Below are 114,573 nucleotides of genomic sequence, written 5' to 3' on the forward strand. Positions count from 1 at the left end.
ACCAGCAGCGCGGCCACCACCGCGGTGCCGATACCACCGGCCCACAGCTTGCCGATATTGACCTTCGGTTGGGGCGGCAGTTCCTGCTGCTGGGAATACTGCGGGTTTGCCTGTCCGTAGTTGTACCGGGGATCGGTCATAGCCCGACGGTACTAGCGCCCGCCCCTGATCTGCGCGGAAACGGTCGTGGTGTCGAGTTCTGAGTGTCGTTTCGCCCGGTTTGCCGGGAATTGTCAGGCCCGCGGCCAGGTTACGGCCACGTTCGCCGAGACGCGTCGCCGGCCGACTTCAACTCGGGGCGGCCGATTAGCGTGGGACGCATGACGGTGACCAGTACTCCCGCCCCGACCGCCCTGATCACCGGCGCGAGCCGTGGCCTCGGCGCGGCGATCGCTCGTGAACTCGCCCCGACCCACGACCTGCTGCTCGGCGCCCGCTCCGCCGACGCGCTCGCGCCGATCCTCGCCGAACTGCCCGGCGCGACCGGTTGGCCCGTCGCCCTCACCGACTATCCGGCGGTGGCCGCCGCGGCGAGTGAGATCGAGCGGCTCGACGTGCTCGTCCACAATGCGGGCATCGCCGATCTGGGGACTGTCGCCGAGTCCTCGGTGGAGCAGTGGCGCAGCACGCTCGAGGTCAACCTGATCGCGGTCGCCGAGCTGACCAGGCTGCTGCTGCCCGCGCTGCGCGCCGCGAACGGCCATGTGGTGCTGATCAATTCGGGTGCTGGACTGCGCGCGAACCCGGGCTGGGGTTCGTACGCGGCGAGCAAGTTCGGCCTGCGTGCCTTCGCCGACGCGTTGCGGCTCGAGGAGCCAGCACTGCGGGTGACCTCGCTGTTCCCGGGTCGCATCGACACCGATATGCAGCGGGCGATCGTCGCCGACGAGGGTCGCGAGTACAAGCCGGAGGAGTTCCTCACCCCGGAGACCGTGGCAGGGGCCGTCCGGACCGCCGTCGACACCCCGCGCGACGGGCACCCGACCGAGATCGTGCTTCGCCCGGCGTAATCGTGCGATCGACGCCGAACTACGCAGAAAACTGACTGGAACGGCATCGATTGCGCGATTACGCCAGTCGACGACCCGTCGGCGCTGCGATGTTCGGTATGTTCCGAGTCGAGTGCCCAGTTGTTCAGCGAATCGACGGATTCCGCCGGTACGGTCTCGCTGGATTGGTCCGTGCTCTGCCCGAGCACCCGGTGCGAGTAGGGGTTTCGCAGGTGGAACGACGTCGGATGCTGGCGCTGCTGGCCGCGGGTACCGCTGTGGCGCTGACCGGCTGCGCGACCGCGGAAGGCGAGGCCGTGAGCGCCGGTTCGGGCGGCGATATTCCGGCGCCGCCCGCCGGACCGACCCCGGCCAGGGCGCTGCTGCCGCCCCCGCCGGGCGGCCCGAAGTCGGTCATCGGCCCCGGAACCATCACCGCGCTACCCGGCCAGGGCACCAGCATGGCCCTCACCGTCGACGACGGCGCCAGCCCCGAAGTGGTCGGCGCGTACGTGCGGTGGGCCGAGGACACCGGCGCCCGCTTCACCTTCTTCGTCACCGGCTACTACGAATCCTGGATGATCCACCGCGACGCCCTGCGCCCGCTGGTCGACTCGGGCCAGATCCAGCTCGGCAACCACACCTGGGACCACGCCGCGCTCACCAAGATCGGCGCGAGCGGCGTCGCCGACCAGCTCGGCCGCACAAAAACCTTCCTGCGCAACAACTTCGGCGTCGACGGCACCCCGTTCTACCGCCCGCCCTTCGGCTACCACAACGCCACCGTCGACAAGGTGGCCGCCGACCTCGGCTACACCGTCCCCGCCATGTGGTACGGCTCCCTCTCCGACTCGGGCCGGATCACCGAGCAATACCTGATCGAGTGCGCCCGAAAGTATTTCGCGGCCCAGACCATCATCATCGGCCACGCGAACTTCCCCCCGGTCACCCACTGCTACGGCCAGCTCGTCGACATCATCAAGGAACGCAACCTGTCGCTGGTGACGTTGAACGACGTTCTCCAGGTGCGAGCCTGAGGACAGAAGGCACTTCAGTTTACTTAGCGCGAGTATTCTCGCAGCTGTGCCCCGTACGGGAGCGGCGCGGTCGGTGGATGATCGGCGGTGGCCCGACTTCATCTCGTTCGGCTTGTTGACCAGGGTGTTTCCGCCCGATGTCGTCGACGCGGCGCTGGTCGAGTGCGGTCGGGTCGAACGCCGCGATCGACTGCTGCCCGCGCGATTCGTGGTCTACTACGTGCTCTCGCTGGCGCTGTTCGCTCCCTGCTCGTACGAGGAGGTGATGCGCAAGGTCATGGCGGGGCTCGAGTGGGCATTGGGATGGCCACACCAGCGGGCGGTTCCGACGAAGGCCGCGCTGTTCCAGGCGAGGAAGCGCTTGGGCCCGGAACCGCTGCGCGTGCTGTTCGAAAAGGTGGCGGTGCCACTGGCAGATCCCGGGGTTCCAGGGGATTTCTACCGATCATGGCGGCTGATGAGCGTCGACGGATCGACCTTGGAGCTGCCCGGCAGCGAAACGAATGTCGAGGAGTTCGGTTTTCCGACGGCGAGCAGAGGTCCGGCGTTGCCGCGGATACGGGTCATCGGGTTGATCGAGTGCGGTTCACGCGCTGTCATCGACGTCGCGTTCGGGGCCTGCGGGCAAGACGAGCGGACCCTCACCGAATCCCTCGTGCGATCCCTTCGCCCAGGGATGCTGCTGCTCGCCGATCACGCGCTGCTGTGCCCGCGGCTGTGGGACCTGTGCCGATCTTCCGGTGCGGACCTGCTGTGGCGAACGGGGTCGGATGCCGCGCTTCCGGTCGAAAGGTGGTGTTCGGATGGGTCTTTCGAATCGCGGGTTGGTCCAGGGATCGCGGTGCGGGTCATCGAGTATTCGCGGGCCACGTCCGGAGCCGGCACTGCCAACGGCGGGGAGCGAACCGGCCGACTGCTGACCACCATCACCGATCCCGCGGCCGCACCAGCGGACGAGCTGGTCGGAGTACACGCACGGCAGCGGGACGTCGAGACGCTGTTCGGCGTGCTCGCGACCCATCGGCGGGGCGCTGGCGCGGTGCTGCGGTCGAAGTCGCCGGACGGCGTGATCCAGGAGCTCTACAGCTATCTGTGCGTGCATTACGCGGTCCGCAGCATGATGCGGTGGAGCGGCGTTCCGGTCCTGGTCACCGGCGGCACCGCACGCCGGATTAAGTAAACGAACCCATCGAATTCTCCTGTTGCGCACGTCACATATGACGTGTCACAGTTCCTCCGCTCAATCGTTACCGAAAGGTAACTGTGAATGTTGGAACTGGAGTTTTTGCATGGTCAATGTTGTTCGCACGCAGATCGCTGCGGTTATCACGACGGCTATTACGGCCGGCCTCGCCCTGGTGGCGGCGGCCCCGGTCCAGGCGACACCGGGCCTCAGTCCGTATGTCGCGATGGGCGACAGCTACAGCGCGGGATCTGGCATCATTCCGCTCGACCCCACTGTCACCCCGGTGTGCGCGCGAACCACTCGCAACTACCCGAACCTCGTGGCGAAGTCCCTGGGTCTCGCCTCGTTCACCGACGTCACCTGCGGTGATGCCGACACCTCGCACTTCTACCAGAAGCAATGGCCGAGCCTGACCCCGCAGCTCGACGCCGTCACCGCGGACACCAAGCTCGTCACCCTGACCATCGGGGGTAACAACAACAACACCCTGATCAAGGTGATCTCCGCCTGCATCACCGCCGGATCGGCGACCGCGGGCTTCGGCAACCCCTGCGAGGAGATCTACGGCGGCCAGTTCGTCGACGACATCCTGAACAAGACCTTCCCCGACGTGAAGAAGGCGCTCACCGACATCCGCGCCAAGGCGCCGTCCGCGAAGGTCGCCATCGTGGGATATCCCCAGGTGATGCCGGCTGACAACAGCAACTGTTTCCTGAAGATGCCCATCGCCAAGGGCGATGTCCCGTACATCAACAACATCCAGGGCACGCTCAACAGTGTCGTCAAGCGCGCAGCCGACGAGACGGGCGCGACCTTCGTCGACATGTCGAGTTCTGTCGGCCATGACTCGTGCAAGCCGATCGGCACCCGCTGGGTCGAGCCGGCGGTGTGGGGCCTGAACTTCGTGCCGATTCACCCGAACGCGACCGGTATGCAGAAGATGGCCGACCAGGTGCTGGCGGCGATCCGCTGACACCACGATAGGGGCGGTCCCTGGTGCGCCACGGCGACCAGGGACCGCCTTCATCGTTGCCGAGGGGCAGCTGCCCTCGGCGTGAGCCGGACGTCAGGGGACGATGTTGACCATCTTGCCCGGGACCACGATCACCTTGCGTGGTGCCTGACCCGTGAGCAGCGCGACGACCTTCTCGTCGGCCAGTGCCGCGGCCTCGATCGTGGCCGGATCGGCGTCGGCGGGGACCTGGATGCGGCTGCGCACCTTGCCCTTCACCTGGATCGGGTACTCGACCGAATCCGCGACCAGCAGTGCGGGATCGGCGATCGGGAACGGGCCGTGGGCCAGGGATGTGGTGTGGCCCAGGCGGTCCCACAGTTCCTCGGCGATGTGCGGGGCGAGCGGGGCCAGCATCAGCACCAGGGGTTCCACGGCCGCGCGGGGGGCGCCGCCGGGGTAGTTCTTGGTGAGGTGGTTGGTCAGCTCGATGAGCTTGGCGCCCGCGGTGTTGTCGCGCAGGGCGGCCAGGTCATCGTCGACACCGGCGATGGTGCGGTGCACCAGGCGCAGGGTCTCCTCCGATGGCGCGGCGTCGGTGGCCTTCACCGCGCCGGTCTCCTCGTCGATCGCCAGGCGCCACACGCGCTGCAGGAAGCGGTGCGCGCCGACGACGTCCTTGGTTGCCCACGGGCGCGAGGTGTCCAGCGGACCCATCGACATCTCGTAGAAGCGGAAGGTGTCGGCGCCGTACAGATCGCACATCTCGTCGGGCGAGATGGCGTTCTTCAGCGACTTGCCGATCTTGCCGTACTCCTGCGCGACCTCGATCTCGACGCCGTCGGGGCCGGTCCAGAAGAACTTCGCGTCACGCTCGACGACCTCGGCGGCGGGCACGTAGGCGCCACGGGCGTCGGTGTAGGCGTACCCCTGCACGTAGCCCTGGTTGTAGAGGCGGCGGTAGGGCTCGCTGCCGGACACGTCACCCAGGTCGAACAGCACCTTCTGCCAGAACCGCGCGTACAGCAGGTGCAGCACCGCGTGCTCCACGCCGCCGACGTACAGGTCGACACCGCCCGGATCGTTCGGGCCGTGCTCGGCCGTGCGCGGGCCGAGCCAGTACTTCTCGTTCTCCTCGGCGCAGAACGTCTCGGCATTGGTCGGGTCGGCATAGCGCAGCTGGTACCAGGAGCTGCCAGCCCAGTTGGGCATGACATTGGTGTCGCGGCGGTACTTCTTCGGGCCGTCGCCCAGGTCCAGCTCGACGTGCACCCAGTCGGTGGCCTTGGCCAGCGGCGGTGACGGCTCCGAACTCGCGTCGTCCGGATCGAAGGTGACCGGCGCGAAGTCCTCCATCTCCGGAAGTTCAACGGGCAGCATGGAGTCCGGCAGCGCGTGTGCGACACCGTCGGCGTCGTAGACGATCGGGAACGGCTCGCCCCAGTAGCGCTGACGCGCGAACAGCCAGTCCCGCAGCTTGTACTGGACGGTGCCGGTGCCGTGGCCCTCGGCCTCCAGGTGACCGATCATGGTCGCCTTGGCCTCGTCGACCGAAAGTCCGTTCAGGAAACCGGAATTCACCAGCTCGCCGTCGCCGGCGTGCGCGGAATCGGTGACGTCGCCGCCCGCGATCACCTCGATGATCGGCAGGCCGAGCGTGGTGGCGAATTCGTGGTCGCGATGGTCGTGGCCTGGCACGGCCATGATCGCGCCGGTGCCGTAGCCGCTGAGCACGTAGTCGGCGATGAAGATCGGGACCTGCTTGCCGTCGGCCGGGTTGGTCGCGTAGGAGCCGAGGAAGACGCCGGTCTTCTCCTTGTTCTCCTGGCGCTCCAGATCCGACTTGGCCGCGATCGACTTGCGGTACGCCGCAACGGCTTCCGCCGGGGTGGCCGCGCCGCCGTTGGTCCAGGCAGCCACGGTGCTGTCGGGCCACGCGGCGGTGGTCAGCTTGTCGACCAGTTCGTGCTCGGGGGCGAGCACCAGATAGGTTGCGCCGAACAGGGTGTCGGGGCGGGTGGTGAACACCTCGATGGTCTCGCCGTCGGGCGCGTCGAAACGCACCTGCGCGCCACGCGAGCGGCCGATCCAGTTGCGCTGCATGGACTTCACGTTGTCCGGCCAGTCCAGCTCGTCCAGGTCGTCGACCAGGCGATCGGAGTAGGCGGTGATCCGCATCATCCACTGCCACATGCGCTTACGGAACACCGGGAAGTTGCCGCGCTCGCTGCGGCCGTCGGCGGTGACCTCTTCGTTGGACAGCACCGTGCCGAGGCCGGGGCACCAGTTAACGATCGAATCCGACTGGTACACCAGGCGATACGAGTCGATCAGGGCGCTGCGCTCGGCCGCGCTCATGGTGTTCCAGTCGCCCTCGGGGACCGCGCGCGCGCCGGTGGCGAACTGCTCTTCCAGCTCGGCGATCGGGCGGGCCTTGCCTGCCTCCTGGTCGTACCACGCGTTGTAGATGCGCAGGAAGATCCACTGCGTCCACCGGTAGTACTCGGGGTCGGTGGTGGCGAAGGAACGGCGCGGGTCGTGGCCGAGGCCGAGCCGGTCCAGCTGACGCTGCATCGTGGCGATATTGGCCTCGGTGGTCACCCGCGGGTGCGCGCCGGTCTGCACCGCGTACTGCTCGGCGGGCAGGCCGAAGGCGTCGTAGCCGAGCGCGTGCAGCACGTTGCGGCCGTGCATGCGGTGGTAGCGGCCGAAGACGTCGGTGGCGATATAGCCGAGCGGGTGGCCGACGTGCAGGCCCGCGCCCGAGGGGAACGGGAACATGTCCTGGATGAACAGCTTGTCCGCCGGCGTCTCGCCGGCGAGCGGGCCGACCGGGTTGGGCGCGTGGAAGGTGCCGCGCTCGGTCCAGTTCTGCTGCCAGCGCCGCTCGATCTGTCCCGCCAGCTCGGCGTTGTACCGGTGCTGAGGTACGTCACTCTCGGTTGCACGAGTGTCCTGCACGGTCCTGCCTTCTTGTTCTCGCCGATCCCCGGTAAACATCGTCTAACAGGGTAGAACGTCGGTGCCAGGTGATTTCCCACGGGCACTGCGGTGTGTGGGCGGTCACCTCGGCGGGGAGCGCTCGATCCGGCGTCCGCGCCGGTGCGCTAGCCTGCAGGAATGGTCGTCGTCGCTCCCCTGCTGTTCGCGCTGGCCGCGGTCGCCATCGTGACCGGTGTGCTCGGACTGCTCGGCAAACTGCCCCGCAACCGTTTCCTCGGTGTCACCACCGAGGCCGCCCTGCACAGCGACGACAACTTCCGCATCGCCAACCGCATCGCCGCGCCCACCTCGGTCGGTGCGGGCGCGCTGCTGTTCGCCAGTGGTCTGGTCGCCCTCGTCGAGGGCGGTCTCGTCGGATTCGGCGTCGCCGTCGTGGCCGCTGTGATCGCCATCTTCACCCTGGGCGCGGGCGCCAACGCCGCGGCCCGAACCGTCGAGCCCCTGATGCCGCCCGCTCCGGTCGGTGGCTGCGGTTCCTCCTGCGGTGGCTGCTCGCTGCGCGACACCTGCGCCCCCGCCAACTGAGCCTTCCGCGTTCGGTTCTGGCCGCTCGTCTCCTCCTCCGGTACAACTGGAGGTAGGACTGATCGGGGGGTTCCATGAAGATCTTCGGTTCCGCTGTATTGCTCGCTCTCGCCGGGTTGATCCTGGCCAATTTCTGGCCTGCGGTCGGCATCACTGTTCTCGTCGTCGCGCTGGTCGTGTTCGCCGTCGGGTGCGTGGTCATCGGGCGGACGACGCGTAGCACCAGGCGACGTGGCTGGGGCGCCGGTGCCAGTGGTGCGGGCGGTGCGGGCGGTTTCACCTACTTCGCGTCCGGTGACGGTGGCGGTCACGGCGGCGGTGACGGTGGAGGCTGCGGTGGCGGTGGCGGTGGTGGTGGTGGTTGCGGCGGCGGCAGCTGAGCCGGACGGAGGGCCTGACCCATGGACCGTTCGATGAAGTTGTTCGCCGCGGCGTTCCTCGTCGCGCTCGTCGGCCTGATCGCCACCGACCTCTCGGTGACCGTCGGCGTCGTCCTGCTCGTTCTCGCCGCTGGTCTGCTCGCCGCGGGTGGTCTGCGCTATCGAATCGAGAATCGCCGCGTGCGCACCGTGCGCCAGTTTCGGCGCATCCACGATGGTGGCCGCCCTGGCCGCCGCGGTATCGATGACGCGGATTCGCTCAGCGACTCCGTCGACCAAGGCGGATATTCCGGCGGCGGTTGTGGCGGCGGCGGTGGCGGTGAATGAGGCCCGCAATTCTGCGCTGACCTGACAGTGCAGGCCGGTCGAAAGCCGATTGCAAGGACGCGCGAATACGTTCGGCATCGACAAGGCCGGTACTGCAAGGGAGGGCTCATGGCTGAGGTAATCGCGGTGATCGTCGGTCTCATCGTTTTCGGGATGGGGGTCGTGGCCGTCGTGCTGGTGCCGGTCATGATCGTCATGGCCATCGTCAGGGCGGTGAGCGAGACGCCGGAGCAAAGCCGAGCCAGGCACGCACACCGAGCGGCTCTCGCACAGCAGGCCCAGGCACGTAACCGGGGCAGGCGAGGCGGGTCGAGCGGTTGGAGCTCGACCGACAGCAGCTGGTCCAGCGGTAGCGGCTGGTCCAGCGGCAGCGGCTGGTCCAGCGGCAGCGGCTGGTCGAGCGGAAGTGATTCCGGCTCGAGCAGCTCGAGCAGTTGCAGCAGCGGTAGCTCGAGCGGCTGCGGTGGTGGCAGTTCGAGCAGCTGCGGTGGTGGCGGCAGCTGAGCGGTCAGCGCAGGCCGGGTGGGGTGACCTGGTGGGCGAGGGGGCTGCCCGCCGGGTTGACGTAGAGGACGAGGATGCGGACTTCGGTGGTGCCGCGGTTGCGGGCGACGTGGGCGTTGCCGGGGCCGCTCGGCTCGCGGAAGACGTGGCCGCGGGGGTATTCGGCGGGGCCGCGCTCGAGGTAGGGGTGGTCGAGGGTGCCACGGGTGACCAGCACGAACAGGGTGCCGTCGTGGTAGTGCCATCCGCTGGTGCCGCCGGGTGCGATGCGGGTCCGGCGGACCACGATGTCGTGGCCCGCCAGGCGCAGGCGCAGCAGGGTCCGGCTGGCGGTGCCGATCGCCGGTGCCGGATTGGATAGGAAGGGCGGGGGTCGCCACCAGGTCATTCCGCTATCGAATCACCTGGTCGGTGCCGACGGTGAAGGCACCGCGTGCAGCGGCTCGGCCGTGCCCCTGGTCACCGCAGGTTCACCAGCGCCGCATGCACGGCGCGGCCCGCGGCGGGATCGCCGACCGTGAGGCGCGCGCTGCCGTCCGGATATGACTTGGCTTTGATCCCGGCGCGGCGGAGTGCGGTGGCTACGCCGGGACCAGGGAGATACAGGAAGTTCGCGTGGCTGCGGTGGACATCGATGCCGCAGGCGCGCAGCGACATTCGCAGGGCTTCGCGTTCCATGGTGATCCGGTGGACCCGGTCGCGGAGTTCGTCCTCGGCGGCGTAGGCGGCTCGGACCGCGGCGACGGCGGCAGCGGGGATTCCGTAGGGCAGTTGCTGACGGTGGATGCGTTCGATCAGATTGCCGCGGCCGACGCAGTACCCGATGCGCAGGCCCGCCAACCCGTAGGCCTTCGAAAAGGTGCGCAGGATCAGCAGATTCGGGTGCCGGCGGAGCAGGGCGTGCAGGTCGAGGCGGTCGGCCTGGTCGAGGAATTCGACGTAGGCCTCGTCGAGCAGCACCGGCACCCGGGAGGGCAGCGCGGCGAGGAAGGAACGCACGGCTGCCGCTTCGAGCAGCGTCCCGGTCGGATTGTGCGGCCTGCACAGCACGACCAGCGCGGTACGCCGGGTCACCGCACGACGTAGCGCCTTCGGATCCTGGTCGCCCTTGCCGTCGAGCGGCACCGGAACCAGCGGCATACCGGCCATCTCCGCCATGATCGGATAGCCGTCGAAAGTCGGTGTGCTGGTGATCAGTTCGCCACCGGCCAGCGTTCGCAGGATCTGCATGGCGACACCGGTGGCGCCCGCGCCGACCACCACGTCGTCGGGCTGCACGCCCAGGTGCTCGGCGATGATCCGCGGCAACTGCTCCGGCCGGAACTCCGGATACCGGTTCGCGTTGGCGAGGGTGTCGGTCACCGCGGCGAGGATGGAAGGCAGTGGGGGATAGGGGTTCTCGCTGAGCGACAGGTCGAACCGAGTCGGCGTGGCGGGGGTGCGGAACCGGCGGGAGGGGATCGTCGGTTCCGCCAGGTGGATGGTCATCGCGCCGCGCCCCAGCGCACGGCGGCCGCACCGGCGAAATCGCCCGCGTGCGCGAAAGCCGACATCAGCACCACCGACCCGTTGTGCAGCCTGCCCGCCCGGTTCTCCACATCGAGTGTCACCGGAATGCCTGCGGCGAACAGGTTTCCGCACTCGTCGAAGGTGTCGGGATGGCGTTCGGCGGGCAGCTCCAGCGCGTCGTGCCAGTTGCGCAGGAACAGCCGGTTCGGCTGATTGGTGACGAAGGTGTCGATATCGCGGCCCTTCACCCCGATGTGATCGCACACCGCCAGCGCCACCTCGGGGACAAGCCGGTTGCCGCGCGCGAACACCTTGGTGATCTTCGATTCGGTGAAGGTCACACAGCCCTGGCCCTCACCCGGTTCCCAGTACTTGCGCGGGCCGTTGGTGGAGAAGTCCATGTCGCCGGCGAATTCGGGATAGGTGCGGCATTCGATGTCGAGGATCGGCGCCGAGTCGTCCTTGCGCAGCAGGCCGATGCCGCAGCCGTCGCCGGGGACCGGGGCCTGGGCGAGTTTGCGGATGTCGGGCTGGGTGAACACCGGTCCCGCGCAGTTCTGGGCGGCGACGATCAGCGCCGTGCGTGCCTCGCTGGTGGCCATGATCATGCGCGCCAGCGCCATCATGTGCACGAAGGCCGCGCAGCCGCCGTTGTGCACATCCAGGACGTGCGCCGGTTTCGCGCCGAGCCGCCGGGCCAGCTCGGGGCCGGCGCCCATGACCGGATTGTCGGGCAGCTGGGTGTGGGTGAGGAGGATGTCGATCTCGGACGCGAGGTCGTCGCCGTGCCGTTCCCGCAGCGGGGCGAAGGCCTGTTCGGCCATGTCGACGGCGGTTTCGTCGCGGGCGATGTGATGGCGTCCGGTGGGGGACCGGAACATCACGTTCTTCGCCATCCGCTCGGAGCGGGAGTACTGGGTGAAGTAGTCGGTCGGGACCGGATCGCCGGGCAGATAGCTCGCGACGTCGACCAGACTCACCTGCGGGAAGTTCACTGCATCCACTCCGGCTTGATCGGCAGCCCGTGGGCCGCGCGGTATTCACAGATGGCCTTGAGGTTGTCCAGCTCCAGCTGGTGACCCGCGGAGAACATCTCCCAGAAATCGCCGACCCACACCGGGCGCTTCGGCGGCGCTGTTTCCGGATAGCCGTTCTCGTCGTAGAACGGGTGCTTGCAGTTGACCCACAGCACCACCGAGCCGGGCTTGTTGAACACGACCTGCGCGTCGATCACCCGCATCAGGTAGATCATCCACAGGTGTTCGGACTGGTCCCAGGCACAGTGGTAGTCGACGGTCATCGCCTCGGGATGGGCGACGGTCCTGGTGAAACACTTGGTCGTATCGCCGAGCCGGTCGTAGGACAGCCACAGTCCCGGCTCGTCGGTCTCGTGGAATCCGCGCAGGCTGTAGGTCCACTCCTCGAGTGAGCGGGTGTCGGCGAGATACTCGAAGACCTCGCGCGGTGGCGCCGCGATGTAGGTCTGCACGGGGCAGTAGTCGCCGTAGATCTGGTCGTGCGGGTACACCGACCGCAGCATGTCCATGATGATCGGCGTTGTCGCCTCCCGGTCGGAATTCTCGATGCGCAGTACGCCGGGGATCACCTCCTCGGGGATATCGCTGAGTGCGGGCAGGGCGCTGGTGGTCACGGTGTACTCCTCGCGGCGTCGATGGTCGACAGGAAGGGCAGGAAGGGCGGGATTTCGTCGGGGTCGCACAGGATCTCGAGGAACGAGGGGCCGGTGGCGGCGAAACTGCCGCGCAGGGCTTCGGTGAGGTCATCGGGGTGGTCGACGGTGCGTGCGGGTAGATCGGGGAACATGGCGGCGATGCCTGCTCCCAGTTGTGCGGGGCGGAAACGGTTGAAGCTGTAGCGATCTCGGTAGTAGAGCTGCTCGCGGGTGACGCACATGGCGTGCGCGTTGTTGTTGAACACGACGAAGCTGATCGGCAGATCGTGTTCGATCGCCGTGTGCAGTTCCATGCCATGCATGTAGAACGCGCCGTCGCCGGCGATCACGATCGTGCGATGCGGACCGTCGGCGGCGTCGTGCCGGGCGAACGCGGAGCCGATCCCCGCGCCGAAGGCGTAGCCCATCCCGCCCATCCCGAGGGCGACGACGAAACGTCCACCCTCGGGCACCCTCAGGTAATGCACCACGGACGCGCCGGTGTTACCAGCGTCGGCGAAAATATCGGCGCCGGTGGGCAGTTCGCGCTGAATCGTCTCGACGACGGTGCGGTAGCGCAGGCCAGGGCCCGCGGCGCCGGGCACCGGCATGGGGGTGAGGTCGGTGGTCGGTGCGGGGTCGACGGCCGGGGTGGCGTCGAGACGGGTCAGCAGGTCCCTGATGGTCGCGGCGAGATCGGTCCCGGTGACGTGGAGCGCGGCCGGATAGGGCGGCAACGCGCCGATGCTGAGCAGCGGGAGGTCGGCGATGACCGACTCGAGGCCGGCGCACGCGGTGACCGGCAGCCGGGTGCCGACAAGCAGGCAGGCATTCGCCGCGGTCAGCGCCTCGAGGAGCTCGGCGTGGCCCATGCTGCCCGCGACGCCGCAGTAGCCGGTGCCGGTATTGGCGTAGACATCCTTGGCGTCGGGCGCCAGGCCGATCGAGGCGTCCAGCGCGGTGACGAGTTCACCGAGTTCGGCGCGGGCGTTGTCGCGAGCCACCTGATCACCGGCGATGATCACCACCTTGCCCGTGCGCCGGGCGGTGGTGAGTTCTTCGGCGATCGCGTCGGTCGTGGCGGCGGGCGGTGTCGTTGCCGCGGCTGGGTGCCGGGTGACGTTGCCTCGCGATCCTTCGCGGAAGTGCTTCGGCATCGATTGCTGCTGGACATCTTTCGGCAGCAGCAGCACAGCGGGTCCGCCGTCCTTCACCGCCGCGACGGCTGCCGCGAACTGCCCCGGCAGTTCGGCCGGATCGGTGACCCGCGCGCAGTACCGGCTGACGGTGGCGAACAGTGCTGTCGCGTCGATGGATTCGGCCAGGCCACTCGAATCCTGGAAGGCGCCGTGTCCTTCCAAGCTCGTCGGCGGCTGACCGACAAGAGCCAGCACCGGCACCCGCGAGGTGTAGGACTCGGCCAGCCCGGCAACCAGATTCATCGCCCCGCCACCCGAGGTGGCGGCGACGACGCCGAGGCCGCCGGTGCTGCGCGCATAGCCGTCGGCCATGGTGGCCGCGGAGAACTCGTGCTTGGCGACGATGCCGACCGGGTGCCCGCCCGCATCGAAGATCGCGTCGTAGAGGTCTTCGATATTGGCGCCGTCGACTCCGAAGATATGGGTTACCCCTAGCGCGGACACCGCCTCGGTCAGGTAGTCGACCACTCTGTCCGGCATCTGCCCTCCTCTTCCGCGTCTATCCGTCGGTACCCGATAACCAGCGGGCATCGACGGACGGATCGCCGCGTACACGATGGATACGGGCTGGCTCCGGCGCGGGTTCACCGGGCGCCGAAATCGCCCTCTTGTGTGTACGTATACATCTACGTATAGTGGGTTCATGCCCAACAAGACGATCTACGTAGCCGACGACGATCTGCCCCTGTTCCAGCGGGCGCAGGAGCTCGTCGGCGGCAACATCTCCGGCGCGGTCGTCGCCGCGCTGCGCCGATTCATCGACCTGGAAGAAGGGCGCCAGGCGGGTTTCGACGAGATCGTGCTGCAGGTGGGTCGCGACGGCGTGCGGCAGGTGCGCTTTCAGGGCACCCTGCTCGGCGAATGGCGCGATGTCGGCGACGAGCGGGTGCTGCACCAGCGGGTCTACCGCAGCCGCAAAGGCAAGCTCGTGCTCCACACGCACAAGGCGCTGTGGAAGGACTACCCGACCGGCGACGCCGCCGGTGACCTGAAGGACTGGAAGTACTGGCGCCGGATGTTCGGCATCGGCGACCGGCCGTGGGACTGGGGCGATTACGACTACGAGATCCTCGACGACGTGTCGGCTCTGAAGGGCCGCGTCCCCGACAAGCTGTACCGCAAGGTCGAGGACATCCACTCGCACCCGCAGATCGAGGAACTCGACATCTAGGCCCCGGCCACAACCGCATACCCACACCATCCACCGCAGCCCCTGGGGGCTGTGTCGATGACTCATGCACTTATTCGCAGTAATGAATGAAACTCTGGAAAGGGACGACCATGGTCAACTCGGCCATCACGGCACGAGGCCTGCGCAAGGCCTACGGCGACCACACGGTTCTCGACGGCATCGACCTCACCGTCGCCGAGGGCACGATCTTCTCCCTGCTCGGCCCCAACGGCGCTGGCAAGACCACGACGGTGCAGATCCTCACCACGCTGATCGGCGCCGACGGCGGCGAGATCGCGGTCGGCGGCTACGACGTGGTGCACGACCGGGAGGGCGTGCGTGAGCTGATCGGCGTCACCGGGCAGTTCGCCGCCGTCGACGAACTGCTGACCGGCCGCGAGAACCTGCACATGATGGGCGACCTGAACCACCTGCCCCGCCGCGACACCCGCAGCCTGACCACCGAGCTGCTCGAACGCTTCGACCTGGTCGAGGCGGCCGACAAGCCGGCCGGCACCTACTCCGGCGGCATGACCCGCAGGCTCGATCTGGCCATGACGCTGGTCGGGAACCCGCGGGTGATCTTCCTCGACGAGCCGACCACCGGCCTCGACCCGCGCAGCCGCCGCGCCATCTGGGACATCATCCGCGGCCTGGTCGACGACCTCGGCGTCACCGTCTTCCTCACCACCCAGTACCTCGAGGAGGCCGACCAGCTGGCCGACCGCATCGCGGTGCTCGACCACGGCCGCATCGTCGCCGAAGGCACCGCCGCGGAACTGAAGCGGCTGATTCCCGGCGGGCACATCCGCATCGACTTCGCCGATCAGGCGGCGCTGACCGCCGCGCAATACGCGCTCGGCCCGTCCGCGCGGGTGCTCGACGGCGGCGACGGCCTCACCCTCGCCGTGCCGAGCGACGGCGGCGTGCGCTCACTGCGCGCCGTGCTCGATCTGCTCGATGCCGAAAACATCGAAGCGGGCGGCATTTCCGTGCACACCCCGAATCTCGACGACGTCTTCCTCACCCTCACCGGCCGCGCCACCATCGAGCAGGAGTCCCTGGCATGAGCACTCAGACCGTGGCGAACAAGCACGCCTTCGCCGACACCATGACGATGTTGCGGCGCAACATCATCCACGCCAAGCGCTACCCGAGCATGATCTTCGGCATCCTGATCATGCCGACCGTGCTGCTGCTTGTCTTCAACTACGTCTTCGGTGGAGCGCTGGAGAAGTCCTCCGGCGGCGAGTACATCGACTACCTCGCCCCGGGCATGCTGCTGTTGCTGCCCGCGTACATGACCGTGTCGGTGGCCGTCTCGATCGCCACCGACAAGAGCAAGGGCATCGTGAATCGCTTTCGGGTGATGGCGATCTCGCAGTCGTCGATGCTCACCGGCCACGTGCTCGGCTCGCTCATCCAGGCGCTGGGCGGCATGGCCGTGATGACCGGCGTCGCGCTGCTGATCGGCTTCCGGCCGAACGCGAACCTCGTCGAATGGGTGGCCGCCTTCGGCCTGCTCACCCTGGTGACCTTCGCGTTCACCTGGCTCGCCGTCGCTCTCGGCCTGCTCTCGCCCAACCCCGAAAGCGCGAGCAACGCACCGTTTCCGATCGTGATGATGCCGTTCCTCGGCAGCGGCCTCGTCGCCACCGACACCATGCCGATCGGCCTGCGCCAGTTCGCCGAATACCAGCCCTTCACCCCCATCACCGAAACCCTGCGCGGTCTCCTGATGGGCACCGAGATCGGCGCCAACGGCTGGATCTCGCTGGCCTGGTGCGCGGTCATCGCGGGCGGCGGCTACGTGTGGTCCAAGTCCATCTTCCGCAAGCAAGCGAGTTGAAAGTCTTTGCCCAGCAAACGGTCCGGCCTGCCTAGGCCGGACCGTTCTGCGTTCAGACCTGGGCGACCAGCACGGTGCGGCCGGAGTCGATCGAGGTGATCTCGATGGCGCTGATGGATTCCGGTGGGGCGTCGATGGTGCGGTCCACCGTGAGTTCCGTGCCGGGGCCGGCGGGCCATTGGTCGAGGGGGATGCGTTTGTCGTCCGCTGTCACGACCAGGCCATAGGTCCAGGTGGTGCCGTAGCCATAGTCGACGCCGCCGTAGCTGCAGGTCATCACCAGGCGGGTGCGGTCGCCGTCGCGGACCAGTTTCACCGAGGCGCTGATCGGCGTCTGTTCGACGGCCCGCATCTGCTGCTGGGTGACGACCTGTTCGGTGGAGGTGCCGGAGCCCGCGACGGTGACCGTCACCGGCACCGCGATCGCCACCGCGGCGGCGGCGGTCGCGACAGCACTGCCGAGCCCGAGCCAGCGGCGGCGCCTGCGACGCTTTTCGGCCGCGGCGGCCAGCGAGGGGAGCAGATCGGGGACCGGTGGCGACGCTGGTTCGGGCGATTCGATCATCGACAGCGCGGTGTCACGATCGACAAGGGCGAGCATGCCCGGCATACCGGCCAGCTCGGCGACCGCCGCCCGGCAATGCGGGCAATCGTGCAGGTGCGCTTCGTAATCGCGGCGCTCGGTGGCGCCGAGGGAGCCGAGGACGTAGGCGGCATCCCAGGTGCTGAACTCGTCGGTGAGATCGGTCATCTGTTCGTCACCCCCATCTCCTGTAAAGCCAAGCGCATCGCGCGCATGCCGTAGTGCAGGCGCGACTTCACCGTCCCCGGTGGAATGCCGAGCTCGTCGGCGATCTGTGCCATCCCGAGTCCGCGATAGTAGGCGCGCACGATCACCTCGCGATGATCCGGGCTCAGCTTGCTCAGCGCGTCGGCGACCAGCCAGCCGTCCAGCGCCCGGTCGGACTGGTCGGGGCTGACCTGCTCCGGGGGTGTGTCGGTGCCGAACTCGCGGCGGTGGCGGGCGCTGCGGTGCTCGTCGACGGCGAGGTTACGTGCCACGGTGAACAACCACGCGCGCGGTGAGGTCTCGGTCTGTTCCAGCACCGCGGGCCGCTGCCAGGCCCGCAGCAACGTCTCCTGCACGATGTCCTCGGCCCGGCCGGGATCGCGCACCAGGCCGAGGGTGAAACGCCAGAGTGCGGGAGCGTGCTCGGCGTAGAGCGCGCGCATCAGTTCGTCGCGACCGTCGTCCATCGGCGGTCCGGGTCACTGCTCGTCGAAATTCATGGTGTCACTCCTGCTCTGTCGAAGGAGTAACGGGATCAGTTTCGTTCGAGTTCAATCGGGTGCGTCGCCAGCAGGGCCAGCGGCAGCGGCTGGCGGCGCAGCACGCTCGCCCACAGGTCGTGACGGTCGGTGGCGAGCGGATCCGAGGGCAGCGCCGCGACCACGATCCAGTCGTCGTTGTCGAGTTCGCCGTCGAGCTGGCCCATCGACCAGCCCGCGTAGCCGGCGAAGATCCGGATGCCCTCGACCAGCGGGCCGATCTCGGCGGGATCGGCGTCCAGGTCGACCAGCACCACCCGGCCGTCGACCCGGCGCAGCCCGCGCACATCGGTGATGTCGGCGCCGGTCCGCAGCGTGCCGAGGCACAGTGCCGCGTCCCGTTTGACCGGACCGCCGATGTACAGGTCGGTCGGGGTGGCGGCCAGCTCGGCCCACAGCGGGAGCACATCGCGCACCGGGGTCTCGCTCGGCCGGTTCAGTACCACGCCGAGACTGCCCGCGTCGTTGTGCTCGATGACGTACACCACGGTCCGCCGGAAGGTCGGTTCAACCAGGTCGATCGCCGACACCAGCAGATTGCCGGCGCGAACGCCCACCGCGGGGTGCCCGCGCCGCCGGTCATCGCCGTGCCCGTCGCGAGTCCGGCGCTCGTCCGGGTCGTCTCCGCGTGCCACCGAGCCATCATCGCATTGGTACGGTGTCGCGCGCTCCCCACGGACCGCTCCTGACCGGAAATATTCTGCTCGAACCGGCCGCGGGCGCGCCCGGTAGGGTCGCGGCATGCACTCGCCCGAGGTCCTGCTCGAGAACAGCGACGCCGTGTACGACTACTACCTGCGACACCAGCAGAATCGCTGGAAGGCGCTGGGCGGCTATGCCATCCTGGCCCGTCGGTTCCGGCCGCGGGTGGCCTTCGCCGATGGCGCGAAACAACAGCTCAAGGCGCTGATCCGCAGCGGGCGCCCGGTCGTCTACGCGATCAATCACCTGTCCAACAGTGACCCGTACACCGTCGCGGCGACCGCGTGGTACTCGCCGTTGCGCTGGCGGATCGGCCGGGTGCGGGTGCTGGCCAAGGACGAACTGTTCATCGATCCCGACCAGCGCCGCAAGGTCGACATGATGGGCGGCATCCCCGTCTTCCGCGGCCGGGACCACGGCATCAGGGCCGTCAACGCCGCGGGTCAGCGCATGATGGACATCTGCGCGCAGCGCCTGGCCGCCGGTGATCACCTGGCGGTGTTCCCCGAGGGCACCTGCAACCACGTCGATCCGGCGAAGGTGCAGCCCGTCGGTAGCGGGATCGGTCACATCGCGTTCCGCGCGGCCAAGCTGAACGCGCCGCCCGCGCTGGTCGCCCTCGCGATGAGCTACGGGCCGCGACCCGATCCGGCGGTGGAACCCACCGCCGAGGAGGCCGTCTCGGCGCGGTTCATGTTCCGTGCGCCGGTGCTGGAACTTCCGCAGCGGCCCGCCGACATCGCCAGGCTGGTCAAGGAGGAATTACAGCTGGCCGTCGACGGTGCCGTCGCGAGTTACTGAGGCAGCCCGAACAGCTCCCTCGCCTGATGCGGCACCAGCGAGATGTAGGCGGGATGGGTCTTGACGAAATGCAGGACCACCGGACACAGCGGCAGCACGCCGAATCCTTCGGTGCGGCTGGTGTCGAGCGCGGCCTGGGTGAGCACGTTCGCCATGCCCTTGCCCTCGAACCTGGGATAGATCTCGGTGTGCACGAGGGCGCGCTCGGCCCCGGTGTCCTGGTACTCGATATAGCCGGCGGGAGCCCCGTCGGCGGTGAGTTCGAACCGCTCTAGCGCGGTGTTGTTGCGGACCTCGGTCGCCATGCCGTCGAAACTACTGTAATTTCGGCGGCTGGCGCCGCGTGTTCGCGGCCCCCTTGTGGCCCGCCGGTCAGGTACCGCGGCTTGCTCCTTCGTCGCCTACGCCCCGGCACCTGACCGGCGGGCCGCGAACGGCCCTCCTCGAGCTCGGGCGGCCTCAGTGTATGGCGGGTTTTCGTCCGAGCCGTGACAATGTCGGGATGACGGACCGACCACGCGTGGTGCTCGCCCCCGACAAGTTCAAGGGTTCGCTCACCGCGCCCGAGGTCGCCGCGGCGCTGGCGACCGGGATCCATCGCCGCGCGCCGGGCGCCGACGTGCAGTGCGTGCCGGTAGCCGACGGCGGGGACGGCATGGTCGACGCCTTCGTCGCGGCGGGCTGGGAGCGGGTCGAAGTGGCCGCGCCGGGCCCGACCGGTGCGCCGGAGCGCGCGGTCTACGCCGTGCGCGGTGACACCGCGGTCGTCGAACTGGCGGCCGCGGTCGGGGTGGCCAAGCTGCCCGGCGGCAGGCTCGACCCGATCGGGGCGAACACCTTCGGCCTCGGTGTCGTGGTCGCGCACGCGCTCGACAACGGCGCCCGCGAGGTGGTGCTCGGGCTCGGCGGCAGCGCGTCCACCGACGGCGGCGCCGGCCTGCTGCGCGCGCTCGGACTGCGCCTGCTCGACCGCGACGGACGCGAATTGGGCGGTGCGCCAAGCGATGTGGTCGCGCTGCTCAGCAGCGTGGTCGCGGTCGATCGGTCCGGGCTGCACCCGGCGATCGCGCAGACCAGGTTCACGCTGGCCTGCGATGTGGACAATCCGCTGCTCGGCCCGGCGGGTGCGGTCGCGGTGTACGCGCCACAGAAGGGCGCCGACCAGGCGCAGATGCGGGAACTGGAAGCGGCACTGACCAATTGGGCCGCGGTGCTCGGCACCGGCTATGCCGAGATCGGCGGGTCGGGCGCGGCGGGCGGTACCGGATTCGGTGTGCTCGCCGTCCTCGGCGCGCAGGTGCGCAGCGGTATCGATGTGCTGCTCGACCTGCTGAAATTCCCCGCACTGGTGGACGGCGCGACGCTGGTGGTCACCGGCGAGGGGTCACTGGACCATCAGAGCATGCACGGCAAGGCGCCGGTCGGTGTCGCCGCGGCCGCCAAGGCCGCCGGTGTCCCCGTTGTCGCCGCCGTCGGGCGAACGCTGTTGTCCCCCGGCGAGATTCGTGCCGCGGGATTCGCCGGGTGCTACGCGCTCAGCGATCTCGAACCCAATCCGCGCCTGTCGATCAGGAACGCGGCGGCGCTGCTCGAACGGGTCGGTGAGCGAATTGCCTTGGAGCGCTGGTGACTCCATAGCCGGAGGTGTCCTCGCTCGCGCGCGCCGCATCAGATCGCGACAGTGGCGGTGCGCGCGGGCGCGGCCGGTGCCTGCGTGCGGGTGTTCGCCGCGAGTTCGGTGCGGTGCGCGTCGCCCCACGCCTCGAGCGGGACCAGCGCCAGCCGCAGGGTTTCCCCGAGGTCGGTCAGCGAGTACTCCACCCGCGGCGGGATCTCGGGATAGATCTCCCGGTGCACCACGCCCGTGCTCTCGAGGTGGCGCAGGTTCTCCGCGAGGACCTTCTCGCTGACCCCGTCGAGCATCCGCCTGATCTGCCCGAACCGCTGCGGCCCGTCGCCGAGCACCCACATCAGGTGCAGTCGCCACTTGCCGCCGACGACGTCGATGGCCAGGCTCATGCCACACACATCGTGATCCGCGTCACTGCTCATGTCCGGTGCACCCTTCTGACCGTATTTCGAACCTCTGGGTAAGCAACCGCACGTCGACGTTCGGTCTTCCCTGACGATACCCGCGCGGACACCATGGATCTCGGCGCCGAAACCAGCAAGCATCGAGAACCGAAGGGGCAGTACATGTCCGAGCAGAGCAAGACCCGTTCCGTATCCGTCCTCGGTCTCGGCCCGATGGGCCAGGCCATGGTCAGGGCCTTTCTGGCGGCAGGCGTCGAGGTCACCGTGTGGAACCGCAGCACGGCGAAGGTCGACGCGATGGTGGAGCTCGGCGCGAAACGCGCCGGCTCGGTGGCCGAGGCGCTCGCCGCGAACGAGGTGTCGGTGCTGAGCCTGACCCACTACGCCGCCATGTACGACGTCCTCGGTCAGGCGCCGGAAGCCCTGGCGGGCAAGGTGATCGCCAACCTGTCGTCGGATTCGCCGGAGAAAGCGCGGGCCGGTGCGGCCTGGGTCCGCGAACGCGGCGCGCAGTTCCTCTCCGGTGGGGTGATGTCGGCGGGCGACAATATCGAACATCCCGCGTCCTACATCTTCTACAGCGGCCCGAAGGCGGTGTTCGACGCGCACGCCGAGCTGCTGCGCCCGCTCAGCCCGCAGGAGTACCTCGGCGCCGACGACGGCCTCGCGCAGGTCTTCTACCAGGCACTGCTGATCACCTTCCACCCCTGGCTGCTGTCCTTCGACCAGGCGACCGCGATGATCGCGAAGTCCGGTCACGACATCGCCCAGTTCGTGCCGTTCGCGATCCGCTCCAGCGAGGCGTACCCGTACTTCATGGAGCAGTTCTCGGTCGCCAACCAGAACGGCGGCTGGGCGGATCTGGCGTCGCTGAAGATGATGGTCGCCGGCGCCCAGCACATCATCGACGCCAGCGAGGAAGTCGGCGTCGACGCGGGGTTCTCGCACCTGTCACAGCAGTACTGGCGCAAGGCGGTCGCCGCCAGCGAGGCGGCGGGCAAGGCGGTGTCGACCTACGAGCTGATGCGCGGCGAGAAAGGCTGATTGTCCAGCGGCGCAGCCTGATCCGGAACGCGCGGAACCGTCCGGCGTCTTCGGACGCCGGACGGTTCCGGTGTTCATGCGGTCTCGGCGCCCAACCGGGGGAACGGTTCGGTGGAGAAAACCACCTCCACCGCCACCTCGAAGTGGGCCGCGATCCGCAGGGCGAGATGCAGGCTGGGGCTGTATTCGCCCCGTTCGAGGTAGCCGACGGTCTGGTAGTGCACGCCGAGTGCCTCGGCCAGGTCCCGCCGCGAGATGCCACGCTCGGCGCGCAGCATCGCGATGCGGTTGTAGATGACCTCAGAAGGCACGCTGCATCGCTTTCTCGCGGCGGACCGCCACGCTCGAACCGGACTCCAGTCGGGCCGCTCGCCGCAGCACGATCGGCGCGAGCAGCAACCCGACGATCGACCATACGCCGAGCACCGCGGCCGTCTCGAGGTGCCGCCACGATCCGTCGATCTCGATCGCGACGGCCTCGGCGGGCAGCAGCGCCGAGCGCATGCCGAGCCCGAGCCAGTACATCGGGAACAGCTGGGCGAGGCTCTGCAACCAGCCGGGCAGCGCGGTGATCGGGTACCAGATACCGGAGATCGCGATCATCCCCATCAGCGGCAATGTCAACAGGAAGATGTCCCTGGCACCGACGATCAGGCCGCCAAGGATCGCGCCGATGGGCAGGGTGGCCAGCAACCCGAGAACGACCACCCACGCCAGCGTGACAACGCCGCCGCCGGACACCGAGAAGCCGCCGACGATCACCGCGCCGAGGCTGACTATCACCACCAGCTGCACGAGTACGGCGCCCGCGGTCGTGCCGATCTTGCCGATGAAGTAGCCGATGATGGCGTTCGGGATCGTCTTGGCGCGCAACAAGGTTCCGTCTTCCCGGTCCAGCGCGAGCACCTCGGCGATGCCGTACAGGCCGTTGAAGGCGATGACGGACCCGAGCAGGCCGGGGACCGCGAGCTCGCCGATCGACAGGTCGGTGTCGTGGTAGTTGCGGTCGCGCAGGAAGAAGATCGCGATCAGGAACAGGGCAGGCGTGAGGAACTGGCCGACCAGGCTGGTCCCGTTCGTGTACAGCTGCCGCAGTTCGATCCGCATGGCGGCCAGGCCGCCCTTGACCGCAACAAGATTCGGGTTCATCGCACAACCTCCTGCAACGAGTGGACGGGCTCGGTCGAGCCGGATTCGAAACGGCGGACCAGCGTCATGTACGCGTCTTCCAGCGAGGCGCGGCGCACCTCGAGATCCGCGATCAGGTCGCCGTGCTGCTTGAACAGTTCGTGGACGTACTTGGTCGACTCGGTCGTCGTGTGGACGAAACGTTGACCGTCGCAAGTCCAGCGCACCTCGGCCTCACCCGCGGTCGCGGCGCTGAGCTCCTCGGGTGAACCGTCGGCGATGATGCGCCCGCCCGCCAGGATCAGGATCCGGTCGGCCAGTTTCTCGGCTTCGTCCAGATCGTGCGTGGTGAGCAGGACGGTGGTCTCGTCGAGGTCGGCGAGGCGGTGCACCAGATCGTGGAAGTCGCGTCGCGCGGCGGGGTCGAAGCCTGCGGTCGGTTCGTCCATGAACAGCAGTTCGGGCCTGCCCACGATGCCGATCGCCACGTCCAGCCTGCGCCGCTGACCGCCCGACAGGGTGGCGATCTTGGCGTCGGCCTGCTCGGTCAGCCCGACCAGAGCGATGAGGTCATCTGTGTCCCAAGGTCTGTGGATCCGGGCTGTGGAGTAGGGGCGGTAGTACGCGCCGAGGTGGGCCAGCAGCTCGCGTACCCGCCACCGTGCGTGGTCACGCCAGGATTGCAGCACCACGCCGATGCGCGCGCGCCATTCTTCGTCACCGTGTTCGGGATCAGTCCCCAGCACGTCGACCCGACCGGCCGACCTCCTGCGAAACCCCTCGAGGATCTCGATCGTGGTGGTTTTGCCCGCGCCGTTGGGCCCGAGCATGACGAGCACCTCCCCGCGCTCGGCCTGAAATGTCACATCGTGCAGGACGTCGGTGTCGTCGTACCGCATCCGTAGTTGCTGGACGTCGAGAACGACGCCGTTACTCGAAGCCATGAGTCCTCCCAGTCATCGACCTTCGATGATATGTAGCATACGTACTACATTTCATCGCGGCAATACTTCGATCTGAATCGGGCATTTCAGACAACGAGAGCACTGCTCTTGACAATCGATCCGGCTGCGCGCATGCTTGTACTCAACAGAGAGCAGTGCTCACAGTTCAGGAGTGATCAAGATGGACAACGCCACCCGCTACCTCGGCCCCACCGGCTTCGACCCGATCATGAACAAGATCGCCAACCTGCTGCCCAAGCTCGGGATCAGCATCATGGGTTCGCGGCTGCTGGCCGTGCGCGGCCGCAAGAGCGGGGAATGGCGCACCACCATGGTCAACGTGATGACCGGCGCCGACGGCGCGCGCTACCTGGTCGCCCCGCGCGGACACACCCAGTGGGTGCGCAACCTGCGCGTCGCGGGCGACGGCGAACTGCGCCTCGGCCGCAAGGTCGAACAGTTCACCGCCACCGAGGTGGCCGACGCCGACAAGGTCCCGATGCTGCGGCTCTACCTGGAGAAGTGGGGCTGGGAGGTCGGCAAGTTCTTCGAGGGCGTCGACAAGAACTCCACGGACGAGCAGCTCGCTGCCATCGCCCCTGGCTTCCCGGTATTCCGTCTTGCCTGATCAGGCGGGCACATGGGTAACTTCTCGGGCACGGGCTAACCTGCCCAGCATCGAACCGCCGGCCGCGTCCCCGGATCTGTCGCGCCTGAGTCTGGCCTAAATACGCGGGGAGGCGGAACAGCTCAAAAACTCGATCGCCGCGGCGTAGCCCTGGATGCCGAGACCGGCGATCACCGCGGTCGCGATCGGGGAGACGAACGAGTGGTGCCGGAACTCCTCGCGGGCATGCACATTGCTGATGTGCACCTCGACGATCGGCACCTCGGGAATCACCAGGGCGTCGCGCAACGCCACCGAGGTATGGGTGAGCCCACCCGGATTGATCACGATCGCCGAGACCGCACCGCGGGCCTGCTGGATCCGGTCGATCAGGGCACCTTCGTGATTCGACTGGAACGCGACGACCTCGCGCCCGAACCGGGCGGCCGTCCGCTCGCACAGCGCGACCACGTCGTCGAGGGTGTCGGCGCCGTAGATCTCCGGCTGACGGGTGCCGAGCATGTTCAGATTCGGCCCGTTGAGCACGAGAATCGGGCCGGCGGCCTGCACGGTGTCTGCCATGCAGGAACTGTATCCTCGGCGGCTGGTGCCGCGGATTCTCGGCCCCGATGCCTCGATTCTTCCCTCCCGCCGGGCACTCCTTTGGTCAGTCCAGAATCGAGGCGGCCGAGAATCAGCCCTTCGGGCCCTCCGAGCGCAGGTCGTCGACTTTGCGCATGGCTTCGCGCAGTTCGGCGAGCCAGCTCTCGGCGTGTTTGCCCGCCAGTTTCACCGTCCAGGCCAGCGCGTCGGCGCGGGAACGGGCGACGCCCGCGTCGATCAGGGTGTCGAGGACCTGACGTTCGGGCTGGCGCAGCCGGGTCATCACCGGAACGGCGAGGTGGGTGAACAGGATTCGCTCACCGTCGACCCGGACGCCCCAGGCGACACTGCGCCCGTAGCGGCGCTGGGCCTCGTCGGCGATCTGCATCCTGGCCGGGCGGGTGGACTCGCGGAAGCGCGCGAGCGCACCTTCTTTCGTCGCCGCCGACACCGGCGGTGCGTCGGCATCGGCGGATTTGGGCTGCGGGATCGGGAGTTCGCCGACGACCACGATCTCGTCGCGGTCGATATTGATCTCGGGCGGGCCGGTGAACCAGTCGGCGGGCAATCGTCCGGCGAACCAGTCGGGGGCGTCGGCCGGGTCGGGGAGATCTGCTTGCTGCCAGCCGCCGGGCCGGCCGAATCCGCGTTCGCGATGGGCGTTCCGCATGGAAATCACCTGCTATCTCTCTTGCTCACGTTGCGATGATTACAAGATTACGCCGATATACGCGTAGCGGTTTATGCTCTGCGAGAACGAATCGTTCCGGCATGATCCGCGCCGGCATCGCCGGGGTTCGGTGTCGGTGGGCCTGGGTACCCTCGCATTGAATCGCCGGGACGATCCGAGTTCCGCACGAGTCGGCGTGACTGTCGGTACGGTAAGTGCGCCAGTTGTTGCCACTGGCTGGGCGAGGTTCGAAAACACCCCTTCACCGGGGCACGATTTCGGGCACAATCAAGGTGCTGAGGATGGGTAGCGTCCCGTGATACCGGGGCATCGGAGACGGGTCAACTTCCGGTACGGTGGATTTGTTACCGGAGTGGCAAGAGTGAAGAGTGGGCGATATGGATGTGTGGGGATCCCGCCGCTTTCGCGTCCGGGGCGCAATGGCGATCGCGGGGGTTGCGACCCTCGCCATCGCGCTGTGCTCGTGCGGGGTGGGTGGGAAGCCGAGTGAGTCGGAATCGGTTGTCCAGCGGTTTACCGACCTGCTGGACGAGCAGGACTACACCAAGGCTGCCGACCTGACCTCGTACCCCGCCGCCGCTTCGGCAACCATGAAGCAAATGTTCGAGGGCCTGGCGACCGGCACGGTCGACTACGAGGAAACCCAGGTCATCGATCTCGACGCGCAGTCGGCGATCTTCAGCATGGACGTCGCCTGGAACTTCGGCGAGCACAAGGACTGGACCTACACACTGCAGGGCACCGTCCGCAAGCTCGCCATCGGCTGGCGGATCTCCTGGGACCCCGCGGTCATCATGCCGCAGCTGGCGGGTAATCGCACCGTCAAGCTGGTGCGCACCACCGCGAAGCCGCCGCCGCGGGTCGTCGACCTGTCCGGTGACGCGCTGATGACCGAGCAGACGATCAATGTCATCAAGATCGATCCGAGCCGCACCGGCGACCTCGTCGCGTCGACCAACGCGCTGGCCGACGCCATCGAACCGGTCGCGCCGCTGATCACCGGACCGTCGCTGATGCAGCAGCTGGCCGCGTCGCAGGGCAAGCCGGTCGTCGCGGTCAACCTGCGCGAGGGCGATTTCGCGATCCTGGAACCGCGGATGGCCGCGGTGCCCGGCGTGGTGATGGAGAAGCAGCCCAAGCTGATCTCCGCCGATCGCCGCACCTGGTCGCCCATGCTGGACGCGCTGCGCGAGGTGTGGAACGACAGCCAGGAGACCACCTCGGGCTGGGGTGTGCAGATCTTCGAGGCCGACGGCCGGTTCGTCAACCAGGTCGCCGGCTATCAGGGCCCGGCCGGGCCGGACATCTCCGCCACCATGGACCAGCGGCTGCAGCGCGCGGCCGAGGACGCGGTGGTCAGCGTCGGCACGCCGGCCTCGGTCGTCGCGATCCAGCCGTCGACCGGCGCGGTCGTCGCGGTCGCGCAGAACAGCTACGCCACCGAGAAGGGCCCGATCGCGTTCACCGGGCTGTTCCCGGCCGGTGGCACCATGGAACTGTTCCGCGCGGTCGCCGCGGCTGCCAAGAACAAAGCACCGCAGGATGTTTCGGTGCAGGAAGCCGCCGAGGCGGCCACCGCGCTCGGCGTCGGCGTCGACTTCAAGGTGCACGGGCTCGACGAGGTGACCGGGCGGATCAGCGCTCCGGGCCGCAGCACCGAGCAGGTGCGCCAGGGCGCCGGCGCCGACGCGGTGCTGGTCAGCCCGTTCGGCATGGCGATCGCCGCGGCCGCGATCTCGCGTGGTTCGGTGGTTCCGCCGATGATCGAGAACGGCAAGCCGAGCACCACCGACACCCCGGTTCCCGCGCTCACCCAGCCCGCGGTCGACCGGTTGCGCGGCATGCTGCACGAGGGCATCGGCAAGCCGGAAACCACGGCGCTGCGCGGATTCCGCGATGTCACGGCGTTCGCGGCGACCGGCGGGCCCGACGGCTGGCTGCTGGCCACCATGGGCGATCTGGTCTTCGCGGTGCACATCGCCGACGCCGACAGCGGCGACGCCACGTCGCGACTCGCCGCGGTGCTACTGAAATCGCTGGCCTCCCCAGAGCCGTAATACGGGGCGTGCGTGCAGAGTTTACCCTGATCAGTGGGCGTTGTGCCGGTCTCGGTGTTGATCATGAACGGTTAGGCTGCTCCAGTGAAGAAGTTCGTACCGTTCGCAGCTGATGCCCTGTTGGTGATTGTCTTCTGCGCGATCGGGAGGCGCAGCCACGACGAGGCGGTCATCGCCGGTCTCGTGAAGACCGTGTGGCCCTTCGGCATCGGTTTACTGATCGGCTGGGCGCTGGCGGTGCTGGTCGCGCGCGACACCCGTTTCGACGCGACGGCGCTGTGGCCGAGCGGAATCCTGATCTGGCTCGGCACCCTCGTCGGCGGGATGGTGCTGCGCGCCGTCAGCGGCCAGGGCGTCGCCGTGAGCTTCGTGATCGTCGCGGCCTGCGTCCTCGCGCTGTTCCTGCTGGGTTGGCGAGCCGCCATCCGCGCCCTGCGCTGAACCTCCGTTCAGATTCGGCGCTGCTGCTTGAACTCCTGTTCGTATTCGGCGTCGTCGGCCTGCGGGGTGCGGAACAGGAACGCGAAGACGATCCAGCCGACGATCGCGACCAGGATGAAGCTGACGAACCGGTAGACGAACGCGGCGGCGACAGCCTGTGAGGCCGGCAGACCCGCGCCCGCGGTGAGGCCGTAGATCAGCATCGCGTCGACGTAGACGATGCCGCCCGGCGCGAACGGGATGGAACCGACGGCCTTGCCCGCGGTGAACGCGATGAGCAGGCCGGACAACTTGGGATCGGCGCCGACCGCGAAACAGGCGGCGCCGAGACAGGCCACGTCGGCGAACCGGTGCAGCAGCGCCCAGCAGCCGACCAGCGCCGCGTCCTTCTTGCCCAGGTCGACCGATTCGAGCTGGGCCCTGATCTCGGCCAGCTTCGCGATGCCGTGATTGGCAGGCTTCTTGCGGATCCGGTTCACCAGCGCGAGCACGCGGCGCAGCATCGCCTCGAGCGTGCCGGGATGCCGGGCGAGATAGTTGCCCGCGATCAGCAACGCCGCCAAGATCACCAGCGACCCGATGAGTTTGGGCCCGATCTGGTTGCCGACCAGCGCAGCACCGGCGATGCCGAGCAGCGCCAGCCCGGCCGCGGCCACCACGCCCGAGAAGACCAGCTGCCAGGACGCGACGATCGGGCTGGCACCCCAGCGGCGGGTCTGGCGGTAGGTGAACGCGGTGGAGAAGACCTGGCCCGCGGGCAGCGTCACCGACATCGCGGTCGCCCCGTACACCACCGACACCGATTTGCCCTGACTGACATCGACCCCACCGGCGTGCAGCAGCTGCTTCTGCACCCGGCCGAACCCGCTCATCGACATCGCCTGCAACACGATGCACCCGACCACCCAGCCCCAGTGGATCTCGGTGAGCGTGCGCCAGGATTCGTGCAGGCGCGGCCACAGATAGATGCCTTCGCCGACGAGCAGGGCGAGCAGCACCGCGCCGAGCACCCATTTCACCCACCGGAACCGGCGGCGGCGCTCGGTCGGTGACGAGGCGGGGTCGCCTGCTAGGTCGCCGTCGGCCGTCACCGTCTCAGCCTAACGAACGCAGCTGTTCTTCCTGGTCCGCGTCGTCCGTGGCGGTCGCCGGCTTGGGCCAGGCCAGCCGGGTTTTCCTGCGTCTGCCACGCAGCTGGACCTCGTCGCCGGTTTCCCAATGGTCTTGCTCGCTTTCGTCGGCGAAGTAGAGCGCGCTGCCCGAAGCGAGAACGCGGCCGGGTTGATCTTTGGCCAATTCGGTGAGCCGCGACGCCTCGTTGACGGGGTCGCCGATCACGGTGTATTCGAAACGATTCGCGGCGCCGATGTTTCCGGCGACCGCCAGACCCGCCGAGACGCCGATGCCGACATCGAGGCTGGTCACTTCGCGCAGTGCCTCGCGCAGATCGCGGGCCGCGGCCAGCGCGGCGCTCGGTGCGTCGGGACGGTCGAGCGGCGCGCCGAAGATGGCCAGCGCCGCGTCACCGACGAACTTGTTGACGAAACCGTGGTGGCGGTCGATCACGTCGACCACCACCCGGAAGAACTCGTTGAGCAGGCTGACGACCTCGGTCGGCGGACGTTCGGCCGCGGCGGCCGTCGAGCCGACCATGTCGACGAACAGCACCGCGACGAACCTCGTCTCACCGCCCAGTTCGGTGCCGTAGTCCAGTGCTCGCTGGGCCACGTCCTCACCGACGTGCTGACCGAACAGTTCCTGCAGCTTGCGCCGCTTGGCCGACTCGTCCATCATCCGGTTGAAGCCGACCTGCAGCAGGCCGATCTCACTGCCGTCGTAGACCTCCACCTGCACGTCACGCGCGCCGCCCTGCACCCTGTTGATGGCTTGGGACAGCTGGCGCACCGGGTCGGAGATGGAGGATCCGGTGAGCATCGACAGTGCCAGCGCCTGCATGATCACCACGCCGCACAGCAGCAGGATCGAGATGGCCAGCGAGTTCGCCGAGAACTTCACATCGGAGGAGATCTGGGTGACGCACAGCAGCACGATCGCGATGGTCGGGGCGAAGGTGCCCATGCCCCAGGTCATCGCCATCCTGGTGCCGACGCCGGGGGTGAGCGTGTGGTCGAAGGTGCCCTCGGTCAGCGCCTCGGCGGCGACCGGGCGCAGGATGCGCTCACCGAGCATGTAGGTGAAGCCGAACACGATGGTGGCGGCCATACATTCGGTGACGATCACCGCGCCCGCCAGCTCGGGCGATTCGACGATGATCAGCGCCGCCAGGATGCCGCCGCCGATGATCCACAGCACCAGATGCAGGATCGACTGGCGCAGCGGCACGTGCAGCGCGGCCATCTGTTCCTGCCTGCTCGGTGGGCCGCCGCGCATCTGCCAGCGCATCACCGGCCGCAACATCAGCGCCGCGCCGAAGATGCTCAGCACCGCGGCGGCGCCGAAGACCAGCACCGGCGCGAGGAAGCCGGTCTTGCGCACGCCACTGGGATCGCCCTCGGGTACGGGCAGGCCGTATTGGATGAAGGCCCACACCAGGACCGCGCCGAAGGCATTGGCCAGCAGTACCGAGGTCAGATACAGCGGCCAGCGCGTTCGCATGGTCTGTTTGACCGCTTCCAGAGGCGCCGACACGACCACCAATCTAGCGTTCGGACCGATAGGCTCTCTCGGGTGACCGACCAGAAGGTAGATTCCGTGCCAACGTCGGCGCCGTGGCGCGCGGACGCCGAGTCGGTACATCCGCTGGTCCGCAAAGCCGCAGCCTGGTCCTGGCGGCTGTTGATCATCTTCGCCGCCCTGCTCGCGGTGGGGATGCTGGTGCAGAAGTTCGCCACCGTGGTGATTCCGCTGGCGATCGCGCTGCTCGCGGCCGCGCTGCTCGCGCCGCTGGTCGACTGGATGCAGCGGGTCGGGATTCCGCGTTCACTCGGCGTGTTCGTGGCGCTGGTCGGGTCGATCGGTCTGCTCGCCGGAATCATGACCTTCGTCGTCGAACAGTTCGTCGACGGTGTGCCCGGGCTGTCCAACGAGGTCACCAACAGTGTGCACAAGGTGCAGGACTGGCTGATCAACGGTCCGCCGCACCTGAGCGATCAGCAGATCCGCAGCGCGGGCGACACCATCGTGCGCACCATCCAGGACAACCGAGAGAGCCTGACCAGCGGCGCGCTGACCACCGCCACCGCGATCGGGCACATCCTCACCGGCGCGTTCCTGATCCTGTTCATCCTCATCTTCTTCCTCTACGGCGGCGACCAGATCTGGCACTTCGTCACCCGGATCATCCCCACCGCGCACCGGGACAAGGTCCGCACCGCCGGTGAGCTGGGCTTCGGCACGCTGGTCGGGTTCGTGCGCGCCACGGTCGTCGTGGCCGCGGTGGACGCGATCGGTATAGGAGCGGGGCTGGCGATCCTGCACGTTCCGCTGGCGCTGCCGCTGGCCTCGCTGGTGTTCATCAGCGCGTTCATCCCGATCATCGGCGCGTTCTTCGCCGGGTTCGTCGCGGTGTTCATCGCGCTGGTCACCAAGGGTCCGGTGACGGCCCTGATCGTGCTCGGCATCATCATCGCGGTCATGCAGCTGGAAGGCCATGTGCTGCAGCCGCTGCTGCTGGGTCGCGCGGTGAGCATCCATCCGCTGGCGGTCGTCCTGGCGATCACCGCGGGCTTGGTGGTCGGCGGGATCGCGGGCGCGCTGCTGGCTGTGCCGTTGATCGCGGTCGGTAATACCGCGATCCGGTACCTGCTCGCCGACAGTCCCGAGGAGGTCTACGGCGAGCTCGCCGGTGGTGAGGACCGAAGACTGTTCTCCGCGGAGCCGGACAAGCCGGAACCGGGGCGTTTCGATGTCGCGCGCACACTGCGCAAGGCCGAGGCGGAGTCCGGCGATGCGGACGCACACAGCTGAGCTGAGCTCGGCCGACGCGGCGACCGCGCCCCTGTGGCGGGCCGCCCAGGCGTTCCGGCTGGTCACGCTGCTGTACGCGATCGGCCAGCAGATCGCCTCGGTGCCCTACTACGAGCATCCGCGGCTGAGCTGGGTGCTGATCGCGCTGATGGCGATCTGGTCGGGCAGTTCCGCGCTGCTGCTCTCGCAGTGGTATTTCCCCACCGCGACCGGCCGGATCCGCGGCTGGGTGGTCTTCGGCGACCAGGTCGTGACGGTCCTGTTGATCGCCTCGACCCGGCTCGTCGCCGACTACGACTGGTACCACGGCCATCAGACCCTGCCGACAACGCTGTGGATCGCCAACTCGGTCATCTCCATGGCGATCTTGCGCGGACCGGTCGCCGGTGTCGTCGCGGGGCTCGGGATGTCGGCCGTGGTCGTGACGGTGCGCGAGCAGTGGGGACAGGACGTGTGGGGCGATGCCACCGCGCCGGTGCTGGTGTCCGTCGGCCTGGCGCTCGGGCTGGCCGCCAATACGGCGCGGCGCGCCCAGGTACAGCTCGAACGCGCATTGCGGATCACCGCCGCCGCGCAGGAACGGGAACGTCTGGCCCGCGAGGTGCACGACGGTGTGCTCCAGGTGCTGGCCTTCATCAAGAGGCGCGGCACCGAAATAGGCGGGCCAGCCGCGGAACTCGCGCAGCGAGCGGGGGAACAGGAAGTGGCGCTGCGGGTGCTGCTGTCCGAGCAGGCGGAGCGGCCGGATTCCGGTGACGCCGAGGTGGATCTGCGTCCGCTGCTCACCACGCAGGCGACGCCGGCGGTGTCGGTGGCGACGCCGGGAGATCCGGTGCGCGTCGGCCGGTTCGCGGCACACGAGATCGCCGCTGCCGTGGCGACCGCGCTGTCCAATGCCGAACTGCACGCTGGGCCGACGGCGAAAGCGTATGTGCTGCTGGAAGACACCGGTGACATGCTGGTGGTGAGCGTGCGCGACGACGGAGTGGGAATCCCGGCGGGCAGGCTCGCCGCGGCGGAAGCCGAAGGGCGGATGGGGGTTTCCCGATCCATCGTCGGGCGCATCGGTGCGCTCGGCGGCACCGCCGAACTGCTGACCGAGGGCGACGACCTCGGCACCGAATGGGAATTCCGGATTCCGCGCCACCCGGCGCGCTGAGCGAAGGAGCGGCGATGACGGACCAGGCCATCACTGTGATGGTGGTCGACGACCACCCGATGTGGCGCGAGGGCGTCTCCCGCGACCTCACCGAGGCCGGGTTCGCCGTGCCTGCCACCGCCGACGGAGTCGGCACGGCCACCCGCCGCGCCGCCGCGGTCCAGCCCGACGTGGTGCTGATGGACATGCAGCTCACCGACGGCAACGGGGCAACCGCCACCGCCGAGGTACTGCGGGTGTCACCGCACAGCCGGGTGCTGGTGCTCTCGGCGTCGGCCGAACGCGACGACGTGCTCGACGCGATCAAAGCCGGCGCAAGCGGGTACCTGGTGAAGAGCGCGTCGGCGGCCGAGCTGATCGACGCCGTGCGGGCCACCGCCGCGGGTCAGCCGGTGTTCACGCCCGGTCTGGCCGGTCTGGTGCTCGGCGAATACCGGCGGATGGCGACCGCGCCCGTCGCGGCGGATCAGCCGCACCGTCCGTCGCTGACCGAGCGGGAGACCGAGGTGCTGCGGATGGTTGCGAAGGGGCTCTCGGCCAAGCAGATCGCCACCCGGTTGGGTCTTTCGCATCGGACCGTCGAGAACCATGTGCAGGCCACGTTGCGCAAGTTGCAGCTCGCGAATCGGGTCGAGCTCACGCGATACGCGATCGAGCAAGGGCTCGAGTAATTGGGGGTTTGCCCTGATGTGCCCTGCCGGTTTTCCTGGCACCCTCGATGACATGGGCGGTCCCGAATCTCTCTCCGTACCCGGTGCCACGACCTTCGGTCCCGTCGGCGACCGCGAGCTGCGCGTCTCCGACGCCGAACGCGAACACGTCGGTCAGCTGCTGCAGCGCGCCGTCGGTCTCGGCATGCTCTCGCTCGGCGAGTTCACCGAACGCATGGACACCGCGCTCGCGGCGAAGACCCGCGGTGAACTCAACGCCGTGCTCGTCGACCTGCCCGGCATGCGGGTGGCGGGCGCGCCCCAGCCTGCCGCCATGCCACGGCCGCGGCCCGTCCCGCCCGGCGGCTCGACCCCCGGCCTGATCCGCAGCCGCCTCTCGGGCGTCAACCGCCGCGGACCGTGGCAGGTCCCGCCGGTGCTGCACCTCAACAACCTGATGTCGGGCGTCACCCTGGACTTCACCGAGGCCGTCATGCAGACCCAGATCGTCGAGATCAAGGTCGACGACTACTGCACCGGCCTGACCCTGCTCGTCCCCGCCGCCGCCACCGTCGACCTCAACGGCCTCGATCTGATCGGCTCCAGCGTCAACAACAAGGTCCGCACCGGCCCGCCCATCGGCCCGCTGCACCTGGTCGTCCACGGCCGCGTCCGCTTCGGCTCCGTCACCGCGAAGTACCCGCTGATGGTCCAGTGGCGCCGCTTCCTCGGTTCCTGAGGCGATTCACGTAGGAGTCCCGCACTCCACCGGGTGTTTCTACTCATGTCCCACGCGACCCGCACGTCGACGATGAAGGCATGAGTACGTCGATCGATCCCGCGCTCGTCGCGCGACTCTCGGGTGAGTTCACCACGCTCGGCGCCCAGATGGGGCGGCTGGGCGGTGAGCTGGATGTGCTGCGCGCGCAGTTGCAGGGGGAGGTGCGTCGGTCGGCGATTGATGCGCAGGCTGCCGCGGATCCCGCCCATTCCTCGGCTACCGGTGCCGAGTGGGCTGGATGGGCCTCGGATCCCAGCTGGCGAGCTGCCGGGAGCGCATCCGAGGGCGAAGTGCCTGCTGGTGATGTGCCAGATCCAGATGGTGGGGTCGCCGGGAGCGCAGCTGCTTCGGGTGCCGACACAGCGGCGGTATCGGGTGCGTCTGCAGGAGATTCGACAGTCTCAGGTGGGGTGCCTGTAGATATGACCGCTGGGGGTGCGTCCGGTGGTGGCCCGACTGGTGGGCTGCTGGTGCCTGGTGGTGTGTCCGCGTGGGGCGTTCCGGTCCGCGGGGAAATGCCGGTTGGTGGTCCGGCGGTTCCGGGGGGAGCGCCTTTCAGCGGTGTGTCGTTGCCGGGGGGAGCCCCTCCTGGTGGTGCGCCGGTTCATCCGGTGTGGGCGCCGGGACGTGGAACGGGTGCGCAAATGGCTGTGGCGCAATCGGTTCCGCAGTCTGCGCCGGGGTATGGGGGTTGGGCTGGGGCTCCTGGGTATGGCCCGGTTGGGGTGGGGCAGCGGGGGACCGGGTGGGTTGCGCCGCCGGTGCGGGAGCCTCGGACGCCGTGGTGGCAGCGGGAAGGGGTGATCTCGCGGGTGCTGGCGGTGGCTGGGGTCGGGGTGACGCTGATCGGTGTGTTGATGTTGTTGGTGCTGGCCGCGCAGGCTGGGTTCTTCGGGCCGGTGGCGAGAGTTGTTGCCGGTGGGGTGCTTTCGGTCGGTCTCGTCGGTGCGGGATGGCGGGTGTTCGGTCGTCCTGGTGGGCGGGTTGGTGGAATTGCCTTGGTGGCCACCGGTATTGCCGGTGCGTATCTGGACGTTGTGGCGGTGACCGGGTATTACCGCTGGGTGGCGCCGGGTGTCGGGCTGGCGGTGGCGCTGGTGGTCGCGCTGATCGGTGTCGGGATCGCGATGCGGTGGCAGTCGCAGCCGCTGGCGGTGGGGGTGGTGCTCGGGGCGGCGGTGTTGTCGCCCGCGCTGACGACCGAGCTGATGCTGCTGGGATTCCTGGTGGTGTTGCAGGCCGCGGGGGTGCCCGTGCAGATGCGTCGGGAATGGCCGGTTCTGCACGTGGCGCGCACGTTGCCGGTGGTGCTGGCCGCAATGAGTGTGATCGCGCTCAGCGGGCTCTCGGCGGCTATCTCCGGTGACGAGGTGGAGCAGCGTGGTGGACTGCTGGTCGCGGCGGTCGCGTGTGCTGTGGTCGGGCTGATCGGCGCGGTGCTCGTGGTGCGTCGCAGGGCCGTTGACATCACCGCGAGCATCACCATCGCACTCACCGCACTGCCGGTGTTCGCCGCGGCGATGCTGTTCGATCGTGTGTTGACCGCGTCGATCACCGGGGTTCTGGCGGCGGTGCTGCTCGGTCTGTCTGCGACCTCGCTCGTTCCCGGTCTCGCCGATCGGCTCGGGATCCCCCGGCACACCGCGCTGGTGTCGGCGCTGACCGGTGCCGTGTCGCTCCTGCTGACCTGCGTCAGCGCTACCGGAAGCGAACCGCACCTCCTGCCGACGGTGCTGTTCGCGGTGGCCTTGGCTTTCCTCGCTGTCGCCGCGACGAGCCGGACCCGGGTGGGAGCCTGTGTCGGCATCGGCTTCGCGCTGCTCGGCGGATTGGTGCTGCTGACGATTGCCTCGCCGGAAACCCTTGCGCTGCATCGTCTCGCGGATCAGCGTCTCGACATTGCGACGGCTGCGGCGGCGGTGCTTGGGCTCGGCGTCGCGGCTGCGGTGGCGTGGACGGTGCCACGGCTTTCCGGCTGGGCTGACCAGGCGCTTGTCACCGGTGTGTGGATCGCGGTGAGTGTCGCCGGCCTGTACTACGTGCTCGTCGCGGCGGTGTCGCTGGGCGTATCGCTAGGTGGGGCAGACGGTTTTATCCTCGGGCACAGTCTCGCGACGATCGTGTGGATGGTCGCGGCCACGGCCTCGCTGTTCTACGGGCTGCGCAGGCTGTCCCGGTCGCCTGCTGTCGCGAAGGTGTGCCTGGTGTCGGGTCTGCTCGTCGCCGCCGCCGCACTGGCCAAGCTGTTCCTGTTCGACCTGTCGACGCTGTCCGGTCTGGTCCGGGTCGCCGCCTTCCTGGTCGTCGGAATCCTGTTGCTGCTCACCGGGACTCGATACGCACGCGCTTTCGCCGAATCGCGTCCGTCCAGTCCGGCCGTCTAGGTAAACGGACCGTCAAGACGACACCCACGGCGGAATCGCGCCGTGGGTGTCGTCATGTTCGGGTCCCCTGCCGTCAGTCGCTGTCGTCCTCGCGGCGGCGCAGCAGCTCATTCACGCTGACCGTGCGGCCCTCGTTGCCGTGATGCCGCCCCTCATCGGCCGCTGACCCGCGACGCGAGGAGCGCAGCTGCGCCATCCAGTTCTCGATCTCGTCGCGGCTGTCCGCCTGCGGCGCGTCGGATTCCGGTGCGGGAGAGGCACCGTCGTCCGGCGACGAGGTGGCCCCGGCCTGCTCCTCCTGGCCCGGCGCGGGCACCGCGGTGAATCCGGCGGGAGCCTGCCACTGACCTGGTGCATCCGCAGGGTTGCCCTGCGGCTCGGCGGGTTCGGTCTGCCACGATGCGGGAGTGGCGGCAGGGTTGTCCTGCGCGTCAGCTGGTTCGGCGTGCCACGATGCGGGAGTCGCCGCAGGGTTGTCCTGCGGTTCCGCGGATTCGGTTCGCCACGAGGCGGACCTGGCCGCGGGGTGGTCCTGCGCGGCGGCGAGTTCGGCGTGCCACGGTGCGGGAGTCGCCGCAGGGTTGTCCTGCGGTTCCGCGGATTCGGTTCGCCATGATGCGGGCGTATCCGGCTGGTGGTTCCGCACGTCGGCGCGTTCGGGTTGCCACGATGCGGGCGTATCCGCAGGGTGATTCCGCACGTCGGCGGGTTCCGGCTGCCACGATCCCGGCGTATCCGCAGGGTTGTCCTGCGCGGCTGCGGGTTGCCACGATGCGGGCGTGGCCTCGCCGGGTGTGACGGCGGTGAACCCGGGCGGGGCGACCTGCGGGCGCACCACTTCGGGCTGCGCCGAATCCTGTTCCGGCGCAGGTGTAACCGGGGAGAACCGCGGTCCACCATCGGTCTCGGGGGCGCGGAATCCACTCGGCGTGGCGGGCTCGGCCGGGCTCCACGGTGACCGCGGCTGCGTCTCGACGGGCACCGGCGTACCGAAAACGCCACGCGCAGAGGACTCGTCCGCGAGCTGCGGGGCGTCAGCCGCCGGTCGCGGGGCGTCGGTCGCGGGACGCGGGGCGTCAGTCACCGGTCGCGGAACGTCAGCCACGGGACGCGGAGCGTCAGCCGACGGGCGCGGCGCGTTCGGTGCGGGACGTGGGGCGTCGGTCGCGGGGCGCTGTGCGTCAGCCATGGGGCGAGTTGCGTCGGTCGCGGGGCGCGGTGCGTTCGGCACGGGACGCTGTGCATCAGGCACGGGACGCACGACGCCGTTGTTAGCGGGCGGCTCGGCGCGATGCGCTCCCGGCGCGACCGAGAGATCGGTCGGCGGCACAAAGCCGCGCGACTCCGGCTCGGTGCCGCGCGATTCCGGCTCCGGCGCGGACTGCTCGGTCGCGTCGGTGCCCGGTGCGGGTTCATACCCGGTCAGCGGGGTGAACCCACTGAACGTGCCACCGGCGGGCGGCTCGACCGGCCGCGGCGTCGGCGTGACCATGCTCGGCGGCGGTGGGTTGACGATATTCGGCGCGGACGGCGGAGCGACGCGCGGCGGCGTGTTGACGATGCTCGGCGCAGGCGGCGGCACGACACCGGGCGGCGGCGTGTTCACCATGCTGGGCCGCACCGGATTGACAATGCTCGGCCGCGAGCCGGAATCCTCTGCGGGCCTACCGAACTCAGGCGCATCGGACGGCGTCGACGCGCGCGGCGCCGACGTGTCGCCCCCACGCGCGGGCGGCGTGTAACCCGCAGGCGGCTGCACCCGCTGCGACCCGCGCGGTGCGGATTCGCGCGTGTTCCTACCGGGTGAGTCGACGCCGGGGACGCGCCCGCCGCCGATAACGCCGGACGTGTCAGGGGCGGAGGAGTCGTGCCCACCGATGACGCCGGACTCGCTGATGCTGGAACCCGCAGCACCACTGGTGCTTTCGGGCACGGGGCGGAAACGTCCCTGCGAGCCGGGGCCGGCGTCCCCCGCCGTGCCGATACCGGTGCGGTCGTGTGCGCTGGTGGCGGAGTCGCCTGACGTGCCGAAACTGGAGCGCCCCTGTGTGTTGGGGTCGGATTCGCCTGGTGTGCCGAAGCCGTGCATGCCGGGGAGGGAGTCGCCGGGCATGCCGGTACCGGGGTCGTCCGGCGTGGCGAAGCCGGAGCTACCCGGGGTGTTGTTGCCGGAGTAGCCGGGAGTATCGAGGCCGGAGTTCCTGGGGGCGCTGAGACCGGAGATGCTCGGCGTGCCGAGGGCAGTGTCTCCCTGCGTCCCGAAGCTGGAGTTCCTCGGCGTGCTGATGCCGGGAGTGCTCGAGATGCCGGGGCCGGTTTCGCTCTGCGTGGTGAAGCCGGTGGCGCCGGGCGGGTTGGAGCCCGAGGTGCCAGGTGTGTCGAGGCCCGAGGTGCCGGGCGCACCGGAGCGGAGATCGCTGCGCGGCGTCGGCTGCCTGTTGTCGGGTCCCGACGTCGAATCGCCTTGTTCCTGATCGGATTTCGGTGCCTCGGCACCGGGCTTGACGATCGGCAGGATCTGGGTCGGCTCGCCGCCGGAGTGGTAGGACAGGTCGGCCGAGGGGGTGTCTGGCTGGTTGGTGGACGAGTCAGCCGGTCCCTTATCGGACTTGGGCGCCTCGGCATCCGGCTGCACGACCGGCAGCACCTGGGTCGGCTCGCCCGAGGACAGCATCGGTGCGCGGGGGCGGGTCGGATCCGGGGACATCGGCGGGCGGGGCCGGGCCGGCTTGGCGGGGTCGTTGTGCTCGGTGATCTTGTCCAGGTGCGCGGTCGGCGCCTCGGCCTCGATCTCGGCGACCGTGCGCGGGCGGCGTGGGGTCTTGGCCAGCTTGCTGTCGGGGACCACCGTCATCTGCATGGTCGGCGGGTCGGTGATCGGGGTGGTCTTCACCAGGTCGACCACGGAGCCCTTCTGCGGGCGCTCGTCGTCGAGGATGGGCTCGCCGAGGCCGATCTTCTCCTGGATGCGCTTCATCCACTTCGGCGCCCACCAGCAGTCGTCGCCGAGCAGCTTCATGATCGCGGGCACCAGCAGCATGCGCAGCACGGTGGCGTCGATGAACAGCGCCGCGATCATGCCGTAGGCGATGTACTGCATCATCACCATGTCGGAGAACGCGAACGCGCCGGTCACGACCAGCAGGATCAGGGCGGCGGCGGTGATGATCCGCCCGGTTTGGGCGGTGCCGATCCGCACGGCTTCGGTGGTCGACGCACCTTGGGCGCGCGCCTCCACCATGCGGGAGAGCAGGAAGACCTCGTAGTCGGTCGACAAGCCGTAGATGATCGCGATGATCAGCATCAGGACCGGCGCGCTGATCGGCTGTGGGGTGAAGTTCAGCAGCCCGGAACCGTTGCCGTCGATGAAGATCCAGGTCAGGATGCCCAGCGTCGAGCCGAGTCCGAGCGCGCTCATCAGCGCTGCCTTGATCGGCAGCACCAGCGAACCGAAGGTGAGGAACATCAGCACGAAGGTGGTGAGCAGGACGATCAAGATCATCCACGGCATCAGTTCCATCAGCGTGTCGATGCTGTCGGCCATGAGCGCCGGCTGACCGGTGACATACATCGTGACGCCGTCGGGTATTTCGATCGAGCGAAGGTAGTCGATCGTCGGTTCGGCGTTGTTGGTGGGATCGACCAGGGTCGCCGAGGTGCGGAACACCTCGGGGTTGGTCGGCGACTTGACCGGCACTTCGAACGGGCCGACCAGCCCGGGAGCCTGGTTGGCTTCCTTCCAGACCTTGCCGATCGCATTGGTGTTGTCCGAGACGAAGACCAGCTGGATCGGGTCGGTCTTCTTCAGCGGGAAGACCTCATAGAAGTGCTCGAGCGCGGCACGGGTCGGATTGTCCGGCGGCAGGTACTTCTCGTTGATGCCGCCGAAGGCCAGATTCTTGACCGGGATGATCAGCAACAGCAGGATGACCGTGACCGGGATCGCGATCTTGAGCGGGTGCTTCATCACCCAGCGGGTGAGGTTGCCCCAGAAACCGTTCTCGACCTGCTCGGCGGTCTTTGTCTTGCGGAACCACTTGAGACCGAGCATGTCGACGCGCGGGCCCAGGATGCCCAGCATCGCGGGCAGGATCGTGATCGCGCTCAACGCCGCCAGGGAGACGGCCGCGATGGTGCCGTACGCGACCGACCGCAGGAAGCCCTGCGGGAAGATCAGGACGCCGCCGAGGCTGGCGATGATCATCGTCGCGGAGAACAGTACTGTTCGTCCAGCGGTCATCACCGACCGTCGGACGGCGGCGCGCGTGGTGTAGCCCTCCGCTAATTCCTCGCGGAAGCGGCTGACGATGAACAGGCCGTAGTCGATAGCGAGGCCGAGACCGATCATCGAGACGACACCGGTGACGAACGAATTGACCTCGGTGAAGTTGGTCAGCACCATGACGATGCCAGTGGCGCCGATGATCGTCAGACCACCGATGATCAGCGGCAGTGCGGCGGCGACGATGCCACCGAAGATGAAGAACAGCAGCACCGCCACCGCGGGGAAGGCCAGCACTTCCATCCGCTTGGAGTCGTGGTCGATGGTGTCGGTCAGGGTGACCGCGATGGGCTGCAGGCCCGAGACCTCCACGTCGACACCGGGAATGGCGAAGACATCGGCGACGGCCCGGTAATTGGCCATCATGACGGTGTCGTTGTCCCCGGCGATGGCGATCGATGCGAACGCGTGCTTCTTGTCCTTGGATCCGAACGCCGACGGGGCCGACTGCGCGTCGCCGATCTTCCAGTAAGCACCGTTGATCTTGCTGATCTGATCGGGATGTTCAGCGACGACCCTGGTCAGACTGTCGACGATTTTCCGCGAGAATTCTGGGTCATCGATCGTCTTGTCCGCGGGGGCGTTGTACATAACGATCACGTCGGCCATGTGGTCGCGCCCGTACGAGCCGTCGGCGATCTGCGCGCCCTGCACCGACTCCGAACCCGGATCGAACCAGCCACTCTGGCTCAGCCGAGGCCCGAGCCCCATGCCGTAAGCGCCCAACGCCACCATCGCCCCACCAACGACGATGATGACGGCAAAACGGAACCGATAGACCAGATCGCCCCAGCGGGTGAACACTTAAGCGACTCCTTGACCAGGGCGAGACGTGAGTAGTGCCGACAGCGGCCGGAAAGGCTGCAGCCAGGCACCCTCGTCGGGCAGCGAATCGAGGCTCACCCGCGGTAGCGGCTCCCGGAATACTCCCGGGATGTCCTCGAGGTCGACGAACTCGAGAGTATCGGAAGTCACCGCCCAACTCGCGTGCTCGCGGAATCCGAGGACCTGAGCTGGGATTCCCTTGGCGGCAATCGCTTCGAGCGGTTCGCGGAACGCCTGACCGTCGGCCGAGGCGACCATGATGCCCGCCAGGCCGCCGTCGCGCTCGCGCATCGCGATGTGCGCGAGCATGTCGGCGTCGACGTCGGAGTCCTCGTCGATCTTCGGCTTGGCGAAGACCGCGAAACCTACGTTGCGTAACGCCTCGACCCACGGCCGGACCACGTCGGCGGTACCCGGCGCGATATTGGTGAAGACGGTGGCCTCGGGTTCGACGCGGCCCTTCGCGCCGACCGACAGCTCGGCAGTGCGCGCGAGCAGCCAGCGGCCGAGCGCGTCGAAACGGGGGCGATAAGCAGCGGTGGGACGTCCACCGAGGATGGCGCCAAGTCCCATGTCGAGGTTCGGCGCGTCCCAGACGAGCAGGACGCGTCGGACATCGGGGCCGGAACTGCCCAGCGCCTCGCTGCCGGTTGCTCCCTGGGCGATATCCGGCATCTCGGTGGCGATCTCACTCACGCTCATCTGTCGATCTTCCCCCATATGAACTCGTTGATGGCGCTACCGGCACGCAGGCCTTTGCCCTCGAACTTGGTGACGGGCCGTTCGAAACCGATCGGCGCGGTAACGCGGTTGGCGGCGCTGTCGCCGCCGGTGGTGTCGTTCAGGCCGGTGAGCAGCGGTTCCGCCGAGCCTACTGCCAGGATGTGCTCGGCGTAATCGGCGTGGTCGGTGGCGACGTGCAGCACGCCGCCCGGCTTCAGCCTGCTGGCGATCAACGCGAAGGTCGGCGCCTGCAACAGCCTGCGCTTGTGGTGGCGTGCCTTGGGCCACGGGTCGGGGAAGAACACCCGGGCACCGGTCAGCGACTCCGGGGCAACCATGTTCTCGAGCACATCGACGGCGTCGCCGCGCAGCAGCCGGATGTTACCGATCTCCTCGCGCTCGATCTGGCAGACGAGCTGGGCCAGACCCGGCTGGTACACCTCGATGCCGATCAGGTTCAGGTGCGGTTCGGCCTTGGCCATGGCGGCCGTCGCGGTGCCGGTGCCGCAGCCGATCTCGATGACCAGCGGGGCGCTGCGCCCGAACCAGGCGTCGGCGTCGACCGGCTCGTTGGCGACCTCGCGGCCGATCACCGGCCAGGTGCGTTCCCAGGCGACCTGCTGATTCGGCGTCAGCGCGCCGCGCCGCGAGCGGAAGCTCGTGACACGCGGGTACAGGCGCGAGCCGGTGGTCGAGCGACGGCCCGCCTCATGCGGGATCTCGGAGAGTTTGGGATGGGCCGGGGCGGTGGACGGCTGCCCCGGAACCGACTCGACAGGGTGGTTGGCGGCGTCGTTCACGACGTCCATTGTCCAGCATGCGCCGAGCTACGTCGCAGCCGAGTGCGGCGGGCCGGGCGACGCGCGGTCGGATCGTGGCATGTAGCGGCGGTGTTGCCCCTGGTCGGCAGTTGGTTCGCGACGGCCGCCGCCCCGCGGATCTGACAGAATGCCCTCGGAAAAGGGGGTGGGCAGAATGTCGACAGCCACCGAGTCCACACAGACACGGGCATCCGACCAGCTCGACCAGCTGGTCTCCGTGCTCGCCGCCGGTCGGGGCGGTGATCCGGCGATCGCCGATCGGCTCGCCGCGGCGGTCGCGCGTCGTCGGCGTCCGCTGCGCATCCAGGTGGCGGGGCGGGCGCTGAGCGGGCGCAGCACGGTGCTGCGCGCGCTGGCGCTGCTGTCGGCGGATGAGACCTCGCCGGTCGATCAGCCGGGGGAGCCCGATCCGGTCCTCGACGGTGATCTCGTCATCTATGTCCTCGCCGGTGCGCCGCAAGCCGCCGACCAGCGATTGCTCGCGACTCTGCCGCCTGGCCGCGGTGTCGTCGTGCTCAACAAGGCCGACGCGGTTGGCGCGCGCTGGGGCGAGGCCGTCGCCGCCGCCGACCGGTACGCGCGCGAGCTCGGCCTGCCGATCGTGCCGGTCGTCGCCTCGCTGGCGGCGCACACCAGGGCGGGCGCGGTCGACACCGCCGACCTCACCGACCTGCGCAGACTCGCGGTCGGCCCCGATATCCCGTCCGTGCTGTCGGCCGACCTGTTCGTCGGCACCGGCTCCGACCAGGACGCGCGCAGGCGGCTGATCGCCCGCTGGGACCTGTACGGCGTCGACTGCGCCCTCACCGCCCTGCGCGCCGACCCCGACCTCAGCGCCGCCGCGCTGATCCAGATCCTGCATTCCGCGGGCGGCATCGACCCGCTGCACCGGCTGGTGCACCGCCGCTACGAGCAGGTGGAAGCGGTCCGCGGTGGCGAACTGCTCGACGAGCTGACCAGGCTCGCCGCGCGCGCCGTCCCCGGTGACGGTGGTCACGCCCGCGAACTCATCGAGAACTACCTCATCGGCGACGACGCGCTGTGGGCCGGACTGTGCGCGGGCCTGGCCTGTCCGCAGGTCGCCCACCTCGCCGCCGGCTACCGCTCACCCGCACCCGCCGACGCCGACGAAGCCCTCGCCCGCGCGACCCGCTGGCGCGCCGTGGTCTCCAGCGACATGCCGCCCGCCGCCCGCCGCGCCGCCGTGCGCGTGCACAACGGCTATATCCGCGCCTGGGAACGGATGAGCAGTGCCGGACTCTGACAGACCCGGTGTTCTTCCCGCGGAGGCCGTGGCTGTGGTGGAGCGATGGAACCCCCAGGGTGTGGCCTTGCTGCGGGCGATGGAACAGCCGGGTACCGGCGCACGCGTCGTCCTCTACGCCGTAGACGACGCCAACACCACCCTGCTGCGCACCGAGTTGGCCCGCTTCGAACCGCGCATCGACCTGGCCGACCCGGCCACGCCCACACCGGCCGACGACCGGCCCGTCGCCCTGATCCTCTTCGACGCGGGCAGCGTGCTCGGCGCCGACATACTCGCCCTGATCGAGCGCCTGCGCGCCGCCGACCAGCGGATCGTGCTCGCCATGAACGGCTTCCACGCCTATCAGGACTGGCAGGCGATCCGCGAACGCAGCCGCGCCCTGCTCGCCGCGCGCGGCATCGTCGACCTCGACGTGCTCCCGGTGTCGGCGCGCCTGGCCGCCGCGGCCCGCGCCGCCGACGACTCCGCCCTGCTCGACCGCTCCGGCCTGGCCGCCCTGCACACCGCGCTGGCCGCGGCGACCGCGCGGGGACCGGCCGACGGCGCCGAGCGCAGGTCGGCCGTGCTGACCAGGGTGCTCACCGACACCACGGCGCGCATCACCGAACAGATCACCGCGCTGCGCTCCGGCACCGACTCCGCCCGGATCAGGGAGGAACGGGTCGGCCTGCTGGCCGAGCGCGACGGCGGCCGCCAGACCGGCCTGTCGGCGGTGCGCAGCCAGGTCCAGCTGGCGCGCGTCGACCTGTCCACCGAGGTCGGCGCGCTGGTGCGCGCGCTGCACACCCGTTCCCGCGCCGACCTCGACCGCTGCGACCGCGCCGAACTGCGCGCCTACCCGCAGCGCCTGCAGCAGGCCGCCGCCGACTTGTCGGTCGCGGTCGACACCGTGATCGACGACCGGGTGATCGAGACCGCCCGCCGGGTCGGCACGGCCGCGCCCGCCGCACGCAGGCGCGATCCGGCCCCGCGACTCGGCCCAGATCCGGCCCCGAGACACCGCGGTGTCGAAGATCACCTCATGATCGCGCTCGGCGCGTCGGCTGGCGTCGGCCTCGGTCGTCTGATCGTCGCGCCGCTGTCGCTGGTGCCGACTCTGGACGTCGCGAGCGTCCCGGTGACGCTGCTGCTCGGCGCCGGCGCGGCCTACTGGGTGGTGCGTGCGCGGGCACAGCTGGCCGAGCGCAATCACCTGGCGCAATGGGTCGCTGAGGCGCTGGTGAATATAAAAGCCCTGCTCGAGCAGCGTGTCGCCGCGGTCCTGGTCGATGTGGAGGCAGAATTGGCCGAGCATGTGATCCGCGAATCGACGGCACGGGCGGTGGCTGTCGACCGTCGCGTCGCGGAGCTGGACGTTCTCGCGCGGCGGCTCGTCGCGGAGCGCCCGGCGCAGTTGGCGGCGTGCGAGCGCGACGTCGCGGTGCTCGACCGCTCTGTGGCCACGATTGGCTGATCGACCGATGGGTAGTTATCAGAGACCAGATTCCTAACCCGATTCCGTCTCGATCGTCATATCGCGTTAACCTTTAACCAGGAACCTGGGCGTCCGCTCCGTGCCAGTCGATGCGCGGCCTCCGTCCGTGGACGGCGCTGTACGCCGTCCATTTGGGGTTGTGCGGTGGTTGGTTCGCTGCGGACGCCTTCCCGCCCGGTGGCGATCGATGGACTTCGCATCGAAAAACCGCCCATCTCAGGAGAGTTTTCATGACCTCAGCGACCATTCCTGGTCTTCGTGGATCCGACGGCACGGCGCCGACCGAGCACAGTGAACTGCTCGCCTGGGTACAGGAAGTCGCAGAGCTCACTCAGCCGGATCGCGTGGTCTGGGCCGACGGCTCCGATGCGGAATGGGATCGCCTGACCACGCAGCTGGTCGAGGCGGGCACCTTCAAGAAGCTCGACGAGAAGAAGAAGCCGAACTCGTTCCTCGCGCTGTCGGACCCGTCCGACGTCGCCCGCGTCGAGTCGCGCACCTACATTTGTTCCAAGACCGCGGCCGACGCCGGTCCGACCAACAACTGGGTCGACCCCGCCGAGATGCGCGCCACCATGACCGAGCTGTACCGCGGCTCGATGAAGGGCCGCACCATGTACGTGGTGCCGTTCTGCATGGGCCCGCTCGGTGCCGAGGACCCCAAGCTTGGCGTGGAGATCACCGACTCGGAGTACGTCGTCGTCTCGATGCGCGTGATGACCCGCATGGGCCAGGCCGCGCTCGACAAGCTGGGCGCCGACCGCCCGTTCGTGAAGGCGCTGCACTCCGTCGGCGCGCCGCTGGCGGCCGGCCAGGCCGACGTGCCGTGGCCGTGCAGCGACACCAAGTACATCACCCACTTCCCCGAGGACCGCGAGATCTGGTCCTTCGGTTCCGGCTACGGCGGCAACGCGCTGCTCGGCAAGAAGTGCTACTCGCTGCGCATCGCCTCGGCGATGGCCCACGACGAGGGCTGGCTGGCCGAGCACATGCTGATCCTCAAGCTGATCTCGCCCGAGAACAAGAACTACTACGTCGCCGCCGCGTTCCCGAGCGCCTGTGGCAAGACCAACCTCGCGATGATCCAGCCGACCATCCCTGGCTGGCGCGCGGAGACCCTGGGCGACGACATCGCCTGGATGCGTTTCGGCGAGGACGGCCGCCTCTACGCGGTGAACCCGGAGTTCGGCTTCTTCGGCGTCGCGCCGGGCACCAACCGCAGCTCCAACCCCAACGCGATGGCCACCATCGAGGCGGGCAACACCGTCTACACCAACGTCGCCCAGACCGACGACAACGATGTGTGGTGGGAGGGCCTGGAGGGCGACCCGCAGCACCTGATCGACTGGAAGGGCAACGACTGGACGCCCGAGTCGGAGGGCCACGCCGCCCACCCGAACTCGCGCTACTGCACCCCGATGTCGCAGTGCCCGATCCTGGCCCCCGAGTGGGACGACCCGCAGGGTGTGCCGATCTCGGCGATCCTGTTCGGCGGTCGCCGCAAGACCACCGTCCCGCTGGTGACCGAGTCCTTCGGCTGGGAGCATGGCGTGTTCATGGGCGCCACCATGGGCTCCGAGCAGACCGCCGCCGCCGAGGGCAAGGTCGGCACCGTCCGCCGCGACCCGATGGCGATGCTGCCGTTCCTCGGCTACCACGTGGGCGACTACCTCAACCACTGGATCAACCTCGGCAAGAACGCCGACGCGGACAAGCTGCCGAAGATCTTCTACGTCAACTGGTTCCGTCGTGGCGAGGACGGCCGCTTCCTGTGGCCCGGATTCGGTGAGAACTCCCGCGTGCTCGAGTGGATCGTCGGCCGCATCGAGGGCCGCTCCGGCGCCGAGGCCACCCCGGTCGGCAACGTCCCCTCGGCCGCCGACCTCGACCTGGACGGCCTCGACGTGGTCGTGGCCGACGTCGACGAGGCGCTCGCGGTGAACACCGACGAGTGGCGCAACGAGATCCCGTCGATCGAGGAGTGGTTCGAGTTCGTCGGCGACAAGCTCCCCTCGGGCGTGCGCGACGAGTTCGAGGCACTCAAGGAGCGCCTGGGCTGATCGCCCCGGAGGACTACGAACCGCCCGTACCGCATTCGGTACGGGCGGTTTCGTCTATTCGGCGAACGGCGCCAGTTTGATCATCTGCAGGAAGCCGGTGCTCTTGAGCCAGTGGATGCGGCCGTCTGGAACCGCGGCGGCCTCGGCGTCGAAGCAGTCGATGAGGTGCTGCTTGAGGTGATGGCGTGGGTGCTGGGCGAGCAGGTCGCCGACGAAGGCGGCGTCGAGGTCGGACAGACGTCTGCCGAGGACGTCGACCGAAGCACCGGCCGAGACGAAACCGCCCGGATCGCTGAGGTTTCCGGCAGCGTCGGGATTGATATGCGCCGCGATCGCGGCGCCGATCGACTCGGCGCGCTCGGCAGGCGCGCCGTGGCGCAGTGCGAACGCGTTCGCCGTTTCCCCACCGGTCACGGCGAAACACCGGCCCGGCGTTGGTGTTTCCAGCGTCAGATCGTGCAGCAGGCTGGCCACGTAGGCGATCTCTTCGTCGTAGTCGACTTTGTCGAGCTCGGCCAGCGCGCGGGCGAAGAAGTAGGTGCGGAAGGAGTGCGCCAGCACGACATCCGAAAGCTGTTCGCGCGCTTCTACTTCCGCGGCGCGGGCGAGTGCGGTGTCCGGTAGGCTCAGCTCGGCGAGGTCGAGCCGACCGGCGCCGCGGCGGCCGAGCGCATGGCGGATCCGGCCGAACATCAGTGTGGGTGCGGTGCGCAGCAACCCCAGGGTCAGGGCGCGGCGCTGGGCGGCGGTGAGATTTCCGCCGGTGCGGGTGGCCCAGTCCCAGTCGAGGGCGGGTGACACGGTGAGCATGGTCGATCTCCTCCGACGCGATGATTCCCGGTTTCCGTCGAGTATCGCGGAGCGGGCACGCCCGGTGCAGGATCCTGACCTCGGCGAGCCGGTCCGCGGACGATTTCCCGACTCGATTCTGGGTATATCTGTCTATGTCAGAGGGTCGCTGACTGCGGACGGGTGCTGTCACCTATATTCCTGGGCAGCACGTCGCACCATCCGAGCTAACTCCCTTTCGAGACTCGGGCGCCGCAGACGCGGTCCCGGCGAATCGACGCTGAGAGGTGGTTGACGCATGACCGATCTGGTGACCGGACACAAGTCCGACACCTACTCGAGTACGCCACTGCAACGAGTGGCCGGCCGCTTGCAACGGGCCCTGCCACCGGGGTGGCGGGTCGACGTGGTCGACCTACCGCCCCGGGGCCAGGTGGCCGGACAGCCGGTCCTCCGGGTCGTGATGCCCGAGAACTAGCCCGCGGTCCAGCCCATCGGCATCAGCACCGACTTCTGCTCGCAGAACGCGTCGAGCCCCTCTGGACCGTTCTCCCTGCCGATACCCGAGTTCTTGTACCCGCCGAACGGTGCGGTGGGGTCGAAGGCGTACCAGTTGATCGCGTAGGTGCCCGTGCGCACCTTCGCCGCTATCTCGACGCCGTGCTCGATGTCGGTGGTCCACACCGAACCGGCGAGGCCGTAGTCGGAGTCGTTCGCGATGGCGATCGCCTCCTCCTCGGTCTCGTACGGGATCACCGAGAGCACGGGGCCGAAGATCTCCTCCTGCGCGATGGTGCTCGAGTTGTCGACGTCGGCGAAGATCGTCGGCTCGACGAACCACCCACGCTCGACGCCGGCAGGCCTGCCGCCGCCGAGGACAAGACGCGCGCCCTCTTCCTTGCCCTTGGCGATGTAGCTCTCCACCCGGTCACGCTGCTTCTCGCTGATCAGCGGGCCGAGCTGGGTGGCCGGATCGGTCGGGTCGCCGGTCTGCATGGTCTTGACGTGGGCGACCAGCGCGTCGACGATCTCGTCGTAGCGGCTGCGCGGCGCGAGGATGCGCGTCTGCGCGACACAGCCCTGCCCGCTGTTCATCAGCCCGGAGAACGCCAGCACGGGGATGCTGGCGGCCAGGTCGACATCCTCGAGCACGATGGCGGCCGACTTGCCGCCGAGCTCCAGCGAGACGGTCTTGAGCTGCTCGCCCGCGATCGCGGCCAGCTTGCGGCCGACCGCGGTGCTGCCGGTGAAGGTCACCTTGTCGACGCCGGGGTGGCTTGCGAGGTATTCGCTCTCCGCCGCGTCGGCGGGCAGAACCGAGAGCACGCCGTCCGGGAGCCCGGCCTCGGTGAAGATGTCGGCGAGGAGGTTGGCCGTCAGCGGGGTCAGCGGCGACGGCTTGAGCACCACCGTGCAGCCTGCAAGCAGGGCGGGGCCGAGCTTGTTCGCGGCGAGGAACATCGGGACATTCCAGGCGGTGATCGCCGCGACGACACCGCGCGGTTCCCGTGAGACACGGGAGGTTCCGAACAGGCCGGTGCGAGTCTCGTTCCACTGGAACGTCTTAGCCAGGGCCGCCCAGGCGTCCAGCGCGGCGACGGCCGGAATCTGGTTGAGTGTCAAGGCGGCTAACGAAGGAGCGCCCATCTCCGCGGTGAGCGCGGCGAGCAATTCGGGCGAACGCTGCTCGATCAGGCGGGCAGCTTTGGTGAGCACCTCTGCTCGTTCCAGTGGTTGTGTCGATGGCCACGGTCCGCTGTCGAAGGCGTCGCGGGCCGCGGCGACCGCCGCGTCCACATCGGCCTTCGTTACCGCGGGCACGCTGCCGACGGTCTCCTCCGTTGCGGGTGAGACCACGGAAATGCGGTCACTACCGGCAGGGGTGGTCCACTTCCCGCCGATGAACAGACTGTCGTAGTGCATAAGAACACGTTACAGTTTTGTAGCCGGGTTGTCTGCAACACGTTCTAATTCGCTGTCCCGCAACAACTGTGAACAGGGCGAATTCCAACCTGTCGGTTCGGTTTTCGGGTAAACGCACTATTGCGTTCTGTTGTTGAAAAGGGGATGCTTTAGCTACTGATCAGCTCGCTCGATTCATCAGACCTTTACAGCGAATTGGGGAGACCGACTCATGGCTGTGCAAGTGATCGGCCGATCGTTGATGACCAGCGACCAGACCGACCATCAAGCGAAGAGTGTGGGCAGCGGGGGATGGGTTGTGTCATTCCTGCCCGGCCGCACACTCACGATCGAGCAGGCAACTGCCGCCATCCAGGCCGCCGAGGTGGTCGCGATGGTCGGGGTGCTCGCCGATCAGGTCGGACTGACCACGCTGGAGACCGTTGGCCTGGCGATTCAGGAATCGCCGTGGGCAAGCGCGCTACCGGAACCGGCCCGCAGGTTCCGTCGATTGAGCTGGCTGGGCTGATCGACCTTGGTGGCGACGACCACCAGGTTGCTCACCAGTAGCTCGCGGATCACCGGAACCCGGACAAGCCACCACGCCCAGCGCGGGTGATAGCGGGGGAACACTGTCCGCACGTCGGCCGATGTCGTTGCCGCCCAGCGCAAACCGTCGGCGGCGGTCACCGCGAACAGTGACCTGCCGAACCTGTTCTTTGGTTCGCGCCCGTGCTTGCGAAGGTACCGGCGGGCCGCGTACTCGCCGCCGAGGTAATGCCAGAGGCCGGTCTCGTGACCACCGAACGGCCCGTGCCACACCGTGTAGGAGAACACGATGAGGCCGCCGGGCTTGGTCACGCGCACCATCTCCTCCGCCATCACCCACGGCTGCGGCACGTGCTCGGCCACGTTCGAGGAGAAGCAGACGTCGAAGGCGTTGTCGCGGAACGGCAACGCCATCCCCGATCCGCGGACCGAACCGGAGACCCGCAGGCCCGCCGCGTGCATCTCCGACGGGTCGGGCTCGACCGAGACGTAGCGCGCGCCCGCCGCGGTGAACTCGTCGGCGAAGTAGCCGGGCCCGCCGCCGACGTCGAGGACGACGGTGCCGGTGAGGTCGCGGCCCGCGATGTCGGCGTAGAAGTCGCCGATCAGGTCGGCGCTGTCGGTGGCGATGCCGCCGTAGAACCTGGCCGGGTCGGACTGCTCGAACCGGAAGCTGGTGAGCAGCCGCAGCGAGCGGCGCAGCGTCGCGCGACGCGCGAACCTGGACTGGTCGCGACGCTGGACGTGCTGCTCGGTAGTCGGCAGGAATGCGGTCGGCACGGGCAGAGTTTATGGGCAGCCTCACCGGGGGTGCTCGCGTGGTCCACCGGACACAGCTGGACGGTAGCGGCGATATCGATGTGTCGCGCAGAACACACCCGCTAGGGTGGGTGCCGACCTTTGTCCTCGACCGACCCGATTGCGAGCCCGACCGTGCGTGAAGTCCTCCTGCTGTGCTGGCGTGACACAGGGCACCCACAGGGCGGCGGCAGCGAGCGGTACCTGGAGCAGGTCGGCGCCCAGCTGGCCGCGCGCGGCATCAAGGTCACCCTGCGTACGGCCGGTTATCCGGGTGCGCCCCGACGGGAGCGGATCGACGGCATCGACATCAGCCGCGCCGGTGGCCGGTTCACCGTGTATCCGCGGGCGCTGGTCGCCATCATGGCCGGTCGGCTCGGGATCGGGCCGCTGCGCGATGTGCGCCCCGACGTCGTGATCGACACCCAGAACGGCATCCCCTTCTTCGCGGGCGCCACCGGCGTGCCCTCGGTGGTGCTGGTGCACCACGGTCACCGTGAGCAGTGGCCGGTCGCCGGCAAGCTGGTCGGGCGGATCGGCTGGTGGATCGAGTCGCGCCTGTCACCGCGCGTGCACCGGGCCAACCAGTACCTCACCGTGTCGCTGCCCTCGGCCGAGGAGCTGGCCGTGCTCGGCGTCGACCGCGAGCGCATCGCCGTCGTCCGCAACGGCGCCGAACCGGTGCCCGCCGAGGTCGTGCCCGGCGCCGACGCCACGCGCGCGGACCATCCGCGTATCGCCGTCCTGTCCCGCCTGGTTCCGCACAAGCAGATCGAGGACGCGCTGACCGCCGTCGCCGCCCTGCGTCAGCGGTTCCCCGACGTGCACCTCGACGTCATCGGCGACGGCTGGTGGGCGCCGAACCTGCGTGCCTGCGCCGACGAGCTCGGCATCGCCGACGCCGTCACCTTCCACGGGCACGTCGACGAACGCCGCAAGCACGAGATCCTGTCGACCGCGTGGGTCCACGTCATGCCCTCCCGCAAGGAAGGCTGGGGTCTTGCCGTCATCGAGGCGGCCCAGCACGGGGTGCCGACCATCGGATACCGCAGCTCGCGCGGGCTCACCGACTCCATCGTCGACGGTGTCACCGGTCTGCTCGTCGACGACGCTCCCGCGCTCGCCGACGCGGCCGGTGACCTGCTGGCCGACCCGGATACCCGCCTGATGATGGGGGAGAAGGCGCGTGCGCGTGCCCATGAATTCTCCTGGGCGCAAACAGGTTCCGGGGTTTACGAAGTGCTGTCCGCTGCTGCCCGTGGTGATTTCGTCACCGGGTTGGTCGCCCCGCCCGCCCAGGGCTGACCCGACGTAGCGCCGCGGTGACAAGTCCACCGACCAGCAGGACCGCCCACAGGATGTGAGCCGCTGCGGATATCCACCGTTGTGTCGGTGTTGCGATGTCGGTGGGGGTGTGGCCCGGAATGCGGTACAGCGCCAGGTCGGTGTCCTGATAGGCCAATTCCGCTGCGGCGAGGGTCTCTTCGGAGTCGCCGAGTGGGCCGGGGGAGCTGCGCTCCACGACGATCCAGCCGACGCCGAGTGCGGCGATCTCGGCGGGTGTCGCGCCACGCGACAGTGCGTCTTCGACCGTGCGAGCCCGATTGCCCTCGCCGGTGACGGCATAGCCGCGGACCCGGAGTTCACCGGTTTGCAGGACGTCGTTCGGGAGGATGCGGGGGGCCGGGTCGAGGACGGGAGCTGTTCCGCTGTAGGGGAATCGGCGGAACATGCCGGTCGGGAGGACGGCGACGTCACCGGGTGCGTCCATGCGGTCGACGACCTGCGCCCAGCCCGCCGGGTAGTGCACCGGGCGCATCTTGCCGCCGACCCCCCACGCCAGGTCGGCCAGCGGCAGGACTATCAGCGCGATGAAAACAACTGCGACAGCGGAAGCTCCGGCAGTGCCTGGTCGTGCAGCCACTGCACGACCGGGATCCGCCGCACGATCGGAATCCGCCCGAAGACCAGGATCCGCCTCGGAATGATCGGCCGCGTATCGGTGCCACCACGTCACCACGGTCCCGCACGCTGCCGCGGCGCACAGCACGTACGCGGGCATTGCCAGCGCCACGTACTTCTGTGTATCGCGCAGCAAGCCGGCCCCGGGAACATGCACCACCAGCCACTCGCCGACCGCGAGCCCCGCACTGGTCGCACCGAGCGCGGGCAACACGATCGCCACGGCCGCGATCACCAGCAATGCCCGGCCATCCCGCCCCAGCGCCCACACGGCGCGCACCCCGAGCGCGACGATACCGAGCAACAACATGGTCCCGACCAGCGCCAACGGGGTCGTCCTCGTCGCAGGCACCGCCTCGCCGTTCCAGATCCCACCCAGCCCGGCCAAGCTGCCCAGCGTGCCGAGCCACGGCTCAGCCCTGGCCGCGAACGCCGACACCCCCGCCGGATCAGACGGCTCCGCACCCGACCCAAGCGCCGTCGCCGTCAACCACGGCGCGCAGGTGGCGATCCACAGGACCGCGGCGGGCAGGAAAGCGCGGCGTCCGACCAGCGCGAGCCCAATGATCGCGGCCAGCAGCGACCCCGTCGGCGTCAGCCCGGCAGCCGCAAAACCAGCAGCAAGCGCCGCCCACGCGCCGAACGAACCGCGCCCAACGTAGAGCTCCCCGCTGCCGCCGGACCCAGCTGGACTCGACGATCCAGCGCCGCGCGTACCGGCATGTGTGTCGGGACTTGCTCCCTCGCTGGTATCCGCACCTGGACTCGCATGGGCGACAGCAATTGGGCGGTGGCGCTGTGTCGCTTGCCTGACGCGGACGGCGGCGAGTGCGGTCCAGGGGAGGGCGGCGTAGCCGGCGAGGAGGCTCCAGTGGCCTTGGAGGAGGCGTTCGGCGACGAAGGGGTTCCACAGGGCGAGGGTGGCGGCGACCAGTTGGGCGGGGGTCGACGCGGCGAGGAATTCGCGGGTGAGAACCGCGGCGCCGTAGCCGGCTGCCCACAGGGCGACGATCAGGATCGCCTTCACGAGGAGGCCGCCGTCGATCATCGGGGACAGGACGGCGAGCAGGGCGTCCTGGGGAACGGCACGTGGTGCGGCGGCGCCGAGGCCGAGGGCGGAGTCGGTGAGGTAGGAGCGGGGGGTACTGACGGCGTCGCGGAGCAGCAGGTAGCCCGACCCGGCCAGCGGTCCGACGATGATCAGCGCGAGCAGTGCGCAATATCCGGCCACCCAGGCCCGCGCACGCCTATCTCCCGTCACGTCACTGCACCTTACGTCCCGTCGGTCCCCTCGGCCCGGCGGGCCAGCCCCGCGCCTGACGCCTGCCCGCGGGGGAGCGCACCGGCGTCAGGCGCGGCCGACCCGCTGCCATCTACGGTCATCGACGGCGGTGCCTCCACCTGGACCACCAGGTCGACTCCCCCGTCACGCCACTGCACCTTTGCGTGCCGTAGGTCCGGCGGGTCGGCTCTGTCCGTCTCCCGTCGTAGGGGTGATGTGGAGCGGTGCCCGCCTCGGTCCGGTGGTGGCCGTCGAGGCAATGGCGGTCGATTTCTCGGTGCCGCGGGCCTGCGGTGCGCAAGGTGAGCCCGGTTGGACTCACATTTTCGGGGTACTGGTGATGCGCGGGGAGTAGAGGTGCGACGATGGGGCGTGTCCTCGGTCCGTCGCCCCCCTGTCGTTGCTGACCTGACCTGGGTGACGGCCGGCGCGATGACCGCCAACGTCGCCGGGTACCTGCTGCAATTGCTGGCAGGCCGCTGGCTCGGTGTCACCGGGTACAGCGAGTTCGCGAGCCTGCTCGCGGTGCAGCTGCTGTGCGCCGTCCCCGCCCTGGCCATGCAGAACGTGGTGGCGCGCGAGGTCGTCCTCGGCGCCGACCTGCGCGCCGTGCGATCGATGCAGTGGCGCTGCGCCGCGCTCGTCGCCGCGGTCGCCGTGGTGCTGGTGCCGGTGGTCGCGGGTGTGCTGCACGTCGGCGTGTGGGCCGCCGCCGCCGCGCTCGGTGCCGCGCCCGCGCTGGTCGTGCTGTCAGGCGAACAAGGAATTCTGCAGGGCAGCAATCATTTCCGGGCGTTGGCCACGGTGCTCGCGATGGCCGGAACGGCCCGGGTGGCGCCCGCCCTTGTCGCACTCGCCCTCGGCGGCGGCGCGACCGGCGCACTGTGGGCAGGCGCGGCTGGCATCGTCTGCGCGGCCATTATCGCGGGCCGCATCGCCCGATCGACCGCGCACGCCCACGATTTAGGCGCCGTATCGGACAGGTCAACCCCTGCCGGGTCCGGCGCGCAATCGGGCGAATTGGCTGGAGCACCCGGGCAGGCAGGCGGGAGCGGACTCGATAGTGCCCTGTCGGCGGACGCGGGCTCGGCCACCCCGGAGCGCGGGTTGTCGGCGAAGGAAGGCGCGGGCGGATCGAAGCGCGGACCGGCAGCGGCCCGTGCGCGCCGGCCGATCGGTGTTCTTCCGGTGCTGCGTGCGGTTCAGGTACAGGCCGCGTTGATGGCGTTGTCCTCGGTGGATCTGATCGTGGTCCGCATCGTCCTCGACGACGTCGACGCGAGCCGCTACTCGCTGGGCACCATCGCAACGAAGATCGCGTTCTGGCTGCCGCAAGCGGTCGGTGTCGTGCTGTATCCGAGGATGGCCCAGCCCGCGCATTCGGCGCGTGCGATCCGCGACGCCCTCTCGGTGCTGTCGGTCATCGGTGTCGTCGCGGTGGTCGGCGCCGCGCTGGCAGCCCCACTCGCCCCGCTGTTCGCCGGGCAGGATTACGCCCCCATCCAGGGCATGCTGTGGGTGTTCGCCCTGCATGGCGCGATCCTCGCGGTCCTGCAAGGCGCCCTGCTCTCCGCGATCGCCGTGGAACGCACCGCCCTCGCCGCCGTCACCTGGATCGGCCTGGCCCTCGAGGTGACCCTGATGCTCACCTTCGCCCGCACGATCGGCACCCTGATCACCACCGCGGTCTCGGTAGCCGCCGTCACCACCGTGATCGTCGCGGTCGTCGTCCTGCGCACCGCCGCCCGCGGCACCACCCCTGGTTCGGCCCCCACCGTCACCAGAACCGCCTCGTAGTTCCACCGGACTGCGCACTGCCGCGATCCCGCTCACGCCGCCTTCGGACAACGCCGATTCGCGCGGAATATGAAGGCTGCCAGCCGGTTCGGTCCGCCGCCCGGCACCGTCCCGGTGGCTCCTCCTCGCTCGGGCGACAGCCGACTTCGGAGGCCGGCCTGGCTCCGCAGGTGTCCACATCCCTTGCGGATGGTTGGGGACGACCTCACCCGGCAACCGCTCACACGAAGAACGGCCCCGGTCGCGTGACCGGGGCCGTTCAAGGAGCACTGTCCTCAGCGACGTTTGTCGATGTCGATCTGTTCGGTAGGCGCGTCGTAATCACCGCGGGGGAACTGGGTGGTCGGCGCGTCGTCCTCGGCGTCCCACCGCGAGGTGGGGGTCTCGTCCGGGGCCGCCGTCGGAGCGGGGGTCGGGCGGGTGCCGCGCGGGCTGGCGTGGGCCGGGGCGCTGCCGCCGCGCAGGCCGAGGAACAGGCCGGCGAGCAGGGCGATCACGCCGAGGATGCCGAACACGATCGGCACGATGCGGCCGAACAGCGAGAGCTTGTCGGTGTTCTCCTTGGCGATCGCGATCTGCGACTCGACGGTCGCCTCGTCGAACACGATGTGCGACTTGAGCGCGGTCACCTCGGGCTTGTCCGCCGAGCGGGCGTAGAACAGGTGGATCGACTCGCCGCCCTTGATGACGGTGCCGGTCTGCGGCTCGACCCACAGGTCACGCACGTTGGTGTAGTAGCGGGTCATGGTGACCGGGGTGTCGGCGGGCACGTCGGTCACGCCCCACTTCGACGCGGGCAGGGTCAGCCGGTTGGCGGGCGCCTGCACGACGTCCCAGGTGCTGGTGACCGGCGCGGTCATCTGGAAGTGGTAGACCTTCGTGCTGTTGATCTCGGTCTCTTCGATGAAGTTCGCGTCGAAGGACTTGCGCACGTTGATGTCGAAGTACGGGTAGGTCTTCTGCTCGGTGCCGATCGGGAAGCGGTAGCCGAGGCCGGTGTGCTGCACCGGCTCCATGACGCTGCCGTCCTTGTTGACGGTGACCGCGATCGAGCCGTTGGGCTCGGTGTCGACCGGCATGCCGGTGGTGCGCGAGATGGTGACCCGGTCGATGGTCGCGGTGAGCAGCCCGGTGTCGCCCTGCACGTCGGTGCGGCGCAGCGTCTGGCCTGCCTGCAGCGTCATGTCGTTCGCGTCGGAGGGCTCCTCGACGGTGACGAAGCGCTGGGAGATCAGCGGCACGTCCTTGTTCACGACGGCAGGCCCGTCGCCGGTGGTCAGCGACTTGGAGTCGAGGACGAGGCTGTCCTCACCCTTCTGGTTCTCCGCGATCGTGGTGATCTCGAGGTCGAGCGGAGTCTTGGCCACCTTGCTCACGGTGTAGGTGGGGATCATCAGCGCGGCGACGAGTAATGCCGCGCCCAGACCCACGAGCACGCAGGCGACCGTCCTTCTGGTACCGGCACTCAGTGCCATGCAAACTCTCCTCGTCGTTCGAACACGGATCCTCCGGTGGTCTGGTATTGCACCCTAGGCCCTCGTGAGCCCCGACACTAACAGCCCGGCCCTTCAAGGTGCGGCCCTGCGCCCGGTAAATCGCCGACCGGGCAAAATGGGGGGCGATGACAACCGCCACCGCCCCCGTTCCCGCTCCGCGCGCCTTCATTCCCGCATTGGAAGGCATGCGTGGGATGGCCGCGCTCGGTGTCTTGCTCACCCATGTCGCGTTCCAGACCGGAACCGGCAAGGTCGCGGTGCTCGGCCCGATCCTGGAGCGCTTCGACATGGCGGTCGCCGTGTTCTTCGCGCTGTCGGGTTTCCTGCTGTGGCGCCCGCACGCGGCGGTGGCGCACGGCATGGGCGCCGCGCCGACGACCGGCCGCTACCTGCTGCATCGCCTGATGCGCATCGTGCCCGCGTACTGGGCCGTCGTGGTGTTCGTGCTGCTGTTGCTGCCCGGCGCGGCGCAGTCGGCGAACCTGCGGGTGTGGGTGTCGAATCTGTTCCTGCTCCAGGTATTCGTCCCGCTGACGCTGACCGAGGGCCTCACCCAGATGTGGAGCCTGTCGGTGGAGGTGGCCTTCTATCTGGTGCTGCCGCTGCTGGCCTGGTCGATCGTGTGGTTGCGTGGCCCGGCGGCCCGCAGGCGGGTGCCCGTGCTCTGCGGGCTGATCGCGGTGAGCCTGACCTGGAACCTGTGGCCGGTGCCGACGCCGGACGCCATCCACGCCGACAACTGGCTGCCCGGCTACCTGCCGTGGTTCGCGGCGGGCATGGTGCTCGCCGAGCTGATCCACCAGGTCAGGCCCGGCACCTGGTGGGGCAGGCTGTTCTCGTCACAGCCGCTGATGTGGACGCTGGCGCTGGCCGCGTTCCTCGTCTCGGCGACCGAGTTCGGCGGTCCGGCCGGTCTCGAACGCGCCGAGCCGTGGCAGTACGCGATGAAGATGCTGCTCGGCATGATCATCGGGTTCGGTCTGCTCGCCCCCCTGGTCCTGCGCCCGGCCGACGCGCCACCGCACCGCTGGCTCGAATCGCCGACCGCCCTCACCCTCGGCCGCTGGTCCTACGGCATCTTCCTCTGGCACCTCGTCGTGCTGACCATGGTCTTCCCGGTGTTCGGCATCCTGCCGTTCAGCGGCCAGTTCGGCTATGTCCTCGTGCTGACCACCGCGCTGACCATGCCGCTCGCCGCCGCGAGCTTCGCCCTGATCGAGGACCCGGCACGTCGGCTGGCCCGGCGCGTGGACAAGGCGGCGGCCGCTCGCAAGCAGGCCAAGCAGCACGCCTCAGCGCCGTCGACGCGGTAGCGCCGCGACGCCGACCGCGATGACAGCGATGACGGCGGGCGCCTGCGCCCACAGCGAGCCACCCATATAAGGCGTCCCCGAACGCCAGGTCCCCGTCGACAGCACGGCCGCCGAGATCAACGTCCCGAGCCCGGCCACCCACGGCAGCGCCTTGGCCGTCAGCGCGGGCCGGAAGCGACTACAACCCAGCGCGATCAGCGTGAACACCGCGCCCACCGGCCCCGAAACCACCGTGACCACACCCGTCAGCCCGACCGCGGCGGCCCACCGAACACCCCACGTCACCGGCGCCGGACCGGTATCGGCCATCTCGCGCCGCCGCGGAATCGCCAGCAGCACCAGCGGAATCAACAGCAGCAGACCGCCGAAGATGGCCAGCCGGTACCAGCGGTCGGCCGGGAACGACACGGTGATCTCCCCGGTCGTGCCCGCCGGGACGACCCACGCCTGCTGCCAGCCGTCGACCACCACCGGCGACAGCTCCCGCCCGTCGGCGGTGTGCGCCTCCCAGCCGACATTCGTGCTGAGCGGCAGGACGAGCAACCGCGTGCCGGGCGCGGTGGGGGCCTGCGCGATCGGATCGGTGCGGATCAACCGCAGCCGGTCGACCGTGAACAGCTCGGTCGGCACGACGGTGAGGTCGGGATGCCCGGGCAGCAGCTCGATATCGGCCGCGTCCTCCATGCACGCTCGCGCGGAAACCGGTGCGCCGGAACGGAGTTCGTCGGCGGTAGCGGTGATGGTGGTGTGCACGGTGCGGCCGCCGATCGCGATCACCGGCCCGTCCGCGCAGTCGATGGTGACGAGCCGATCGCCCGCGGCGGGCGCCGGGTACTCGGGGCCGAGTACCTCCACCTCGGCGAGTCCGGCGGGCTGGGAGAGCACGAAGCCGAGCGCGGTGCGGTCGAGCACCTCGTTCCAGCTCTGGATGCTGATCTCGACGCGGTCGGTGACCGTGGGGTACAGCGAGATCCGGGCGGGCTCGCCGTGTTCGCGCTCGGGAAGTTCACGGAACTGCGGACCGTTGCCGAGGTTCACCATGACGGCGGTGGCGGTCGCGGGCAATCCGCCGAGCGCGGTGGTGAGGTCGAGCCCGGTGACCTCGGTTGGCTCCGGAAGTTCCAGCACCAGTGTGGGTTTGGCACCCGCGAGACCGCGGACGGTCGATTCGGGTGCGGTCCAGGTGGTCTTCGGATCGCCGTCGGTGGCGGCGAACGCGGCGCCGCGCAGGTCGGCGACATCGGCCTTGCCGCGCGCCACCGGCCGGGTGTGGTCGGTGAGCAGCGCCTCCAGCGCGGGGCCTGGCCTGGTGCGGACGGTCAGCTCGGTGGTGGCGGTGAGCGGTTCGGGGACCGAGAGCGTGCGGCCGAAGACACCGGGCTCCTCGGCGGGCAGCCCGAGGCCCTTGCTGCAGTGCACCCGGTCGGGACCGTCGAAACATGCACTGCGGCCGGGGAACTCCTGCCCGAGATCCCATCCGGTGACCTTCGTGCCCGGCGCGACATCGGGAAGCACGACGCGATGCCGGATATCCACACGCACCGGCGCGTCCCGCACCGTGTAGTCGTCGAGGGTGAGCTCGCTGATCCCGAATTGACCACCGCTGGTGCCGGTCTCGGTGCGCGCTGCGGTGATCATCACCCAGTCGGTCTTGCCCGCGGGCAGCGGAACCGTCACGGGCGCACCGGGTTCGGTGATCCGCGCCGACACGGTGCCACGCGAGGTGCGGACCTCCACCCACTTCACCGGATCGCCCAGCGCGGCCGCCGTGGTGGTGAAGCGCAGTGAGCCGGTGGTGATCGGCATGTCGAGATCGAGCCGGAGCCATTGTCCGAGTGCGGATTCGGCGCCGTTGCTGATCCAGGCGGTGCTCGGATCACCGTCCACCGCGGCGGCGGTGGAGCTTCCTGGCGCCGAGCCACCGATCTGGGTGGCGTCGGCCGCGGAGCTGGACGCGGTGACCTTCGCGCCCGACCACTCGCCGCGCACCAGCGGCGTGCCGTCGACCGGGTAGTCGGGCACCAGATTGTGGGTGCGGCGCGCGTCGTCGGCGGCGCGCACCGCGGAGTTGTGATTGTCCACCCGGCCGAAGTCGGTCTCGCGGTCCATCGGCGTATCGGTCAGCAGCGTCGGTTTCGGCGGCAGCCCGGCCCGCGCGGCATCGGCAGCGAGAAGCACGGGGGCCGTGGGGTTTCCGGTATCGCGCCGGATCCGCTCCAGCACTTCGGGGCCGCCCTGGACGACCGGCACCGAATCCAGTGCGACGGTGTACGCGCCGGGGAACCCGGGCGGCGCGCCGGTGCCGCTGCGCACATCGGCTGGGGTGCCCGGCGGGGGCACCTCGACCCGGTAGATCTCGATCGCCGGATAGGCGGGTTGCAGATCGTTGTCGACGACCAGCCCGGCGTCCGCCGCGCGCGGCCCGATCAGGTCACCGAATTCGGCGACTTTCGTCAGCCCCGGCGACCCCTCGATCGCGCGGTGCGCCAGCATCGGCCGGGTCGATCGGGAGGTCTCGGGGTCGAGGTCGTTGCGCAGCACCAGAACTCCGATGCCCTGGTCGGCGAGGGTGGCGGCGAGTCCGGTCGACGGCCTGCCGTCGGCGATGAGCCGCTGCACCGAATCCATCGCGCGGATGGTGCCCGGCGGGTTCAACGGGACCGAATCGCGCACGGCCCAGGGCGTACTCGCCAGGGCCTGCAAGGGTTCGTCGCGGGTGAGTCCCCAGATCTGGCTGCCGAACGGCGCTCCGGGCACGACCAGCGCGCGGGTGTCGGCGGCATTGTCGGCCAGCCAGTCCGCGGTCTCGGTCCAGTACGCGGGCACCTCGTCGTAGGCGCCGCGCGGTGCGAGCTTGCCGGTCCACGCCAGCGAGGTGGCGAGGGCGAGCGCGGCCAGGATCAAGGCGGCGACGGCGACGAGCCTGTCCCGCTCGGGGTGGGCGAACGTATTGCGCCACTCCCGCAGCGGCACCGAGGCGGGCAGTGGCACCCGGCCGAGCAGGTGCGCCAGGCCGATCACCAGCGGCAGCCGGATCAGCGGCTCCAGCTTGTGCACATTGCGCAGCGGGGCGCCGCCCGAGTCGAGGAACACCCGCACCGACTCGGCGAACGGGCCACCGAGCGTACCGACGTATCCGGCGCAGATCCCCGCCAGACCCACCAGCAGGATCAACGCGAACCGACCCCGATACGGCATCGACGACTTGGCGAGCCCAGCCATACCCGCCGCAGCGAGCAGCCCGGTCGCCAGCACCGCCGCGGGCTGGGTGACCAGCACCGCGCCCGCGATGCGCTCGGGTGACACGAATGGCGTCCAGCTGTCCGTGCCACGCAGCACCTCGCTCAGCGAGGCCCACTGCGTCGTCACCCCCGATGACTCGATGTAGTCGAGGAACGGCGGGCTCACCTTGCCGAGCAGCAGCAGCGGCACCACCCACCAGAACGTCGCCAGCACCAGCAGCGGAATCCAGGCCGCCGTGAACCGCCACCACCGCCGATTCGGCCGGTACGAGGCCCACCACAGCGCGGCGGGCAGGAACGCGGCCACCGTCGCTACCGCGTTCACCGAGCCCATCAGGGCCAGCGCGAGCGCACTACCGGCCGGAGAGAGCGCACCACCACGCCCCACAGCCCGAACCGACTTGCCCACACCCCGGTCACCGTGCGTCTTCGCTGCTGAGCCCTGGTCGCGGTGGCTCGCCGCACCCTGGTCGCTGTGCGTGGTCGCTGTCGGTTCCCGTTCACCGGGCGCAGCTTCCCCCGCACCCCGTCGATTCCGCACCGCGACACCCAGCGCGGCGGGCGCGAGCAGCACCCACGGCGCCAGCATCATCGGCAGCGTTTCCGAGGAGATCGAGCCGAGCGTGGTCAGCACCCGCGGCGACAACGCGAACGCGATACCGGCGATCACCCGCGACCCGCGCGCGCCGATCCCCAGCGTCTCGCACAGCTTGACGATCCCCCAGAAACCGGCGAGCAACAGCAGCGCCCACCAGACGCGCTGAGTCACCCACGCGGGCAGGTTCAGCAGATGCCCGGCGGAGAAGAAGGTGCCGTGCGGGAAGAAGTAGCCGTAGGCCTGGTTCTGCACCTGGCCCATCGGAGCCTGACTGCTCCACAGGTGCGATGCCCGCGCGAGGAAACCCAGCGGGTTCTGGGCGAGGTCGTATTTGGTGTCCGCGACGGTGAGCCCTGGCGCCTGCGCGAACGTCAGGACGAAGGCGGCTACGACCGTGCCGACGAACCAGCGCCAACCCAGTGGAGCCGTGTCCGGTTGCCCCGATAGGGGGCGTGACGCGCCGGCGTCGGACTCAGCGGCTGCCGTATTCAGGGGCGTTGAGCAGCGAGGAGTCCTTGTCACCGCTGCGGTCGATCGAGGGCGCCGTGTTCTGCTGCACCGCTGCCGTGATCGCGAAGACGGCGATTGCGCTCAGCAGGGCGCCGCCGACCGCGCTGGCAACAGCCGGAACAGCAAACTTCATCGCGCACTCCAATACGCTCGACGCCGGGGTGGTACTGCGGCCAACCTAGCAGGTGCGGCCCTTCAGGTCAGTCTTCGGGCACGTGGCAATCCAGCGCGCCGAGCAGCGTCCGGAATTTGGCGGTCGTCTCGGCGAGCTCGGCCCGCGGATCGGAGGCGGCGACGATCCCGCCGCCCGCACTCGCCCGCAGCGTGCGGCGGTCGGCCGCGAGCTCGGCGCCGCGGATGGCGACCACCCATTCGCCGTCGCCGTCGTCGGCGCACCAGCCGACCGCGCCGCCGTAGAAACCGCGCTGTGGTTCGTCGGCGACGATCGCGTCCAGCGCGGCGCCGAAGGGCGTCCCGTTGACGGCCGGTGTCGGATGCAGCAGCAACGCCAGGTCCAGCGCCGTCGTCGACGGGTCGCGCAGCACGCCGTGGATAGGCGTGGCCAGGTGCCAGACCTGTCCGGTACTCAGCAGTTCCGGCGCGTCCGGAATGTGAAGTTCGGCGCAGACCGGTTCCAGCTGCTGCCTGATCCACTCGATCACGAACGCGTGCTCGTCGTGGTTCTTGGCGCTCGACAGCAATGCGCGCGCCTGCGCGGCATCGGCCTCCGGATCGGCGCGCCGGGGGAGGGTGCCCGCCAGCGGCCGCAGGCTGACGCGGGCACCGTGGCGCGCGACCAGCACCTCCGGGGTGGCGCCGAGCAGGATCTCGCCGGGCCTGCCTGCCACCGACAGGTCGGCCACGTACACACTCGCCGTCGGATGCCTGGTCAGCAGGTACCCGGCCAGCACCTCCGGATCGAGCGGCGCCTCGGCTTCGAGCACCATGCTGCGTGCGGCCACGACCTTGCGCAACTCGTTCGCGGGGTCGCCGAGCTGCTCGACCAGTTTGGTCACGCGCGCGATGTGCTCTGCGGGACTGGGTATTTCGCGGATGACCCGCACGTCCGGCAGCTCCGGCAAAGCCGCAGGCCGCCACGGGCCCGCGGTGTGCACCGCTGTCTCGGGCTGCCAGAGCGCCGCGGGCTCCCTCGGATCGAACGGCAGTGCTCCGACGATCAGCCTCGGCGCCGGTTCGTCGATGTGCCGCTGTCCCCGGCTGGGAACCGGCGACTCGCCGGATCGCGGTGTGGACTCGGCCGCCGCGCTGTAGTCAGCCCCGTCCTGCCAGCCACGCAACGCCGCGACAGCCTGCCGCGGGTCGGAGTAGGACGCGCGCACACCCGTGGCCACCAGCACGGCATCAGGTCGAGCGAGCAGGAACGGTTCCATGGTGCTTCGACCATAACGCCGGCACCACCCCCGCCGGTCGGCGGAGCGAGCGAACTCTCAGTGCTCGGGCGGCACCAGGAAGACCGGCCGGTGTCCGTGCTTGAGCACCGCCTCGGCGACGCTGCTGTGCAGCAGCGCGCGCAGCCCGGTCGAGCCCCGGGTACCGGCGACGATGATGTCGACATCGAGCTCGTCGGCGCAGTCGACGATCGCGTTCCAGATCGTGGTCGTGCACTCGACGGTCCGTGGCTCGGCATCGATTCCGGCCAGTTTGGCCAGGTGCACGCCCTCGGCGTTGATCTTGCGGGCATCGGTGTAGGCGATGTCCTCGATCTCCTCGTCGGGAACCCAGTCCGGTTGCATCACCCCGGCCAGCCCGGAGATCCGGGCGGCCTGGCGCACCATCGGCTCCCAGGCGGTGAGCAGGATCGCGCGCTCGGCGGAGAGGAAGCGGCCCGCGTACTCGACGGCGCGCTTGGCGTGTTCGGAACCGTCGTAGGCGATGAGCATCCGATCGCAAGCCATGACGACCTCCTGCGCTGGTCCAGCGTCTGTTCCCACAGATTACCCCCGCCTTCGGCGAATCAATCGCACACCGGTGACGCGGTTCCGCCGCGAACCCGGCTACCGTGGAGCACATGCGGAAATCGCCTGTGGTCGTGTTCGCAGTCCTGGCCGCCGTCACCACCGCCTGTTCGGGAGGTTCGTCGCCTGAGACGACCACCGCGGCGACCGGCACCGGCCTTCCCACGTCGTCCCCCGCGGATGCGCCCGCGACGGGCGCCCCAGCCCAAAGCCCATGTGGCACGGACTATCTCGCGAAATTCACCCAGCGCGAGAAACTCGCCCAGCTGCTGACCGTCGGCATCACCGGCTCTGCCGACGCCACGAATGTGGTGACCACCGAGCAGGTCGGCGGCATCTTCATCGGCAGCTGGACCGATCCGGGGCTGATGGACAAGGCCCAGCTCGACGCCGTGAAGGCGCTGGCCAAGGCGCCGCTGATGGTGACCATCGACGAGGAGGGCGGCCGCGTCTCGCGCGCGAAGAACGTGATCGGCGCGATCCCGTCGGCCCGCGTGATCGCCCAGACCCAAACCGCGGACCAGTACTACCAAAACACGCTGACCAGGTCGCAGTCGCTGAAAGACCTGGGTATCACGGTGAACTTCGCCCCCAGTGTCGACGTGAGCAGCCAGCCCGACGACAGCGTCATCGGTGACCGCTCCTTCAGCGACGACCCGCAAGTGGTGACCGAATACGCCGGCGCCTACATCCGCGCGGCCAACGAGGTCGGCCTCGGCTCGGTCATCAAGCATTTCCCCGGTCACGGCTCGGGTTCCGGTGACTCGCACACCGGGGCGGTCCGCACGCCGCCGCTGTCGGAGTTGCAGGACAAGGACCTGGTCCCGTTCCGCGAACTGGTGAACTCCGGCGCCGCGGTGATGGTCGGCCACCTGGACGTGCCGGGGCTGACCGAACCCGATGTGCCCGCGAGCATCAGCCCGGCCGCGATGACGCTGCTGCGTGAGGGCACCGGCTACGGCGCGCCGCCGTTCGACGGCCCGATCTTCACCGACGATCTCGGTGGCATGGCGGCCATCACCGCCCGCATGTCGATCGCCGACGCGGTCGAGGCTTCGCTGGTCGCCGGCGCCGACAATGCCCTGTGGATCAGTACCGACGCGGTGCCCCAGGTGCTCGACCGTTTGGAACAGTCGGTGGCGAGTGGCAAACTGCCCGCCGACCGGGTCGACGCCTCGGTGCTGCGGATGGCGCGCTACAAGGGCGCCCCGCTGGGCTGCTGAGGCGTCCGGCGACTATGTGGCAAATGGGTACCCCTGATCTTACCTTGGAGTAAGATAGGGGTTCACCCTGCGGTAGGAGAGTGGATGGCAGGCGGGACGAAGCGACTTCCCCGGGCGGTTCGTGAGCAACAGATGCTCGACGCCGCTGTCGAGGTGTTCGCGCGCAAGGGCTTCCACGACACCTCGATGGACGCGATAGCGGCCGAGGCGAAGATCTCCAAGCCCATGCTCTACCTGTATTACGGCTCCAAGGACGAGTTGTTCCGCGCCTGCATCCAGCGCGAGGGCCTCCGCTTCATCGAGGCCGTCGCGCCCGCGGGCAACCCGCAACTCACCCCGCACGAGCAGGTCCGCACGGCACTCGAGGGCTTCCTCGATTTCGTCGACCGCAACCGCCAGTCCTGGCAGGTGCTCTACCGGCAGGCAATCGGCCAGCAAGCTTTCGCCTCGGAAATCGATAACGCGCGCGAACGCGTCATCGAGCTCACCGCGAAACTGCTCGAATCCAGTGCCAAGCACGCCGATCCAGGGACCAATTTCGAAGTCGTCGCCGCGGCGGTGATCGGGGCGGGCGAGGCGATCGCCGACCGGGTCGCGGGCGGCCGGATCGAAGTGGCCGAGGCGGTCGACCTCCTCGACGATCTGGCCTGGCGCGGCCTGGCAGGTCGCAAGAAACCGGAGTAGCGCTTGCGGCAACCCCGTCGGCCTGCCATCGTGCACGGCTAGAAGATCCATGACAGACGGGGCGGGAAGTGTTCGGTGTGTTGAAGCCGTGTGCGCACGGCGCGGCGAAATATGGCATCGATCCGGGGCAGTGGCAGGCGCACATGTGCGGCCTGTGCCTGGGTCTGCGCGACGGCCACGGTCAATTGGCCCGCGCCGCGACCAATACCGACGCGATCGTGCTGAGCGTGCTCACCGAAGCCCAAACCGGCGATGCCGGCGCGCGCACCACCGCGGGACCATGCCCGCTGCGCGGCATGCGCCGGGCGTCGGTGGTCGCGGCGAACGCGCCGGGGGTGCAGCTGGCCGCGACGGCGTCATTGCTGTTGGGGGCGGCTAAGATTCGCGATCATGTCGACGACGGGGACGCCGCCGCGCTCGCCCGCAGGCCCATGCGCCGGGTGTCGTCAACCTGGGCGGCCCGTGCGCAGGAGCAGGCAGCGCAGATCGGCCTCGACGTGCAGCCGATGCTGGCCGCGATCGCCACGCAGTCGGCCCTCGAGACGCGGGCAGCAGGTACAGGCATATCGCCCCTGGCTGAGATCACCCTCGATGACCTGACCGGCCCGACTCAACTCTGTACCGCCACCCTGTTCGGTCACACCGCGACGCTGGCCGGTCGCCCGGAAAACGTTGTCGCACTACAGGAGATCGGCCGCCACGTCGGCCGCGTCGCCCACCTGGCCGACGCCATCGAAGACCTCGAACGCGACCGAGCCCGCGGCCGCTTCAACCCCCTCGACGCCACCGGCACCGATATGCCCCGCGCCTACCACCTGGTCCGCGAGAGCGAAACAGCCATCCGCCACGCCGCCGCCGAAGCCGAGCTCGACCAGCTCCCGACGGTGCGCTGGGCACTGCTCGACCCGCTGTCGGCCCTGCTGCGCCGCCTCGGCCAGGGGCTCGGGCTAGCGGTCGGCCATGTCTGCCGCACTTCGACTGTCGCCCAGCGGCATTCGCCCTATCAGTTCCCCTCCCCGCCGGGTCGGCGCCCGAACCGGCCCGGCCCACTGAAGGCGGGCGGGCTGATCCTTGGCGTCTACTGCACCGGTGTGGCCTGCTGTGCCGACCACACCAGCCCGTGCACCGGCGAGGAGAAGGAAGCCTGGGCCAAGCGGTGCGACTGCGGCAGTTGCTGCGACTGTGGAGAGTGTTGCGGCAACTGCTGCAGCTGCTGTGGCGAGGACGGCTGCTGCGGCGACTGCGGCTGCGATTGCAACTGCTAGGAAACCCTCACTCGCACTTCACGATCGGGATCGGGTCGTACTTCACCGTCCTGGTGTGCCGCGACACCTGGGCGCCGGTCTTGCGATCGGTGATCACCCTGGTATCGGAGATGGTGAACCCGGGCGCGCCCTCGGAGGCGATGCAGTCCTTGCCCTTGGGCAGGGTGATCTCGGTGGGCTCGGTCGGCTTCGACTTCTCGCCGGTGATCGACTCCACCTCGACGGTCTTGGTGCCCCACAGCCGCACGGTGATGTCCGAACCCGTCGCGACGGTCTCGATGTAGATACCGGACGTGCTGTTGTTGCGGAACGCCAGATCGATCGCCCCGTCGAACACGGTGGCTTCGCGCGCCGCCGGGTACCGTGAGATGTAGTAGCTGTGCTCGGTGTGGCCCGCGTCTTCCATGCCTGCGAAGTAGGCCGCGTTGTAGAGCGTGGTGGCGAACTGGCTGATGCCGCCGCCGACCGCGGTGCTCGGCCTGCCCTTGTCGATGATGCCGGACTCGACATAGCCTTCCGCGGCGGTGCGCGGACCGGTGAACTCGTTGAGCGAGAACGTCTCTCCCGGTTTCACCACCGCGCCGTTCACCTTCGCGGCGACGGTGCGGATGTTCACGCCGGACGGGCCGCTGAAGCCACCGGTGGTGAACTGGCCGACCATCTCGTTGACGCCGAGCCCGGTGGCTGCCTCGGTGGTGAGCTTCGGCTCGATGCGCTGATAGACGGCCTCGGCTGTCCGGTCGCCGGGCTTGGCCAGCAACGCGGGTAGCTTCTCCAGCGTCTTCGGCCAGTCGACCTTGTTGCCGACCACGGCGGGCACCACCGTCGGCTTGCCGGCGCCGACGGTGAAGGTGGCGTCCTTCGGTTCCACCTCGGAGGCCGCCAATTGCGGTGCGAGCACAGCGATCACGGCGTCGTTGTCGATCTTCGGCGCCAGTCCGCCGTTCCCGTCGGGAACGAAGCTGAGCACGCTCGCGATCTGCTCGGGGGCGAGCACTGCGCGAGAATCCTTGCCGCTCACCGTGATCGGCGACGCGACGGCGGGGGTGGCGATGTCACGCAGCGCGGCCTGCACCGCTTCGTTGCGCACCGCGACGGGCGCGGCCACCACCGGCAGGTCCAGTTCGTTGCTCGAAGCCCAGCGCTCGATGATCGTGGTGCGGGCGGCGTCGGTCTCGAGCACCCGGCCTGGCACCGGCGCGACCGCGACCGGCCTGCCGTTCTCGAACCGCACCGTGCCTTCGACGGTCGGGTTGTCGTGCACCCGGAAACCGGCGAGCTGCTGATCGAGCGCGGCCGCGTCGACCGTGCTCGCCACCCCGACGTCGCGGGAGCCGAAGAGAGAGATCAGCCGGGTCACCGGGTTGATCGGCTGGTCGCCGACGGCGTCCCAGGTGCGGTCCCAGTCCACGGCGAGACCGGCGGCGGAGGGCACCATGGTTGCCCGCACGTCACCGATGCGGACCGGGAGCGGGCGATCGGCCTTGGGGCTGAGCTGGCTGTGCAGTAAGGCGTCGGCCTCTGCCTTGTCCATCCCGCCGACGTCGACGCCCGCGATGACGACACCGCGCGGCACGTCACCGGCGCTGAGCGCCAGGTCGGCCAGGTAGGCCGCGGTGCCGATGGCGAGAACGGCGCCGACGGCGATGCCGATCCGCTTGGTCAGCTCGGGGATGTCGGAGCCGGTCGGCGGCTGCGCGCCGGTGGGTGGGGGCGCGGGCGACCAGCGATCGCGGGTCACGGTGGTGATTGGCTGGGTGGGCAGGGCGGTGGTGTCGGCATCGAAAGTGCGATTTGCTTCGAGCAGCTTGCGTAGTCCGACCTCGCCCCTCCGGTCGGCCGGTTGTCCGGCGTTCGACTCGCTGGGCACGGAGGTCCTTCCGTTGGGTGTTATGGCGTCGTCCTTGATCAGGTGCGCCCGGCCCCATTGTTTGCGGGGCCCCGGCCAAGGGTAATGGTGTTCGTCGCCCTCGGCACCCTGGCAACAGGAAGGCTCCGCGTAGTTGCCGGGTCGGGGGTCTGGCAACTACACGGAGCCGATCTGTTTATCGGCGCCCGTTCCGGGGCGTTACAGCCTGTTTCCGAGGAGTTTCGCGGCGCCCACGGACGCCGCCCTGCGGGCTGGTGGGGCCACCCGGGACAATCTGACGTGAGACTCGACACCAGGTACCGGACAACGAGGGAGAACTGATGCAGCTGGGAATGATCGGCCTCGGCCGGATGGGCGCCAATATCGTGCGCCGCATCGTGCGGGACGGGAACACCGCTGTCGGTCACGAACGCCATCAGGGTCACATCGACGAGCTGGAGAAGGAGCTCGGCGACAGCTTCAAGGGCAGCACCGACCTGAAGGAATTCGTCGCCATGCTCGACGCGCCCCGCGTCGTCTGGGTGATGGTCCCGGCCGGTGCGACCGGTGCCGTCGTCGACGATCTGGCCGAGCTGCTCGAGCCGGGCGACATCATCATCGACGGCGGTAACAGCCGCTACCACGAGGACATCAAGCGCGCGAAGGCGCTGGCGCCCAAGGGCATTCACTACCTAGATGTCGGCACCTCCGGCGGCGTGTTCGGCCTGAAGCGCGGCTTCTGCCTGATGATCGGCGGCGAACAGGAGCAGGTGCGCTACCTCGAGCCGCTGTTCAAGTCGATCGCCCCCGGTGTAGACGCGGCACCGCGCACCCCCGGTCGCACCGGCGAGCCGACCCCGGCCGAGCAGGGCTGGCTGCACTGTGGTCCGGCCGGTGCGGGCCATTTCGTGAAGATGGTGCACAACGGCATCGAGTACGGCGCGATGGCCGCCTACGCCGAGGGCCTGAACATCCTCCAGCACGCGAACATGGGCGCCGACCACGGCGGCGGCGAGCACTCGGCGGAGGAGACCCCGCTCGAGCACCCCGAGTACTACCAGTTCGACCTGGACATTCCGGACATCACCGAGGTGTGGCGCCGCGGTTCGGTCGTCGCGTCCTGGCTGCTCGACCTCACCGCGGGCGCCCTGTACGCCGACCCGAACCTGGACGGGTTCAGCGGTCGCGTGTCGGACTCCGGCGAGGGTCGCTGGACGATCGACGCCGCCATCGACACCGCAGTGCCGGTTCCGGTGCTGTCGGCGGCCCTGTTCCAGCGCTTCTCCTCGCGCGGTGAGGCCCTCTACGCCGACAAGATGCTCTCGGCGATGCGCAAGGCGTTCGGCGGCCACAACGAGCTGCCGGAGAAGTAGCCCGTCGAGGCCTCTTGACGCTCACCACCGGCCTTCCGTCGCCCGACGGGAGGCCGGTGGTCGCTGTTCGGGGCGATTCCGGATCGGCCGAAAAAGTCCGGATGGTACCCGCCAAACACCCGCCCAAAGAGTAAAACGCCAATGTTCCACAAAAATAGCAACACGTTCCTCTTTTCCAGGACAACCGTCCAGTCCTCCGGATACCTTCTGGTCAGAGGGGGGATAGACCACTCGATGAGGAATTCGTCCCGGCCGACTTCGCCGGGGCTTGGAGGAAAATCATGATCCGGACTTCGCGTATCACCGCAGGCGTCGCCACCACCGCTCTGGTCGTCGCCGGTGTCGGCGTCGCTCTCGGTTCCGGCGTCGCCGCCGCGGCGGGCTCCTGCGCGGTCAGCAGCCACGCCGAGAAGCGGGATGTCAGCACCGTCGGCATCACGCACGTCTACGACAAGACCGCCAGCGCCGAGCAGATCGGTGTCGGCACCTCGGTGACCTACAAGGTGGTCGTCGGTACGACCGGGATCGGCAATCCCTACGTCAACACCATCACCGACTTCCCGCCGGTCGGCTTCGGCGCCCCGACCAAGACCACCATCACCGCCTACCACGCGATCGGCGGCCAGGTCACCGAGGACGTCACCCCCGAGCCGAACGCGGGCGGATGGAAGGTCACCAGCACCGGCTGGTTCGTCAACTCCGGCAACCCGGTCACCCTGACCATCACCTACCCGGTGCCGGACAGCGTCAAGGCGGGTCAGATGATCACCAGCGGTGGCGTCGGCGTCGCGGGCACCGTGGGTGTCGGCAACGAAATGCCCGGCCTCACGGCCTGTTTCACCGCGCGCGGCGCCAATGCGGGCGAGACCGTGATCGGCAGCCTCGGCGACAACGGCCTCGGCTCCTCCGACGGTCAGCTGAGCTCCACCGGCTCGATGAGCGACATCATCTCCGACGTGCTGCGCAATCTGATCGGTAGCTGATCGCGTAGCACCTGGTCGCCGGGACGGTCTCGCGCTGCCGTCCCGGCGTTCTGGGTTCGCCGGTATCGCCCCATCTGTAGTGAGGATTCATGTTCGTGTTCACCCGTACCCGCGCCGTCGCGGTGTCGGCCATGGCGCTGGTGCTGCTGTCGGTCGCCGCGATCGGCACCGCGGGCGCCGACGCCTCGCGTCTTGACCGCGTCGAGCGGCCGGGGCAGCGTCAGCAGACGCTGCACGTGTACTCCGCGTCGATGGACCGGGTGATCCCGCTGCAGGTCATCACCGCGCACGACACCAGCGTCCCGCGCCCGACCCTGTACCTGCTCAACGGCGCGGGCGGTGGCGAGGACGTCGCGAACTGGTACAACCAGACCGACATCGTGCAGTTCTTCGCCGACAAGAACGTCAATGTCGTCACCCCGGCCGCGGGCAAGTTCTCGTATTACACCGACTGGCAGCGCGACGATCCCAAGCTCGGCCGCAACAAGTGGCAGACCTTCCTCACCGAAGAACTCCCGCCGATCATCGACGCCACCCTGAACACCACCGGTGTGAATGCCATCGCCGGACTGTCGATGTCGGCCACCGCCGTCCTCAACCTCGCCATCGCCGCCCCCGACCGCTACCGCGCCGTCGGCGCCTACAGCGGCTGCGCCTCGGTCGCCGACCCGATGGGCCGCGCCTACGTCGACGTGGTCTTCGCCCGCGCCGGCGCCGACCCAGCCAACATGTGGGGCCCGCCCGGCGACCCCGCCTGGCGCGCCAACGACCCGTACCTCAACGCGGAACGCCTGCGCGACAAGGCGATCTATCTCTCCAGCGCGACCGGCCTCCCCGGCATCGCCGAGACCCTCCCGCCGGGCGCGAGCCCCGGCAAGGTCATCGGCATGACCGACCAGATCCTCCTCGGCGGCGCCATCGAGGCCGCGGCCAACCTCTGCACCCAGCGCCTGGCCACCCGCCTCCAGGAACTGAACATCCCCGCCCAGACCGTCTTCCGCGCCGCGGGCACCCACACCTGGAAGTACTGGGAACAAGACCTCCACAACTCCTGGCCGCTGCTCGCCACCGCCATCGGCGCGAACTAGAACGACCAGTCGTGAATTGGAATCGTCAAGCCCCGAAAAGCTATGTATAACAATCAGATTGAGACGAGCGATGTAGCAGTCAGATCTTGATCAGTTGTTCTCGAAAGGCTTGTCATGCAACGTCGTATGATCCGCATCCTGGTCGCCACCGCGGCCGTCGCCGGTATCGCCGCGGGCGCGTCCCCCGCTGTCGCCGCCCCCGCGACCCCGGCCGTCATCGCCGAATCAGGTTCCGCCGGCACCGGTTCCGCCCTCATCGACTTCCCCCTCGGCTTCATCAAGCTCCTCATCTGCGGCCCCTGGGGTTCCTCGCAGCCGCACCCCAACCCGATGTGCCGCTGACACACACAACGGCGGGTGGCTTCCGAAACCGGAAACCACCCGCCGTTGTCGTATGTCAGCGAGTGACTAGCGCTCGATGATCGCGACGACGCCCTGGCCGCCCGCGGCGCAGATGGAGACCAGCGCGCGGCCGGATCCCTTCTCCGCCAGCATCTTCGCGGTGGAGGCGACGATGCGGCCGCCGGTCGCGGCGAACGGGTGGCCCGCGGCGAGCGAGGAGCCGTTGACGTTGAGCTTGCTGCGGTCGATCGAGCCCAGCGCGCCGTCGAGGCCGAGGCGCTCCTTGCAGTAGGCGTCGGACTCCCACGCGGCCAGCGTGCAGAGCACCACGGAGGCGAAGGCCTCGTGGATCTCGTAGTAGTCGAAGTCCTGCAGGGTCAGGCCGTTGCGGGCCAGCATGCGCGGCACCGCGTAGGTGGGCGCCATCAGCAGGCCGTCGGGGCCGTGGATGTAGTCGACCGAGGCGACCTCGGAGTCCACCAGATGCGCCAGCACCGGGAGCTTGCGCTCGGCGGCCCACTCGTCGCTGGACAGCAGCACCGCCGACGCGCCGTCGGTGAGCGGGGTCGAGTTGCCCGCGGTCATGGTGGCGTCGCCCAGCTTGGTGCCGAACACCGGCTTCAGGGTGGCCAGCTTCTCCACGGTCGAGCCGGGACGCAGGTTGTCGTCGCGGGTCAGGCCGAGGAACGGGGTGATCAGGTCGTCGAAGAAGCCACGGTCGTAGGCGGCGGCCATGTTCTTGTGCGAGAGGTAGGCCAGCTCGTCCTGCGCCTCGCGGGCGATGCCGAACTCCTTGGCGGTGATGGCGGCGTGCTCACCCATCGACAGCCCGGTGCGCGGCTCGGCGTTGCGCGGGATCTCGATGCCGAGCATCGAGGGACGCAGCTGGCCGACCAGCTTGAGCCGGTCCTTGTTGGACTTGGCGCGGTTGGCCGTGAGCATCCACTCGCGCATGTCCTCGCTGACGCCGATCGGCGCGTCGGAGGTGGTGTCGGCGCCGCCGCCGATGCCGGACTCGATGCGTCCCATGGCGATCGCGTCGCCGACGGTGACGACCGACTGCAGGCCGGTGCCACAGGCGAGCTGTAGGTCGTGGGCCGGGGTGTAGGGCGAGAGCTTGGAGCCGAGCACGCTCTCGCGGATCAGGCTGTGCTCGCCGACGCGCTTGAGCACCGCGCCGCCGACGACCATGCCGAGGCGCTCACCCTGCAGCCCGAACCGGCTGACCAGCCCGTCCAGGGTGGCGGTGAACATGTCCTGGTTCGACGCCTTCGCGTAGGCCTTGTCGGAGCGAGCGAACGGGATTCGGTTACCGCCAACGATCGCGACCGGGCGCTGGGTCTTCGCGGTCTTTGCCGGGGTCTTCGCCGAACGGGCTTTGCTTGTCACTCGAGTTCTCCATGGTCTCGTCGGGTGATCGGTTTACATATAACTTACTCTGGAGTAAGTTCATTGTCGACACCGAACCCGCAAATGTGAAGGTAGGAACAGTGGCAGCCAAGAGCAAGGGTGCACCCAACCTCTACGGATCCTTCATCCACTCCGCCCCCGGCGCGTTCCTGGCGAGCAAGCTGGGTCTGCCCCAGCCGGCGCAGCTGCGCCGCTACAAGGCAGGCGAGCCCGCACTTCCCGGCCCGGTCCTGCTGGGCGGCAAGGGCCGTCTCGCCGAGCCGATCCGCGCGCTGCTGTCGGACTACACCGTCGCGGACTCGCTCGACTCGGGCACCAAGTACGGCGCGCTGGTCTTCGACGCCACCGGCATCGACTCCATCGACAAGCTTTCGCAGCTGTTCGAATTCTTCCAGCCCGCGATGCGTAACCTCGCACCTTCGGGGCGTGTCGTGGTCATCGGTACCACCCCGGAACTGGCCGCCTCGGTCGACGAGCAGATCGCCCAGCGCGCGCTCGAGGGCTTCAGCCGTTCGATCGCCAAGGAGCTGCTGCGCGGCGCCACCGGTCAGCTGGTCTACGTGCACCCGGAGGCGGGCGCGTCCGCGACCGGCCTCGAGTCGACCCTGCGCTTCCTGCTCTCGGGCAAGTCGGCCTTCGTCGACGGCCAGGTCATCCGGGTCGGCAAGGCCGATTCCGTCGCCCCGGCCAGCTGGGACAAGCCGCTCGCAGGCAAGGTCGCCGTCGTGACCGGTGCCGCCCGCGGCATCGGCGCCACCATCGCCGAGGTCTTCGCCCGTGACGGCGCCACCGTCATCGTCGCCGACATCCCCGCCGCGGGTGAGGCCCTGTCCGAGACCGCCAACAAGGTCGGCGCCACCGCGCTCGCCCTCGACGTCACCGCCCCCGACGCCGCCGAGCGCCTCGCCGAGTTCGCCACCGAGCGTTTCGGCGGCATCGACATCGTCGTGCACAACGCGGGCATCACCCGCGACAAACTGCTCGCGAACATGGACGAGGGCCGCTGGAACTCGGTCATCAACGTCAATCTCGCCGCCCCGCACCGCATCACCTCCGGCCTCGTCGCCAAGGGTGTGCTCAAGGAAGGCGGCCGCGTGATCGACGTGTCCTCCATCGCGGGCATCGCCGGCAACCGTGGCCAGACCAACTACGGCGCCTCCAAGGCCGGTGTCATCGGCATGGTCGACGCCGAGTCCCCGCTGCTCGCGGAGAAGGGCATCACCATCAACGCGGTGGCCCCCGGCTTCATCGAGACCGCGATGACCGCAGCCATCCCCGTCGGCACCCGCGAGGCGGGCCGCCTGATGAGCTCGCTGCTGCAGGGTGGCCAGACCGTCGACGTCGCCGAGACCATCGCCTACTTCGCCAGCCCGGCGTCGAACGCGGTGAGCGGCAACGTGGTTCGCGTCTGCGGACAGAGCCTGATCGGCGCCTGATGACCCAGACGATCACCCTCTCCGAGGTTCCGAAGAACGGCGGGCTGTACGCGAAGGCGGCGCTGGGCGCCGTCCCGCTGCCCGGCCCGCTGTCGGGTCGCAAGCCGACCCTGCCGGACCGCCGCGTCGTCCTCGACGGTTTCCAGGTCGACCCCGACCACCTGGCGGCGTACTGCCACGCCACCGGCCTGCGCTTCAGCGACACCCTGCCGCTGACGTACCCGTTCATCCTGGCGTTCCCGCTGGCGATGCAACTGGTGGTCGCCCGCGACTTCCCGTTCAGCGCGGTGGGCGCTGTGCATTTCGAGAACGTCATCGAGCGCACCCGCGAAATCTCGGTCGCCGAGCCGCTCGATTTCTCCGCCCACATCGAGAACCTGCGCGAGCACCCGAAAGGCCTGCTGGTCGACGCGATCACGGAGATCCGGGTCGGTCGCGAGCTGGTCTGGCGTCAGGTGACCACCTTCCTGCACCAGCAGCGCACCTCGCTGTCGGGCGGCCCGAAGTCGGAGCCACCCGCCGACGTGGTTCCCCCGCCGCCGCTGCGCGTGCAGCGCGTCGATCAGAAGATGATCAACCGCTACGCCGCCGCCTCGGGCGATCACAACCCGATCCACGTCTCCGGCCTCGGCGCCAAGGCCATGGGCTTCCCGAAGACCATCGCCCACGGCATGTGGTCGGCCGCGAACATCCTCGCCACCATCGAGGGCCGCGTCCCCGAAAAGACCACCTACACGGTCAAATTCGGCAAGCCGGTCTTCCTCCCGTCCTCGGTCAACGTCTACGCCGACCAGGTCGGCTCCGGCTGGGACCTCTCCATGCTCAACCCCAAAAAGGGCTACCCCCACCTCACCGCAACCCTGCGCTGAGCCCCGGTTCCCCACGGGCCGCACATCCACAAGGATGTGCGGCCCGTTGCGTTTGACAGCGCCGGCCGGACAGCTGCTGTAAAGACAGTCTTGACAGTGGTTGCTGTAAAGGTAGTCTTGACACGTGGAGATTACGCAATCGGCCCGCAAGCACGGAGTGGCCGACGCGGACATCATTCACGCATGGGACAACGCTCTGCGACTCGTGGAGTTCGAGTATCTGAGGTGATGCATATGTCTACGACCAAGAACAAGAAGGGGACGACCAAGCGCCCGGTGCGCACTCCGATCGGTGCGGTATCTCACGTCAAGACCATCAAGCCTCGTGTCACGCGGCAGCCCGCCAAGTCCCGTGCTGCCCAGGCAATTGAACCCAAGTCGAAGACTGTGATCGAGGAGTCGAGCTCCGGATTGGAAGGCCTCGAACCGCAGGACTCACCTGCTCGGGATGCCAAACACTTTCGACGAATCATCGAAGCCCGCAAACAAGTTGCGGCAGCAGAAGCCGAGTTGCGCGATGCGGTGAAAGCCGCGCATGCGGCAGGTGATTCCTGGACGGTTATCGGAATGGCGCTGGACACGTCGCGCCAGGCAGCCTTCCAGCGGTTCGGCAAAGACTGAGCTGGATTCGCTCGATCTAGTCCGTGTGCGCGCAAAGTATCGCGATAATAATCGTGTTCGCGGTGCCTGCGTGTTACACCTTTTCGCCGTGAGATCAATCATGGCCTACAACAGGGGTAGCTGGGTAATCACCGAAATTCGGCACTGAGTCGGCTTTTGGCCCCTGCCGTTCATCCGCGCGCGTAGTCCACGCACCCTCACTCTCGACTTGTTATCCAGCGGGTTTACCGCGGTCGAAGCCGGTCAGCGTGGCCCGAGCATCACGTGACGAAGGACCGAAGTGAAATCCTCACGCCGGGTTGGTCGCCTTGCCCGATTCTGGCAAACTTTCAGCATATGTCTGGCTAATGCCCCGAATTATGCGGGCTGGGGTGGCTCAGTGGGTCGTGTTAGAACTTTCCAGTCGGCAATAACGTCGGCATTCATGCTCACTACCAAGGGGTTGCACTTCATGAAGAAGTTCCGGACGCTCGGTTTCGGCATCGCCATCGCGGCAGGTCTGGCAATCTTCGGCACCGGCGTGGCTACCGCCCAGGAGCCGGAGACCGGTGGCGGTCAGGAGGAGGCCACCACCGGTTCGGCGGACGGCCTGGCCGCGCTGCTCGAGTCCCTGGCGACCGGCTCGGCCGGCGCTGACACCGACACCGAGACCGATGCCGATGGTGACACCGGGACCGAGCCCGAGCCCGAGACCGGCGCCGACACCGGTTCCGCTTCCGGCCTTGCCGCCCTGCTCGAGGCGCTGGCCACGGGCTCCGCGGGTGCCGAGGAGCCGGAGACCGACCCGGCCGACTGATTACCGGCGATACATCGAATGCCCTGCCACTCGGCGGGGCATTTCGTCGTTTCCGGACACCGGATTCGGGCCTGCATCGATAGGTTGGGCCCCTCCGTTACATGAATTCGCTGTGAGATTACTCATTTTCGATGAAACAGTTTGCTGAATCATTGCGGCGCAGTCAATTTCGTGCCAACTTGGTCTACCGACCGGTGTTTTGTTCCACGAGCTAAGAAGTTGCCTAGGCTGTTATGGACTGTCGATCCAGTGTTGCCACGGCGCCAATACTTCGGCCGGAAAATTGCGGCAACTCACTGGCATCTGAACAGATCGCTGCCCGAATTTCGACCGCTCCTCGTCCTCCGAAACGCGTGTTAGAACTTCTGTGCCCAGTCCACGCGACTGGCAAACAGGGGATTTCGAACCCCCAGCTCGGGTGGCGATCATGCGGCCGCCCAACGCGTTTCACCTGATGATCCTTTGGCGAGAAGTGGTGTGGAGGAAGCGTTGAAGAAGACAATAGCTATCGCACTGGCGGCGGCTTGGTCGCTGCTGATGGTGCCCGGCCTGGCCGGCGCCGACACCGGAAGCGGCACGACCGGAAGTGGCGTGATCGACACCGGCAGCGGAATTCTCGGCGACCTACTCGATACCGGCAGCGGCATCCTCGGCGGAAGCTCGGGCGGCTCGTCGGAAAGCGTGCAGCCGTGCAACACATCGACCAAGTCCGGCGGCGAGGGCGTCACCAACACCACGCACCAACTCGGCGTCACCGGCCCGACCTCGTTCGTCCTGTCCTACGAAACCCTGAACATCCCCGACCGAATCCAGGTCTTCTACGAGGGCGGCCAGGTACTCGACACCGGCTACATCGGCGACAACCTCAACCAGGGCACCGGCTCCGCGGTCGTCTCCCTCCCCGCGGGCTCGACGACAACAGTGACCGTCCGCGTCAGCGGCATGGACGACACCCAATGGGAATACACGGTCAACTGCCCGTCCTAGATCGCCGGATCTGATCGTCGGCCAATACAACGAATGCCCTGCCGCCCGGCGGGGCATTCGTCGTTCCAGATCCTGATCAGCTGCGCCGCGCCGCCCGAATCCCGTTGACGTAGGCGGCAACAATCCGCAGATCACCCTCGGAGAGACCGGACAGGTCGACGATGCCACCGGCCTGCGGCGCCGCCACCTGCTCCACCTCGGCGGGTTCCAATCCCGCTTGCACGAGCAACGGCGCGGCATCGAGCCCGACGGCCTCCGCCATGGCCTGCAGGGTCTCGGCCGTAGTGCTGGCCGGGACCTTCTGCCCGCGCTTGTACTGGGTGCCGTTCTCGACCTGCGTCCACAGACTGGTACTGATCCGTGCTGCCTTCGCGGCGCGGTCCATCGACATCTCGCGCTCCTTGCGAGCAAGCCGCAGGGTGGCGCTGACCTCGGGCGGGACCACCGCGCTCCGTTGTCTCACCATGTCGCGAGGATAGCAGATTGTTTGCACTGATGCATGAAGTGTATGTAGCGATGATGCCCACTTCGGCGGCCCGAAGCTGGCGACAGTCGTGCCCGATCGTGACAGCAGGTCCCGATAATGATTGTGATGCAACCTAACTGGGTACCCGTCAGGGTCGCCTCAGCTTGACAGACACGTTGCAACAACGTTGCATACAACGAGTGTTGAATTGTGGGTCTCGAGAATGGGTCCACTCGACGCCGCCCCGGCGCGCAACCCGTACCGGCCATGAAGCGCCGGAGGCTGCCAGGGTTCCGACCTGCTATCGATCGAAGGAGCAAATACATGGGCACGAGCGATGCCATGACGGCGTCGAACCGCATGCGCGAGGATTCGTGCGGTGTGACCCCGTTGGACAGGTGGACCGACGATTCACACCTGTTCCTGGATCGAAGTGCCGCCCGCGACCTGGCGCAGATGCTCGGCGATATCCCGGACCTGGCCGAGGATCTGGCGGATGCGCGCACGAGGCAGACCCGGTTCGGCACGGTCGACTACCGAACGCGTAACGGTGCCAGGGAACAGCGACTTCCCTTCAATCCGGCGGCGGCGCGGGTGGAAGACGAACTCCGGGCGGTCTTGGTGTCCTGGGTTCGTTTGGTGTGTGAGCAGCGCGATTTCGCATACGACGGTGCGTCGACCATCGCTGGTCTGGCGGAGTGGTTGCAGCGCAACATCATTGCTTTCGTCATGACGGAGGGAGTCGAGAACGCTCCGGTCGAGATCGCCGCCGCGATCGAAGCCGCCGTAGCCGTCGTGTGCCCACCCGCCGATGCGGCCGGCGCCGACGCCGCGTTGGTACTGCGTGCCAGAGCGGTACGACTCAACGCCACCGGGATCGGCAAGCTCGCAGAGCAATTGGGTGATGGGTATCGCAACTTGACCGCACGTCGAGTGCGCACGCTCCGCGAGGCGGGCTTGATCCATCCCGTGCCCGGTCCCTGGTCACCTGAATGGCCCGAGATGTTCGTGGTCGGCGAGGTCCTGGACGCGCACCGGGCCCTCCCGGCGCGGAAGCGCGCGAAAGAGATGTAGTGCATTCAGCACCCCCGCGGGGCGTCGGCCGATTGTGGCCGGCGCCCCGCTGTCGTTGTCGGTCGCGACGAGCCGCATCAGCACTCCAGAACCACGCGGAATGCCTTACGCCGAACAATATTTCGTCGAGCCCGCGGTGTGATCCGGTCCGGGAGAACCGCTCTCACCAGCGATTTCATGTCATGTGGGGCGGTGGGTTGACAGGCCGCGGTCGATGTTGCAAGATAGTCGCAGCGGGATTTCGCATGCCCAAAACCTGGAACACACAGCGAAGTTCAGTCCCGACGATCCCAGACTCCGCAGATCCTGACCAAGGCTCAGGGTTTGCCCGACGGTAGAGTGGGACAGGAGCTCTCGACCGAGGGTCTGTACATTTCGGCTGCTGGGTGGGTTTCTTGTGTCAGGTGCATTCGATGCGTTCACTCCCGACGACTCGGGCAACCCACCGGATGAGCAGTCCCGCCAGGACAGTGGCGGATCCTTCCGCGGTGTGGACGACGCGGTACCGGTTGGAAGGAACCGGTCCGGTCACGTCGACCTCGCGGACATCTGTGTAGAAGACCTTCAGGTGGTCGCCGGGGCGGTCGATCGGTGGCGGTCGTTACGGCCGCCACTCACTGTGGCGCAGCATATCTCGCGGTGATGTGGATCTCGCATCCGCTCTGATCGGGCAGTTCGGATGTGGGCAGATCGTTGTCATCGGTAGGTGAGAGTTGTGTGTTCCCATGGGTGGTGAAGGTGGGTCGGATCCCGTAGTGCCTGATCGACAAGATATTGCAGTGCAGCGCAACAGGTTCAATGCCCAGGAAGCTGCGTTCAGCCAGGGCATCAGGGTCGATTCGGTCATCGTGTTCGACTTCGTCTCGTACTGGTCCGTCGTAGACCGCGCTGTCTTGATCCAAGCCGATCTGTCGGGCCACGTCAGGAACGAAGTGATCGCGCACTCTGTCGCACACATCGAGATGGCCGAATCACTGGAACTGGCAGCAGCTCTCGATGGTGAGCTGTGGCGCGGCCGGATCGAGATGAAGGTGCACGACGTCGTCGCCCGGCGTCTGATTCCGCTTGGCGACCTGCGTGATGCCTTGGAGATAGCAGGCACCCTCCGCGACGTCGCAGCGGTGCTCGGTGTCACCGAGTTCCTCCTCGGGTGGCGCCTGCAACACCTGGCCGACGAGGAGTTCGCGATGATTCCCGTTCATCTGCTGAATCGTCTCGGCTGGCTGCCCGGCATGACCTCCGAGTACCCGTATCTGTGCCTGTGGCCGACATCCAGCTCAGGCGAGATGCTGCGCCAGTTGGCTCCCGGCCGACACCACAACTAGTCATCACAACACCTATCCAGCCCTCGTTCCGATACGGAACGGGGGCTTCGTCGTTGGCGCACCAGCGCCGCCGAAAGAGGTACTTCCCATGTCGCTGTGGTCTCCGAAAGGATCGCCTCCGCCCAGCCGTGACCCCCGCATCATCGATGTGCTGGTGGTCGGCGGAACCTGGAACCCCGGCGGGGACGGGGTCACCGCTGCCTTCACCGACGCACTGAACAAGTCGATGTTCCGCCCGCGCATGGTCCCGTACCCCGCCGACTACGGCTCGCACGTGAGCTATGCCGACAGTGTCGCGGAAGGCAGGCGCGCCTTGCTCGCCGCGATCGACCGCACCCCGAACCAGGTTGTCCTGGCAGGATATTCGCAAGGTGCCGCCGTCGCCGGTGATGTCGCCGCGGAAATCGGGCGTGGGGAACATCCAGGCCGCGAGGTGATCGCGTGCGCGCTGATCGCCGACCCACGCCGACCGGCAGGCCACTACCTCGGCGACACCGACCCCGGCGGCTACGGCGTGGTCGGGGAACGCCCGATCGACGGCATCCCCGCCTACTGGGCCGCGGCGCCCGGCGACCCCATCACCGCGTTGCCCGCGGGCAACCCCCTGCGGACCATCGCGGACCTGAGCGCCTTCTTCAGCTTCGCCAGCGCGAACGCGGCCATCCGTTGGGCGCAGCGAATGCTGGACACCGCCACCCGGAATCAGCTGCAGCGCTGGTGGTCACCGGCCAACTGGCGGCACTGGTCCGGCGCCGTCGCCTACGCCCGCGGATACCTGTTCGACGGCAGACACACCGACGACTACGTCCGCCACGGCCATGCCCGCGCGCTGGCCCAGGCCCTGAACCGCGATGTCGCCGAAGGGCGAATCTGACATCCGCGAACTGTGGAAAGGAACCTCCAAATGCGAATCGGCAAGGTACCAGAGCCGGCGCTGATCCGGTCGGTACTCGTCGCGATCACCGGTGTGGTCGCGTTTCTCATCGGCCGGGAGGTCGACACCGTCTGGGTCGAGACTCTGCTCACGCTGTACGGCCTGGCAACGCCGGTGATCGCCGGGGCGGTGATCAGGCCCGCGGTCACCCCGGTGTCGGGATCGGTGGGTGAACCGGATGGCGTCGTGGTTGAGCCCTGAGTTCGTCCAGGCGACCGGCGTCGCCGTCGCCACCGTGATCGGCGCGGTGACCGCCTGGCAGGCGAGGGAAGTCGCCAAGTTGCGCGAGCGCGTGGTCGCCCTCGAGGAACAGGCCGCCGACGACAAACTGCGATTCCGCGACGCGATCCGCCTGATCCGCGCGCTACAGCGGCACATCGACGAACTCCTCAGCTTCCTGCGCCTGCACGTCCCCGGCCAGGAACCCCCGGTGGCCCAATACAAGATCCCGGCCACCCTCCAAGAAGAAATCTGACGGCACCACCGCGGTGCCGTTCCTGAACCGCATGCGGCAAGCCCCCGGAGAACACTCGATACGGTGCGGGATTCGAGCCCGCCGCATGCCGCACCCCCGATGCGCCCGTCTCCCGTAGGTGGTCTGCGGTCGAAGACGCCGTCGCTGCGTCAGGGGTGCACGTCCCGCCCTCGCCACTTCCCCTCATCGGCGAGGGCGGGACCACAAACCTCCACCGAGCAAGGAGTAAGTCCATGAGCTGGACAGGCGACCCGGTATGGCTGGCCGATGTGCTGCGCGATGCCGGGCTGGACGTCATCGAACACGAAGGCTGGCGAGACCGAGGCCACGGCGACTTCCGCGACCTGCGCGGCGTGCTGTGCCACCACACCGCCGGCGGCGGCAAGAACGACTGGCGCATCGTCCAGGACGGCCGCGCCGACCTTCCCGGCCCACTCGCCCAGCTGGTCCTCGAACGCGACGGCACCTACCGCGTGATCGCCGCAGGCGTCTGCTGGCACGCCGGCCGCGGCTCCTGGCCCGGCTGGCCCACCGACAACGCCAACTACCACGTGATCGGCATCGAAGCCGTCTCCCGCGGCGACGGAACCGACTGGACCCCAGCACAACTCGACGCCTACAAGCGCGGCTGCGCCGCCATCCTGGCCCACATCGGCCGCTCCGCCGAGGACTGCGTGGCCCACCGCGAGTACTCGCACGAAGGAAAAATCGACCCCGCCGGTATCGACATGGACGAATTCCGCCGTGCCGTACAGGCATTCATCGACGGAGAGGACGCCCCGATGAGCGCATCCGAAGTTACCCAGATCCAGGATTTCATCACCGCCTTCTGCGGCCCGATCGGCACCGATGTCAAGGACATCCGCGAGCAGCTGTGCGGTAGCCAGCAGCGCGACGCGGGCATGTTCGCCGGCTGGGAACAGCTCGACGGCATGACTGTGGTCGACGCCCTGGCCGACGTGCTGGACCGCCTGAAGGCCCTCGAAGCTCCTCGCACCTGACGCGCCCTGCCCGTCACCTCGCACGACGGAAGGAGGTGAATTCCATGCTTCCTGTCCTTCTCGAACTGCTCGAGCTGGCCGTGGTCCTAGCCCCGGTGATCCTGCCGCTGCTCGGCCTGTCCTGACTCCACACCCGCAACCACACGAAGCCCGCCCAGTAGGTGCGGGCTCTTTTCATGCCCAAGCTCGGGAGGCTCCACCACATGTCCGGCAAGGAAATCATCGGCTCGGTCGACTTCGGCACCAACGAAGCATCGACACCGGAATACGTTCAGACCGAATCCGGACAGCTGGTCACTCCCGAGTTTCTGGCACTCCTCCAGCAGACCCTGTCCGGCAAGCTCGCCGAGCCGGACCACGACGAAGAACTCGACCCGCAGGTTCGCGCACTGGCGGAAGAACTTTCGGTCATTCACCTCCCCGAATGGACCAGCCCCGTCGGCCGCAAGCTCGCGGAGCCGACGGTCACCTCGATCAAGCAGGCAACGCGGGTAGCCGAATACCTGATCAAGCGCGGCGTGCGCGTGCATCCCGAACTCGAAGAGATCAGGTGGGTCCCCACCCCAGCGGGCGCGCCCGGCGCCTTCGACACCGGCGCCCACATCACCCCCGATGCCGAAGGCAACTGGCCGACACCTGACGCCGAGGAGTTCTACGACTTCGACGAAATTTCGGTGAAGCAGGTCGAGGGGAGTGCGTGGTACGCGACGCATCCCCGCGGGATCGCGTGTGAGGGGAAGACGAAGTCGGAGGCGTATGCGGCGATGGTCGCCGAGCTGCGGCGCCGGATCGATGATGCGTCGGGGGGGTCGAAATGACCGTCGCATCCGATTGGGTGACTGCCGGTGCGGCATGGCGCGCTTCGCTGACACCGCTGGGTGCCGAATCAGCGGGTGCTCAGGAGCGTCAGTCACGGGTGTTCAACCACTCCGGGATGACCCCGGCAGCTGCCGCGCGAGCATACAACCGGGTGCTCGCGCAGCGTGAGCTGACAGCACAAGCGGTACATGCCGAGAGTTCAGTCGCAAAATTCGTCAACGATCAGGGACCGTCCAGCGACTTCCCGGGTCCGTCAGTCCAGGTTGCGGATCCGATCGCCGAGGAGCCCAAAATCGACTACGGGGGACATAACTACGCCGGTGGTATGCCGCCGGAAAAGAAGCCGGAGCAGCCGGGCGTCACGACGCCGAAGCCGGGAGCGGCAACGCCCCCACCCCCGGCTCCGCAACCAGCGGCTACCCAATCGGTACCGGCGACGACGACCCCTCCGCCTCCGCCTGCTATTGAATTGGGCGAGGTTCCTGCGTCATCCTCGCCGATTCCCGTGCCGCCATCGGGATCGGAAAACAGTGGCCCACTCTTCGACCGTCCCGATATTTCAGGGAAAAAGGAGGGCGAAAGCTGGACCGAAGTACGCGATGGATTCACCCACACCTACACGATCCCAGTCGGCAATGGCAACAAGAGCGTCGACCAAGAAGTCACTCGTGACGGTGTACTGATCGGGTCGTCGAGACTCGCATATGGCGAAAACGGTGGTGTGCAGCAGTGGGTCGACATCGTTGGCAGTGCATCCCTCTATGCCGAGCAGGAGTCCGCAGGAGCGAATCAGTATACCCAAATGTTCAATGCCGGGACATCGACCTCCGGTGCTCCGGATAGCAGTTTCGGGACTTTGCCTGATCTGAAGACGACATTCACGTTGGTCGACAATGGCGTTCCGGTAGGCAGTCTGGAGACAATCAGTACTGAGCCGGGTCTCATCCACACGGCGTATGTAAACAAAGACGGCGACGTATCCAGTTGGCGGACCAATGAAACCGAGCATGGTGGACTGGTAACCAACCCGATCAAATACCAGGACCATTCCGGGCGCGGCTGGTACTCGGGTAATCCGTCGGGTGGGCCGCTTTGGGAGATTTCGCCAAAGCTGGATGGCTCGAGCCTGTACACAAACACTGAAACAACAAACAGTGGAACGCATATTCGCGTCTGGGACCCAAGCAATGAAAGCAAGACGGACAAGTTCTACTCGAAATCCGGAGTAGGCGGCTACCTTGTATCGACAAATGCTAATGGCATAACCGTAGATGGTGATGATGGGTCGCGTGCCCAATACGATCTTCTGGGGAGATTGATAGAATCTCGCGAGCCTACTATGAAGGATCCTAAACCGGACCTCCGTAGCAACTACGAAAGGTTCACGTCGTTCAGCCGTGATGTGGCTACTGGATTTGAGCTCGCATACGACGAGATGAAATCCGGAATTGCAGCGCTTGCAGGCCAGCAGGAACGCGGCGTTGATGGCTGGGCCAATCGCTTGGTGCTGAGTGTCATGGATGGCAGCCTTAAAGATGCATGGCTCGGCTTGGCGACGAGTGGGGTGGGTATTGGTGCGGGATTGGCGTTTACAGCAATCGATCTGGCAGCGATTTCAGTGGGGCAAGGTAGCTGGGAGCAACTGGGTCGCGACGCTCTGGGGACAGGCAATGAAATATCGATCTTCGCAATCGGTGCAGACTGGACGCAAGCTGGCAAAGACCCTGGCGAGACAGTTGGGCGCGCGTTGTTCGGTTCGATGTTCCTGCTGGGCCCCAAGGGAATCAACACGGCAACCGGTAAGCTGCCTCCTCCGAGCACAGTAAACACTGCGATAAAGACTGCGGCAAATACCGCGCTCCAGAACACATCAGTCGGCTTGGGCAACATTGGGCGAACCTTTGGCCAACCAGCACTTGCTGAAGCTGGTCGACATGGCTTCCCGGGTATGGCTCGTACGCCAGGGCCGACGAGTTTCGCGAACACTACGGGTAGCGGACCTTCCGGCCGTCGATCAGGCAACGCCCCCAATGCCGGTCCGAGTGCCACAATTCCGTCCGAGCAAGCCCCACCAACTTCGGCATCAGGAACGAGCGGGAACCGCGGTTCGAACGAAGCGCCTCTATTGCCAGCTGAAATTGCCAACTCTGGAGCGAGGCACTCGGCTGAGCAGCGGCGCGGAGCTACCGCCAGTGAAGGATCCCGTGCCGGGAGGGACAACGGTGTCTCTGCAGTACCCAGTGCTACACGAACAAGCAATCAAAACATCATACGCCCTGGTGCATTGTCGACAATCGATGTCACTGTTGAATTGGCTGCGAGCCGGATAAACAGTCCGGTGTCGCAGGGCGGCGCACCGTCGAGGCATCCCAGTCAACCCGCTATAGCAGCACCCGCCAGCGGTTTGGGATCCCCGACGGTACGGTCGACCGGAGTCGCGCCACAACTTTCGGACGTCGCGCTACCGGATGGAACTACTATCGGAACGCGGCAATACGGAAGATCGGTCCACGGTGACGTCGAGTACTACGCTGACTCTATGGGCGACCCTATGGCTGCCGTGGCGCGGCTCGATCCGCCGACTGGATACAAGAAGATCGGTCTTGGAAAACCTAAACCCGTTGGGTTTGTAGATGGTATGGACAATCGAGGCCATATGATCCCCGAGGCCGCTGTTCGAAATCAGCGCGATGCCAACGTGCAGGCCAATTCTATTGCGGAGCATGCCAGTTTGAATTTGGGGGCAAAGTCACGCTGGGAGCGTGCGGCCAGGAAATATGCGCGTGTGCACTCTGGTGTAACCATGATCTCAATAGTATTGGAGCGCGATCCTGCTACTCGCCGTCCTGTAAAGATCAAACATTCGTTGTTTGATTCTAACGGCATGGAGATTCCTGGGTTTGCGGTTGTCATGTATAATCCAACTACGCGAGGCCGTGCGGCTGTGCGTACTGACCCGCCCAACCCAAAGTATCCTAGTCCATGATCACCAAAGGATGTACTCTGTGCCTGGCATTCCACCAAACCTGCATGCAGATATCGATATCCAGATAGGTCAGCAGGTATTAGCTGAGATGTACGAAACTGACGAATCTGCAGATCTCGCAATCGGGATTGAGGGCGATCGGTATAGTGTGACCCTGAGGTCAAGTTTGCAGTCTATTATCCTCCCCTCGGATGATTTACTGGAGTCGGTGGGGAGGCTGGTGTCTCTCCATGCTGAGTACAGCTCGAATCTCCAAACTGTTAATTATCATTACCAGAAGGAGCCGGCCGGGTCGTGGATCATGTCTGCCAGCTACGGATACCACCGCCTTGAATAGGCTGCCTCATCGGATACCTCGAAATCGAACAAGGGGTATACGACCCTGGCTTCGGATCGTGGCTACCGATGCAGATATCTATTGATGCGAATGGAAGTACCTTGAGTTTTCAACTCTGACGCGCCGCCGCGCCGCCGCGCCGATGCCCAGCGGTCCGCGCTCGCATGAGAATGCGTTTTAGCGGCGCGTCGAACGCTTCGGTGAGGGAGTTGTCCGCATTCGATCCGTATGTGTGGTGACGGGCAATGGGAAGAGGTAATATATCAATTGTCAACAGGTGATAGTCTTGACGGCGATTCGGCAATTATTTTGCAGCAAGAGTTGCTTAACGACATTGCGCATGACTTAATGTATTGCGCGAGCAATGAGTGGGCCCGTCTCGACGCAACCATCGTTCTGATCGGCGACCGAGCTTTTCTACATCTCGGTTTTCATTCGGGCATGGGAGAAGGTTCCTCGCCTTCTATCCCGGTAAGCCTGCCTGTTTCAGCTCGAAGGCTCAAGGAGGTTATGTATGTCCCTGGCCGTGGGACATGGATCACGCTGCGCATATCAATAGAATCTGATGGTTCCATTGAATCTGTATTCGAGTACGATGAGCGACCCGATCTGGGTGAAGAAATATTCCGTGACCTTTTCAGGGAGCTTGATATTTATCCGCGAACCTTGGTTCCGGAATGGATGGTATCCGAACTGGGTGATGACCTACCATCCGTAGGGCCTGTGGATGTACTCGACAGCGACTCTCAGGACGTGCCGTCGGCGGGGATGAACTCTGCGTTGGGGCCCAGTGATCTCTACAAGCCGGAGATGGAACGAGATAGTGCTCTCCTCCTAGCACAAGATTTCGTACCGGAGGAAGCCGGCCTGGTATATTTCAGAATCGTTCGGAACTATGAATCAGAGCGTGATCCTGTGAAGGTATTCCTAGAGCTCGACGACGAGCGGTATGAGTACAGAAAGGTCGAAGTGTTCCCGAACGGTTGCGTTGACTCGGCGATGATCACTTGCTCAGGCGAGTATACGCAGGCTCTTGATGATCCGTGGCCTTCGATTTCTGAGCTTGAGCTAGATGGCAGAATTATTGCTATCGATTCCATTTCGCCAATCGAGTTCCAAACTGAATGGTTGATTGCAAATGGACCGGAGTAATCCAATGAGTTGACCTGAGTCTAACTCCTGAAATGATTTGGGAGTCTGTAGTTTCGCTAGATATCCCGATCGGGTGCCCGGTCGGGATTTTTCATGCCCAAATCTCGGTTTTCAATTGGTTTCTGTTCAAGGACTTGACATGAACGAAAAGATACTGTTTCCTGATGTCGAACAAACTTTGGTTGATTATCTTACGGCGCAACTAGTTTCGTTATCCGATACTGCGACTGTGGTCACTCGGGTCCCCGACCCACGCCCGACCCGCATGGTGCGAGTAACCAGAAACGACCGAAAAGCCCGAGTCGACGTCGAAGATCGTGAGGGCCGCCGAAGCGCCCAGCTGATCCTCGATCGTCCTCGCGTCGTTCTCGAATGCACCGACGACGCCGGCGCCGCGGCAACCCTTGCCGCGCTCGTGCGTTCGATCCTGAGTGCAGCCGCTCCCGGCTACCTGGGCACCGTCTGGTGCGACCAGGTCGAGGACGCCGGCATGGAGAACGACACCGATCCGGCGACTGCCGCTCCGCGGTACACCCTCGTCGCCGACCTGATTGTGCGAGGCACCGTCCTCGCCTGACTCCGACCGGAGTCGAACTGAAGTACCCATCCCGAGGGCCTGCGCAACAATCCCAAGGGAGATAACAACAATGGCTCTGCCTTCCAGCAAGTTCATCGGCGCCGGTACCCCGAACCTGGCCGTTTCCGGCGGTGTCCTGGTGGCGCCGCTCGCCACCAGCCTGCCCACCACCGCGGCCGGCGTCATCGACCCCGCGTTCAAGGCTCTCGGCTACGTTTCCGAGGACGGCATCGAGTCGCTCGGTGAGCGCAAGGTCGAGACGGTCAAGGACTGGAACGCCGATATCATCGCCCAGCTGCAGACCGAGCACTCGGTGCGCTTCGGCCTCACCCTGTACGCGGTGTGGGACCAGGACGTGCTCAGCGAGATCTTCGGTGAGAACAACGTGACCGCCACCGCGGCCACCTCCACCTCGGGCAAGCTGATCAATGTCAAGGAAACCGGCCTGGTGCTGCCGCGTCGCTCGTGGGTCTTCGACATGAAGACCGAGGACAAGAAGCTGCGCATCGTTCTGCCGAACGCCAAGATCTCGTCCATCACCGAGAAGAAGTTCGTGTCCAACGAACTGGCCGGCTTCACCATCAATGTCGAGGCATTCAAGGATGACTCGGGCGTCAAGGCGTACCGCTACCTCGACGACGGCATCAAGACTGCCTGATTAAGCCCCCAACGGCGGCGGGTAAAACACCTATGCGCAGGCCCGCCCGCCGCCCGTTGGGCCCTTTTTATCTCTGAAACCACTCATCTCGAACTACGAAAGGGTCTGCTACCCATGACTTCTCCTGCTGCTCCCATCAAGGTCGCCCAGCCGGCCATCGTGAAGGACGACTTCACCTACACCGTCGACGGCACCGACATCGTGCTGCCGTCGCTGTCCTACCTCAAGCCCGGTCTCGTTCGCCGGATCCGTCGTCTCGGTGATGTCGACGCGATGTACACCCTGCTCGAGCTGAGCCTGGCGCCCGAGGCGCTCGCGGTGCTCGACGATATGGATCCCGACGCCTACCACCAGCTGCTCGAGGCGTGGCGCGCGCACTCGGGGCTGAGCCTGGGGGAATCCTAAGCCTCGATGCTCTTCTCGAAGAGCACAGCGAGGCAATCGAATACGACCTGATCGCCTTTGGGCTCCGGCTGCGGATGCTCGGCACCGATGTACTCAGCTGGGCTGACCTGCGAGCGATCGTCAAGCACCTTCCGCTCGAGTCGGCGCTCCTTCGGACGATGTATCCGGAGGGCAGTCGATGGCAAACCGCTGAGCACCTGCTGGCAGATGTCGCAGACAGTCTGCGTTGGTTGGCCTGGGCCCGTACCGACGACGGCCGGCGTGGGCGCAATCGACCCGAGCCGATCGCTCGCCCAGGCAGGAAGTCGGATCGCGAACGTGTCGGCACGGCAACGGAACTCGATCAGATGAACGACTTCCTCGGCTGGAACGGCTAGGTGGCTGCAGCCCCGGAGCGGTCGAACGCAGAAAGTGGATACCAATTGTGAAGAAGAAACGCCCAACGGCGATGACATTGCCGGACGTTCTTGCGATGACCACGAGCGGCCAACCGGCTCCGGGAAAGCGGATCACTCTGCCGAGCGGGGCCGTCTGGGAAGGCGGCTCCGGCTCGGGCACTGCGACGATCACCCTGGCCGACGAAGACCCGATCACCCTCGGCGACGATGGTCGAATCCCGCCGAACAACCTGATCGGCGCCGGTCTGTTCGGGGTGCTCGACAGTGTCCTCTCCGATGAACTCGGCACACAGCCGGGTGCTATCGCCGAAAGGGTGGCTGGGCAGGCCATGGACCTGCTCCGTCCCGACGGCGACGAGACCGACACCAAGACTCGTCTGATCAAATTCTCCTCGAAGACGACACTGCTCAATCCGGCGAAGGTTGATAAGGGTGTCGAGAACGTAGTAGTCGAAAACCCTGTCGGTTACGCCGGCGGCGGCTCGGTGCGGGGACCCGGGACCGGCAGCAGCGACTCGATTCTGGCCCGGTTGTCCAACGGTGAATTCGTGGTCAACGCGGCCGCGACTTCCAACGCGCTGCCGCTGCTGGAAGCTATCAATGCAGGCTGGGTTCCCTCAGCCGGGTATCTGGCCGGAATGCTGCCGGGCTTCGCCGACGGCGGTCTGGTCGGCGGGACCCCGATGGGAGATCCGCAGCGCTGGCGTGATCTGCTCGGAACCGGGCTGATCGCCGATGTGCTCGGCGGCGTCGGCGGTGCGGCCATGGACGCGGCAGGTGCCGTCGGGGCAGCTCTCGGCGGTGCGCTGGCGCCCGTCTTCGGAATGGGCGGGCCACTCACCCGACGCACCAACGATCCGGTGAAAGTTGACCTGAGTCAGCAGGATTCATCGGCTCTCGGCGCCGCGCCGCCCCTGTCGGCGGAGCTGAACGTCCAGCCGCAGGGCGTCATGAACGTGGCACCTGCCTTTGCGCAGCCGTCGACGACCGCGAACACCGGATCGGTGGCGCCGCTCGCGTCGCTGTCCGAGGCGCTGACGGCGGGGATCATGTCCTCGGCGACAGAAGCCGGCGGACGGGTTGGCTTGGCGCTGGGCGAAGCGATCGCTCCCGCATTGGGCCCGGCCGGACAGCTGGCACCGGAGATCGGAAAGTCTCTCGGTGAGTCGATCGGATCCAGGTTCGGGGGTGGGTTCGCCGCCTCCATGTCGCTGAAGACCCAGATCGAACCGATGCCGACCGATATGTCGGTCGAAGGCGGAGCCGGCGGGGCGGTCGCGCCCGGTGGTGCTTCGCCGACGACGGTGACCAGCTGGGGTGGTGGCGATGGCGGGTCGACCGGCGGCGGCAACAGCGTCGTCGTGACCGGCGGGTCATCCGGCGGCGGTGTGACAATCCTCAGCAGCACCGGCGGAACAACGGCGAGTGGCGCGTCCACCACTCCGCGAACCCCGAGTCTCAGTGAGGGACTCACGGGAACGAACCTGGCTGAACCCCGGTATCTGAGCACGTATGGCGGCGCCGACTATATCGATCGCGCTTCGATCGTCGGCAGCGAGCTGGCGAGCAACTTCGGCAAGTCGCTCGGTCTCAGCGACACCACTGCCCTGCGTGAGGCCGGTTCTACGGTAGGAGCTCTGGTCGGTGCCCTGGGCATCCCGTCCATCTCTGACGCGCTCGCGGCTGACGGCGAGCTCGCCAAGCAACTCGGCATCAATCCGGACGACGAATTCTTCCTGCCGTTCGAGCAGCAGAAGGCCTTCGATTTCAGCGAAGGTGACAATCTGTCCGCGGGCATTTCCGGTTTTCTGTCCGGCGCCTCGTCCGGTGGCTTGGTCAAGGGCGTCACCGGGGCCGCCAAGGGCCTTGCCCAGGACGCGGCAGGACAGGTCGGCAGCTTCCTCGGTGCTGGTCTGGGTACGGCGATCGCCGGGCCCGCCGGTGCCGCGATCGGTTCCGTGCTCGGTTCGATCGCCGGATCGGTCGTCGCGGGCAAGGCGGTCGACCTCGTCGCCAAACCCGTCGAATGGGTGGCAAGCACCGCCAAGGAACTCGTCGGCACCGGCTTCGGTCTGACGGACCTGGCCGAGGGCGTCGGCGGGCACACCGCCCGCGGCGACATCTTCAATTTCAACGGTATGGACCCCAAGAGCGTCGCGATGTCCATCGCCCGCGTCCAGCGCCGTCAATCGTTTGCGCAGCAACGCGGAGGAGGGCTCGGGCGATGACCCACCAATTGCTCAGTACGCAGGACACCAAGATCGTGGTGTGGGACGTCAACGGCCGGGTCTGGCACCTGGCGGGCCCGAATGCCGGGCGTGAGGGCGTAAGGCTCTCGGCGCAAACAGGATTCATGTTCGCGCCGGTCCAGCTGCTCGCCACCGAAGGTGCCCGCCAGGACGGCGCCACTTTCACTCGGTCGGTTCGCTGGAAGAAGGAGTGGGACTTCCTGGCCATCATCTCCACCGCGGCCGGCGCGCGGGAATCCAACCCGGTTCGCGAGTTCCTCGCCGTGCACGATGCGTGGTTCCGTGGGTGGTCCACCGACAAACCAGTCACGGTCGGCTACTTCACCCGGCACCAGGGTTGGCGATTCCAGCAGTTCCAGCTCGACAGTGCGCCAGAGCCCTCGGGCGATATCGATCCGGCCCGCAACGGGTTCGCCATGTACAAGATCTCGGCGACCGCCATGGACCCGCTCGAACGCCACTTCGACGAGACACAGGTCTGGACCAATGCCTCGGGCACCGGCGAGGGCGTCCTCCGCCTGCGCAACGCAGCCGACCAGCCGGCGTGGCCGCGCTACACCATGAACGGCCCCGGGCGCTGGTCGATCCTCGACCCGGTCCCCAGCGACACCGGCCAGCCGCGCATGGTGCAGACCCCGCGCCTGACGGCCGGCCAAACCCTGCGCATCGACACCCATCCGCGCCATCGGACGGCCCGTCTCTACACCGAGGGCAATACCGCAGGCGTCAATGTGTGGGGCCAGCTCGCCGGCCGCCGCTGGCTCGCCTCGCTGGACCCGTGGAGCAGCACCGACATCGTGGTGAAGGTCGAGGACGGGAACACCGAGTCGAGCGTCATCGGGGCGGTGACACCGCGGTCGTCACGACCGTTCTGATTCTGCCTTCCAACTGAACATCGATCGAGAGAGAGCCCAATCCCTTTTCAGGGGTTGGGCTCTCTCGATTCCTAAGGAGGTATCGCCATGCCGGTACCAGCGCCGGTCGTGGCGTATGACCCTTCCAAGTTCTCCGACTGGCTAGCGTCATTGACCCCGTCGGGGGGAGAAGCGCGGAGCACAACTGACCGCGAGCCGCGGACCTACAACTACTCCGGAATGACTCCGCGTTCGGCAGCCCTGCAGCTGAATCGGATCCGGAATGTGCAGGACATGCTCGGCAACGTTCAACAGTCGCCGCCGAAGGTCGACTTCATCGATGCGCCGTTGCCAGCGCAGCCTCCCGCTAACGATGAGGCGGCCAAACAGGCCAAGCTCGCCGCGGAAGAAGCAATGCGCGCGAAGCAAGAGGAGCGGAAGAACCAGCAACCTGCTCAGCCACCCCCGGTACCGGACAACCCTTCGCCGGTTGCGCCGACCAGTCCATCGCCGGAACAGGTGACACCGTCCACGGGACCGGTGCAACCAGGCGTTACCACGCCGCCTCCACCAGCCGAGGAACGCGATCCGCTGCTGGACGCAAACGGACCGAACACGGACGCGCTTCCGATGCCCTCGACTGCCGGCCAGGAAGTGGGCAAGCCGTGGACAGAGGAACGTCCCAACGGGATCACCGTCGAGTACCGGATCCCGGAGGGCAACGGTTCCAACACGGTCGACGCGATCGTCCGGGATGCCGACAACAATGTCATATCCACGGCGCGAATCGTCGCGATAGAGGGCACGGGCAAATACGTCCGTTGGCAGGACGATGTTGGCGCCGGCGCCTCCTACTACGAGTCGGGCGCCTCGGGCGAGCTGGGCTACGGCCAGCATTTCGCGCCGGGCGCATCCACCAGCGGAATTCCGACGTCGGTCTTCGAAGCATCTCCTGACCTCACCAAGGTCCGCACGATCTCGTACGACCAGTTCGGTAACCCCATCGGTATCGACGTCGGCTCGCGAAACGAGTTCGGACTGTATGACAACACCCATTCCGACATGTACGGCAACGAAACCTTCACGGCGACGAGATTCAATTCGGGCGGAGGTCTCGACTCGAAGTTCACCGGCCAAGTCGATGCGGCGGGGAATGGATGGATGCTCGATGCTAAGGACGACCGGTGGGACATATATTCGGATGAGTTTGGCCGTCCGGTACAGCGAAGGATCAATCCCGCGACCAATGGATACGAATTCAAATACACCGAGAACGGTATCCAGGTCCATGAGCTGCGAGACAAATCCGGGAGACTACTCGAACTTTCCAAGACTGGTCCCGATGGTAGGCCGACAAGGCAACTTCGGCGCGTCGGTGACCTTCTTGCCACGGGTATCCCCGGCGCCGACGGGAAAATGAAGTTCACCTTTACCGACAACACAAGTGTCGGCACGTCGTTCTTCACGCTGCCATGGGAGGACAGGCCGCGGTCGCGGACTGGAGAACTGACGTTCACGCCGGATGGAGGTATGAAGTTCTCCTACACCGACGGTGGATGGGCTGAATTCGGAGCGGACGGAAAATCTACCGCCTTCAGGCCGGCGGACGATACTCGCGCACTGTGGAAAAAGGCGGTTTCCTTCGCTGGGAACTATTACTACGGTATGGGTACCAGCGCCCTCGGCGCTGTCGAAGGAATCACCGCGCTAGCCGGTATCAACGATCAGATTAATCTTGGCGCCAAGGTAATCGGCTCAAGTTTCGAATTGACCAGTCGCCAGGATGCGCTTACAGGTATCGCCGGTGGTTTCGGGGAGCTGTTCGGCACCGCATTCAACGCATACAAGACACTCGGCGTGGAGGCGTATGGACTCGGCGCCGGGGAACAGTCGTGGGGCGAGGCCTGGAGAAACGTTCGCCGCCCGGTCGGCGCAAACTGGAACGCCACCTCGAAGCTGGTCATCGGCACGGATTGGCAAGGCGCCTCCGGAAACCTAGCAGAAACTATGGGACACGCCGCCTTCGGGGCTGCGATGTTCTTTGTGCCAGTCAAGGGTCCTGGTGCGGCGGGAAAGGGTGGAAGACCACATTTCGGCGGTTCCATGGGTGGTGGTCCTGGTCTGAGCGCTACGAGTCCTTTGATCGGCAGCGCTGCTACGCGCTACGTCGGTAGCGGCAGCAAATCGCCAAGGGCGTTGATAGATGGATTTACATCGAAGCTAGTCAAGTATGGACGCGAAAAGGCAGCGCAACTCGACCACTGGAGCGATCAGCCTGTAAAGTCGTTCGAGCTCGTATCGAATATTGTCGCGGAATTCTGGAATGGACCTCCCCCGGCCGCTGCGTCTGCTGGTGGGCGCCACCACGTGCCTCGGTCTGAATTTGGTGGGGTAGCGGGCGCCTCGGATTCGCCTGTTGGTCCATTCATGGCTTTTGCGAAGCGCGGGTTTGGTCGCCAATCTACGTCTCAATCCGGCCGCGGTTCAACTCCTCGGCATAATTCTAGGGTCCCGTCCACTGTCCCGAATTCAAGTCGGAAGCTTGGCCCTTATGGCACAGCTGTCGATCCCAAGGTACTTCAAATTCCGCTGACGAAAGGAAAGACTCCAGGCGGGCAGACATTTCTGGTTGACGAAAACGGTGTGCCACATGTGTTGGCTGATAAGCCAGATAATCCCAACACCCGGATCGGCCTGGACATTCTGAACAACGAGCTGAAGAGTAGAGGACTACATTTAGACCACGGAAACAACGGCGGCGTGAAGTACTATATCCAGGATGATAGTGCTGCCATGGCCAGCAAAGGAAATGTCAACGGCACAGTGGCGGGCGGTACGGCAGACCTTGTTCGGGTGACATGGAGAGATGGCGGTGTTGTGTCGATCAAGTCTGTTGACGTTACTGGAACGGACCGTGGGGGCGTAAGTGCCCGGGAGATTGATGAGCACGCAAGTACGATTTTCAACAAACTGCCGGGGGGTAAGAAATTTCAGACACAGAATGTTCTCTTTTTCGCGGGTAGTCGAGAACAAGCGCTGATTCTGTCAGAGATATTCAAATCTCGGTATGAGGTTCGCATCATACATTCAGAATCTGGTTTCGATTCTCGCCCGAACGGCTGGCCGTAGCGGTCTAGTGTTGAGTATTGTTCGTGTAGCCGATCATGCACTACGATATGTGAACTGCCCAATATGGAAGGATGAAGCATTGAGTCGATTCGCGGAGGTTATTGTGCTTGCCCGTGATGGATGGTCTGCGATGGAGCCCTTGACGGTGCCTGATCCTGATCGGGAGTGGCACCAGTGTTTTACGCCGGTGGATGACTCCGTTTTCGAGGGAACCCGTCAAGGATCAGGCGACTGCTATATGTGGGTTGCGCAGTTTTCTCGGTTCAACTGGTGGGGATTGCTGGGATATCTCGAGGGTCTCGATTGGCCGGATCCGTACTCGGTGCAGGTCTTGATCCGAGACGAGGAAGACAGTTGCTTCGGACTATGGATGCTACTAGGCGGTCGGATGACCGAAATCCCACTGGCCGGCACGGAGAGAATCCCGAGCGATCGGCTGATAACGGGTGGCGTGCTTATCAGGCCGGAGAAGTATGTCGAGCCCTCGGCGGGCGAGTCAGACTAGTCCTCTTTGGGAGCATGTTGCATCTCGGGCTGATTAGACGTGCTGGTTATACGCCAAATTCACTCGAAGACTGGTCATATCGGTGGCGAGTCGATGTCCAAAGGGAGGTAATTGTATGGCGGAAGTAGGGGGAATTACGAGCGGCGATTCAAGGACGATTGGTTTTGTTCTGACTTGCCTATTCTGCCAGGCTATTAGCTTGCGAGATCTGCGTGAATGGGCGTTAGGAGTTGTAACTTCGAACGAGATGGATCGCATCCCGGAGTACATCTTCGAGCTTGTCGATTTCAAAGGACCACTCGCCGATGTCGTGCTCATCGTGGGCTTCTCTACCGACACGCCGGAGCTCCTTGCTATCGAGCCGGCGGTGTACGGAATCGCATACGTTAGGGGAGTCGATGTGTATGATTCGCCGTTGACTCGAACCACTGCTGAGGAAGCGCTTCGGAACAGGAGCGATGTGCTCGACGAGTTCCGTGCGACGTTCCCTTTTATTTCCGCCTTCCCTGAGCCTTAGTCGTCCTCCGTGTGACAGATATCGTTCAGGGGCAAAATTCTCGGGTCGATGTCATGTCCTTATCTCGTCTCTCCCGGTAGCACCTTGCAGGTATCGTGGTGTCAAATGTCGATAGGCTCGGAGGGTATCTTGAACTCGATTACTGCATATTCGTTGCCCCGGCATCGTGATGATCCAATTGTCGTACGCTCGGCCGAAGACTTGACGTCTGCTGTCGATGAACTTGTCGACGCTGGTAATGAATATTGTAACTACATGTCTGTCTTCGTGACTGATCCAGCGGGGGTTCATGCGGTATATCTCGGTATAGGAATCCACGCAGCTAACGGATCTGGAAGCCTTCTCCTCCAGGGAGAAGGAGGGGAATATTATACGCAGGGTTCCGATACATCCCGTGCTGCGGTCAGCTATTTCGATTTTGGGAATGAGCGGATATTTCCAGGTAATTCGCAGATCGAGCTCGGAAAACTGAAGCGGGCTTTGATCGAATTCTACGACGGTCATTTCGTTAGACCTTCCTGCGTGAAGTGGCAGGTCTGGGTAGGGCTCGAGAAGGATGTAGACGATGTGAGTGATTTGCCTACGAGCCTGGCAGACCCGTGGAGCTCTTGAAGATCAGAGAGGTCGTCTCGAATGTGGTCGAGTCAGTGGTGACTGTAAATCCCGGCCGGTAATTCGACTGAACATATAGCGGACCAACCCAACCTGACCCGATTCGGGTTGGGTTGGGTTTTTTATACCCAGAATCAAGGAAAGGTGGTGGAGGATGGGTGTTTGGGAACCGCATGCGGAATCGCGGCGGATGGATGAGATGTTCCGGGTCGAGCAGGAGGATGCTCGGGATCAAGAGGTTCTGGTCCGGTACTGGGACAAGGACATGCAGGAGGTGGGGGAGGAGCGGAGTTACCTGTCGTTGCAGGTGAGTTTTCCGCGGAACTCGGCCGGCGGGTTGAAGATGATCTGCCCGCGGGACATGGTGCACTTCGACCATCTGTTCGGCAATCATGCGGACACGACCCTGCCGATCACCGTGAACACCAGAGGGTTTCGGTGGGACGGGTATATCACGAAGGCGTCGATCGTCCGGGACGACAACGGGGTCGAGACGGTGGATATCGAGGCGATTCACGCCTGGAACCATGTGTCGACGATCTGCTGCTGGGCGAGTCCGTTCGCACCGGTGCTGGCGCAGTTCCCCCGGCATCACATCTTGTTCGGTCCGGTCCGGACGCTGGTGACCACGTACCTGACGATGAATCTGATGCGGTTGCAGGGGAACACGACGTTTCCGATCGCAGTCGTTCCGGTCGACCCACGGACCGACACGAGCCGGTGGAGCGCCGCCTCCGCGCGATTCGACATGGCGGACAAGTTGTTCCGGCCCATGCTGGAGGATTCCGGCGTCATGCTGACGGCGCGGTTCTTCCTACCGGGTGAGGACGATCAGCCCGCACCCGAGTGGTTCTACCTCGACAAGCCGACCGTGGTGTTGGAAACCGTGGACAAATCGGGTGTCACCGGCCCCACCGGGACACTGTGGGACGGGATCGTCTCGTGGTTCGAGGAGTTCGCCGACGACGGCACCACCCCGATGCGTTATCCGAACTTCGATTCGACCAGCGAGTACGAAGCTGTCTACGGGACGCCGGGCAAGTTCGGCACCATGCGGAACCTGCCTTGGGTCTGGTACTTCGACGGCGAGTATTCCGGGATCGGAGCCTCCGAGGTAGCTCTGCATAAACCGACGGCGACCGACATCATCGTCGGTGGTCGTTCCCCTGGCTGGGTGAATGCCGGCATCGAGATGGCCATCAAGAGCTTGCTGTCGCTGATCGGCTTGGACTGGCTCTACCGAGGTCAACTCGACGACGTGTTCCTCGCCTGGATGGTCTATCGGGACATGGAGCGCGTGCGCAAGGCCGGACCGTATGCGTTCCGCGAGCTGTTCATCACCGGCAGCGACAAGGCTTTCACGCTCGACGGCTTCGTGGCTGCCAGGCAGGGGCTGCACCTCACGCGCGGTTACACCAGTCACAAGGTGACCATCCAGGACAACGCGCCCTATCTGATCGGTCGCGACTTCGGTCTCGGCGATCAGATCGGGTTTGCCCTGGGCGACAAGGTATTCACCGATTTCGTCACCGAACTGACCTTCACCGACGACCGCGAGACCGCCGCGATGTGGCAGATCACGGTGGGTGACGGGTCCGACGAAGAGGATCCGGTGGTCAAGGCTTGGCAGCGACTGGGCCGCGTCGCCTCCGCGATCAAGGACCTGTCCAGCGACGTCGGTGCCGACCTGGACCTGCTCATCATCTGAAATCCCTCACGTAGAGGAGAAAATCTATGGCGGATATCAGTTTTCCCGCCCATATCACCGCCCGGCGCGCACCCGACATCGATGGGTTGCCCGTTCTCACCGCTAAGGTCGATGTCGCCGATGACGTGCACGACCTACCACTTCCCTCGGGCCCTGCCGGTCCGGAAGGTGTGCGCGGCAGACCACGCAGCACGTTCCGCAAGATGGGGACCATCCCGGATGTGGCCGCACGGCCCGCCGGACTGGGCCCGGAGGATCGTGGCAAATGGTGGCACCGGCTCGACGACAACGGGATGGATGTGTGGACCGGCTCCGGCTGGGAGCATTCGCCCGACGCGGTCGGCCCTGTCGGCCCTGCCGCTGCGGCCAATTCGATCACCGTCACTCCGACGAAGCACAGCGAGACGCTGACTGTGCCTGCCATCGAATTCACTGGCACCGGAGCTGATCAGCAGTTGCACTCGACCGCAGCGGCAGGTTTGCCAGGTCCGGTCGGGCCCGCCGGAGCGTCCGGCACCATCACCATGGCCGAGGATTACGAGACGACGACCGGGCCCAGCCATGGCGGCGTGTTCGCCTACGACCGGGTCACCCGCCGATTTCGGTCCGCGTCCGCGCCCCTGGGTACCGGCCCGTGGGCCTGGTACCAGGAAGATTTTCCGACCGAGATCGTGGCAGCGGTAAGCCGCATCGATGTCGCGACCGTCAGCATTCCCGCTCAGCCCTTCGCCTGGCGCCCCCTGGTCTATGGCCATGCCCTCGTCTACTCGGTGAACAACGGCGCGCAGACAGCGGAACTGACGGTGCGGCTGAATAATTCTCAGGGTGCGCTGGTTGCCACTACTCCGGCAGGCAGCGGTGGCTGGATGTATCTACCTGCAGCGCCGTGCTTCCGGGACGGCACCACTACCCGCGCGCTATCGCCGTCCGCGGACTACGCGGAAGTGCCTGCCGGACAGCCCGTCGAGCTTGTTGTCGCGGTCGATCGAATCGGCACCGGAACTGCCAACATCGGGTTCCGCTCGGATCGCTGTTCTCTCGTCGTCTTCGCCGAACCCACAGAGTGAGTTGAAAATGGCTACTGTAGGAAGATATTTCGAGTCCACGCTGGTGCGCGGCATCGATGAAGGTATCGGGCGGGCCGGCGTCGTTCAGGCGATGCAGGGCACGCCGCGTTCCGGCGACCTGGAACTGATGACCGGTCTCGCCGGTCCGGCCGGGCCCGCAGGTGCGGCGGCGAGACCGTTCCGCTGGGAAGGTGACATCGCCGATCAGGCCGCGCTGTCGGCGCTCGGATCCAAACTGGGGGTCGCGCAGGCGGGCAAGGCCTGGCGGGTGCTGTCCGCGGGCACGCTTGTGTATTGGAACGGAACAGGTTTCGACAGCTTCGCGGAAGCTTTCGGTGCCGCCGGACCCGATGGCGAGCCGTGCTCGGTGTCCATCGGCACGGTCGAAACCGGACCTGTCGGATCCGAGCTGGCGGTCACGGTCACCGGCGCGGCGCCCAACCTCGTGCTTAATCTGGTCGTGCCAAGGGGAGTGCAAGGCGCCAAGGGCACGACCGGCGGGCCCGGGCCGCTCCGCCAGTCCACCGACTATCTCGACGGTGCTCATCCGGACCGAGCGGTTCCGGTCTGGGACGTCGGTCTCAGCAAATGGAAACCGGTGCCCTATCCGGGCCTCCGTGGCCCGTGGACGATCAACGATGATGTCGCCTGGGACGGCAACGCCGGCTTCGTGCCATCCCAGAACAACATCTCGGCTGCCACCAAAGTCGTCGCGCAGTTGAATGTTCCAGCTCAGGACACGGCCTGGCGGCCGATGGTCTTCGGCGGAGTGGTGGTGCGGTCGGTGGAGAACTATGACCAGTTCACCACGCGGATCGACGCGGAGGTCCGGATCGGATCGGCGACCGGCCAGCGAGTGGCCCTCGGTTCGGGGCAGGTCACCGGTGCGCACACCCGCGCGCGGCTGCAGCCGTTCCTCGGTGTGCGGAATCTGACGCCCGACAATCCGATCGGCGTCATTCCGGCAGGTCAGAACGCCACGCTCTATGTGGTGCTGAGCCGGAACGCCGGCACTGCCAACTATGACTACATCATGGACGACTCGGAGGTCGTCTGCTTCGCCCGACCCGTGGGGGCAGTGTGAGTACCGAAAGTCAGACGGAAGTATTCGACGAGGACGTCATGATCACCATGCGTGGCGTCGCAGACTCGGTGGGTCTGCCATACACGGTTAATCCGATCGAATTGGTGGATCGCGAGGTGCTGATCGAACTGCGGGAAGGGCCCGCGGGGGCGGCCGGTCCCGAAGGTGAGGCTGCTTGGCCCTGGCAGTGGCAGGGCGATGTCGATGATGTCGCGTCGCTCACTTCGCTCGCGCTGGGAACTGGCGACGCGCGCAAAGCCTGGCGCGTCGTTGCCGAGAATGCCGTCTATTACTGGACGGGCCTGGAATTCATTGCGTTCGAGGACGCGTTCGAGAAGCCGGGCCGCCGCGGCCAGGCGAATGTTCTGTCCGGCAGTGCCGTTGCCGGCGCCGTCGGCTCCGCTGCCTCGGCGCGCGTACTCGGGACAGCTCCCGGCCAGCAGGTCGAGGTCACCTTCCCGCGTGGGGCAGCGGGCCCGCAGGGCGACCCCGGTGCAGCGGGCCGCATTCAGGATGCGGCCGATGTCCTGATCGATGATGACCGTCCGCTCGGTCAGGACCACGTGCTGGCGTGGGATGCGACGGCACAGAAGTTCCGGCCGATTCCGACTCCGCGCCCGCGCGGGCCCTGGGTGATCGGCGAGAAGCAGTTCCTTTCCGGGCAGAATCTGAAGGAGCAGAAGAAGGTCATCGCCTCGATCACTATTCCTGCTCAGCCTACGGCGTGGCGACCGCTCGTCGAGGGTGCTGCGGTACTGCAGTCGGCGTCTCCCACACGCTGCGATGTCATGGTCCGCGTCGGGAGCATCGACGGCGAAGTCGTCGGGTATGGCTGGGGCCACTCGGTCACTCGCTTGGCCTATGTGCACATTTCGCCCGGTTGCGGGTCCGCCTTCCCGAATCAGTCGAGCCCGACGGTTGTTGTCGTGCCGGCGAATCAGACGGTGACGCTGTATGTCGTGGTCGACCGCGTCACCGGCACCGGTACCTACAACGTTTTCAGCAACTATTCCCATCTGCAGGTTCGTGCGCTTCCGCTCGACGCGTGAGGCGTTGCGCCGCCACTTCTTTCGAAAGGCATTGATCCATGGCTGATCTGCCCCCACTCGATTACGGAAAGGTCGTCGGGCGGTTTCTCGCCAATGTCATCGACGGCCCCGATCTGGGTGAACTGCCCGAGTTTCCCCCGCTGACCGGCACGATCACGTTCACCGCCGACGCGCCCAAGGTGCTGGTTCCCGGTGCGCAGCCGAGTCCGGCCACCTATGTACAGCTGCCGAAGCACTACGAATGCCAGCTCGACGAGTTCGGGTACCTCACCTGGCGCGGCAAGCGCGGCGTGCGGCTGGTTGCTCCCGGTCCCGCGACCAATCCCGCGGAGTGGACGTGGCGGGTGTCGTTCGACCTGTCCTACGACGGTGAGCGAATTCTCTTGGAGTCGTTCAGCTTCAATGTTCCGAAGTATGTCGCCGGCCCGGATCCGGAAGACCCGGACGTCGCCTCGACGGGACTGGTCGACCTGACCCTGGTGTCACCGGTTCCCGCCTCGGCGGGCAACGCTGTGGTGATGGGTCCGCGCGGGGCGGGAATCCAGATCGACGGCCAGGTGAACACCTATGCCGAGCTGCCCGCCGGCGCGGTCGACGGCAGTCAGTTCGTGGTCAAGTCCGACGGGCTGCTCTATCTGTACGACGAGGTCAGCGGCTGGACGCCGAACGGCCAGGGCGTGACCGTTCGCGGTCCGGCGGGTACGACGCAGTGGGCTGGAATCAGCGGGAAACCGGCAACCTTCCCACCGACGATCGGGTCGTCCGCCGACACCGCTGTTGCTGGTGACGATCCCCGGCTGAGCAATGCCAGACCGCCGACCGCGCACACCCACCCCGTCACTGACATCACCGGCGTTACCTCGATCGCCGATGCGCTGCTCAGCTCGACTGACGAGGCTCAGGCTCGGACCGCTATCGCGGCGGTGTGGACGTCGGATCCGCGGCTGTCGGATGCCCGCACGCCGACGGCGGCGGGTCAGGCCTACGACATCGCCTTCAAATCGCACAGCGGCGTGCGCGCTGCCGGTGCGGGCAATACTGTGCCGGAGGGGATTCGAGTCGAGCGCCCGATCATCGTTTCCACGCTCACCTATCGCGGTGAGACTGCGGGCACCGGCAACCTGGTGGTCGAGCTCAGGAAGAACGGCAGCGCGGTCCCGGGAACCTCGGCGACGATCGCAGCGGCCAATCAGGCGCTGGATACGACGGTGTCCGGTACGTGGAATTTCGCTGTGGGGGACCGGATTACGGTGCAGGTGACCACTGTGGACAGTCCGGCCGGGCGTGGACTGCAGGCCAGTTTGCGCGGGGTGACGGTGTGATGCCAACTTTGCAGATCGGTGGGCCTGTGGTGACGTGGCCGCCGATGCCTGCTCAGGCGGAAACCCCGGCAGGGGAGACGCCCGAGTGGGCTACAGCGGAGTCCGGGTATCCCGGGGCCTCCAGCTCGGTGGTCGAGCCCGAACCTGAACCGGAACCGGAACCGGAACCGGAGTTGACGCCTGAGCCCGAACCCGAGCCGACACCGGCCCCCGAACCGGCACAGGAAGCGGAACCGTCGACCGCCCTCGACCAGACCCCTTCGGAGCCGAACACGGGTGAGGTGAGTAGCTGATGCCACATCTCTTCGCAGGTGGTGATGTTTTCGCCCCGTCCGCCATGACGAAGAACGGCACCGGGACGATGGGCAATTACAACGCCTGGACCGTCGTGGACGGTTGGACCGCCGACACGGTCGGCTACCCCGGGTCCCAGGTGTCCGGCAATGGGCTGCTGGTACAGAGTGGTGGCTCGAGCGTGCCACTGACTGCCAATGTCGTCGTCAGTGGGGCCCTGACCACCGGAAACTTCCAAGCCAGGCTGCTGGTCGGCACAACGGTGGTTGCCACCGGCGCTACGGTGTCCGGCACCGGCGGCACGTTGGTGGTCACCGCGACAGTGTCATTGGTTGCCGGCGACGTGGTCACTGTCGAGGCATATCACACCATCCAGTCGAGCGCGTGGGAGGCGACGATCACCGCGGGTGCCGCCACTTTCGTGCGAATCGGCTGACCCTTCGGCTGGGTAATCTCCCCGCAGGCCGACGGGTCGCCGGGCTGACCATCCACTCAGGACGAACAAGTAGGGCCCGACCTCTGGAATCCATTACCAGGGTCGGGCCCTTCTCTTGTTTCGGCCTCGCAAATGTCGTGCATTGCTGCTCTTGCGAGTTCGTCTACATGGCGTGGCCGCCAGTGGTCGCTCTTGTGCTGGGCGGAGCGCGAGGCGGTGTGGGTCTGCGCCGACGATGCCGACCGAATGGAGTTACTCGCAACTGACGAATTCGTCTGCACTCCTCATGAATTGGGTACCGGTGCCCATTTCATGGTGATGAGGAAAACGTCGGTGCACCCGTTGGAAAGATCGTCGGTGAGATGGGATTGCCGGACGGCCGTCAGCAGGCTTGGGTGACAGCGCTGGGTTTTTGCCGCGGAGGAAGGCTATCGCGGGGTCCTGGTTTGAAACGGCCCACACCCCAAAGGGGTGTGGGCCGTTTTGTCGTAGTGGGTCCCGTGGCTGTCGAGCAGCGTTCTGCGGCAGCGCTATTCGGTGCTATCCGGATAGTTGGTCGGTGCTACGATCGCCGGTTGCCCGCTTGCGTGCGGGCTCGAGCGAGACTTAGGGGTAGGCGTGTCGACGCCAGGAGAGATTCGGTCGGTGCAGACCGACTTCGGTACAGCCAATGGGATCTACTGCTGTGTGTGCGGTGCTACGCCCGCGGTGCGCACGTCGATTCGGTCGCATCGTGGATTCTTTGTGTTCATGCAGTTCATCACCCAGCCGGGACCGTTCTGCCGGGATTGTGGGACGGCGACGTATCGGCGGTTGACTGTCGAGAGTGCGTTGCTCGGGTGGTATGGGCTGATCTCGGTGGTGGCGAATCCGGTCATCATGTTGCAGAACATCGGGGCGGCCAAGCGGGTGCGGCGGTTGCCTGCCCCGATTCCTGGTGGTCCGCGGGCGCCTCTCGATCCGGGCAAGCCGCTGTGGCGGCGGGCCGGCATGCTCGGGCTGCTCATTCCGGTGATACTCGGGCCGTTGCTGGTGATCGCCGGTGTGAAGGCCGAGGAGCGGTCGGCGAGCAGTGCTGAAGTCGGGGATTGTGTGGTGAACCTTCACGGCAACCGGACCGAGGACGAGAATCCGAATGTCGAGAAGATCTCCTGCTCGGACCCACGCGCGACCGGCAAGGTCATTGCCAAGGTCAGGGGAAGCAAAGGGCACTCGGATTACGAGAACGACTACCTGTGCGCCAGCTATTGGGCAACCGAGTTCATCTACACCACAGACGAGTTCACCCTCTGCCTGGTTACGCCGTGACGAGGCAAGTGACCCTGGCCGAGCAAGACTGGGACACGACGGCATTCGCCTACGAGGTTGAGTCGGCACACCATCCAGTCGAGCGCTTGGGAGGCGACGATCACCGCAGGCGCGGCGACGTTCCTGCGGATCGGCTGACTTTGGCTGGGCGGCCCGCTGATTGCGGCCGGTCAGCTGTGTCAGGTCGGGGCCTAGCGGAGCAACTAGGCGCTCAGGTCAGTAGGCGTCGGGACCACTACCGCGTAGTGGTCGGCGAGGGTGGCGAGGGCGCTGTCGTGGAGTTGTGCCGCGGTGACCTGGCCGAGGGGCCAGGTGGCGCAGGCGTTGTCGACGACCGACTATCGCAGCGGGGGAGCTCGGGCCCAGCATGGGGCGGGCCTCCCCCGATTTCAACTGTCGCCGATCTCGTGCGATCGGCGAACTGCTCGCCAACGGTGCGGTCGTCACAACTAGCATCATCAGCTATGCGTTCGGTAGTCCTTGCTCGAGTTCGTCGTGGTGTTGCGTGACGAGATTCATTCCAGCCATTAATGATTCGAGCTCGGCCGAGAAGAAGGTCCAGGCGGGGAGTGGGCGGTTCGAGTTTCTGGATGCGCTCCGAGGCGTCGCCGCCGCGGCCGTGGTGATCGAGCATGCTTCGGCGGAATTGTGGCCGACGTACGTCCGGTTCTCGGTGCCGAATCTCGACCCCGGCGTGTTCGGGGTCTTCGTCTTCTTCATCGTCAGTGGGTTCATCATCCCCGCGGCATTGGAGCGGGGGCGGTCGCTGGGGGCGTTCTGGGTCGGCCGGTTCTTTCGGTTGTTTCCGCTGTTCTGGTTGTTCGTGGTCGTGGCGGTGGTGCTGCACTATGCGGGCAGGTATGGCGGGCCGCCGGGTTTCCTGGCCGAGCCTGCCTGGAATCTCCTGACCAATGCCACGATGGCGCACTACTTCATCGTCGGACGTGAATCGCAGATGTTTGTCGTCGCGTGGACGCTGTCGTACGAGCTGGCGTTCTATGCGTTCGTGTCACTGCTTTTCCTGGCTGGACTCAACCGTCGATCGGTGCCGGTGGCTGTCTTCGCGATCGGCGCGATTGTGCCGGCTGGGGTCTTGCTACCGTTCGCGCTGATCAGTGGTCCGCCGGCGAACCTGGCCACGCGTCTTGCGGTTGTGGTGGCGACGGTGGTGGTCGTGGGGTTCTTCGCTTGGCGAGCGCGCACCAGGCGCACGGCGCTCGCGGCAGTCCTGATCGCTTCGATCACTGTCCCGCTGGCTTTCAACCAGCCTGGTCCCTCGGGGTACTCGGTCGCGATCTTCGCGACGATGTTCGTCGGCACGGTGCTCTACCGGATGACAGCGGGCGAGATCTCGACCCGGCTCGGTTGGGCAGTGTTCGGGCTCGCTGTGTGTGTAGTGGTCGGGCTCAAACTCGTGCAGCATCCGGTCCTGGGCCCGACCGCCGACATGCTGGACTCGCTGCATGTGAATGTGCTGAAGCGGGAGGCCGTACCAGTCGTCGCGGCCTATCTGCTGTTCGCGGTGGCGCTGCTGCTGCGCCGGTATTCCTTTCCGCGCCCGCTGCTGTTCCTGGGGCGAATCAGCTTCTCGCTGTATCTGGTGCATATCTTCGTCATCAAAGCGGTGCCGCAGTGGCCGGTGACGCTATTCGGGGGCTATGCATCCTGGCTCACCTGGTGCACCTGGATCACGGTCTCGATCGCCCTCGCTGTCTTTACCTACAACAAGATCGAGAAACCCTGTCTCGACTTCGGTCACGGGGTGATGGCCAGAATGGACGCGCGAGCACGGGAAACCGGCTCAGGATCACGGCGCCTGCGATAGGGATGTCCATTTGTGTGGATGGGCGGCAGGCCCTACTGTCCCGTCTGGCCCACACGCGTTCGGTGTGTGCCGAGTGATCGTTTTCGATGGGGGGAGTGCCATGTCGGCACCACAGTCGTTCACCGCGGAGCAGGATGCGGTGAGCACGGCCGACGGGGTCGGGACTGTTGATGATCCGATCACCCCGGCTTCGGGAGAAGACCCTGCCGGTCGGGGTCGGTTCGGGCCCGTGTGGGTCTTCCTCGCTGCCTGGCTCGCGTTTGCGACGGCGCTGCTGGTGAGCAGTCGCGATCTGTTCACCAGGATGGTGTTCGAGGAAGGTGACGCGGCGACCGTCTCGATCCAGGTGCTCGCGGCGAAGGACTTCGAGCTGCTGGTAGGCAACTATTCGCGGGTCGGATTCCATCATCCCGGGCCCGCGTTCATCTACGTGCAGGCGTTCGGTGAATGGCTTTTCTACGACGTGCTGCGGTGGGTGCCGTCACCGTGGAACGGGCAGGCGATCGCCATTCTGCTGCTCAATGCCGCGCTGGTAGCACTGGCATTGCGGATTGTCTACGTCTGGTATCCGTCCTGGACGCTTGTCACGGGGCTCGGTGGGGTGAGCTTGTTGTTCCTCACCGCGTACCGCGAGCTTCTCAGCGGTCTCTGGTTCCCCTACGTCTATTTCGCGCCGTTCCTGGTCTTCCTGATGGCGGTCTCCTCTGTGGTGGCCCGGCGGACCGACCACCTCTGGATCGTGGCGCTCGCCGGCGGGTTGCTGATCCACGGACACGCGGAGTTCCTGTTCTTCGTGCCGTTGCTGGGTGGGGTGCCGCTGTACCTCGCGTGGCGCGGGAAACTGGTCGTCGCCGAGCGGGATTGGTGGCTGTTCGGCGGGGTCGCGGCGGTATTCGCCGCGCCCATCCTGCTCAACACGATCGTGAACTTCCCCGGGGAATTCCCGAAGTACGTCGGGTACGGGGGTGGGCACGGGATCCACCTGCCGTGGACGGCGTTGGCCTACACCGTGCAATTCTGGGGGCCGAACCGCATCGTCGGCCTGATCGTCTTCGCCGCGCTGTTCGCGCTCGTCGCGCGGCTGGCGCGCGGCGAGAGGTTCCTGGCGAGTGGCGTGGCATTCTGCGCGGCGGCCGCGGCGCTGATGACGGTCTACGCGATGATCGGCATCGATCAGATCGACGAGGCGTACATCGGCTACTTCTCCTACGCGATCCCGCTGTTCATGTTCATGCTCGCCTTGGTCGGCCTCATTCAGCGGATCGGGTGGCTGAAATATGCCGCCGTCGGCTTGCTCGTCGCCGGGTTGGTGGTGAGTGGGATGACGAACTCGCTGGCGAATCGGCGACACGAGATGGTCGGTGTTCCGGCTGCCTTGGATGCGATGGCGGCGGTCGCGGGCGGCCGCCCGGTCGTGCTGGAGCGCCGACCGCACGAGGCGTGGGCCGAGGTGGTCCCCCTCGTATTGAGCGGAGCCCGCGACGATGTCCGCGTATGCGCCGACGATGCCCAGATGATGGAGCTGTTGGTCACCGCCGTGTTCGTTTGCACTCCTGGTGAATTGGCGACCGGTGCTCGTTTCGTGGTGACGAGAAAGAGTGTCGATGCGCCCGCCGGGCTGCTCGTCGGCGAGGTCGGCCAGGCGGGCGGTAGCCAGCAGAGCTGGGTGATCGCGGTGGGCTGAGGCGTTGGTGTGATCCGATTCGATATGTCCAGTGATGTGGAGTTATGAAATCTATAGAGGGGGAAGCTGATTCGGCCGATACGGTCGAACAGCGAGTACGTACCCGTGGTGGTCGGTTCGAGTTTCTGGACGCGCTGCGCGGGCTC

104 protein-coding genes (2 of these 104 cut by a window edge) are annotated in these 114,573 nt (G+C 67.0%); 70 read left to right on the forward strand and 34 right to left on the reverse strand.

Annotated features, from left to right (window positions below):
• On the reverse strand, positions 1-140 hold the start of the coding sequence (locus tag ACWF82_RS12175) for a DUF6069 family protein (protein WP_452500548.1). It extends 364 nt beyond the left edge of the window; only the first 140 of its 504 coding nucleotides appear in the window; its start codon is at positions 138-140; its stop codon lies off the left edge, out of view.
• A gap of 180 nt (positions 141-320) precedes the next feature.
• On the opposite strand from ACWF82_RS12175, the gene ACWF82_RS12180 reads away from it, so the two are divergent.
• The 4 genes from ACWF82_RS12180 to ACWF82_RS12195 all read left to right on the forward strand — a co-directional run bounded on the left by ACWF82_RS12180 (position 321) and on the right by ACWF82_RS12195 (position 4,185).
• On the forward strand, positions 321-1,010 hold the full coding sequence (locus ACWF82_RS12180; RefSeq protein WP_452500550.1) for an SDR family oxidoreductase: 690 nt from the start codon (positions 321-323) through the stop codon (positions 1,008-1,010).
• 227 nt (positions 1,011-1,237) lie between these two features.
• The gene (locus ACWF82_RS12185; protein WP_452500750.1) at positions 1,238-2,026 is read left to right on the forward strand and encodes a polysaccharide deacetylase family protein; all 789 of its coding nucleotides are present in this window, start codon (positions 1,238-1,240) and stop codon (positions 2,024-2,026) included.
• A 46-nt stretch (positions 2,027-2,072) separates the two neighbouring features.
• On the forward strand, positions 2,073-3,206 hold the full coding sequence (locus ACWF82_RS12190; RefSeq protein WP_452500552.1) for an IS4 family transposase: 1,134 nt from the start codon (positions 2,073-2,075) through the stop codon (positions 3,204-3,206).
• 109 nt (positions 3,207-3,315) lie between these two features.
• Positions 3,316-4,185, forward strand: coding sequence for an SGNH/GDSL hydrolase family protein (locus tag ACWF82_RS12195; protein ID WP_452500554.1), 870 nt, complete (start codon positions 3,316-3,318; stop codon positions 4,183-4,185).
• A 93-nt stretch (positions 4,186-4,278) separates the two neighbouring features.
• On the opposite strand, the gene leuS is transcribed toward ACWF82_RS12195, so the two are convergent.
• Positions 4,279-7,164, reverse strand: coding sequence for a leucine--tRNA ligase (gene leuS / locus ACWF82_RS12200; protein ID WP_452500555.1), 2,886 nt, complete (start codon positions 7,162-7,164; stop codon positions 4,279-4,281).
• A 120-nt stretch (positions 7,165-7,284) separates the two neighbouring features.
• On the opposite strand from leuS, the gene ACWF82_RS12205 reads away from it, so the two are divergent.
• From ACWF82_RS12205 to ACWF82_RS12220, 4 genes are all read left to right on the forward strand, one after another.
• On the forward strand, positions 7,285-7,692 hold the full coding sequence (locus ACWF82_RS12205; protein WP_452500557.1) for an SdpI family protein: 408 nt from the start codon (positions 7,285-7,287) through the stop codon (positions 7,690-7,692).
• A 74-nt stretch (positions 7,693-7,766) separates the two neighbouring features.
• Complete coding sequence (locus tag ACWF82_RS12210) at positions 7,767-8,072, forward strand: hypothetical protein (protein WP_452500559.1); 306 nt, start codon at positions 7,767-7,769, stop codon at positions 8,070-8,072.
• Between the two features lie 33 nt (positions 8,073-8,105).
• Entirely contained in the window at positions 8,106-8,399 is a 294-nt protein-coding gene (locus ACWF82_RS12215; protein ID WP_452500560.1) for a hypothetical protein, read from the forward strand.
• Positions 8,400-8,507: 108 nt separating this feature from the next.
• On the forward strand, positions 8,508-8,903 hold the full coding sequence (locus tag ACWF82_RS12220) for a hypothetical protein (RefSeq protein WP_452500561.1): 396 nt from the start codon (positions 8,508-8,510) through the stop codon (positions 8,901-8,903).
• Positions 8,904-8,907: 4 nt separating this feature from the next.
• Here the strand turns inward: ACWF82_RS12220 and ACWF82_RS12225 are convergent, their stop codons facing one another.
• The 5 genes from ACWF82_RS12225 to ACWF82_RS12245 all read right to left on the reverse strand — a co-directional run bounded on the left by ACWF82_RS12225 (position 8,908) and on the right by ACWF82_RS12245 (position 13,763).
• On the reverse strand, positions 8,908-9,291 hold the full coding sequence (locus ACWF82_RS12225; RefSeq protein ID WP_452500562.1) for a cupin domain-containing protein: 384 nt from the start codon (positions 9,289-9,291) through the stop codon (positions 8,908-8,910).
• 71 nt (positions 9,292-9,362) lie between these two features.
• The gene (locus ACWF82_RS12230; protein ID WP_452500563.1) at positions 9,363-10,391 is read right to left on the reverse strand and encodes a pyridoxal phosphate-dependent aminotransferase; all 1,029 of its coding nucleotides are present in this window, start codon (positions 10,389-10,391) and stop codon (positions 9,363-9,365) included.
• A complete protein-coding gene (locus ACWF82_RS12235) occupies positions 10,388-11,407 on the reverse strand; it encodes a 3-oxoacyl-ACP synthase III family protein (RefSeq protein WP_452500751.1) in 1,020 nt (339 codons plus the stop codon). Before ACWF82_RS12235 ends, ACWF82_RS12230 begins: the two co-directional genes overlap by 4 nt.
• Positions 11,404-12,063 (reverse strand): SRPBCC family protein, encoded by a 660-nt coding sequence (locus ACWF82_RS12240; RefSeq protein ID WP_452500565.1) that lies wholly within the window; start codon positions 12,061-12,063, stop codon positions 11,404-11,406. The genes ACWF82_RS12235 and ACWF82_RS12240 overlap by 4 nt, the downstream gene beginning before the upstream one ends.
• The gene (locus ACWF82_RS12245; protein ID WP_452500567.1) at positions 12,060-13,763 is read right to left on the reverse strand and encodes a thiamine pyrophosphate-binding protein; all 1,704 of its coding nucleotides are present in this window, start codon (positions 13,761-13,763) and stop codon (positions 12,060-12,062) included. The genes ACWF82_RS12240 and ACWF82_RS12245 overlap by 4 nt, the downstream gene beginning before the upstream one ends.
• Before the next feature lie 163 nt (positions 13,764-13,926).
• Between ACWF82_RS12245 and ACWF82_RS12250 the strand changes: the two genes are divergently transcribed.
• The 3 genes from ACWF82_RS12250 (at position 13,927) to ACWF82_RS12260 (ending at position 16,303) form a co-directional block, all read left to right on the forward strand.
• Positions 13,927-14,454 (forward strand): EXLDI protein, encoded by a 528-nt coding sequence (locus ACWF82_RS12250; RefSeq protein ID WP_452500569.1) that lies wholly within the window; start codon positions 13,927-13,929, stop codon positions 14,452-14,454.
• A 110-nt stretch (positions 14,455-14,564) separates the two neighbouring features.
• Positions 14,565-15,524, forward strand: a complete 960-nt coding sequence (locus ACWF82_RS12255; RefSeq protein ID WP_452500571.1) for an ATP-binding cassette domain-containing protein — start codon at positions 14,565-14,567, stop codon at positions 15,522-15,524.
• Positions 15,521-16,303 (forward strand): ABC transporter permease, encoded by a 783-nt coding sequence (locus tag ACWF82_RS12260; RefSeq protein WP_452500573.1) that lies wholly within the window; start codon positions 15,521-15,523, stop codon positions 16,301-16,303. The genes ACWF82_RS12255 and ACWF82_RS12260 overlap by 4 nt, the downstream gene beginning before the upstream one ends.
• Positions 16,304-16,355: 52 nt before the next feature.
• Here ACWF82_RS12260 and ACWF82_RS12265 read toward each other — a convergent pair whose 3' ends face one another.
• The 3 genes from ACWF82_RS12265 to ACWF82_RS12275 form a co-directional block, all read right to left on the reverse strand.
• Positions 16,356-17,054, reverse strand: a complete 699-nt coding sequence (locus ACWF82_RS12265) for a zf-HC2 domain-containing protein (protein ID WP_452500575.1) — start codon at positions 17,052-17,054, stop codon at positions 16,356-16,358.
• The gene (locus ACWF82_RS12270) at positions 17,051-17,560 is read right to left on the reverse strand and encodes a sigma-70 family RNA polymerase sigma factor (RefSeq protein ID WP_379305630.1); all 510 of its coding nucleotides are present in this window, start codon (positions 17,558-17,560) and stop codon (positions 17,051-17,053) included. The genes ACWF82_RS12265 and ACWF82_RS12270 overlap by 4 nt, the downstream gene beginning before the upstream one ends.
• A gap of 68 nt (positions 17,561-17,628) precedes the next feature.
• Positions 17,629-18,267, reverse strand: a complete 639-nt coding sequence (locus tag ACWF82_RS12275) for a YqgE/AlgH family protein (RefSeq protein WP_452500576.1) — start codon at positions 18,265-18,267, stop codon at positions 17,629-17,631.
• 106 nt (positions 18,268-18,373) lie between these two features.
• Here ACWF82_RS12275 and ACWF82_RS12280 point away from each other — a divergent pair, with 106 nt between their 5' ends.
• Positions 18,374-19,135: a lysophospholipid acyltransferase family protein gene (locus tag ACWF82_RS12280; RefSeq protein WP_452500578.1), complete on the forward strand. Its 762-nt coding sequence runs from the start codon at positions 18,374-18,376 to the stop codon at positions 19,133-19,135.
• Here ACWF82_RS12280 and ACWF82_RS12285 read toward each other — a convergent pair.
• Positions 19,129-19,440, reverse strand: coding sequence for a GNAT family N-acetyltransferase (locus ACWF82_RS12285; RefSeq protein WP_452500580.1), 312 nt, complete (start codon positions 19,438-19,440; stop codon positions 19,129-19,131). The two genes, ACWF82_RS12280 and ACWF82_RS12285, sit on opposite strands and share 7 nt — an antisense overlap.
• Positions 19,441-19,637: 197 nt before the next feature.
• On the opposite strand from ACWF82_RS12285, the gene ACWF82_RS12290 reads away from it, so the two are divergent.
• Positions 19,638-20,765: a glycerate kinase gene (locus tag ACWF82_RS12290; protein WP_452500582.1), complete on the forward strand. Its 1,128-nt coding sequence runs from the start codon at positions 19,638-19,640 to the stop codon at positions 20,763-20,765.
• 38 nt (positions 20,766-20,803) lie between these two features.
• Here ACWF82_RS12290 and ACWF82_RS12295 read toward each other — a convergent pair whose 3' ends face one another.
• Complete coding sequence (locus ACWF82_RS12295; protein ID WP_452500583.1) at positions 20,804-21,187, reverse strand: winged helix-turn-helix transcriptional regulator; 384 nt, start codon at positions 21,185-21,187, stop codon at positions 20,804-20,806.
• A gap of 93 nt (positions 21,188-21,280) precedes the next feature.
• Between ACWF82_RS12295 and ACWF82_RS12300 the strand changes: the two genes are divergently transcribed.
• Positions 21,281-22,213 (forward strand): NAD(P)-dependent oxidoreductase, encoded by a 933-nt coding sequence (locus ACWF82_RS12300; protein WP_452500585.1) that lies wholly within the window; start codon positions 21,281-21,283, stop codon positions 22,211-22,213.
• A gap of 74 nt (positions 22,214-22,287) precedes the next feature.
• Here ACWF82_RS12300 and ACWF82_RS12305 read toward each other — a convergent pair whose 3' ends face one another.
• From ACWF82_RS12305 to ACWF82_RS12315, 3 genes are read right to left on the reverse strand one after another with little or no spacing between them, the layout of a single operon-like run.
• Positions 22,288-22,524: a helix-turn-helix transcriptional regulator gene (locus ACWF82_RS12305; RefSeq protein WP_452500586.1), complete on the reverse strand. Its 237-nt coding sequence runs from the start codon at positions 22,522-22,524 to the stop codon at positions 22,288-22,290.
• Complete coding sequence (locus ACWF82_RS12310; RefSeq protein ID WP_452500588.1) at positions 22,514-23,362, reverse strand: ABC transporter permease; 849 nt, start codon at positions 23,360-23,362, stop codon at positions 22,514-22,516. The genes ACWF82_RS12305 and ACWF82_RS12310 overlap by 11 nt, the downstream gene beginning before the upstream one ends.
• Positions 23,359-24,285, reverse strand: coding sequence for an ABC transporter ATP-binding protein (locus tag ACWF82_RS12315; RefSeq protein WP_452500590.1), 927 nt, complete (start codon positions 24,283-24,285; stop codon positions 23,359-23,361). Before ACWF82_RS12315 ends, ACWF82_RS12310 begins: the two co-directional genes overlap by 4 nt.
• Before the next feature lie 181 nt (positions 24,286-24,466).
• Between ACWF82_RS12315 and ACWF82_RS12320 the strand changes: the two genes are divergently transcribed.
• Complete coding sequence (locus tag ACWF82_RS12320; RefSeq protein WP_452500753.1) at positions 24,467-24,913, forward strand: nitroreductase/quinone reductase family protein; 447 nt, start codon at positions 24,467-24,469, stop codon at positions 24,911-24,913.
• A gap of 96 nt (positions 24,914-25,009) precedes the next feature.
• Here the strand turns inward: ACWF82_RS12320 and aroQ are convergent, their stop codons facing one another.
• Positions 25,010-25,474, reverse strand: coding sequence for a type II 3-dehydroquinate dehydratase (gene aroQ / locus ACWF82_RS12325; RefSeq protein ID WP_452500592.1), 465 nt, complete (start codon positions 25,472-25,474; stop codon positions 25,010-25,012).
• A 112-nt stretch (positions 25,475-25,586) separates the two neighbouring features.
• On the reverse strand, positions 25,587-26,165 hold the full coding sequence (locus tag ACWF82_RS12330; protein ID WP_452500594.1) for a hypothetical protein: 579 nt from the start codon (positions 26,163-26,165) through the stop codon (positions 25,587-25,589).
• A 440-nt stretch (positions 26,166-26,605) separates the two neighbouring features.
• Here ACWF82_RS12330 and ACWF82_RS12335 point away from each other — a divergent pair, with 440 nt between their 5' ends.
• Both ACWF82_RS12335 and ACWF82_RS12340 read left to right on the forward strand, forming a co-directional pair.
• On the forward strand, positions 26,606-28,243 hold the full coding sequence (locus ACWF82_RS12335) for an NTF2-like N-terminal transpeptidase domain-containing protein (RefSeq protein ID WP_452500596.1): 1,638 nt from the start codon (positions 26,606-26,608) through the stop codon (positions 28,241-28,243).
• An 84-nt stretch (positions 28,244-28,327) separates the two neighbouring features.
• Positions 28,328-28,684, forward strand: a complete 357-nt coding sequence (locus tag ACWF82_RS12340) for a DUF3054 domain-containing protein (protein WP_452500598.1) — start codon at positions 28,328-28,330, stop codon at positions 28,682-28,684.
• 8 nt (positions 28,685-28,692) lie between these two features.
• Here ACWF82_RS12340 and ACWF82_RS12345 read toward each other — a convergent pair whose 3' ends face one another.
• Positions 28,693-29,775, reverse strand: coding sequence for a lysylphosphatidylglycerol synthase transmembrane domain-containing protein (locus ACWF82_RS12345; protein ID WP_452500599.1), 1,083 nt, complete (start codon positions 29,773-29,775; stop codon positions 28,693-28,695).
• Positions 29,776-29,779: 4 nt separating this feature from the next.
• The gene (locus ACWF82_RS12350) at positions 29,780-31,300 is read right to left on the reverse strand and encodes an adenylate/guanylate cyclase domain-containing protein (protein WP_452500755.1); all 1,521 of its coding nucleotides are present in this window, start codon (positions 31,298-31,300) and stop codon (positions 29,780-29,782) included.
• 72 nt (positions 31,301-31,372) lie between these two features.
• Between ACWF82_RS12350 and ACWF82_RS12355 the strand changes: the two genes are divergently transcribed.
• The 5 genes from ACWF82_RS12355 (at position 31,373) to ACWF82_RS12375 (ending at position 37,585) form a co-directional block, all read left to right on the forward strand.
• Entirely contained in the window at positions 31,373-32,611 is a 1,239-nt protein-coding gene (locus ACWF82_RS12355; RefSeq protein ID WP_452500600.1) for an AI-2E family transporter, read from the forward strand.
• Positions 32,592-33,770, forward strand: a complete 1,179-nt coding sequence (gene macS / locus ACWF82_RS12360) for a MacS family sensor histidine kinase (protein ID WP_452500602.1) — start codon at positions 32,592-32,594, stop codon at positions 33,768-33,770. The genes ACWF82_RS12355 and macS overlap by 20 nt, the downstream gene beginning before the upstream one ends.
• Before the next feature lie 14 nt (positions 33,771-33,784).
• On the forward strand, positions 33,785-34,441 hold the full coding sequence (locus tag ACWF82_RS12365; protein WP_452500603.1) for a response regulator: 657 nt from the start codon (positions 33,785-33,787) through the stop codon (positions 34,439-34,441).
• A 52-nt stretch (positions 34,442-34,493) separates the two neighbouring features.
• Positions 34,494-35,159: a DUF1707 SHOCT-like domain-containing protein gene (locus ACWF82_RS12370; RefSeq protein WP_452500605.1), complete on the forward strand. Its 666-nt coding sequence runs from the start codon at positions 34,494-34,496 to the stop codon at positions 35,157-35,159.
• 803 nt (positions 35,160-35,962) lie between these two features.
• A complete protein-coding gene (locus tag ACWF82_RS12375; RefSeq protein WP_452500607.1) occupies positions 35,963-37,585 on the forward strand; it encodes a DUF2339 domain-containing protein in 1,623 nt (540 codons plus the stop codon).
• 73 nt (positions 37,586-37,658) lie between these two features.
• Here ACWF82_RS12375 and ACWF82_RS12380 read toward each other — a convergent pair whose 3' ends face one another.
• From ACWF82_RS12380 to trmB, 3 genes are read right to left on the reverse strand one after another with little or no spacing between them, the layout of a single operon-like run.
• Positions 37,659-42,671 (reverse strand): MMPL family transporter, encoded by a 5,013-nt coding sequence (locus tag ACWF82_RS12380; protein ID WP_452500608.1) that lies wholly within the window; start codon positions 42,669-42,671, stop codon positions 37,659-37,661.
• Entirely contained in the window at positions 42,672-43,394 is a 723-nt protein-coding gene (locus tag ACWF82_RS12385; RefSeq protein WP_379305593.1) for an NYN domain-containing protein, read from the reverse strand.
• A complete protein-coding gene (trmB, locus tag ACWF82_RS12390; RefSeq protein ID WP_452500610.1) occupies positions 43,391-44,224 on the reverse strand; it encodes a tRNA (guanosine(46)-N7)-methyltransferase TrmB in 834 nt (277 codons plus the stop codon). Before trmB ends, ACWF82_RS12385 begins: the two co-directional genes overlap by 4 nt.
• A 166-nt stretch (positions 44,225-44,390) precedes the next feature.
• On the opposite strand from trmB, the gene ACWF82_RS12395 reads away from it, so the two are divergent.
• From ACWF82_RS12395 to ACWF82_RS12405, 3 genes are all read left to right on the forward strand, one after another.
• Positions 44,391-45,500 (forward strand): hypothetical protein, encoded by a 1,110-nt coding sequence (locus ACWF82_RS12395; protein ID WP_452500611.1) that lies wholly within the window; start codon positions 44,391-44,393, stop codon positions 45,498-45,500.
• 28 nt (positions 45,501-45,528) lie between these two features.
• Positions 45,529-46,956 (forward strand): hypothetical protein, encoded by a 1,428-nt coding sequence (locus ACWF82_RS12400; RefSeq protein WP_452500613.1) that lies wholly within the window; start codon positions 45,529-45,531, stop codon positions 46,954-46,956.
• Between the two features lie 251 nt (positions 46,957-47,207).
• Positions 47,208-49,037: a phosphoenolpyruvate carboxykinase (GTP) gene (locus tag ACWF82_RS12405; RefSeq protein ID WP_452500615.1), complete on the forward strand. Its 1,830-nt coding sequence runs from the start codon at positions 47,208-47,210 to the stop codon at positions 49,035-49,037.
• Positions 49,038-49,091: 54 nt separating this feature from the next.
• On the opposite strand, the gene ACWF82_RS12410 is transcribed toward ACWF82_RS12405, so the two are convergent.
• Complete coding sequence (locus ACWF82_RS12410) at positions 49,092-49,847, reverse strand: HD domain-containing protein (RefSeq protein ID WP_452500616.1); 756 nt, start codon at positions 49,845-49,847, stop codon at positions 49,092-49,094.
• A 277-nt stretch (positions 49,848-50,124) separates the two neighbouring features.
• Here ACWF82_RS12410 and ACWF82_RS12415 point away from each other — a divergent pair, with 277 nt between their 5' ends.
• Positions 50,125-50,304, forward strand: a complete 180-nt coding sequence (locus ACWF82_RS12415) for a hypothetical protein (RefSeq protein WP_452500618.1) — start codon at positions 50,125-50,127, stop codon at positions 50,302-50,304.
• On the opposite strand, the gene ACWF82_RS12420 is transcribed toward ACWF82_RS12415, so the two are convergent.
• A complete protein-coding gene (locus ACWF82_RS12420; protein WP_452500620.1) occupies positions 50,301-51,749 on the reverse strand; it encodes an aldehyde dehydrogenase in 1,449 nt (482 codons plus the stop codon). The genes ACWF82_RS12415 and ACWF82_RS12420 overlap by 4 nt on opposite strands.
• 211 nt (positions 51,750-51,960) lie before the next feature.
• On the opposite strand from ACWF82_RS12420, the gene ACWF82_RS12425 reads away from it, so the two are divergent.
• Positions 51,961-52,257, forward strand: a complete 297-nt coding sequence (locus ACWF82_RS12425; RefSeq protein ID WP_452500622.1) for a hypothetical protein — start codon at positions 51,961-51,963, stop codon at positions 52,255-52,257.
• On the opposite strand, the gene ACWF82_RS12430 is transcribed toward ACWF82_RS12425, so the two are convergent.
• On the reverse strand, positions 52,185-53,057 hold the full coding sequence (locus ACWF82_RS12430) for a class I SAM-dependent methyltransferase (RefSeq protein ID WP_452500624.1): 873 nt from the start codon (positions 53,055-53,057) through the stop codon (positions 52,185-52,187). The two genes, ACWF82_RS12425 and ACWF82_RS12430, sit on opposite strands and share 73 nt — an antisense overlap.
• A gap of 153 nt (positions 53,058-53,210) precedes the next feature.
• Here ACWF82_RS12430 and ACWF82_RS12435 point away from each other — a divergent pair, with 153 nt between their 5' ends.
• Positions 53,211-54,380, forward strand: a complete 1,170-nt coding sequence (locus ACWF82_RS12435; RefSeq protein WP_452500626.1) for a glycosyltransferase family 4 protein — start codon at positions 53,211-53,213, stop codon at positions 54,378-54,380.
• Here the strand turns inward: ACWF82_RS12435 and ACWF82_RS12440 are convergent.
• Entirely contained in the window at positions 54,346-56,298 is a 1,953-nt protein-coding gene (locus ACWF82_RS12440) for a hypothetical protein (protein ID WP_452500628.1), read from the reverse strand. The genes ACWF82_RS12435 and ACWF82_RS12440 overlap by 35 nt on opposite strands.
• 453 nt (positions 56,299-56,751) lie before the next feature.
• Between ACWF82_RS12440 and ACWF82_RS12445 the strand changes: the two genes are divergently transcribed.
• Positions 56,752-58,116 carry a polysaccharide biosynthesis protein gene (locus ACWF82_RS12445; RefSeq protein WP_452500630.1) on the forward strand — a complete coding sequence of 455 codons (1,365 nt, stop codon included), beginning with the start codon at positions 56,752-56,754 and terminating at the stop codon, positions 58,114-58,116.
• 275 nt (positions 58,117-58,391) lie between these two features.
• On the opposite strand, the gene ACWF82_RS12450 is transcribed toward ACWF82_RS12445, so the two are convergent.
• Complete coding sequence (locus ACWF82_RS12450) at positions 58,392-59,591, reverse strand: DUF3068 domain-containing protein (RefSeq protein WP_452500631.1); 1,200 nt, start codon at positions 59,589-59,591, stop codon at positions 58,392-58,394.
• Between the two features lie 146 nt (positions 59,592-59,737).
• Between ACWF82_RS12450 and ACWF82_RS12455 the strand changes: the two genes are divergently transcribed.
• On the forward strand, positions 59,738-60,925 hold the full coding sequence (locus ACWF82_RS12455; RefSeq protein WP_452500633.1) for an acyltransferase family protein: 1,188 nt from the start codon (positions 59,738-59,740) through the stop codon (positions 60,923-60,925).
• Here the strand turns inward: ACWF82_RS12455 and ACWF82_RS12460 are convergent.
• The 4 genes from ACWF82_RS12460 to ACWF82_RS12475 all read right to left on the reverse strand — a co-directional run bounded on the left by ACWF82_RS12460 (position 60,905) and on the right by ACWF82_RS12475 (position 67,191).
• Positions 60,905-65,257 (reverse strand): alpha-(1->3)-arabinofuranosyltransferase, encoded by a 4,353-nt coding sequence (locus tag ACWF82_RS12460; RefSeq protein ID WP_452500757.1) that lies wholly within the window; start codon positions 65,255-65,257, stop codon positions 60,905-60,907. The genes ACWF82_RS12455 and ACWF82_RS12460 overlap by 21 nt on opposite strands.
• Entirely contained in the window at positions 65,238-65,408 is a 171-nt protein-coding gene (locus ACWF82_RS12465; RefSeq protein WP_022566695.1) for a DUF2613 domain-containing protein, read from the reverse strand. Before ACWF82_RS12465 ends, ACWF82_RS12460 begins: the two co-directional genes overlap by 20 nt.
• A gap of 67 nt (positions 65,409-65,475) precedes the next feature.
• Positions 65,476-66,666: an isochorismate synthase gene (locus tag ACWF82_RS12470; RefSeq protein WP_452500634.1), complete on the reverse strand. Its 1,191-nt coding sequence runs from the start codon at positions 66,664-66,666 to the stop codon at positions 65,476-65,478.
• Between the two features lie 57 nt (positions 66,667-66,723).
• Positions 66,724-67,191, reverse strand: a complete 468-nt coding sequence (locus tag ACWF82_RS12475; protein WP_452500636.1) for a universal stress protein — start codon at positions 67,189-67,191, stop codon at positions 66,724-66,726.
• A gap of 113 nt (positions 67,192-67,304) precedes the next feature.
• Here ACWF82_RS12475 and ACWF82_RS12480 point away from each other — a divergent pair, with 113 nt between their 5' ends.
• The 3 genes from ACWF82_RS12480 to ACWF82_RS12490 all read left to right on the forward strand — a co-directional run bounded on the left by ACWF82_RS12480 (position 67,305) and on the right by ACWF82_RS12490 (position 70,423).
• Positions 67,305-68,474, forward strand: coding sequence for a glycoside hydrolase family 3 N-terminal domain-containing protein (locus ACWF82_RS12480; protein WP_452500638.1), 1,170 nt, complete (start codon positions 67,305-67,307; stop codon positions 68,472-68,474).
• Between the two features lie 84 nt (positions 68,475-68,558).
• Positions 68,559-69,158, forward strand: a complete 600-nt coding sequence (locus tag ACWF82_RS12485) for a TetR/AcrR family transcriptional regulator (protein WP_022566692.1) — start codon at positions 68,559-68,561, stop codon at positions 69,156-69,158.
• Positions 69,159-69,235: 77 nt separating this feature from the next.
• Positions 69,236-70,423, forward strand: a complete 1,188-nt coding sequence (locus ACWF82_RS12490) for a DUF5685 family protein (RefSeq protein WP_452500640.1) — start codon at positions 69,236-69,238, stop codon at positions 70,421-70,423.
• Between the two features lie 7 nt (positions 70,424-70,430).
• Here ACWF82_RS12490 and ACWF82_RS12495 read toward each other — a convergent pair whose 3' ends face one another.
• Positions 70,431-72,293: a VanW family protein gene (locus tag ACWF82_RS12495; RefSeq protein WP_452500641.1), complete on the reverse strand. Its 1,863-nt coding sequence runs from the start codon at positions 72,291-72,293 to the stop codon at positions 70,431-70,433.
• 320 nt (positions 72,294-72,613) lie between these two features.
• Between ACWF82_RS12495 and gnd the strand changes: the two genes are divergently transcribed.
• The 4 genes from gnd to ACWF82_RS12515 all read left to right on the forward strand — a co-directional run bounded on the left by gnd (position 72,614) and on the right by ACWF82_RS12515 (position 76,058).
• The gene (gnd, locus tag ACWF82_RS12500) at positions 72,614-73,645 is read left to right on the forward strand and encodes a phosphogluconate dehydrogenase (NAD(+)-dependent, decarboxylating) (RefSeq protein WP_452500643.1); all 1,032 of its coding nucleotides are present in this window, start codon (positions 72,614-72,616) and stop codon (positions 73,643-73,645) included.
• A 281-nt stretch (positions 73,646-73,926) separates the two neighbouring features.
• Positions 73,927-74,628, forward strand: coding sequence for a hypothetical protein (locus tag ACWF82_RS12505; protein WP_452500645.1), 702 nt, complete (start codon positions 73,927-73,929; stop codon positions 74,626-74,628).
• Positions 74,629-74,717: 89 nt separating this feature from the next.
• Positions 74,718-75,716 carry an alpha/beta hydrolase gene (locus tag ACWF82_RS12510; RefSeq protein ID WP_452500647.1) on the forward strand — a complete coding sequence of 333 codons (999 nt, stop codon included), beginning with the start codon at positions 74,718-74,720 and terminating at the stop codon, positions 75,714-75,716.
• Between the two features lie 114 nt (positions 75,717-75,830).
• Positions 75,831-76,058 (forward strand): hypothetical protein, encoded by a 228-nt coding sequence (locus tag ACWF82_RS12515; RefSeq protein WP_452500648.1) that lies wholly within the window; start codon positions 75,831-75,833, stop codon positions 76,056-76,058.
• A gap of 66 nt (positions 76,059-76,124) precedes the next feature.
• Here ACWF82_RS12515 and ACWF82_RS12520 read toward each other — a convergent pair whose 3' ends face one another.
• A complete protein-coding gene (locus ACWF82_RS12520; protein WP_452500650.1) occupies positions 76,125-77,447 on the reverse strand; it encodes an acetyl-CoA C-acetyltransferase in 1,323 nt (440 codons plus the stop codon).
• Positions 77,448-77,548: 101 nt separating this feature from the next.
• Between ACWF82_RS12520 and ACWF82_RS12525 the strand changes: the two genes are divergently transcribed.
• From ACWF82_RS12525 to ACWF82_RS12545, 5 genes are all read left to right on the forward strand, one after another.
• Complete coding sequence (locus tag ACWF82_RS12525; RefSeq protein WP_452500652.1) at positions 77,549-78,904, forward strand: 3-oxoacyl-ACP reductase; 1,356 nt, start codon at positions 77,549-77,551, stop codon at positions 78,902-78,904.
• On the forward strand, positions 78,904-79,773 hold the full coding sequence (locus ACWF82_RS12530; RefSeq protein ID WP_378854912.1) for a MaoC family dehydratase: 870 nt from the start codon (positions 78,904-78,906) through the stop codon (positions 79,771-79,773). Before ACWF82_RS12525 ends, ACWF82_RS12530 begins: the two co-directional genes overlap by 1 nt.
• 234 nt (positions 79,774-80,007) lie before the next feature.
• On the forward strand, positions 80,008-80,394 hold the full coding sequence (locus ACWF82_RS12535; protein WP_452500653.1) for a hypothetical protein: 387 nt from the start codon (positions 80,008-80,010) through the stop codon (positions 80,392-80,394).
• 424 nt (positions 80,395-80,818) lie between these two features.
• The gene (locus ACWF82_RS12540) at positions 80,819-81,190 is read left to right on the forward strand and encodes a hypothetical protein (protein WP_452500655.1); all 372 of its coding nucleotides are present in this window, start codon (positions 80,819-80,821) and stop codon (positions 81,188-81,190) included.
• Between the two features lie 489 nt (positions 81,191-81,679).
• Entirely contained in the window at positions 81,680-82,177 is a 498-nt protein-coding gene (locus ACWF82_RS12545) for a hypothetical protein (RefSeq protein WP_452500657.1), read from the forward strand.
• A gap of 76 nt (positions 82,178-82,253) precedes the next feature.
• On the opposite strand, the gene ACWF82_RS12550 is transcribed toward ACWF82_RS12545, so the two are convergent.
• A complete protein-coding gene (locus ACWF82_RS12550; protein WP_452500658.1) occupies positions 82,254-82,643 on the reverse strand; it encodes a helix-turn-helix domain-containing protein in 390 nt (129 codons plus the stop codon).
• 324 nt (positions 82,644-82,967) lie between these two features.
• On the opposite strand from ACWF82_RS12550, the gene ACWF82_RS12555 reads away from it, so the two are divergent.
• The 28 genes from ACWF82_RS12555 to ACWF82_RS12690 form a co-directional block, all read left to right on the forward strand.
• Positions 82,968-83,717 carry a hypothetical protein gene (locus ACWF82_RS12555; protein WP_452500659.1) on the forward strand — a complete coding sequence of 250 codons (750 nt, stop codon included), beginning with the start codon at positions 82,968-82,970 and terminating at the stop codon, positions 83,715-83,717.
• Between the two features lie 779 nt (positions 83,718-84,496).
• Entirely contained in the window at positions 84,497-85,042 is a 546-nt protein-coding gene (locus tag ACWF82_RS12560) for a hypothetical protein (protein ID WP_452500661.1), read from the forward strand.
• A gap of 88 nt (positions 85,043-85,130) precedes the next feature.
• Entirely contained in the window at positions 85,131-85,916 is a 786-nt protein-coding gene (locus ACWF82_RS12565) for an alpha/beta fold hydrolase (protein WP_452500663.1), read from the forward strand.
• Positions 85,917-85,946: 30 nt separating this feature from the next.
• Positions 85,947-86,177: a hypothetical protein gene (locus ACWF82_RS12570; RefSeq protein ID WP_452500665.1), complete on the forward strand. Its 231-nt coding sequence runs from the start codon at positions 85,947-85,949 to the stop codon at positions 86,175-86,177.
• A complete protein-coding gene (locus tag ACWF82_RS12575; protein WP_379036836.1) occupies positions 86,155-86,451 on the forward strand; it encodes a hypothetical protein in 297 nt (98 codons plus the stop codon). The genes ACWF82_RS12570 and ACWF82_RS12575 overlap by 23 nt, the downstream gene beginning before the upstream one ends.
• 233 nt (positions 86,452-86,684) lie before the next feature.
• Positions 86,685-87,452: a peptidoglycan recognition protein family protein gene (locus ACWF82_RS12580; protein WP_452500667.1), complete on the forward strand. Its 768-nt coding sequence runs from the start codon at positions 86,685-86,687 to the stop codon at positions 87,450-87,452.
• Positions 87,453-87,655: 203 nt separating this feature from the next.
• Positions 87,656-88,270, forward strand: coding sequence for a hypothetical protein (locus ACWF82_RS12585; protein ID WP_452500668.1), 615 nt, complete (start codon positions 87,656-87,658; stop codon positions 88,268-88,270).
• Positions 88,267-91,257: a hypothetical protein gene (locus ACWF82_RS12590; RefSeq protein WP_452500670.1), complete on the forward strand. Its 2,991-nt coding sequence runs from the start codon at positions 88,267-88,269 to the stop codon at positions 91,255-91,257. Before ACWF82_RS12585 ends, ACWF82_RS12590 begins: the two co-directional genes overlap by 4 nt.
• Before the next feature lie 604 nt (positions 91,258-91,861).
• On the forward strand, positions 91,862-92,746 hold the full coding sequence (locus tag ACWF82_RS12595) for a DUF6881 domain-containing protein (RefSeq protein WP_452500672.1): 885 nt from the start codon (positions 91,862-91,864) through the stop codon (positions 92,744-92,746).
• 139 nt (positions 92,747-92,885) lie between these two features.
• Positions 92,886-93,323, forward strand: coding sequence for a hypothetical protein (locus ACWF82_RS12600; RefSeq protein ID WP_452500673.1), 438 nt, complete (start codon positions 92,886-92,888; stop codon positions 93,321-93,323).
• A gap of 70 nt (positions 93,324-93,393) precedes the next feature.
• A complete protein-coding gene (locus ACWF82_RS12605) occupies positions 93,394-93,981 on the forward strand; it encodes a phage tail tube protein (RefSeq protein ID WP_379036828.1) in 588 nt (195 codons plus the stop codon).
• Between the two features lie 114 nt (positions 93,982-94,095).
• Positions 94,096-94,386: a hypothetical protein gene (locus ACWF82_RS12610; RefSeq protein WP_452500675.1), complete on the forward strand. Its 291-nt coding sequence runs from the start codon at positions 94,096-94,098 to the stop codon at positions 94,384-94,386.
• Positions 94,347-94,763 (forward strand): DUF5361 domain-containing protein, encoded by a 417-nt coding sequence (locus ACWF82_RS12615; protein WP_452500677.1) that lies wholly within the window; start codon positions 94,347-94,349, stop codon positions 94,761-94,763. Before ACWF82_RS12610 ends, ACWF82_RS12615 begins: the two co-directional genes overlap by 40 nt.
• Positions 94,764-94,858: 95 nt before the next feature.
• The gene (locus ACWF82_RS12620) at positions 94,859-97,012 is read left to right on the forward strand and encodes a hypothetical protein (RefSeq protein ID WP_452500678.1); all 2,154 of its coding nucleotides are present in this window, start codon (positions 94,859-94,861) and stop codon (positions 97,010-97,012) included.
• On the forward strand, positions 97,009-97,908 hold the full coding sequence (locus ACWF82_RS12625) for a phage tail protein (protein WP_452500680.1): 900 nt from the start codon (positions 97,009-97,011) through the stop codon (positions 97,906-97,908). The genes ACWF82_RS12620 and ACWF82_RS12625 overlap by 4 nt, the downstream gene beginning before the upstream one ends.
• A gap of 273 nt (positions 97,909-98,181) precedes the next feature.
• Positions 98,182-101,016, forward strand: a complete 2,835-nt coding sequence (locus ACWF82_RS12630; protein WP_452500682.1) for a hypothetical protein — start codon at positions 98,182-98,184, stop codon at positions 101,014-101,016.
• Positions 101,017-101,768: 752 nt separating this feature from the next.
• Complete coding sequence (locus ACWF82_RS12635; RefSeq protein ID WP_379036818.1) at positions 101,769-102,038, forward strand: hypothetical protein; 270 nt, start codon at positions 101,769-101,771, stop codon at positions 102,036-102,038.
• Between the two features lie 105 nt (positions 102,039-102,143).
• Positions 102,144-102,650, forward strand: a complete 507-nt coding sequence (locus ACWF82_RS12640) for an Imm1 family immunity protein (protein WP_452500684.1) — start codon at positions 102,144-102,146, stop codon at positions 102,648-102,650.
• 154 nt (positions 102,651-102,804) lie between these two features.
• The gene (locus tag ACWF82_RS12645; RefSeq protein WP_379036816.1) at positions 102,805-104,358 is read left to right on the forward strand and encodes a Gp37-like protein; all 1,554 of its coding nucleotides are present in this window, start codon (positions 102,805-102,807) and stop codon (positions 104,356-104,358) included.
• A 293-nt stretch (positions 104,359-104,651) separates the two neighbouring features.
• Positions 104,652-105,425 (forward strand): hypothetical protein, encoded by a 774-nt coding sequence (locus ACWF82_RS12650; protein ID WP_452500686.1) that lies wholly within the window; start codon positions 104,652-104,654, stop codon positions 105,423-105,425.
• Complete coding sequence (locus ACWF82_RS12655; RefSeq protein WP_452500688.1) at positions 105,331-106,509, forward strand: hypothetical protein; 1,179 nt, start codon at positions 105,331-105,333, stop codon at positions 106,507-106,509. Before ACWF82_RS12650 ends, ACWF82_RS12655 begins: the two co-directional genes overlap by 95 nt.
• 38 nt (positions 106,510-106,547) lie before the next feature.
• Positions 106,548-107,558 (forward strand): hypothetical protein, encoded by a 1,011-nt coding sequence (locus ACWF82_RS12660; RefSeq protein WP_452500690.1) that lies wholly within the window; start codon positions 106,548-106,550, stop codon positions 107,556-107,558.
• 38 nt (positions 107,559-107,596) lie between these two features.
• Positions 107,597-108,880 (forward strand): hypothetical protein, encoded by a 1,284-nt coding sequence (locus ACWF82_RS12665; RefSeq protein WP_452500692.1) that lies wholly within the window; start codon positions 107,597-107,599, stop codon positions 108,878-108,880.
• Between the two features lie 292 nt (positions 108,881-109,172).
• Positions 109,173-109,610 (forward strand): hypothetical protein, encoded by a 438-nt coding sequence (locus ACWF82_RS12670; protein ID WP_452500694.1) that lies wholly within the window; start codon positions 109,173-109,175, stop codon positions 109,608-109,610.
• A 750-nt stretch (positions 109,611-110,360) separates the two neighbouring features.
• Complete coding sequence (locus tag ACWF82_RS12675) at positions 110,361-110,918, forward strand: LppU/SCO3897 family protein (protein ID WP_452500696.1); 558 nt, start codon at positions 110,361-110,363, stop codon at positions 110,916-110,918.
• Positions 110,919-111,285: 367 nt separating this feature from the next.
• The gene (locus ACWF82_RS12680; protein WP_452500698.1) at positions 111,286-112,743 is read left to right on the forward strand and encodes an acyltransferase family protein; all 1,458 of its coding nucleotides are present in this window, start codon (positions 111,286-111,288) and stop codon (positions 112,741-112,743) included.
• A 277-nt stretch (positions 112,744-113,020) separates the two neighbouring features.
• A complete protein-coding gene (locus ACWF82_RS12685) occupies positions 113,021-114,427 on the forward strand; it encodes a hypothetical protein (RefSeq protein WP_452500699.1) in 1,407 nt (468 codons plus the stop codon).
• Positions 114,428-114,471: 44 nt separating this feature from the next.
• On the forward strand, positions 114,472-114,573 hold the 5' portion of the coding sequence (locus ACWF82_RS12690) for an acyltransferase family protein (RefSeq protein WP_452500701.1). 1,200 nt of this gene lie beyond the right edge of the window; only the first 102 of its 1,302 coding nucleotides appear in the window; its start codon is at positions 114,472-114,474; the stop codon falls past the right edge of the window.

This window comes from Nocardia sp. NPDC055053, from assembly GCF_053608285.1.

Bases quoted from the DNA above. Each gene is read 5' to 3' on its own strand.
- ACWF82_RS12180 (WP_452500550.1), top strand. From the start codon at position 321: ATGACGGTGACCAGTACTCCCGCCCCGACCGCCCTGATCACCGGCGCG.
- ACWF82_RS12185 (WP_452500750.1), top strand. From the start codon at position 1,238: ATGCTGGCGCTGCTGGCCGCGGGTACCGCTGTGGCGCTGACCGGCTGC.
- ACWF82_RS12195 (WP_452500554.1), top strand. From the start codon at position 3,316: ATGGTCAATGTTGTTCGCACGCAGATCGCTGCGGTTATCACGACGGCT.
- leuS (WP_452500555.1), bottom strand. From the start codon at position 7,164: ATGTTTACCGGGGATCGGCGAGAACAAGAAGGCAGGACCGTGCAGGAC.
- ACWF82_RS12205 (WP_452500557.1), top strand. From the start codon at position 7,285: ATGGTCGTCGTCGCTCCCCTGCTGTTCGCGCTGGCCGCGGTCGCCATC.
- ACWF82_RS12210 (WP_452500559.1), top strand. From the start codon at position 7,767: ATGAAGATCTTCGGTTCCGCTGTATTGCTCGCTCTCGCCGGGTTGATC.
- ACWF82_RS12215 (WP_452500560.1), top strand. From the start codon at position 8,106: ATGAAGTTGTTCGCCGCGGCGTTCCTCGTCGCGCTCGTCGGCCTGATC.
- ACWF82_RS12220 (WP_452500561.1), top strand. From the start codon at position 8,508: ATGGCTGAGGTAATCGCGGTGATCGTCGGTCTCATCGTTTTCGGGATG.
- ACWF82_RS12225 (WP_452500562.1), bottom strand. From the start codon at position 9,291: ATGACCTGGTGGCGACCCCCGCCCTTCCTATCCAATCCGGCACCGGCG.
- ACWF82_RS12230 (WP_452500563.1), bottom strand. From the start codon at position 10,391: ATGACCATCCACCTGGCGGAACCGACGATCCCCTCCCGCCGGTTCCGC.
- ACWF82_RS12245 (WP_452500567.1), bottom strand. From the start codon at position 13,763: ATGCCGGACAGAGTGGTCGACTACCTGACCGAGGCGGTGTCCGCGCTA.
- ACWF82_RS12250 (WP_452500569.1), top strand. From the start codon at position 13,927: ATGCCCAACAAGACGATCTACGTAGCCGACGACGATCTGCCCCTGTTC.
- ACWF82_RS12255 (WP_452500571.1), top strand. From the start codon at position 14,565: ATGGTCAACTCGGCCATCACGGCACGAGGCCTGCGCAAGGCCTACGGC.
- ACWF82_RS12260 (WP_452500573.1), top strand. From the start codon at position 15,521: ATGAGCACTCAGACCGTGGCGAACAAGCACGCCTTCGCCGACACCATG.
- ACWF82_RS12265 (WP_452500575.1), bottom strand. From the start codon at position 17,054: ATGACCGATCTCACCGACGAGTTCAGCACCTGGGATGCCGCCTACGTC.
- ACWF82_RS12270 (WP_379305630.1), bottom strand. From the start codon at position 17,560: ATGGACGACGGTCGCGACGAACTGATGCGCGCGCTCTACGCCGAGCAC.
- ACWF82_RS12280 (WP_452500578.1), top strand. From the start codon at position 18,374: ATGCACTCGCCCGAGGTCCTGCTCGAGAACAGCGACGCCGTGTACGAC.
- ACWF82_RS12285 (WP_452500580.1), bottom strand. From the start codon at position 19,440: ATGGCGACCGAGGTCCGCAACAACACCGCGCTAGAGCGGTTCGAACTC.
- ACWF82_RS12290 (WP_452500582.1), top strand. From the start codon at position 19,638: ATGACGGACCGACCACGCGTGGTGCTCGCCCCCGACAAGTTCAAGGGT.
- ACWF82_RS12295 (WP_452500583.1), bottom strand. From the start codon at position 21,187: ATGAGCAGTGACGCGGATCACGATGTGTGTGGCATGAGCCTGGCCATC.
- ACWF82_RS12300 (WP_452500585.1), top strand. From the start codon at position 21,281: ATGGATCTCGGCGCCGAAACCAGCAAGCATCGAGAACCGAAGGGGCAG.
- ACWF82_RS12310 (WP_452500588.1), bottom strand. From the start codon at position 23,362: ATGAACCCGAATCTTGTTGCGGTCAAGGGCGGCCTGGCCGCCATGCGG.
- ACWF82_RS12315 (WP_452500590.1), bottom strand. From the start codon at position 24,285: ATGGCTTCGAGTAACGGCGTCGTTCTCGACGTCCAGCAACTACGGATG.
- ACWF82_RS12320 (WP_452500753.1), top strand. From the start codon at position 24,467: ATGGACAACGCCACCCGCTACCTCGGCCCCACCGGCTTCGACCCGATC.
- aroQ (WP_452500592.1), bottom strand. From the start codon at position 25,474: ATGGCAGACACCGTGCAGGCCGCCGGCCCGATTCTCGTGCTCAACGGG.
- ACWF82_RS12330 (WP_452500594.1), bottom strand. From the start codon at position 26,165: ATGCGGAACGCCCATCGCGAACGCGGATTCGGCCGGCCCGGCGGCTGG.
- ACWF82_RS12335 (WP_452500596.1), top strand. From the start codon at position 26,606: ATGGCGATCGCGGGGGTTGCGACCCTCGCCATCGCGCTGTGCTCGTGC.
- ACWF82_RS12350 (WP_452500755.1), bottom strand. From the start codon at position 31,300: ATGCGAACGCGCTGGCCGCTGTATCTGACCTCGGTACTGCTGGCCAAT.
- macS (WP_452500602.1), top strand. From the start codon at position 32,592: ATGCGGACGCACACAGCTGAGCTGAGCTCGGCCGACGCGGCGACCGCG.
- ACWF82_RS12365 (WP_452500603.1), top strand. From the start codon at position 33,785: ATGACGGACCAGGCCATCACTGTGATGGTGGTCGACGACCACCCGATG.
- ACWF82_RS12370 (WP_452500605.1), top strand. From the start codon at position 34,494: ATGGGCGGTCCCGAATCTCTCTCCGTACCCGGTGCCACGACCTTCGGT.
- ACWF82_RS12385 (WP_379305593.1), bottom strand. From the start codon at position 43,394: ATGAGCGTGAGTGAGATCGCCACCGAGATGCCGGATATCGCCCAGGGA.
- trmB (WP_452500610.1), bottom strand. From the start codon at position 44,224: ATGGACGTCGTGAACGACGCCGCCAACCACCCTGTCGAGTCGGTTCCG.
- ACWF82_RS12395 (WP_452500611.1), top strand. From the start codon at position 44,391: ATGTCGACAGCCACCGAGTCCACACAGACACGGGCATCCGACCAGCTC.
- ACWF82_RS12405 (WP_452500615.1), top strand. From the start codon at position 47,208: ATGACCTCAGCGACCATTCCTGGTCTTCGTGGATCCGACGGCACGGCG.
- ACWF82_RS12410 (WP_452500616.1), bottom strand. From the start codon at position 49,847: ATGCTCACCGTGTCACCCGCCCTCGACTGGGACTGGGCCACCCGCACC.
- ACWF82_RS12415 (WP_452500618.1), top strand. From the start codon at position 50,125: ATGACCGATCTGGTGACCGGACACAAGTCCGACACCTACTCGAGTACG.
- ACWF82_RS12420 (WP_452500620.1), bottom strand. From the start codon at position 51,749: ATGCACTACGACAGTCTGTTCATCGGCGGGAAGTGGACCACCCCTGCC.
- ACWF82_RS12425 (WP_452500622.1), top strand. From the start codon at position 51,961: ATGGCTGTGCAAGTGATCGGCCGATCGTTGATGACCAGCGACCAGACC.
- ACWF82_RS12445 (WP_452500630.1), top strand. From the start codon at position 56,752: ATGACCGCCAACGTCGCCGGGTACCTGCTGCAATTGCTGGCAGGCCGC.
- ACWF82_RS12450 (WP_452500631.1), bottom strand. From the start codon at position 59,591: ATGGCACTGAGTGCCGGTACCAGAAGGACGGTCGCCTGCGTGCTCGTG.
- ACWF82_RS12455 (WP_452500633.1), top strand. From the start codon at position 59,738: ATGACAACCGCCACCGCCCCCGTTCCCGCTCCGCGCGCCTTCATTCCC.
- ACWF82_RS12465 (WP_022566695.1), bottom strand. From the start codon at position 65,408: ATGAAGTTTGCTGTTCCGGCTGTTGCCAGCGCGGTCGGCGGCGCCCTG.
- ACWF82_RS12470 (WP_452500634.1), bottom strand. From the start codon at position 66,666: ATGGAACCGTTCCTGCTCGCTCGACCTGATGCCGTGCTGGTGGCCACG.
- ACWF82_RS12475 (WP_452500636.1), bottom strand. From the start codon at position 67,191: ATGGCTTGCGATCGGATGCTCATCGCCTACGACGGTTCCGAACACGCC.
- ACWF82_RS12480 (WP_452500638.1), top strand. From the start codon at position 67,305: ATGCGGAAATCGCCTGTGGTCGTGTTCGCAGTCCTGGCCGCCGTCACC.
- ACWF82_RS12485 (WP_022566692.1), top strand. From the start codon at position 68,559: ATGGCAGGCGGGACGAAGCGACTTCCCCGGGCGGTTCGTGAGCAACAG.
- gnd (WP_452500643.1), top strand. From the start codon at position 72,614: ATGCAGCTGGGAATGATCGGCCTCGGCCGGATGGGCGCCAATATCGTG.
- ACWF82_RS12505 (WP_452500645.1), top strand. From the start codon at position 73,927: ATGATCCGGACTTCGCGTATCACCGCAGGCGTCGCCACCACCGCTCTG.
- ACWF82_RS12510 (WP_452500647.1), top strand. From the start codon at position 74,718: ATGTTCGTGTTCACCCGTACCCGCGCCGTCGCGGTGTCGGCCATGGCG.
- ACWF82_RS12515 (WP_452500648.1), top strand. From the start codon at position 75,831: ATGCAACGTCGTATGATCCGCATCCTGGTCGCCACCGCGGCCGTCGCC.
- ACWF82_RS12530 (WP_378854912.1), top strand. From the start codon at position 78,904: ATGACCCAGACGATCACCCTCTCCGAGGTTCCGAAGAACGGCGGGCTG.
- ACWF82_RS12535 (WP_452500653.1), top strand. From the start codon at position 80,008: ATGTCTACGACCAAGAACAAGAAGGGGACGACCAAGCGCCCGGTGCGC.
- ACWF82_RS12540 (WP_452500655.1), top strand. From the start codon at position 80,819: ATGCTCACTACCAAGGGGTTGCACTTCATGAAGAAGTTCCGGACGCTC.
- ACWF82_RS12550 (WP_452500658.1), bottom strand. From the start codon at position 82,643: ATGGTGAGACAACGGAGCGCGGTGGTCCCGCCCGAGGTCAGCGCCACC.
- ACWF82_RS12555 (WP_452500659.1), top strand. From the start codon at position 82,968: ATGGGCACGAGCGATGCCATGACGGCGTCGAACCGCATGCGCGAGGAT.
- ACWF82_RS12565 (WP_452500663.1), top strand. From the start codon at position 85,131: ATGTCGCTGTGGTCTCCGAAAGGATCGCCTCCGCCCAGCCGTGACCCC.
- ACWF82_RS12570 (WP_452500665.1), top strand. From the start codon at position 85,947: ATGCGAATCGGCAAGGTACCAGAGCCGGCGCTGATCCGGTCGGTACTC.
- ACWF82_RS12575 (WP_379036836.1), top strand. From the start codon at position 86,155: ATGGCGTCGTGGTTGAGCCCTGAGTTCGTCCAGGCGACCGGCGTCGCC.
- ACWF82_RS12580 (WP_452500667.1), top strand. From the start codon at position 86,685: ATGAGCTGGACAGGCGACCCGGTATGGCTGGCCGATGTGCTGCGCGAT.
- ACWF82_RS12585 (WP_452500668.1), top strand. From the start codon at position 87,656: ATGTCCGGCAAGGAAATCATCGGCTCGGTCGACTTCGGCACCAACGAA.
- ACWF82_RS12590 (WP_452500670.1), top strand. From the start codon at position 88,267: ATGACCGTCGCATCCGATTGGGTGACTGCCGGTGCGGCATGGCGCGCT.
- ACWF82_RS12600 (WP_452500673.1), top strand. From the start codon at position 92,886: ATGAACGAAAAGATACTGTTTCCTGATGTCGAACAAACTTTGGTTGAT.
- ACWF82_RS12605 (WP_379036828.1), top strand. From the start codon at position 93,394: ATGGCTCTGCCTTCCAGCAAGTTCATCGGCGCCGGTACCCCGAACCTG.
- ACWF82_RS12610 (WP_452500675.1), top strand. From the start codon at position 94,096: ATGACTTCTCCTGCTGCTCCCATCAAGGTCGCCCAGCCGGCCATCGTG.
- ACWF82_RS12620 (WP_452500678.1), top strand. From the start codon at position 94,859: ATGACCACGAGCGGCCAACCGGCTCCGGGAAAGCGGATCACTCTGCCG.
- ACWF82_RS12625 (WP_452500680.1), top strand. From the start codon at position 97,009: ATGACCCACCAATTGCTCAGTACGCAGGACACCAAGATCGTGGTGTGG.
- ACWF82_RS12630 (WP_452500682.1), top strand. From the start codon at position 98,182: ATGCTCGGCAACGTTCAACAGTCGCCGCCGAAGGTCGACTTCATCGAT.
- ACWF82_RS12635 (WP_379036818.1), top strand. From the start codon at position 101,769: ATGGATCGCATCCCGGAGTACATCTTCGAGCTTGTCGATTTCAAAGGA.
- ACWF82_RS12640 (WP_452500684.1), top strand. From the start codon at position 102,144: ATGTCGATAGGCTCGGAGGGTATCTTGAACTCGATTACTGCATATTCG.
- ACWF82_RS12645 (WP_379036816.1), top strand. From the start codon at position 102,805: ATGGGTGTTTGGGAACCGCATGCGGAATCGCGGCGGATGGATGAGATG.
- ACWF82_RS12650 (WP_452500686.1), top strand. From the start codon at position 104,652: ATGGATGTGTGGACCGGCTCCGGCTGGGAGCATTCGCCCGACGCGGTC.
- ACWF82_RS12660 (WP_452500690.1), top strand. From the start codon at position 106,548: ATGATCACCATGCGTGGCGTCGCAGACTCGGTGGGTCTGCCATACACG.
- ACWF82_RS12665 (WP_452500692.1), top strand. From the start codon at position 107,597: ATGGCTGATCTGCCCCCACTCGATTACGGAAAGGTCGTCGGGCGGTTT.
- ACWF82_RS12670 (WP_452500694.1), top strand. From the start codon at position 109,173: ATGCCACATCTCTTCGCAGGTGGTGATGTTTTCGCCCCGTCCGCCATG.
- ACWF82_RS12675 (WP_452500696.1), top strand. From the start codon at position 110,361: ATGCAGTTCATCACCCAGCCGGGACCGTTCTGCCGGGATTGTGGGACG.
- ACWF82_RS12680 (WP_452500698.1), top strand. From the start codon at position 111,286: ATGGGGCGGGCCTCCCCCGATTTCAACTGTCGCCGATCTCGTGCGATC.